Here is a 110,874-nt window from a genome sequence, read left to right as displayed (position 1 = left end):
CGCAGGTGGGGCAGCCACAGGGCCCAGGCCCAGGTGTCGGCGCGCTCCTCGGGGGTGCGGGCCGGGTCGGCGTCGACCACGACCAGGCTCAGGCCGGTCGGCGGGTGCAGGGCGGCGAGCTGGGCGACGACGGCGCGGGTGAGCGCGTCCAGGCGCTCGCGCGGCCCGCAGAGGCCGAGGCTGCCGGCGGTCTGCAGGTCGAGGGTGACCGGGACGGCGGGCAGCGTGGTGCCGGGCGTGGTGCCGGGGCCGCCGGGGCGGTCGGCGGTGCCCAGCCGCAGGGTGAGGGCGTCGGGGTGGCCGGGCCCGCGCTCCCACAGCCGGGGGCCGGGGCCGAGGGCGTTCAGCAGCAGGCCGGCGAGGTCGGGCCAGCGTTCGCGCTGGGCGGCGGTCTGGCGCAGCCGGACGGCGGCGTGGTGGCGTTCGGCGCTCTCCTGGCCGGGCGGCTCGGCGGTGCGGCCGGGCAGCAGGGAGAACAGGCCGCGGCTCCGGCCGGGGGCGGGTTCGGGGGCGGCGGGCGGCTCGACCACCGGCGGCGCGGGCCGGACCGGGCCGGGCGCGGCGAGCTGGAGGTGGCCGTGGCCGTCGGGCAGGGCGGCCCGGACGGTCCCGGTGGCGTCGGCCGGGTCGGGGGCGGTCACCTGCAGCGTCGACTCGCCGATCCGCAGCAGGGCGCCGGGCTCCAGCGGGACGGCGGCCTCGGGCGGGCAGGGCGGGACGAGCCGGCCGTCCAGGGTGGTGCCGTTGGTGGAGCCGAGGTCGCGGACGGAGACCCGGCCGTCCTCGGTGAGGTGCAGCGCGAGGTGCAGCCGGGAGACGTCCGGGTCGTCGAGCGGGACGTCGGCCTCGCCGGAACGGCCGATCCGGATCTCCCGGCCGTGCAGCCGGTGCACGCCGCCGGCGTCCGGCCCGCCGACCACGCGCAGTTCGGCGACGGCGGGGGTGTCCTCGGGGTCGTCGGCGGTGGGGTCGGGCTCGTTGAGGCTGAGGACGGCTCCGTCGAGCAGCGGGGGGTGGCCGAGCAGGGTGTGCTCGTCCACCCGGTGCGCCCCGGCGTACAGGTGCACGTGGGTGGCGGCCCGCGGTCCGCGCACGCCGACGGCGCCGGCGAGGGCACCCGCGATGGCGCCGAGCGCGGTCCCGACGGGCGCGGTGACCAGCACGTCCACGTGGGGGATGGCGGAGCCGGCGGCGGCCGGGCCGCTGCGCGGTCGGAGGACGGTCAGCCGGATCTGCATCTCGCCCGCGGGTCCCTTCTGCTGGTGTGAAGCCTGGTACCCCGGCGCCGTCGCGGACGCACCGGGCGGACGCGGCGACCCCATTGGGCCACACGAGTGGCGAGTGTCCATCCTGCCATCCGTCACGGACGGTCCGCGCACCGTACCGGATTTGACGATCTTGCGATCATGGTCATGGTGAAGGCGACGGTGGGTCAGGTCAACCGCCCCCTTCCGTGGCCCCTGATCAGGCCCGCCGACCCGCTCCGGGTATCCCCCGCGGGAAGTCCCCCAACCCCTCCCGCACGGCCCGCCGGTCACCCCGAAAACCCGGACGGACACCGTTAGAGTGGCCGCAGACACGGGCCCGGCAGGCTCACCGCACCGGCGGAGGAGCGCCCCGCGCGGGCGGCACGGCGAGGAGTGCGACAGGTGCGGCCAGTCGGCAGCAAATATCTGCTGGATGAGACCCTCGGACGGGGTGCGACCGGCACCGTCTGGCGCGGTGTGGTGCGCGAGGACGTCCAGGTGCCGGGCAGCGAGCCCGGACAGCGGGTGGCGATCAAGGTGCTGCGCGAGGAACTGGCCGCCGACCCGGACGTCGTGATGCGCTTCCTGCGCGAGCGCTCGCTGCTGCTGCGGCTGTCCCACCCCAACATCGTCCGGGTCCGCGACCTGGTCGTCGAGGGAGAGCTGCTGGCCCTGGTGATGGACCTGGTGGAGGGCCCCGACCTGGCCCGCTACCTGCGCGCCAACGGCCCGTTCAGCCCGATCGCGGGCGCCCTGCTGATGGCCCAGGTCGCGGACGCGCTGGCGGCCAGCCACGCCGACGGGATCGTCCACCGCGACCTCAAGCCGGCCAACGTACTGCTCGCCTCCACCGTGGTCGACGGCATCGAGCGGATGCACCCGCTGCTCACCGACTTCGGCATCGCCCGGCTCGCCGACTCCCCGGGCGTCACCCGCACCCACGAGTTCGTCGGCACCCCCGCGTACGTCGCGCCGGAGTCCGCCGAGGGCCGCCCGCAGACCTCCGCGGTGGACGTGTACGGCGCCGGGATCATGCTGTACGAGCTGGTCACCGGCCGCCAGCCGTTCCAGGGCGACAGTGCGATCGCCGTCCTCCAGGCCCACCTGGCGCAGGAGCCGCGCCGGCCCAGCACCATGCCCGAGCCGCTCTGGACGGTGATCGAGCGCTGCCTGCGCAAGGACCCGGCCCAGCGGCCGAGCGCCACCTCGCTGGCCCGCGCGCTGCGGGTGGTCGCGGCCGGGGTCGGCGTGCACGCCTCCCCGGCGGCGGTGGACGAGGCGCTGGCGGTCGCCGCCCTGCTGCAGCCGGACCCGCAGCCCGCCGCCGTCCCCGGTACCGTCCCGGCCGCGCCGGCGGGTGCGGAGGCCCGTACCCAGCTGCTGCCGCCGACCGCCCCCGGCGCCGCCGAGTACGACCCGGCCGCGGCGACCCGGGTGATGGGCACCCAGCCGCCGCCCGCGCCCCCGTACGGCAGCGCGGACCGGACCCAGGTGCTGCCGCCCACCGCCGTGCCGCCGTCCCCGCCCACCGCGCCCCCCGGGCCCCCCGGGCCTCCGGGAGGGCAGCAGGAGGCGCCGCACCCGTGGCAGACCCAGCTGCGCGCGGCGCGGGACCGCAACCAGCAGACCCAGGTCGGCTACTTCGGCCCGGAGGACTACGAGGAGTACGGCGAGCCGCAGGTCGCGCCGCCGCCCTACCAGGCCGGACAAGGGGGGCAGGCCGGCCAGGGCGCGCCGGGCGGACGGCCGGGCTACCAGCCGCAGCCGCCGGCCGGCTACCGGCAGGCCCCGCCGCCGCCCGGCTACGCGCAGCGCCCGCCGGTGGCCCCGCCGCCGTACCAGGCCGGGCAGGGTGGCCAGGGCGGGTACGGCGGGCAGCCCGGCCAGGGCGGGCAGGCCCCCCAGCGCGGCGGCCGTGCGCCCCAGGGCGGCCGCCGGCAGCCGACCGGCGGCCCCCGGCAGGCCGCCGCCGGGTACGGCCGGTCGCAGGGCGGCTACCCGCCGCCGCCCCCGCCCTCCCCGGCACCGCGCCGGGCCGAGCCGCCGGCCCCGCAGTACCGGGAGGCCCCGCCGCGCCGCGAGGAGCCGCCGCGCGAGCCGGCCCGCCGGGAGCCCGCGCCGTCGCGCCGGGAGCCCGCGCCGGCCCGCGAGCCGCGCCCGCGCAGCCGCAACCGGATGTACATCCCGGGGCTCGGCTGCCTCAAGGGCTGCCTGATGGTGCTGCTGGTGCTGACCGTGGCCGGGCTGGCGCTGTGGAACTTCACGCCGCTGCCGCACTACTGGGACGACGTGGTGGGCTGGTTCGACTCGGCGCGGGACTGGGTGAACAACGTCTTCGGCAAGTAGCGCCGCCGCTGAGCTGCCGGAACCGGCCCGGACCGGATCGCGGGTCGCCCCGGACCGGTCCGCTCCGGATCCCGGACCGGTCGGTCCGGGCCCTGCGCCGGTGCACCGCGGCAGGATTGACGCTTTGTCGACAATTTTCGAGATTTCTCGCCCGAGACTCCCGCTGCGCGCCCCTCAGGCGACCCCGCGGGGCCGCCGGGCGCGTAGGTTGGTCGCTGTTGTCCCGCCCCACCGAGCGCGCCGGAACCCCCCGGAGCGCTCCCGCGCCGCCCACGGAGCAGCATTGGCACGCAAGATCGGCAGCCGGTACACCGTCCACCAGGTCATCGGCCGGGGTTCGGCCGGGACGGTCTGGCTCGGTGAGGGGCCCGACGGCCCGGTCGCGGTCAAGCTGCTGCGCGAGGACCTCGCCTCCGATCAGGTGCTGGTCGGCCGCTTCGTCCAGGAGCGCACCGCGCTGACCAGCCTCGACCACCCCCGGGTGGTCGGCGTGCGCGACATGGTCGTGGACGGCAGCGACCTCGCCCTGGTGATGGAGCTGGTCCAGGGCACCGACCTGCGCTCCCGGTTGGAGCGGGACGGCGCGCTGCCCCCGCAGACCGCCGCCTCGATCATCGCCGACGTCGCCGACGGCCTGGCCGCCGCGCACGCGGCCGGGATCGTCCACCGCGACGTCAAGCCGGAGAACGTCCTGCTCGACCTCGCCGCCGCCCCCGGCCCGGGCGGCGCCCCGCGCGCCAAGCTCACCGACTTCGGCGTGGCCCGCCTGGTCGACGCCCCGCGCCGCACCCGGGCCACCCGGATCATCGGCACCCCCGACTACCTCGCCCCCGAGATCATCGAGGGCCTGGAGCCGCGCGCGGCCGTCGACATCTACGCCCTCGCCACCGTCCTGTACGAGTTGCTGGCCGGCTTCACCCCGTTCGGCGGCGGCCACACCGGCGCGGTGCTGCGCCGGCACGTCACCGAGCAGGTGCCGCCGATCCCCGGCCTGCCGGACGGGCTGTGGCGGATCATCTCCGAGTGCCTGGCCAAGGCCCCCGCCTCCCGGCTGCGCGCCGCCGAGCTGGCCGCCCGGCTGCGCGAGCAGCTGCCGTCGCTGGCGGGTCTGCCGGTGCTCGTGGTGCCCACCCAGGGCCGCGCCCCGGCCGAGGAGCAGCTGACCCCCGGCGAGGCCGTCTACGCCGAGGTCGACGCCGGCCCGGGCGTCCACCGGCGCCGCCGCGGCCCGGCCGTCCCGCTGGTGCCCGGCGCGGCGCCGGACTCCACCCGGGACACCCACACCAGCCTGCGCCGGCCGTCCGCCGACGAGCTGGCCGCGTACGCCGCCGAGTCCCGCGCCCAGCGCACCGCGCCGGGCCACCGCCGGGACCGCCAGGCGCTGCTGCGCCGCCGCCGGATGCTGGCCGTCCTGCTGGCCACCGTGCTGCTGCTGGCGGGCGCCGCCGCGGCCTGGACGGCCTTCGCGGCCACCGCGCCGGACGGCGGCCACCCGGCCCGCCCGGCCGTGCACGGCACCGCTCCGCGGGCTCCGTAGGCCGGTGGGAACGGGGGTGTCGTCATTACCACCCCCGGAACCATTACCCTGGGGGCGTGGCAGCCGTCGATCCTTCCGAAGAGCTCAAGAACCTCGATACGACCATGGGGTCGATCGAGGCCGTCCTCGACCTGGACAAGATCCGGGCCGACATCGCGGTCCTGGAGGAGGAGGCAGCCGCCCCCACCCTGTGGGACGACGTCGCGAACGCGCAGAAGGTGACCAGTCGGCTCTCCTTCCTCCAGGGCGAACTGCGCCGCGTCGAGGGCCTGCGCGGCCGCATCGACGACCTGGGCGTGCTGTTCGAGCTGGCCGAGGCCGAGAACGACGCGGACACCCGCACCGAGGCCGAGGCCGAGCTCGTCGCCCTGCAGAAGGCGGTCGAGGAGCTGGAGGTCCGCACCCTCCTGTCCGGCGAGTACGACGCCCGCGAGGCGCTGATCAACATCCGTGCCGAGGCCGGTGGCGTGGACGCCGCCGACTTCGCCGAGCAGCTGATGCGCATGTACCTGCGCTGGGCCGAGCGGCACGGGTACCCCACCGAGGTGTACGACACCTCGTACGCCGAAGAGGCCGGCATCAAGTCCGCGACCTTCACCGTGAAGGCGCCGTACGCCTACGGCACCCTCTCGGTCGAGCAGGGCACCCACCGCCTGGTCCGCATCTCGCCGTTCGACAACCAGGGCCGTCGGCAGACCTCCTTCGCCGGCGTCGAGGTCCTCCCGGTCGTCGAGCAGTCCGACCACGTCGACATCGACGAGGGCGAGCTGCGCGTGGACGTCTACCGCGCCTCCGGCCCCGGCGGCCAGGGCGTCAACACCACCGACTCGGCGGTGCGCATCACGCACCTCCCGACCGGCATCGTGGTCTCCTGCCAGAACGAGCGCTCGCAGATCCAGAACAAGGCGTCCGCGATGAACGTCCTCCAGGCCAAGCTGCTGGAGCGGCGCCGCCAGGAGGAGAAGGCGGCGATGGACGCGCTGAAGGACAGCGGCAGCTCCTGGGGCAACCAGATGCGCTCCTACGTCCTGCACCCGTACCAGATGGTCAAGGACGTCCGCACCGCGTACGAGGCCGGCAACCCGCAGGCCGTGCTGGACGGCGACATCGACGGCTTCATCGAGGCCGGCATCCGCTGGCGCAAGCAGCGCGAGACCAGCGCCGAGTAGGGCACGAGGACAGCGCGAAGGGCCCCGACCGCTGCGGTCGGGGCCCTTCGTCGTGGACCGGTGCCGGCATCGTGCCGGGTGGGTGGCGGATCCGGTGCCGGTCCCGTGCTGGTTCCGTGCCGGATCAGTGGTGGATCAGGGGATGCGGACCGGGGCCGTCAGGCCAGTGCCTGCCGGGCGATCAGCGCCACCGCGAGCAGTCCGGCCAGCACGGCCAGCAGCATCGCGGGGGAGAGCGCGGCGAACGGCCCCTGCTGCTCCTGCAGCCGGGCCCGGTTGGCGCGGCACACCGGGCAACGCCCGTCGCTGACGCGGCCGTTGCAGTTGGCGCACACCAGATGGTCGCAGGTCATGCGATCTCCTCCTCGCTGCTACAGCCAACGCGCCGGACGGGGCTTTGGTTCCCGTTCCCGCCCTGTACGGGGGAGCGGCCGGACGCGGCCGCCACCTCCCACTCTGCCAGGTTCCGGCGGTTCCGGCTCCCGGGCTGTGAGATGCCTCGCAATATTCCGGGCATAAGGGGATATTCTCTCCCAGGTTCCGAGCATCGTCGAGGGCTGTTCCTGCGGGCCGGTTGCCGATTCGCGTATGGTCCCAGACCAGGAGCGGCCCTCCGCGCTCCTTTCGCCCGCCCCAGGACCGGGCCTCCGGGGCGGATCGACCGAGGACTGGCGCCGCCTAGGATGGCCTCCGTGATGCAGCCGTGATCAGATTCGACAACGTCTCCAAGACCTATCCCAAGCAGAACCGTCCCGCCCTGGACAACGTCTCGCTGGAGATCGAGAAGGGCGAGTTCGTCTTCCTGGTCGGCTCGTCCGGCTCGGGCAAGTCCACCTTCCTGCGGCTGTGCCTGCGCGAGGAGCGCCCGAGCACGGGCTCGGTGCACGTGCTGGGCAAGGACCTCGGCAAGCTGTCCAACTGGAAGGTGCCGCACATGCGCCGCCAGCTGGGCACCGTCTTCCAGGACTTCCGCCTGCTCCCCAACAAGACGGTCGCGCAGAACGTCGCCTTCGCCCTGGAGGTGATCGGCAAGCCCAAGAGCGCCATCAACAAGGTGGTGCCCGAGGTGCTGGAGCTGGTCGGCCTCGGCGGCAAGGAGGACCGCATGCCGGGCGAGCTGTCCGGTGGTGAGCAGCAGCGCGTGGCGATCGCCCGCGCCTTCGTGAACCGTCCGATGCTGCTGATCGCGGACGAGCCCACCGGCAACCTCGACCCGCAGAACTCGGTCGGCATCATGAAGCTGCTGGACCGCATCAACCGCACCGGCACCACGGTGCTGATGGCCACCCACGACCAGGCGATCGTCGACCAGATGCGCAAGCGCGTCATCGAGCTCGACAAGGGGTTGCTCGTCCGCGACCAGGCCCGCGGCGTCTACGGGTACCAGCACTGACCCCCCAGCGCTGACCCGTAGGGCCGCCGGCCCGTACCGCCAGACCAGAGCAGTACCGACCCTGGAGTTGTCCCGCATGCGTGCCCAGTTCGTCCTGTCGGAGATCGGTGTGGGTCTCCGCCGCAACCTGACGATGACCATCGCGGTCGTCGTCAGCGTCGCGCTCTCCCTCGCCCTCGCCGGTTCCTCGCTCCTGGTCCGCGACCAGGTGAACAGCATGAAGGGGTACTGGTACGACAAGGTCGAGGTGAGCATCTACTTCTGCACCAAGGCGGACGCCCGCGACTCGCCCCAGTGCGACAAGGGCGCGGCCACCGACCAGCAGGTCCAGGACATCAAGGCCCAGCTGGACAAGATGACCTCGGTGGTCCAGTCCTCCACGTACGAGAGCTCCGCCGACGCGTACAAGCACTGGAAGGAGATGAACCCGGACAACCCGCTCATCCCCGTCCTCGGTCCGGACGCCCTGCCGCAGTCCTGGCGGGTCAAGCTCAACGACCCGACCAAGTACGACGTGATCCAGAGCGCCTTCGCCGGCAAGCCCGGCGTGAAGTCGGTCGAGGACCAGCGGAAGATCCTGCAGAACCTGTTCGGCCTGCTGAACGGCCTGCAGACGGCGGCCTTCGTGATCATGGTGCTGATGCTCTTCGTCGCGCTGCTGCTGATCGTCAACACCGTCCGGGTGTCGGCGTACAGCAGGCGGCGCGAGACCGGCATCATGCGCCTGGTCGGTGCCTCGAACTTCTACGTCCAGATGCCCTTCATCGCCGAGGCCGCGTTCGCCGCGCTGCTCGGCGCGGTGATGGCCTCCGGACTGCTGATCGGCGGGCACTTCTTCGTCCAGGGCTGGCTGGCCGACCGGGTGCAGTTCATCCACTTCATCGGCCTCGGATCGGTGCTGGCGGTGATACCGCTGCTGGTCGTGGTGGGTATGGGCATGGCCGGCGTCGCGGCGTTCTTCACGCTGCGCAAGTACCTGAAGGTCTGATCCCCGGACGCTCCGGACACCCCGGCGGCCCCGGACGGCACTGCGCCGTCCGGGGCCGCCGCCGTTTCGCGCCGCTCCGTTCGGACCCGTCGCGCGCGACGCGGTGTCTACACTCCGGTGCCATGCTGCAAACTCCGCGCAGGGCACGTCAGGTGGCCGCCCTCAGCCTGGTGTTCGGTGCCGTCCTGCTGGTCGGCGCGGCCACCGGAGCCTGGGGCGACCCGGGCGACCCGGCGCCGCGTCCCTCCGCCGACGCCGCCCGGGCCGCGGTCGGCGGGCCCCCGGCGGACCCGGCCGGCACCGCCCTGTCCGAGCAGCAGGCCGAGCACCTGCTCGGGGCCACCGGGGACCGCTGGGGCGCCTACTACAGCGCCCAGGAGTACGCCGAGTTCAGCCAGGGCCTGGACGGCCGGTACCTGGGCGTCGGCCTCTCGGTCGGCCGTGGCGAGGACGGCGTCACCGAGGTCTCCCAGGTCGCGCCCGGCGGCCCGGCGGCGGCGGCCGGGATCGCCCCCGGCGACCGGCTGCTGCGGATCGGCCCGGACCAGGCCGACCACCTGCCGGTCACCGACGTGGTCGCCCGGCTGCGCGGCCGGGGCGACGAGCGCCGGGCCGGCTCCGAGGTCACCCTGGAGGTCCGTCGCGGCGAGGGCGAGGTGCGCGAACTGCGGCTGCGGCGCGCGCTGCTGGACAGTCAGCAGGTCGCCGTGGAGCACCTGGACAAGGGCGTGCTGAGGATCACCGTGCGGGCCTTCACCAGCGGGGTGGCCGACCGGGTCCGCGCCGCGCTGCGCGCCCCGCACGGCGGCGTGGTACTCGATCTGCGCGGCAACTCCGGCGGGTTGGTGGACGAGGCGGCCGACACCGCCGGGATCTTCCTGGACGGCGGCCCGGTCGGCTCGTACCAGGAGCGCGGCGAGACCAGGGAGTTGACCGCCCCGCCCGGCGGCGACCAGCGCACCCCGCTGGTGGTGCTGGTGGACGGCGGCACGATGAGCGCCGCCGAACTGCTCGCCGGCGCCCTGCAGGACCGCGGCCGCGCCCTGGTGGTCGGCGCGCGGACCTTCGGCAAGGGCACCGTCCAGCAGCCCAGCCGGCTCGCCGACGGCGCGGTGCTGGAGATGACCGTCGGCCGCTACTACACCCCCGCCGGCCGCTCCCCGGAGGGCACCGGCCTCGCCCCCGACGTGCCGGCGGCCACCGGCGAGGAGACCGACGCGCTCGCCCTGCGGGTCCTCGCCGGACTGGGCACCCGCGCCCGCTAGCCGGTACCCGCCCGGCACCCGCGCCCAAAACAGCTGCCCGTCCGGGCTCCGAAGTGCGAGAATGGCCGCGCTATGGCAAAGGAAACGGGACACAAGCTGATCGCGCAGAACAAGAAGGCGCGACACGAGTACACGATCCTCGACACCTACGAGTGCGGCCTCGTACTCACCGGCACCGAGGTCAAGTCGCTGCGCGAGGGGCGGGCCAACCTGGTCGACGGCTACGCCTACATCCAGAACCACGAGGCGTGGATCGACAACGTCTTCATCCCCGAGTACACCCAGGGGACGTGGACCAACCACGCGGCCCGGCGCAAGCGCAAGCTGCTGCTGCACAAGCTGGAGATCCGCAAGATCGAGACCAAGGTCCGCGACGCGGGCCACACCCTGGTCCCGCTCTCGCTGTACTTCAAGGACGGCCGGGTCAAGCTGGAACTCGCGCTCGCGGTCGGCAAGAAGCTGTACGACAAGCGCCAGACCCTCCGGGAGAAGCAGGACACCCGCGAGACGGCCCGCGCGGTGGCGGCGGCCCGGCGGCGCCAGGGTTAATCCGCTGGACCCTCGCCCGTCGCCTCGCGTACTATGGCGGCAGCAACACGGACGGTCATCGTCCGAGCTGTTTCTCAAAAAAACATGGGGATGATCGGTTTCGACAGGGGATGTTGAAACAGGGGAAGCGAGCCGAGGAACGCGGCAATGATCTCGTTAACCACGTGTCGCAAAAAAATAATCGCCAACTCTAAGCGCGATTCCCAGCAGTTCGCTCTCGCTGCCTAATAAGCACCGATAGCGCTTGGGTGTCAGACCGGGGAGTTCCCGACCCGGACCCTGGCATAATCTAGGGAACTCAACCGTCCGCCCGGGCTGCGGGGGTGGATGGGAAATCAAACAGCAGCTGGGCCTGTTGGCGGCTTGTCCGTGTGACCGCCAGGGCCGAGAAAATCACAGCGGACTGCGCTCGGAGAAGCCCTGAATTAACTCCACTGGACCCGGGTTCGATTCCCGGCATCTCCACCACCCCATGTTCACACCGAAGGCCGTCCTCCGCTCCGCGGAGGACGGCCTTCGGACTTTGTCCGCTCCGGAGCAGCGCGGCCGGGGGGTCGCGGCGTAGGATCATCCGTCCGCTCGTTTTCCGGAGCCGGATTCCGCCGCAACCACCGAGGCCATGCAGAGCAACACGGACACCACCGCCACCGCCGATCACGAGACCGTCCGCGAACGCGAGATCGCCGGTGAGCAGCAGCACCTCGACACCGTCTACCACCGGTTGGAGGAGAAGCTCGCCGAGGCCGAGTACATCCTGGAGGACGCCGCCAAGCGGGTCCAGGTCGGCACCCCCGGCGCGCTCGCCGAGCGCGACGCCCAGGTCTACCGGGCCGGCGCGCACCTCCAGCGCCTCAACAACGAGTTCGAGGACTTCCTCTTCGGCCGGATCGACCTCCAGCGGGCGGACGCCCCGGAGGAGCACGGCATCCCCTCGAACACCCCGCTCGACCCGGCCGACCCGGTCGTCGCCGAGACCCTCCACATCGGCCGGCTGGGCGTGCTGGACGCCGAGTACGGTCCGCTGGTGATCGACTGGCGCGCCCCCGCCGCCGCCCCGTTCTACCGCGCCACCCCGGTCGAGCCCGGCCGGGTCATCCGCCGCCGGGTGATCCGCTCCAAGGGGCGCAAGGTGATCGGCGTCGAGGACGACCTGCTGCGCCCCGACCTCACCCCGACCCTGGCCGGCCGGGAGCTGGCCGTGGTCGGCGACGGCGCGCTGATGGCCTCGCTGGGCCGCGCCCGCAGCCACTCGATGCGCGACATCGTCTCCTCGATCCAGAAGGAGCAGGACGAGGTGATCCGGGCCGCCGCCGCGGGCGCCACCCTGGTCACCGGCGGCCCGGGCACCGGCAAGACCGCCGTCGCCCTGCACCGCGCCGCGTACCTGCTCTACCAGGACCGCCGCCGCTACGCCGGGGGCATCCTGGTGGTCTCGCCGACCCCGCTGCTGGTCTCCTACACCGAGGGCGTGCTGCCCGCGCTCGGCGAGGAGGGCCAGGTCGCCATCCGGGCGATCGGCTCGCTGGTGGACGGCATCGAGGCGGGCAGCTACGACACCCCCGAGGCGGCCCGGGTCAAGGGCTCGGCCCGGATGACCCAGCTGCTGCGCCGGGCCGCCCGCGCGGCGCTGGAGCTGGGCGCGCCGCAGGAGCTGAAGGTGGTCGCCCGGGGCGAGGTGCTCAAGCTGGACGCGGGGCGCCTGAAGACCGTCCGGGGCAACGTGGTGGGCTCCGGCGGCACCCCGCTGAACCTGCTGCGCCCGCGCGCCCGCCGGCTGCTGCTGGACGCCCTGTGGCAGGAGGTCGTCAAGCACCTGCCGAAGCCCACCGACCACTACGCCCGGGAGCAGCGCCAGGAGGAGAAGGAGAGCTTCGACGAGTACGTCTCGGACGAGGCGCCGTTCCTGGACTTCCTGGACGCCTGGTGGCCGACCCTGACCCCGCGCCGGGTGCTCGGCACGCTCAAGCAGCACCGCCACACCAACCGGATCGCCCGCCGTGCCGTCACCCCGGACGAGGCGAGGCTGCTGGCCGCCTCCTGGCGCCACCTGTCCCCGGAGGGCGAGGGCGCGCTGTCCGCGCACGACGTCGCGCTGGTGGACGAGCTCCAGGTGCTGCTCGGCGAGCCGGCCCGCCCGAAGGTCCGCGAGGTGGACGCGATGGACCTGCTGACCGGCCTGGAGGAGGTCACCACCTTCGCCGACCGCTCCACCCGGCAGCGCGAGCGCCGGCCGGTGGAGCGCACGGAGTACGCCCACGTCATCGTGGACGAGGCGCAGGACCTCACCCCGATGCAGTGGCGGATGATCGGCCGCCGGTCCCGGACGGCCACCTGGACCATCGTCGGCGACCCGGCGCAGTCCTCCTGGCCGTTCCCGCAGGAGGCCCAGGCCGCGCTGGACGAGGTGCTGGCCGGCAAGCCGCGCCGCCGCTTCACGCTGACCGTGAACTACCGCAACCCGGCCGAGATCGCCGAGGTCGCGGCCAAGGTGCTGGCGCTGGCCGCACCGGGCACGCCCTCGCCGAGCGCGGTGCGCCACGTGGGCGTGGAGCCGCGCTTCGCGGCCGTCGCCGACCCCTCGCCGGAGGCCTTCGGCAAGGCCGCCCGGGCCGAGCTGGAGCGGCTGCTGGCCGAGGTGGACGGCACCGTGGCGATCGTGGTGCCGATGGACCGCCGGGCCGAGGCGGCCGGGTGGGCCGAGAGCCTGGGCGAGCGCGTGGTGGCGCTGGGCAGCCTGGAGGCCAAGGGCCTGGAGTACGACGCGACCGTGGTCGCCGACCCGACCGGCATCGCCGGTGAGTCCGAGGCCGGCCTGCGGGTGCTGTACGTCGCACTGACCCGCGCGACCCAGCGGCTGACCGTGCTGTCCGGTCCGGACGACCTGCCGGACGCGGACGGCGTGCCCGCACTGCTGCACGGCTGACGGGCCGTAGAGCGGCACGGGCGGCACGGAAGAAGGCCCCTCACCGGGTGGTGAGGGGCCTTCAGACGTTGACGACACCGACCCGCCATGCTCGCCTCGCGGCAAGTGGTCCCTCGAAGGGACGAAGGTTGGGCCCGGGGGCTTGGATCGAGCCGGTGTCCCGTCCAATGTAACGCATCGGCCCGGAGAGGCAAGGAGTGGGAGCGGGGAGTCCGGCGGGAGCCGACCGGATTGTCGGATCCGCACACTCAATGAACGTTATTTCTGGCTATCCCTCGGAAGGTGCGACGATCGAGTTCAGCATGCGCAGGCGATGCCTTCAACACAATGTTGAGCCTGCGGGACAGACGGAAGAAGGAAGCGTCGATGGCGACGGTGCCCAGTGTCTCGAACTCGATCACGGTACGGCTGGAGGTCCCGGCCCGGGGCAACGCCGTCAGCGCGATCACCACGGCCGTGGAGTCCTCCGGCGGGTCGGTGACCGGTCTCGACGTCACCGCCTCCGGTCTCGAAGCGCTGCGCATCGACGTCACCGTGGCGGCTTCCTCGGTCGCGCACGGTGAGGAGATCGTCGAGAAGCTGCGCGCGATCGACGGCGTGGCGATCGGCAAGGTCTCGGACCGCACCTTCCTGATGCACCTCGGCGGCAAGATCGAGATGTCGTCCAAGCTGCCGATCCGCAACCGTGACGACCTCAGCATGATCTACACCCCGGGTGTCGCCCGGGTCTGCATGGCGATCGCCGAGAACCCCGAGGACGCCCGCCGCCTCACCATCAAGCGCAACAGCGTCGCCGTGGTCACCGACGGCTCGGCCGTGCTGGGCCTGGGCAACATCGGCCCGGAGGCCGCGCTGCCGGTCATGGAGGGCAAGGCGGCCCTGTTCAAGCGCTTCGCCGGGATCGACGCCTGGCCGATCTGCCTGGACACCCAGGACACCGACGAGATCGTCGCCATCGTCAGGGCGATCGCCCCGGGCTTCGCGGGCATCAACCTGGAGGACATCTCCGCGCCGCGCTGCTTCGAGATCGAGGCCCGGCTGCGCGAGGCCCTGGACATCCCGGTCTTCCACGACGACCAGCACGGCACCGCGATCGTGGTGCTGGCCGCCCTCACCAACGCGCTGAAGGTGGTCGGCAAGGAGATCTCCGAGATCCGCGTGGTGATGTCGGGCGCCGGCGCCGCGGGCACCGCGATCCTCAAGCTGCTGATGGCGGCCGGCGTCGAGCACGCCACCGTGGCGGACGTGCGCGGCGTGGTCCACCAGGGCCGCGAGGACCTCAACGACAGCCTGCGCTGGATCGCCGAGCACACCAACCGCTCGGGCCGCACCGGCACCCTCAAGGAGGCCGTGGCGGACGCCGACGTCTTCATCGGCGTCTCGGCCCCGAACGTCCTGGACGGCGACGACCTGGCCACCATGGCCGAGGACGCGATCGTCTTCGCGCTGGCCAACCCGGACCCGGAGGTCGACCCGGCCATCGCCCGGCAGACCGCCGCCGTGGTCGCCACCGGCCGCAGCGACTTCCCGAACCAGATCAACAACGTGCTGGTCTTCCCGGGCGTCTTCCGCGGCCTGCTGGACGCCCAGAGCCGGACCGTCAACACCGAGATGATGATCGCCGCCGCCCGGGCGCTGGCCACCACCGTCGCCGACGACGAGCTGAACGCGAACTACATCATCCCGAGCGTGTTCCACAAGGACGTCGCCAAGACCGTCGCCGCCGCCGTGCGCGAGGCGGCCCTGGCGGGCGGTCAGGAGGCCCCCGGGCCGGGCCGTCCGACCCCGGGCATCGTCGGCACCCTGGACACCTCCGCCTTCCCCACCGTCAAGCTCTGACGGCCACCGGCGAGCCCCGCCGGACGGATCGGCGGAGGCTTCGCTGATCGCTCAAATGTGCGAATAGCGGTCATACCCGCCCGGCCCGCCCCGAACCCTTGCGACACAAGGGCGAGGGGCGTGTTTGGGCTTGTCAGTCCCAGGGCGTACGGTAGCCCTGCACGGGGCAGGCGTGTCCGACAAGTACGGAACGTCCCCCTGGTCTTCCGGCGAGTCGTCCCGACCGCCGCCCGCGCCCGGTCCGCCGGAGCCGACGGAGCGTCACACCTCCAACGGGCGGGTGATGTTCGGGCGGCTCGGTCGAGGCCCGATTGGCTTTCTCGGGGCCGGTCGGGGCAGGATTCGTATCCAGGCAGGCGGGCGGGCCTTCGAAGGCTCCGGCGCGCGGCATCGGGTACGGACCCGGCCTGCGACCACGCATTGCCTGCATGAGCACAGTGTGCGGACCTGCGGCCCATCCGGGTGCCCCCCGGTGGGAGCACCGATGGGCCCCCGCACACCGCAAGCGAACAGACCACAGGAGTACACATGAACCGCAGTGAGCTGGTGGCCGCGCTGTCCGAGCGCGCCGAGGTGACCCGCAAGGACGCCGACGCCGTTCTGGCCGCCTTCGCCGAGATCGTCGGCGAGGTCGTCGCCAAGGGCGACGAGAAGGTCACCATCCCCGGTTTCCTGACCTTCGAGCGCACCCACCGCGCGGCCCGCACCGCCCGCAACCCGCAGACCGGCGAGCCGATCCAGATCGCCGCGGGCTACAGCGCCAAGGTGAGCGCCGGCTCCAAGCTGAAGGAAGCCGCCAAGGGCGCTGCCTGAGCCACCCCTTGAACGCCCGAGAGGCCGGGCTCCCCACGCGGGGAGCCCGGCCTCTCGTCGTGCGCCGGGCCGCTGATCAGGCGTCGACCAGCTGCTCGCTGGGCAGCTCGACGTGCGCGCCCAGGTCGCGCAGCTTGTCCATGAAGTTCTCGTAGCCGCGGTTGATCAGGTCGATGCCGTGCACGGTCGAGGTGCCCTCGGCCGCCAGCGCCGCGATCAGGTACGAGAAGCCGCCGCGCAGGTCCGGGATGACCAGCTCGGAGCCCATCAGCTTGGAGGGGCCGGAGACGACCGCGGAGTGCAGGAAGTTGCGGGCGCCGAAGCGGCACGGGGTGGCGCCCAGGCACTCGCGGTAGAGCTGGATGTGAGCGCCCATCTGGTTCAGCGCGCCGGTGAAGCCGAGCCGCGACTCGTACACCGTCTCGTGCACGATGGACAGGCCGGTGGCCTGGGTCAGCGCGACGACCAGCGGCTGCTGCCAGTCGGTCTGGAAGCCCGGGTGCACGTCGGTCTCCAGGGCGATCGCCTTGAGCTCGCCGCCCGGGTGCCAGAAGCGGATGCCCTCGTCGTCCACCTCGAAGGCGCCGCCGACCTTCCGGAAGGTGTTGAGGAAGGTCATCATCTCCAGCTGGCGGGCGCCGCGGACGTAGATGTCGCCCTTGGTCGCCAGCGCCGCGCAGGCCCAGGAGGCGGACTCCAGGCGGTCCGGCAGCGCGCGGTGGTTGTAGCCGTTCAGCTCGTCCACACCGGTGATCAGGATGGTGCGGTCGGTGCCCAGCGTGATGATCGCGCCCATCTTCTGCAGGACGCAGATCAGGTCGACGATCTCCGGCTCGATGGCCGCGTTGCGCAGCTCGGTGACGCCCTCGGCGAGGACGGCGGTGAGCAGCACCTGCTCGGTCGCGCCGACCGAGGGGTAGGGCAGCTCGATCTTGGTGCCGCGCAGGCGCTGCGGGGCGACCAGGTAGGTGCCCTGCGGGTGCTTCTCGATGGAGGCGCCGAACTGGCGCAGCACCTCGAAGTGGAAGTCGACGGGACGGCCGCCGATGTCGCACCCGCCCAGGCCCGGGATGAAGGCGTGGCCGAGGCGGTGCAGCAGCGGGCCGCAGAACAGGATCGGGATCCGGGACGAGCCGGCGTGCGCGTCGATGTCGGCCACGTTGGCGCTCTCGACGTGCGAGGGGTCGAGGATCAGCTCGCCCTCCTCGTCACCGGTGCGCACGGTCACGCCGTGCAGCTGGAGCAGGCCGCGAACCACCTTGACGTCGCGGATGTCCGGGACGTTGCGCAGTCTGCTGGGGCCCTGGCCGAGGAGGGCGGCGACCATGGCCTTGGGGACCAGGTTCTTCGCACCGCGGACGCGGATCTCGCCTTCGAGCGGGTTTCCGCCGTGGACCAGCAGGACGTCGTCGGTCATCGTTCTCGCAATCCGGGGTGCCAGAGGAGTTGTGGGAGGGCTCCGGGAGAGAGCCGGCGGTGGACCGGTCGTACGGGCGCGTTCGGGCCCCCGGCGAAACCGAGTCGGCACCGTATAAAGGCGTCCACCAGACGTAGATGGTAGTGGGCGCTCCGGCGGTTCCCGTGAGCCTCTCCCGTGATGGTGCTCTCTCCGGGGGTCCGGGCGCCCGCCGGTGGGGCCGGACGGGTGTTCGTCCGGCGTGGCGGTTTCGCGCGTTGCGGTGTCCCGGCGGTGCCGTTCTGCGGGATCATGTGAGGCATGACGGCGGCCCATTCGCACGGAGGCCGGTCCCACACCGGCCGTCTGCTCGTCGCGACGCCCCTGCTCGCCGACCCGAACTTCGCGCGGGCGGTGGTGCTCCTCCTCGACCACGACGCCGAGGGGGCGCTCGGTGTGGTCCTCAACCGGCCGACGCCGGTCGAGGTGGGCAGCGTGCTGGACGGCTGGGGCGGACTGGTCGGCCAGCCGGCCGTGGTGTTCCAGGGCGGGCCGGTGGCGCTGGACTCGGCGCTCGGCCTCGCGGTGGCACCGGGGGAGCCCGGCACCGGCGAGCCGCTGGGCTGGCGGCGGGTGCACGGCGCGATCGGCCTGGTGGACCTCGAGGCGCCGCCCGAGGTGCTGGCCGGCGAGCTGGGCAGCCTGCGGATCTTCGCCGGGTACGCGGGCTGGTCGCCGGGGCAGCTGGAGACCGAGCTGGAGAGCGGCGCCTGGTACCTGGTGGACTGCGAGTCCGGGGACGTCTCCAGCCCCGAGCCGGAGCGGCTGTGGCGCTCGGTGCTGCGCCGCCAGCGCGGTCCGCTGGCCCTGTTGGCGACCTACCCGGACGACCCGACGATGAACTGAGCCGCGGGCCCGCCGCGCGACACTGGCCCGGTTTCCCGGGGCGCCCATAGACTTGGCACCCATGAGCACTCTTGAGCCCGAGCGCGGCCTCGGCACCGGCACCCTGGTCGAGCCCGTCCCCCAGGTGTCCCACGGGGACGGCGACCACGAGCGCTTCGCGCACTACGTCCAGAAGGACAAGATCATGGAGAGCGCGCTCTCCGGGTCTCCCGTGGTGGCGCTCTGCGGCAAGGTGTGGGTGCCCGGACGCGACCCGAAGAAGTACCCGGTCTGCCCGATGTGCAAGGAGATCTACGACGGCATCGGCAAGCCGCAGGGCGGCGACGGCGACGGCGAGAAGTAGTCCGCCCGCCTCCGGTCCGCCCGTTCCGCGGCGTCGTTTTGCATAGCACCGTGATCGTGCAGTGGTCTATGCCAATCCCCCCGGGCGTGGGCAGGATGTCGGGATGGACCTCATTCCCGCACCCTCGCGCGCCGTCCGCCGCCCGGACGAGGACTTCCCGCTCGACGCCACCACCACCCTGACCGCACCGCCCGCGCTGGCCGACGCCGAGCGCTGGCTGCGGGGGACGCTGTCCGCCGCCACCGGGCTGCCGTTCGGCCCGGGCCGGCCGGGCGCGGGCATCGAACTGGTCCAGGACGACGCGCTCGCCGCCGAGGCGTACCGGATCACGGTGCGCCCCGGCCACGCGCTGCTCGCGGCGGGCGGGCCGGTCGGTGCGCTGTGGGCGGCGCAGACCCTGCGCCAGCTGCTCGGGCCGGACGCCTACCGGCGGTCGCCGCTGCGCCACGAGGGCTGGGTGCTGCCCGGCGCCGACATCGAGGACGCCCCCCGGTTCGGCTGGCGCGGCGCGCTGCTCGACGTCGCCCGGCACTTCCTGCCCAAGGCGGACGTGCTGCGCTTCGTCGACCTGCTGGCCGCGCACAAGCTCAACGTGCTGCACCTGCACCTGACCGACGACCAGGGCTGGCGGGTGGAGATCAAGCGCTACCCGGCGCTGACCGCGCAGGGCGCCTGGCGGGAGCGCTCGATGGTCGGCTTCCGCTCCGCCGACCGCCGCGACGACCGCCCGCACGGCGGTTACTACACCCAGGACGACCTGCGCGAGATCGTCGCGTACGCGGCCGCGCGCGGGGTGACCGTCGTCCCGGAGATCGACCTGCCCGGCCACACCCAGGCCGCCGTCGCCGCCTACCCCGAGCTGGGCAACACCGACGTGGTGGACACCGCCGCGCTCGGCGTCTGGACGGACTGGGGGGTGAGCCCGCACGTGCTCAACGCCTCCGAGGAGACCCTGCGCTTCTTCGAGGGCGTGCTGGAGGAGGTCCTGGAGCTCTTCCCGTCCGAGTTCGTCCACCTCGGCGGCGACGAGTGCCCCAAGGAGCAGTGGAAGGACAGCGCCGCCGCCCAGGCCCGGATCCGCGAGCTGGGCCTGGCCAACGAGGACGAGCTGCAGAGCCACGTCATCCGGCACTTCGACCGCTGGCTGGCCGAGCGCGGCCGCCGGCTGATCGGCTGGGACGAGATCCTGGAGGGCGGGCTCGCCCCGGGCGCCGCCGTCTCCTCCTGGCGCGGCTTCGGCGGCGGGATCGCCGCCGCCGAAGCCGGGCACGACGTGGTGATGTGCCCCGAGCAGCACGTCTACCTCGACCACCGGCAGGCCGGCGGGCCGGACGAGCCGATCCCGGTCGGCTTCGTGCGCACGCTGGAGGACGTCTACCGCTTCGAGCCGGTGCCGGAGCAGCTGGACGAGGCCGCGGCACGGCACGTGATCGGCACCCAGGCCAACCTGTGGACCGAGTTCATGGACAGCGCCCGGGACATCGACTACCGGGCCTTCCCCCGGCTGGTCGCCTTCGCCGAGGTCGCCTGGTCCGAGCTGCCCGCCCAGCCGGCCGAGCGCGACTTCGCCGGCTTCGAGCGGCGGCTGGCGACGCACCTGAAGGCGCTGGACGCGCTCGGCGTCGAGTACCGCCCGGCCGACGGGCCGCTGCCCTGGCAGCGCCGGCCCGGTGTGGTCGGCCGGCCGATCGAGGGCCTGCCGCCGGTGCGTTAGCGGGCCTGTCGCCGCCGGGTGCCGGGGCGGCCCGCCACCGGTGCGACCGGGCGGGCCGTCGAACTCCCGTCCGTGCGGCGACGGCCCCGGTGCTACCCGCCGGGAACTTCTGAGTGGTCATCCGACGTCAAGAACAGGTGAACATCTGCCCTGGCCCGATCCGGGTCGGGGCAGATACCGCCCGGTATCCGTCCCAATCGGGCAGTCCCGTTCACCGGCCCCGAAATGATCATCGAGCATTGTGTGCCAGAGTTGCCCAACCCGGCCCGATCGCCCGTACCCTACGGGCCAGGCCGGGCTGCTGACGCGGACACTACGGCCCAAGGCCGCGGGCGGCAGGCGATCGATGAGCAAGTGGAGCACGGTGGGACCCAGGTGAACCGGACGATCATGCTGCCGGCCTCGCTCGACGAGGCCGTCGACGCGCTGGCCGCCGCCCCGGCCGCGGTACCGGTGGCCGGAGCCACCGACCTGATGGAAGCCGTCAACGCCGGACGGCTGCGCCCCGCCGCCCTGGTCGGCCTCGGCCGGATCACCGAACTGCGCGGCTGGCGCTACGAGGACGGCGGTACCGCGGTGCTCGGCGCCGGACTCACCCACGCCCGGATGGACCGCCCCGACTTCGCCGCGCTCATCCCCGCGCTCGCCGACGCCGCCCGCACCGCCGGCCCGCCGCAGGTCCGCAACGTCGGCACGCTCGGCGGCAACATCGTCACCGCCGCCCCGGCCGGCGACACCCTCCCGGTGCTCGCCGCGCTGGAGGCCACCGTCACCCTCGCCCGGGCCGGGGGCAGCCGCGAGGTACCGGTCAGTCACCTGCTCACCGGCCTCGACCCGCTGCGCCCCGGCGAGCTGCTCACCTGGGTGCGGGTCCCGCTGCTGCACGCCCCGCAGGTCTTCCTCAAGGCCACCGGCCGCAGCGGCCCGGCCCGCGCCACCGCCTCCGTCGCCCTCGTCCTCGACCCGGCCCGGCGCTCGGTGCGCTGCGCCGTCGGCGCCGTCGCCCCGGTGCCGCTGCGCCCGCTGGAGGCCGAGGCCTGGGTGGCCGGCTGCATCGACTGGGACGGCAGCCGGGAGATCGACCCGGCCGCGAACGCCGCCTTCGGCGAGTACGTGGCCTCCGCCTGCGTCCCCGACAACTACGGCGCCGAGGGCTCCTGGGAGGCCGTGACCGAGGGGCCGACCGCGGCGGCCGTTCGGCTGCGGCGTACCGTAGCGGTGCTGGCCCGACGGGCACTGGGAAGGGCGCTGAAGTGACCACAGACCCCATCGAGACCCTCGACGCCGACCCGCTCGGCCTCTCCCCGCAGGTCAGCCGCGAGCTGCGCCCGTGCGCCTCGTACACGCTACGGGTCAACGGTTTCGAACGGCCCGTCACTGACGCCTGGATCGGTGAGAGCCTGCTCTACGTGCTGCGCGAGCGGCTCGGCCTGGCCGGCGCCAAGGACGGCTGCGAGCAGGGCGAGTGCGGGGCCTGCTCGGTGCAGGTGGACGGCCAGCTGGTGGCCGGCTGCCTGGTGCCCGCCGCGCTGGCCGCCGACAGCGAGATCAACACCGTCGAGGGACTGTCGGCCGCCGGCGGCGCGAGCGACGTCCAGCAGGCGCTGGCCGCCTCCGGCGCCGTGCAGTGCGGCTACTGCACTCCCGGCATGGCGATGGCGGTGCACGACCTGCTCCAGCGCAACCACCGGCCCACCGAGGTCGAGGCCCGGCAGGCGCTCTGCGGCAACCTCTGCCGCTGCACCGGCTACAAGGGCGTGCTGGCCGCGGTCCAGACCGTCGCGGAGGCCCGCGCGGTGGAGGCCGAGGAGGCGGAGGAGGCCGCGACGCTCGCCGGGGAGGCCGCCGCGCAGTCCGCCGAGCCGGCCGCCGGGGCACCGGCCGACCCGGCCGCCGGGGCCGAGCCCGAGGTCGAGTCGCCGGTCTACACCGACGCCGATGCCTGGATCGAGCACGTCCCGCAGCAGGCCGTCGGCCCGCAGGCGGTCGAGGCGCACCCCGCCGAGCAGCCCGTCGACCAGCAGCCCGCGGACCCGCACCTCGCCGCCCAGCACCCCGCCGTTCCGCACCCCACCGCCCCGCACCCCACCGAGCAGGCCCACGCCCCGGCCGCGGCGCCGTACGGCGACCCGTCGGGCGGCTACGACACCGGGGTGTACGACACCACCGTCCTCGCCCCGGTCCAGGGCGGCATCCCCGCCGGGACCGCCGACGACCAGGTCTACTACCCGCCCCAGGGCTACCCCGAACAGCCGTACCAGGCCACCCCCGCCCATGGCACCTACCTGCCCTACCCGGACGGCCACCAGCAGCAGACCGGTTACGACACCGGGTACGACGCCCCGGTCTACGAGCCGACCCCCGCGCACGGCACCCCGCTGCCCGGCGCCGCCTTCGACGGCACGCCGCCGCACGGCACCCCGTACGCCGCCCCGCACCCGCACGGTGCCCCGGCCGAGGGCGGCGCCCCGGCCGGCGTCCCGTACGGCGCCACCCCCGCCCACGGCATCCGGCTCCCCGAGGACGACCACGCATCATGACGTCGCCTACCGACATCGGCGCAGCACTCCAGCAGGACGGCGGCGAGGGCGGCGCACCGGAGCCGTTCGGCCTGGGCAGCTCCCCGCTGCGCAGTGACGCGCTGCCCAAGGCGCTCGGCATCTACCCGTACGCGGCCGACCTGTGGGCCGAGGGGCTGCTCTGGGGCGCGGTGCTGCGCTCGCCGCACCCGCACGCCCGGATCCGCGGCATCGACACCTCCGCCGCGCTCGCGCTGCCCGGCGTGCACGCCGTGGTCACCGCCGCGGACCTGCCGCCCGGCCCGGACGGCACCCCCGACGGCGCCCCGGCCGGCCCGGTCGTCGCCGACCGGCCGGTGCTGGCCGCCGGCGTGGTGCGCCACCACGGCGAGCCGATCGCCGCGGTGGCCGCCGACCACCCGGACACCGCCCGGCTGGCGGTCGGTCTGATCGCGGTCGACTACGAGCCCCTGGAGGCCGTGACCGACCCCGAACAGGCCTTCACTGCGCCGCCGCTGCACCCCGACGGCAACCTCTTCCGCCACCTGCCGCTGCGCACCGGGGACCCGGACGCGGCCGGCGAGATCATCGTCGAGGGCCTCTACCAGGTCGGCCGGCAGGACCCGGCGCCGCTCGGCGCCGAGGCCGGGCTGGCCGTGCCGCGCCCGGACGGCGGCGTCGAGCTGCACCTGTCCTCCACCGACCCGCACGGCGACCGCGACCGCACCGCCGCCTGCCTCGGCCTGGAGCCCGACCGGGTCCGGCTGGTGGTCACCGGCGTGCCCGGCGCCACCACCGACCGCGAGGACCTCTCCTTCCAGGTCACTCTGGCGCTGCTGGCGCTGCGCACCGGCCGGCCGGTGAAGATGACCCTCACCCGCGAGGAGTCCTTCCACACCCACACCTCGCGCCACCCCGCGCTCCTGCGCTACCGCCACCACGCCGACGCCGAGGGCACCTTGGTGAAGGTCGAGGCGCAGATCCTGCTGGACGGCGGCGCCTACGCGGACGTCTCCGCCGAGGCGCTGGCCGCCGCGACGGCGTTCTCGGCCGGTCCGTACGTCTGCCCCAACGTCTTCGTGGACGCCTGGGCGGTGCGCACCAACAACCCGCCGGCCGGGCGGATGCGCGGCGAGGGCGCGCTGCAGGCCTGCTTCGCGTACGAGTCGCAGCTGGACCAGCTGGCCGCCCGGGTGGGCGTGGACCCGGTGGAGATCCGCCGGCGCAACGCGATGTCCACCGGTGACCCGCTGCCCACCGGGCAGGCCGTCACCTGCCCGGCGCCGGTGCGCGCACTGCTGGACGCCGTCGCGGAGGAGCCGCTGCCGGCCCTGCCGGTGGACGACCCGGACGCCGAGTGGCTGCTGCCCGGCGGGCCCGGCGGCGCGGGCGACCCGGCGGCGGTGCGGCGCGGCATCGGCTACGCCGTCGGCATGGTGCACATGCTGGGCGCCGAGGGCGAGGACGAGGTGTCCACCGCGACCGTGCGGGTCAGCGGCGACCACGCCACGGTGATCTGCGCGGCCGTCGACGCCGGGCAGGGCTTCGCCACGCTGGCCCGGCAGATCGTGCAGACCGTGCTGGGCGTCAGCGAGGTCTACATCGCGCCGGCCGACAGCGACCAGTCGATCGCCGGGCCCTCCGCCCGCGGCCGGCACACCTGGGTCTCCGGCGGCGCCGTCGAGCGGGCCGCGCTGATGGTCCGCCACCAGCTGCTGCAGCCGATCGCGGCCAACTTCGGGATGTCGGCGGAGCTGCTGCAGATCGCCGACGGCAAGATCACCTCGTACGACGGGGTGCTCGGAATGCCCGTCGCCGAGGCGCTGGAGGGCAAGGAGCTCTGGGCCACCGCGCAGTGCCGCCCGCACCCCACCGAGCCGCTGGACGACGCCGGGCACGGCGACGCCTTCGTCTCCATCTCGTTCTGCGCGATGCGCGCGGTGGTGGACGTGGACATCGAGCTGGGCGCCGTGCGGGTGGTCGAGATGACGGTCGCCCAGGACGTGGGCCGGGCGCTGAACCCGCGGCAGATCGAGGACCGGATCGAGGCGGGCGTGGCCCAGGGCGTCGGGCTGGCGCTGCTGGAGGACCTGCGCACCGAGGGCGGGGTGCTGCAGAACCCCTCGCTCACCGGCTATCGGCTGCCCACCGCGCTGGACACCCCGGAGGTGCGGATCGCCGCGCTGCTGGAGGAGCGTGACGTGGTCGCCCCCTTCGGGGCCAAGGCGGTCGGTGCCGCCCCCGCGGTGGTCGCTCCGGCGGCCGTCGCCGCGGCCGTCCGCGCCGCCACCGGCCTGCCGGTCGGCCGACTGCCGATCCGGGCGGAGGACGCCGTCACGGCCTGAGCCGAACAGCCGTCGAACCGCTGTCTAACCGTCGCGGGACACCCGGGGAAAGCCGCAGAAAGCCGCAGAAAGCCGCAGAAATCCGGGGAAAGCCGCAGAAAGCCGCAGAGAACGGCGAAAGGAATTGCCGGTCGACTCCGGAAGTCGACCGGCAATTCCTTTTCCAGGAGGCCGTGGCGGGAATTGAACCCGCGTACACCGCTTTGCAGACGGTTCCCTGAGCCACTCGGGCACACGGCCAGTGAATTCATGGTGGCGGATCCGGGGGCGGAGGGTCAATGACGTTGTGTAAATTCTGTATGGCGATGTGTGCTAGCGTCGAAGACCGGTGACGGCATTCCGCCACCCCGGACGAGCGCGTCGTACCCGGTGACGACAAGACGGCGCAGTTCAGCGGCAACCCGGCCGCTGTGGACTGCGGAGGCTCGTCGTCATGGCCTGGCTCGTTCTCATCGTCTCCGGTCTCCTGGAGACCGTCTGGGCGGTCGCCCTGGAATCGTCCAAGGGCTTCTCCCGTCCCGTCCCCTCCGCCGTCTTCGGCGTCGCGCTGCTGTTCAGCATGGGCGGTCTGGCCTACGCGATGCGCACCATCCCGATCGGCACCGGGTACGCGGTCTGGGTCGGCATCGGCGCGGTCGGCACCGCGCTCTACGGCATGGCCGTCCTGGGGGACGCGGTGACCACGGCCCGGATCGCCTGCCTGCTGCTGATCGTCTCCGGCGTGGTGGGCCTCAAGGCGCTGCACTGACCGCGCCGGGGCCCGCGACCCCGTCCTAGGCCTCGGGACCGAGGCGATCACCGACCCTGGTCAGGGGTCATCGGGGCGGACGGCTCTTACGATGTTACGTATGACCACAGCCTCCCCCACCTCGGTCGACCCGGTCCCGATACCCCTCGACGACGATCCCGGCGGCGGGGTGCTCAGCGGCCGCTTCCGCGCCCTGACGCTCGGGATCGTCTCGGTCGTCCTGGTGATCGCCTTCGAGGCGACCGCCGTCAACACCGCGATGCCGACGGCGGCTCGCCAGCTGGACGGCCTCGGGCTGTACGCCTTCGCCTTCTCCGGCTACTTCACCACCACGCTGTTCGCCCTGGTCGTCTCCGGCCAGTGGTGCGACCGGCGCGGGCCGCTGCAGCCGCTGTTCACCGGCATCGCGGTGTTCGGCGTCGGCCTGCTGGTGGCCGGGACGGCGCCCGGGATGTGGGTGTTCGTGGCCGGGCGGGCGATCCAGGGCCTGGGCGGCGGGCTGGTGATCGTCGCGCTGTACGTGGTGGTCGGCCGGGCCTATCCGGAGCGGTTGCGGCCGTCGGTGTTCGCGGCCTTCTCCTCGGCCTGGGTGCTGCCCTCGATCGTGGGCCCGCTGGTCGCCGGGGCGGTCACCCAGCACCTCGGCTGGCGCTGGGTGTTCCTGGCCGTGCCGGTGCTGATCCTGCTGCCGCTGGCCGTGATGGGCCCGGCGCTGGCCCGTTCCGAGCGGGAGCACCCGGTGCCCAGGGGCGCGGACTTCGACCGCCGGCGCACCCTGCTGGCCGCGATGGCGGCGCTCGGCGCCGGCCTGCTGCAGTACGCGGGGCAGCGCCGCGACCTGATCGGGCTGCTGCCGGGGGTCGTCGGTGCGGCGCTGCTGGTGCCGGCCGTCCTGGGGCTGCTGCCGAAGCGGACCCTGCGGGCCGGGCGCGGACTGCCGACGGTGATCCTGCTGCGCGGGGTGGCGGCGGGGGCGTTCTTCGCGGCCGAGGCCTTCATCCCGCTGATGATGACCACCCAGCGCGGCCTGTCGCCGACGCTGGCCGGGCTCACCCTGACCAGCGGCGGGCTCTCCTGGGCGCTGGGCTCCTGGCTGCAGGGCCGGCCGGGGGCCGAGCGCTACCGCGAGGCGATGATCCGGGGCGGCTTCGTGCTGACCGCGCTGGCGATCGCCGGCGCCGCGCTGGTGCTGCTCCCGGGCGTGCCGGCCTGGGCGGCCTCGGTGGCCTGGGGGATCGGCGGCGTCGGGATGGGGCTGGCCGTCGCGAGCGTCAGCGTGCTGATGATGAAGCTCTCCGAGCCGGAGGACGCCGGGGCCAACTCGGCCGCGCTGCAGATGAGCGACGCGCTGGGCAACGTGCTGCTCACCGGCCTGGCCGGGGTGCTGTTCGCGGCCCTGGGCGGCGGGGCCCTGGCGGCCGGCCACGGACAGGCCGAAGGCGCCGGCTCGCCCGGCGCCTTCGCGGTGATCCTGCTGGTGATGGCCGGGGTGGCGCTGCTGGGAGCGCTGCTCTCCGGCCGGGTCCGCACCCGGTCCTGACGGTCAGCCGGTGACGGCGGTGGCGGTGGCGGTGGGGGAGGGCACCGGCGCCGCCCCCGGGGTGCCGAGGAAGGCCTCCCAGCCGCCGGTGGGGGACTGGCCCGGGGCGAGGGTCTGCAGCTTGCGCAGCACCGCCGGGTCCTGGGCGTCCAGCCAGTCGACCAGCTGGCGGAAGGAGACCAGCCGGACCTCCGGCTTGCTCGCGATCGACTTGAGGACGTCCTCGACGGCGTTCATGTAGATGCCGCCGTTCCACTCCTCGAAGTGGTTGCCGATGATGTACGGCGCCCGGTTGCCGTGGTAGGTGCGGTCGAAGCCCATCAGGTAGGCGTCGCGGGCCTGGGCCTGGAAGCCCGGGTGGAGCGCCGGGTCGGCCTTGGTGTTGGGGCCGCACTGGTTGTACATGATGTTGTAGTCCATCGAGAGCACCTGGAAGGTGTGCCCGGGGAACGGGATGGACTGCAGCGGGAGGTCCCAGAGCGCGCCGCCCTGGATCTTCTGCGGCCAGACCTGGGTGCCGTTGCCGCTGCTGTCGTAGCGCCAGCCGCGCTTGACCGCGGTGGGCAGCAGGTTGCGCTGGCCCTCCAGGCAGGGGGTGCGGCTGCCGATCAGCTCCTTGCGGTAGTCGAAGGGCAGCGAGGGCAGGTCGGTGAAGCCGGTGTTGGTGCGCCAGTTCGTCACGAAGTCCATCGCCTGCTGGATCTCGCTGTCCCACTCCTCCGGGGACCACCGGCCGACGCCGGTGGCGCCGCAGAAGTGGCCGTTGAAGTGGGTGCCGATCTCGTGGCCCTCCAGCCAGGCGGCGTGCAGGTTCTCCAGGGTGTCGCGGATGTGCTGGTCGCTCAGGTAGCCGATGTCGGAGGCGCCGACCTTGTGCTGCGGAGGGCGGTAGAGGTCCTTCTTGGACTCGGGCAGCAGGTAGAGGCCGCTGAGGAAGAAGGTCATCTTCGCGTCGTGCTCGCGGGCCAGCCGGCGGAAGCGGGCGAACAGGCCGTTGTCGAGCTCGCCGGCGCCGTCCCAGGAGAAGACCACGAACTGCGGCGGGCGCTGCCCGGACTGCAGCCGCTCGGGGACGGGCTGGTGCGGCTGGGAGCCGGTGTCGGAGGTGGAGCCGTCGCCGATCAGGACGGCCTGCTTGGGGGCCGGGGCGGGGACGGGGGTGGCGCTCTGCTCGGCGTCCGCGCCGCCGTCGGGGGCGGAACCGGTCGCCCGCTCCCCGCCGGTGGTGTGGTTGTTGCCACAGCCGGCCGCCAGGGTGGCGGCCGCGGTGGCGCCGGCCGCCAGCAGGGTGCGGCGGGAGAGAGCGTCCATGATCACTCCGTTCATGTGCCGTTCAGCGGCATGCGGGCGTAACGGGTGCGGCCGGACACCCGGGGGATCGAACCTGTGACCGCGTCAGCATGCCACGCGGTCGGAAACGGTCGAGGAGGCGCAACGGACGGTCGTGAGCGATCGCTCGAACGCCGCAACCGAACCTGCCCGTAGAACCGTCGGAAGGACGTGTCGGGCCGTGGTCCCGCGGCGGGCGCTGACGAGGGGCGGCAGTCGCGCTCCGCGACCGGGCATCCACGCGGTGCACCGAAGGGGTCTGCAACCCTGCCGATCGGCGGGTGCCAGTACGACCATCGTATGGACGTGCCATACAGTCCCATCCGGTTCAATTGTTCCCAGGAAACTCCCAGAATGTGGGATTCCGTCGGCAGAGGGGAGCGCCCGTGGGCGTCCAGCAGAGCAGGAGCCCCTGGCCGGGCACCCTGGCGGCGGGCGCCGCGCTGGTGCTCGGTGCCTGGCTGCTGCACGACGGCGGCTCGGTGCTGCCCCCCGCCCCGGACTCCGGCCAGGCCCAGGCCGGCATCGCGCCGGTCTCCGTCGTCCCGCCGCTGGGCCCGTCCGCGCCGACCCGGATCCGCATCCCGGCCGTCCGTCTGGACGCCCCGGTCACCGCGCTCGGGCTGGACGCCGACGGCCACCTGCAGGCCCCGCCCGAGGCGGACCGGAACCTGGCGGGGTGGTACCGGGGCGGCGCCAGTCCCGGTCAGCGCGGCACCGCGATCCTTGCAGGGCACGTCGACAACAAGTCGGGTCCGGCCGTCTTCTACCATCTGGGAGCGCTCCGCCGGGGAGACCGGATCGAGATCGCCAGGGCGGACGGCGCCATCGCCGTCTACCAGCTGTACGCCATCGAAGTGCACGACCGAAAGGACTTCCCGGACAATCGGGTCTACCGTCAGGCCGCTGACGCACAGCTGCGGGTGATCACCTGCGGCGGTGCCTACAGCGAGGAGCACGGCTACGACGGCAACGTCGTCGCCTACGGCTTCCTGGCCGACACCACCCAGCCGGGCAAAGCCGCATGACCACGCTCACACTCGCCTCCCGCTGGAACCCGATCGACTGGCACCTCACCGAGGGCCGGATCCCGCACGCCGTCCTCGTGCTCGGCTGGGCGGCGCTGTTCGCGCTGGCCGTCGGCCGCGGCCGCAGCTGGTGGCGCGTCCGCCTGCCCGCCGCGCTGTTCACCGCGGCCGCGCTCAGCCTGCTGCTCGACGTCGTGGTCGACGGCTGGTGGCACCCCTTCCCGGAGGGCACCCCGGAGTACGTCACCTGGTGGATAGCCGTCGCCCTGCTCGGGTTCTGCCTGGCCGGCTACCGGTTCCGCCGGCTCACCTGGCGCCGCCGCGGCATCGCGCTCGGCCTGAGCGGGCTGGTGCTGCTGATGGCCGCCTCCGAGATCAACATCGGCTTCGGGCAGTTCCCGAGCGGGCGGGTGATGCTGGCGCCGTGGCTGACCAAGACCGACGGGCTGGTCCCCGCGAAGGTCGGACAGACCGTCACCGTTCCGCCGGAGAAGGTGCTCGACGAGGTCTGGCGGCCCCCGGCGGACCTGCCCACGAAGGGCACCGTCTCGGTGGTGTCGATCCCCGGCCTCCGGTCGGGCTTCAAGGCCCGCGACGCGTACGTCTACCTCCCGCCCGCGTACCAGGCCAACCCGCGGCCGCTGTTGCCGGTGGTCGTGATGCTCACCGGCCAGCCGGGGGAGCCCGGCGACTGGGTCCTCCGGGGGCAGCTGAACGAGCGGATGGACGACTTCGCCGCGCAGCACGGCGGCCTCGCGCCGATCGTGGTGATGCCCGATCAGCTCGGTTCCACCTGGGCCAACACGCTCTGCCTGGACTCCAAGATCGCCAAGATGCAGACCTACCTGGCGTCGGACGTCCCCTTCTGGATCCACCAGAACCTGCAGACCGCGACCGGCCGGAAGTCCTGGGCGGTCGGCGGCGCCTCGATGGGCGGCACCTGCGCCCTCCAGCTCGGTGTCAACGCGCCCGACGTGTACGGCACCGTCCTCGACATGTCCGGGCAGGAGGAGCCGACCCTCGGCACCCGGGAGGACACCGTCAAGGCCGCGTACGACGGTGACGGGAAGAAGTTCGACGCGGTCGACCCGCTGCAGGTGATGGCCCGGAAGAAGTTCCCGGACACCAACGTCGCCCTGCTCGTCGGCGAGACCGACGCGGAGTTCAAGCCGCAGATGGAGAAGGTCTACCAGGCCGTACAGGGGGCTGGGATGAAGGCGAAGTTCGAACTGATGCCGGGCGGCCACGGGTGGGTCGTCTTCCGGCCCGGCATCGTCCAGCAGGTCCCGTGGCTCGCCCGACAGACCGGGCTGACCCGGTGACCGGGGCGGGTACGGCGGTCGCCGCCGTCGGGGAGCACGAGCAGAAGCCGGAACGGGTCGTCGCCCAGCGCGGCACGCCGCGGGGCACGCAGGAGGGCGCCCAGGAAGCCAAGCAGGTGGCCAAACAGGCGGCCAAGCAGGCGGGCAAACAGGGGGCCGCGCAGGCCGGGTCCGACCAGGGCGCGGACCGCGCGCCGGTCACCCGGACGCCGGAGCCGCGCCCGCAGCGGGTCCGGCGAGCCGCCCGGGTGCTCGGCACCCGGCTGCGCGCGGCGCCGCTCACGCTGGCCCTGCTGGCCGGGCTGTGGCTGCTCGGCGCGGCCACCGGCAGCCTGCGCCACGGGCCGTCCGACCGGCTGCTGGACCGGGCCGGCGTCGGCCTGCCCACGTTCGCCGAGGGCCACTGGTGGACACCGCTCACCTCGATGTTCTGGTGCTCCGGCCTCGGCTCGTACGTCTTCACCAGCCTGCTGCTGCTCCTGGTCGGCCCGGCCGCCGAGCACCGGCTCGGCCGGCTGCGCACCCTCGCGGTGCTGGTCGGCGGACAGGTCGTCGGCGCCCTGCTGGGCACCGGGCTGATCGCCTTCGGCTCCTCCGCCGGGGAGCAGTGGACCGCCTCGGTCGCCGACCAGGTCTCGATCGGCCCCGGCGTCGGCCTGTTCGCGCTGGCCGGGGTGCTCGGGTACCGGCTCACCGTGCTCTGGCGGCGCCGGCTGCACCTGCTGGTGCTGCTCGTCCCGCTGGTCATGACGCTGTACGTCGGCCACCTGCAGAGCGTCCAGCGGTGCGCCGCCGCGCTGGCCGGGCTCGGCGTCGGCGCGCTGCTCAGCCGCGGCCGCCCGTACCTGCGCTCGCACCGCTCCTCGCACTCCGAGACCCGGGTGCTGGTCGCGCTCTGCCTGGTCGCCGCCGCCTTCGGGCCGCTGATCGCCTCGCTGTACGACAACGCCAGCGGGCCGTTCAACACCTTCTCGGAGCTGTACTTCTCGCACCGGATCGGCCCGGACGAGGTCGCCGACTACTGCGCGCTCTCGGTGCACGACTGCGCCCGCGCGCACGCCCTGGTCCGGATCTTCGACACCCCCGGCCGGCTGATGGCCGCGCTCTTCCCGGCGCTGCTGCTGGTGCTCGCCGAGGGGCTGCGCCGGGGGCTGCGGTTCGCCTGGCTGGTCACCATCGCCACCGAGCTGCTCTGGGCGGCGCTGCTGGCCTGGCTGTACCTGGACTCCGGGCCGGACAGCCAGGACGTGGTGCAGTACTTCGTCGAGGCGATGCTGCTGCCGCTGCTGACCACCAGCCTGCTGCTGGCCACCCGCAAGCGGTTCCGGCTGCGGCTGTCCGGCCGGTCGGTGCGCCGGCTGGGCCTGGTGGTGGGCGGCGCCGCGCTGCTCTCCTCGGCCGCGTACGTCGGGCTCGGGCGGCTGGTGGCCGGTCAGTTCGAACCGGGGGCGACCGCGCGCCGGCTGCTGCACGGGCTGCCCGCGCAGTTCCTGCCGCCCGCGTACAACGACCTGACGCCGGACTACCCGATCGCCGTCGGGCCGGTGGCGCGCTTCCTGGAGACGTACTGCGGGCTGGCGTTCTGGGTGGTGGCGCTGGTCGCGCTGCTGACGGCCTTCCGCCGGCCGGTGCTGCACACCGACGCGGCGGCGGTCGCCCGGGCCAGGGAGCTGCTGACCCGGTACGGCGGCGGGACGCTGTCGTTCATCACCACCTGGGACGGCAACCACTACTGGTTCGACGATCGGGGCCGGGCCGGCGTCGCCTACCGGGTGGTCGGCACCGTCGCGCTGACCACCGGCGACCCGTTCGGCGCGCCGGAGGACCGGGCCGGGGCGGTGGCCGGCTTCGCCCGGTACTGCGACGCGCGCGGCTGGACGCCGTGCTTCTACAGCGTCTGCGGGGCGACCAGGGAGGCCGCCGCGCAGCTCGGCTGGCGCTCGGTGCAGGTCGCCGAGGACACCGTGGTCGCGCTGCCCGAGCTGGCCTTCACCGGCCGCAAGTGGCAGGACATCCGCACCGCCCTCAACAAGGCCGGCAAGCAGGGCATCACCGCCGAGTGGTGGTCGTACCACGAGGCCCCGCTCGCGCTGCGGGACCAGATCCGGGCGATCTCGGAGGAATGGGTCTCCGAGAAGGGCCTGCCGGAGATGGGCTTCACGCTCGGCGGGCTGGAGGAGCTGGACGACCCGGACGTCCGGGTGCTGGTCGCGGTGGACGAGGAGCGCGTGGTGCACGGGCTCACCAGCTGGATGCCGGTGTACGAGGACGGCGTGCCGGTCGGCTGGACGCTGGACTTCATGCGCCGGCGCTCGGACGGCTTCCGCGGCGTCAACGAGTTCCTGATCGCCTCGGCCGCGCTCGGCTTCAAGGAGGAGGGCGCGCGCTTCCTGTCGCTGTCCGGCGCTCCGCTGGCCCGCACCGGGCAGGGCGAGGAGCCCACCGGGCTGCAGCGGATGCTGGACTGGATGGGCAAGGTGCTGGAGCCGGTGTACGGCTTCCGCTCGCTGCTCGCGTTCAAGGCGAAGTTCCAGCCGGAGTACCGGCCGATGTACATGGCCTACCCCGACCCGGCCGCGCTGCCCGGCATCACCCGGGCGATCGGCAAGGCGTACCTGCCGCACCTGACGGCGGCCCAGGGCGTCCGGCTGATGCGCAAGCTGTCCGGCTGAGCCCGCCCCGGGGGCGGGCGGGCGGCTCACGGGCCCGTCAGCCGAGCAGCTGGGCGAGGGCGCGGTCGGCGTCCAGGTGGAGGTGCTCCTCGCCCTCGGGGACGAGCAGCCGGCTGCGCCACAGGAAGCGGCGCAGGTCGCCGCTGTCGAACTGGAGCAGCGCGGTGCCCTCCGGGGCCCGCAGCTCGACCATGGTGCGCCGGCCGAGCGCGGGCCGGACGTGGACGTCGCCGGCACCGGAGGGCAGCTCCAGGCCCGCCGAGAGCAGCCGGCGCCCGAAGACCCAGACGATGTCCCCGGCGTCCGGGCCCTCCGCGTCCTCGTCCAGCGAGAACTCGGCGGGGAAGGCCATCCGGACGGCCAGCGGGTCCTCCGGCAGGTAGGACAGGACGACCCGCAGCCGGACGGAGCGGTGGGGGGAGAGGATCAGGCGGGCCTGAACGGTCTCTTCGACGGTGCGCACGGAGGGTCCCTTCGGTTCGGTGCGGGGCCGCGCCACGGCAGGGGGGGTCGGCGTGGCCTCACGCTGGTGAGAGTCCCGGGGGCCACCGTGATTACCCGGTTCCGGAAGCGATCGGATGTGATCCGCGCCACAGCGATTTCCGGCCGTGCGGGCCCGCCGCGGCGCCTCGCCTGGAGGCCCGAACGGCGCCGGGCCGGTAGGCTGGGTGGGTTGTCCGATCGCCGCCCGACCGCGGGACGGGGCCGCAAAACCGCCTCTGACCTGCGATGATCCCCCTCGGAGACCGTGAGTACTGCCGCCGCCTCCTCGATGCCGCTGTTCTCCGACGCACCGGAGACCCAGGCCCCCGCCCGATCCGCCGGTCACACCGCGTCCGCCGGCTCGCACCACCTCTCCCCGGCCTTCCCCGGCCGCGCCCCCTGGGGCACCGCGGGCAAGCTGCGGGCCTGGCAGCAGGGTGCGCTGGACAAGTACATCGAGACGCAGCCGCGCGACTTCCTCGCGGTCGCCACCCCGGGCGCGGGCAAGACCACCTTCGCGCTCACCCTGGCCTCGTACCTGCTGCACAACCACCTGGTGCAGCAGGTGACCGTGGTCGCGCCGACCGAGCACCTGAAGAAGCAGTGGGCCGAGGCCGCCGCGCGGATAGGCATCAAGCTGGACCCGGCGTACTCCTCCGGACCGCTGTCCCGCGAGTACCACGGCATCGTGGTCACCTACGCGGGCGTCGGGGTCAACCCGATGCTGCACCGCAACCGCACCGAGGCCCGCAAGACCCTCGTGATCATGGACGAGATCCACCACGCCGGTGACTCCAAGTCCTGGGGCGAGGCCTGCTTCGAGGCCTTCGAGCCCGCGACCCGCCGGCTGGCGCTGACCGGTACGCCGTTCCGCTCGGACACCAACCCGATCCCCTTCGTGGCCTACGAGGCGGGCGGCGACGGCATCCGCAAGTCCGTGGCCGACTACACCTACGGCTACGGGCACGCGCTCGCCGACCACGTCGTCCGCCCGGTGATCTTCCTCAGCTACAGCGGCAACATGCGCTGGCGCACCAAGTCCGGCGACGAGCTGGAGGCCCGGCTCGGCGAGCCGATGACCAAGGACCTGATCGCCCAGGCCTGGCGCACCGCGCTGGCCCCGCAGGGCGAGTGGATCCCGGCCGTGCTGCAGGCCGCCGACCGGCGGCTGAGCGAGGTCCGCAAGGCGATCCCGGACGCCGGCGGGCTGGTGATCGCCACCGACCAGACCGTGGCCCGCGCGTACGCCAAGCTGCTGCGCGAGATCAGTGGCGAGAAGGTCACCCTGGTGCTCTCCGACGAGACCGAGGCCTCCCAGCGGATCTCCGACTACGCGGCCGGGACCTCGCGCTGGATGGTCGCGGTCCGCATGGTGTCCGAGGGCGTCGACGTGCCCCGGCTCTGCGTCGGGGTGTACGCGACCTCGATCTCCACCCCGCTGTTCTTCGCCCAGGCCGTCGGCCGCTTCGTGCGCGCCCGCAAGCGCGGCGAGACGGCCTCGGTGTTCCTGCCGACCATCCCGATGCTGCTGGGCTTCGCCAACGAGATGGAGGTCCAGCGCGACCACGTGCTGGACCGGCCGAAGAAGGAGGGCGAGGGCCTGTTCGACGAGGAGGACCGGCTGCTCGCCGAGGCCGAGCGGGCGAACGACGGCCCGGACGGCGCCGGCGGCGAGGAGTTCTCCTACGAGGCGCTGGGCTCCGACGCGGTCTTCGACCGGGTGCTGTACAACGCCATGGAGTTCGGCATGCAGGCCCACCCGGGGAGCGAGGAGGAGGACGACTACCTCGGCATCCCGGGCCTGCTGGAGCCGGACCAGGTGCAGATGCTGCTGCAGAAGCGCCAACACCGGCAGATCCAGCGCAGCAAGACCCGGCCCGCCGAGGAGGCCGACCTGCTGGAGCTGCCGGCCGAGCAGCGCCCGGTCGTCACCCACCAGGAACTGCGCGAGCTGCGCAAGGAGTTGAACGCGCTGGTGGCCGCCTGGCACCACCGCACCAGCCAGCCGCACGGCACCATCCACAACGAGCTGCGCCGCCAGTGCGGCGGGCCGCTCACCGCGCAGGCGACCGCGAATCAGCTGAAGGCGCGGATCGCCCGAATCCGGGAGTGGGCGAAGTAGTAACGGTGCGTCAGCGGATTTCTCCGGCGGGTAGGGAGGAATCCGCGTCCTGGTAACCCGATATGACATTCCGGTATAGGTGCGGGAATTACCGAGACTTCCGATGTGATCATCCGCTAGTGTTCCGCGTGCCTCACGGCTCGGCAGCGGCTCACCGCCGTGCCGGATCTGTTACGCAAGGAGCACAGCAGAAGTGTCGTACCCCCCCTACGCCGACCAGCCGTACCCGGGCCAGCCGGGCCAGCCCGAGCTGTCGGACAAGTCGAAGATCGTCGCGGGCATCCTGCAGCTGTTCTTCGGCGGCTTCGGCATCGGCCGCTTCTACACCGGCCACATCGGCATGGGCATCGCCCAGCTCCTGACCTGCGGCGGCCTGGGCTTCTGGGCCCTGATCGACGGCATCCTGTTCCTGGTCAGCAACGACCGCACGGACGCCCAGGGCCGTCTGCTGCGCGGCTGACCCGGCACCCGCCATGACCTTGCGCACACCGCGCGCGGCACGCCGCCCCGGCTCCGGCCGGGGCGGCTTCGTCGTGCCCGCGCGCCTGCGCACCGCGGGCGCGCCGCTGGCCGTGCTCCTGGGCGGCCTGGCCGGCTCGGCCTATCTGTGGACGCGCGACCCGCACCTGCCCGGGCAGGTGCTGCCGTTCTGCCCCTGGCGGCGGATCACCGGGCTGCAGTGTCCCGGCTGCGGCGGCACCCGGATGGCGTACGACCTGATGCACGGCGACCCGACCGCGGCCTTCCACGACAACGCGCTGCTGCTGGTCTCGCTGCCGCTGGTCGCGCTGATGTACCTGACCTGGCTGCGCGAGGGCCTGGCCGGGCGGAGCTGGCGCCCGCCGCTGGGGCGGCGCGGCACGGCGGCGGTGCTGGGCACCGCGGTGGCCTGGACGGTGCTGCGCAACATCTGGTGACCGGCCGCCCGCACGGCCCGTGGAGATCGGCCCCCCTCCGGCCCGAAGTGTCCGGACATCGGAACGTACTCGAACGCGAGCCCCGCTACCGCGGGGAGAATGCGGCTCTTTGCCCCGATTCGGGCTCGGCCGCGCAATCGATCACGCCCGAATTTTGGACAACCACTTCCGCCGCGGGATTTCCTTCACTACCTTTCCCACACGCTCTTCCGCCGGGTAGCTCCCGAGAGACGGGCGCCGCAGGGACCGCACCGGTGTCAAGGGCGACACCGCGTGCGACCCGAGCGCGGCCACCCCCACCTGCGCGCGACACCGACCCCGGACCGGCGCCGCCCGGCCCGCGAGCGCCGCGGAAAGGAATGCCCCCGTCGTGACAGCAGAGACCTCCCAGACCCTGGACCGTGGCGTCCGGGTGCTCAAACTCCTCGCCGACTCCGAGCGCGGGCTCACCGTCACCGAACTCGCCGCCCGGCTGGCCGTCAACCGGACCGTCGTCTACCGGCTGCTGGCCACCCTGGAACAGCACGGGCTGGTCCGCCGGGACATCGGCGGCCGGGCCCGGGTCGGCCTCGGCGTGCTGCGGCTCGCCCACCGGGTGCACCCGCTGCTGCGCGAGGCCGCGCTGCCGGCCCTGCGCAGCCTCGCCGAGGACCTCGGCGCCACCGCCCACCTCACCCTGGTGGACGGCAGCGAGGCGCTGGCCGTCGCCGTGGTCGAGCCGAGCTGGACCGACTTCCACGTCGCCTACCGGACCGGCCTGCGCCACCCGCTCGGCGAGAGCGCGGCCGGCCGGGCGATCCTGGAGGCCCGCACCTTCCCCAGCCAGCGCCGGCCCGACCAGGGCTTCGTCATCACCCGCGCGGAGGAACAGTCCGGGGCGTGCGGGGCGGCCGCCGCGCTGCTCGGACTGAGCGGCATCGAGGGCAGCGTCGGCGTGGTGATGCTGACCGGCATGGTGCCCGAGCGGGTCGGCCCCCGGGTGGTGGAGGCGGCGACCGAGGTGGCCGACGCCCTGCGGTAGCCCCCCGGCGCCGCCGCCCCGAGCGGGCGGATCACGCGGGGGCGTCGGGTGTGTTTGGATTTCCCTTGTGTCCGACACCAAGCTCCCCAAGGCCCTCACCGCCCCGCGGACCCGTGCGCTCGCGCTGTGCGGAGCGCTGGTCACCGCGCTGTTCGGCGTGGCCGCCTTCGTCCCGCTGCCGTACACCATCACCTGGCCGGGCCTGACCGCGGACACCCTGGGCACCTACCAGGACAAGCCGGTGCTCACCATCACCGGGGCACCGCTGCGCACCACCGAGGGCGAGCTGCGGATGGTCACCATCACGGCGACCAACCCGGACCAGCGGAACACCTTCCTGCGGTCGATGCAGGCCTGGTTCGACCCGAAGGAGGCGGTGCGCCCGACCGACACCGTCTACCCGCAGGGCAACCCGGCCAAGGCCGAGGAGGTGACCGCCCAGCAGATGGCCGAGTCGCAGGACAGCGCCACCGCGGCCGCGCTGAACTACCTCCACCTGTCCCCGGACCAGGTCAAGGTCAAGGTCGACCTGGGCGACGTCGGCGGCCCGAGCGCGGGCCAGATGCTGGCGCTGGGCATCGTCGACAAGCTCGCCGGCGACGGCAAGGGCGGCGACCTCACCGGCGGGCGCACCATCGCGGGCACCGGCACCATCGAGAAGGACGGCACGGTCGGCCCGGTGGGCGGTGTCCCGCTGAAGACGCAGGCGGCCGCCCGGGACGGCGCGACGGTGTTCCTGCTGCCCCGGGACGAGTGCACGGACGCCAAGGTGAACACGCCCGCGTCGCTGCGGCTGGTGCCGATCGGCACGCTCGACGAGGCGGTCTCGGCGCTGCAGGCGCTCAAGAGCGGCGGCAGCGTCCCCGCCTGCTGACCGGGCGGGCGGACCGGGCGGGCGGATCCGGCCGAGGGCGGACCGGCCTACTCGGCGGCGGCCTGGTCCACCAGCGGCAGGATCCGGTACGGCACCGGGTTCTCCAGCACGATCGCGGTGGACGAGCGGACGATCCCGTCGAAGCCCACCACCCGGTCGATCACCCGCTGCAGATCGGCGTTGGACCGGGCCACGATCCGCACCATCATGTCCCCGATCCCGGTGATGGTGTGCAGCTCCAGCACCTCCGGCACACCCGCCAGGTGCGCCCGCACGTCGGTGCCCTGGCCCTGGGAGATCTCCAGGGTCGCGAAGGCCGTCACCGGGTAGCCGATCGCGGCCGGGTCCACCTCCGGGCCGAAGCCGCCGATCACCCCCTTGGCCTGCAGCCGGTCCAGCCGGGCCTGCACGGTGCCGCGGGCGACCTGCAGCCGCCGCGAGCACTCCAGCACCCCGATCCGGGGCTCCTCGGCGAGCAGCCGGATCAGCCGGCCGTCCAGCGTGTCGATGGTGTCGTTCGTGCTGCTCACGATCGAAGTCCCTTGCGGGGCAGCGGGGTTGGGCGATCCGGGGGAGCTCGGCGAGCTCGGCGAGTGGGCGGGGGGCATCGCGGCACCGTCCTCCGGTGGGCATTCTGTACAGCGGCGCGGCCGATTCTCCCGCCCCGGGGCACAGCTTGACCAGGAGGAAACGGAACAGTTGCGCGTCGGTCGGCCCGGCGCCACCCTCCAGCCACGACCCCGTGCTCCGGGTCCCCCACCCCGGCGCCGGGGCCCCAACGTGGTCCGTACGCCTACCGGGAGGGCCGTCATGACCGACACCGCCGCCGAACCCGTACTGCTCGGGGCAGGCCCCGAGCCGGACGCGGGCGAACCGGGACCGTCGCCGACGGGCCGCGCCGACGCGGTGGTCTTCGCGGTCGGCGACGCCGAGCGCGCCGCCCGCCGCTACTGCGCCGCGCTCGGGCTGCGGTGCACCGCGTACGCGGGGCCGGAGACCGGTGAGCCGGAGACCGTCTCGTACGTGCTCACCGCGCCGGGGACGCGGATCGTGCTCACCTCGCTGGTGCAGGTGATCGGCCCGCGCGGCCGGGAGCTGGCCGCGCACCTGGACCGGCACGGGGACGGGGTGCTCGACGTCGCGGTGAGCGTGCCGGACGTGTACTACGCCTACGACTACGCGGTCGACCGGGGCGCGCTGTCGCTGGCCGAGCCGTACGAGACCCGGGACGCGTACGGGGTGGTGGTGCTGGCCGCCGTCGGGGTGCCCGGCGGGACCAGGCACACGCTGGTCGACCGGGCGGGCTACGCGGGGCCGTACCTGCCGGGGTTCGTGCCGTACGACGGGTTCTGACCGGCCCCGACGGGGCCCGGGTGGGCGCTACCGGACGGCGGTCTCGACGACCGGGGGGTGCCCGTTCCAGTAGACGAAGACCGAGTTGGCCTGGTCGTCCTTGGTGAAGTCGATCCGGATCCACTGGGGGCCGTTCCACACCTGCATCTGCCAGCCCGGGTCAGGGGTGGCGGAGACCAGCGAGGCCTGGTCGGGCTTCAGGTCCAGCGCGACCTTGCCGCCCGGGATCGGGTAGCTCTTCACCGTGGACGTCGCGGTGGGCGTCGGCGTGGGCCGGCGGGTGGGCGGCGGGGCGGTCGGGGCGGGGGCCGCTCCGCGCGTCGGGGTGGCGGGCGGGGAGGCCGGCTGGGCCGGGGTCGCGGACTGCGCGGCCGAGCGCGGCGGCTCGGGGAGCGGGGTCGGGGAGGACGGCGCGCCGTCGGCCTTCGGGGAGGGCAGCGGCAGCGCCGTGGGCCGCTCGAAGGCGGCGCCGGTCAGCACCGCGTGCACGCCGAGCCAGGACAGCGCCACCGCCGCCCCGGTGGCCGCCGCCCAGGCGCCGAGCTGTACCAGTCCGTTCCGCATCGTCCGCACATCCTGCCGTATTTCCGCCGCGCCCGAGACCGGCACCCGTGCTATTCCTCAGGGCAGTTGCACAATGTCCGGACCCGGCCCCGAGGTACAGACCACTCCCCGTCGATGGCGTATCTTGCAGGCCCATGGCAACAGTGCTCGTGGTCGAGGACGACCCCTTCGTACGATCCGCCCTCATCCGCCACCTGACCGACACCGGTCACGCGGTCCGCAGCGTGGGCACCGCCCTGGAGGCGCTGCGGGAGGTCGCCCAGGTCGGCTGCGACCTGGTGATCCTCGACCTGGGCCTGCCCGACCTGGACGGCAGCGAGGCGCTCAAGATGATCCGCGGCCTGACCAACGTGCCGGTGATCATCTCCACCGCCCGGGACGACGAGGCCGAGATCGTCCGGCTGCTCAACGACGGCGCCGACGACTACCTGGTGAAACCTTTCTCCGGAGAGCACCTCAGCGCGCGGATGGCCGCCGTGCTGCGCCGGCTCGGCGGCGGCGCCGCCCCCGTCGCCCAGGTGCTGCGGGTCGGCGGACTGGCCATCGACCTGCAACGGCGCGAGGCCTCCCTGGACGGGCGGCCGCTCGACCTGACCCGCCGTGAATTCGACCTGCTGGCCTTCCTCGCCGCCCGGCCCGGCGTCGTGGTGCCGCGCAAGGAGATCCTCGCCGAGGTCTGGCAGCAGACCTACGGCGGCGACCAGACCATCGACGTCCACCTCTCCTGGCTGCGCCGCAAGCTCGGCGAGACCGCCTCCAACCCCTGTTACCTGCACACCGTCCGGGGCGTCGGGGTGCGGCTGGAGGCCGCCGGGGGCCGGGCGGGGCACCGGACATGAGGAGGTTCGGGCGCTCGCTGCGCTGGGCCCTGATCAAGGCCGCCGTGGCCGGGACCACCATGGTCGCGCTGGCCTTCCTCATCCCGCTCGGCCTGATGGTCCAGCAGACCGCGCGGGACCGGGCCTTCACCGCCGCCGAGCGGCAGGCCGCGGCGCTCGGCCCGGCCCTGGCGATCACCACCGACCAGGACGCCGTCACCCGGGCCCTGGCCAGCACGGACGCGGGCGGACAGGGCCGGATGGCGGTCCACCTGCCCGCGGCGGGACAGCCCGAAGCCCCCGGCCCCGGCGGCCCCCGCAGCGGCGGCCCGAGCGGACCGACGCTGGGCGAGGGCCGGGCCGCCGACGGCGACGTCGCCACGGCCGGCGGGCAGGGCCGCTCCTTCACCGTGCAGGTGCCCGGCGGCTACGCGCTGCTCCAGCCGGTCGCGGTGGACACCGGGCGGACCGCCGTGGTCGAGGTCTTCGTGGCCGAGAGCGACCTCACCCGGGGCGTCTCCACCGCCTGGCTGGTGCTCTCCGCCGTCGCGCTCGGCCTGGTCGCCATCTCGGTGCTGGTCGCCGACCGGATGGGCAACCGGATCGTGGCCTCCGCCCGGCGGCTCGCCGGCGCCGCCCGTTCGCTCGGCGCCGGCAACCTCGCGGTCCGCGTGCCGGTCGAGGGCAAGCAGGTCGACGGCAGCCCCGAAGAACTCCGCGAAGCCGGCCACGCGTTCAACACCATGGCCGACCGGGTGGTCCAACTCCTCGCCGCCGAAAGGGAACTGGCCGCCGACCTGTCCCACCGGCTGCGCACCCCGCTGACCGTGCTGCGGCTCAACGCCGCCTCGCTCGGCGACGGCGACGCGGCCGACGCCACCCGGCACGCGGTCTCCCAACTGGAGCGCGAGGTCGACCAGATCATCCGCTCGGCCCGCCGCGCCCCCGAGGACGCGCCCGCCGTCGCGGTCGGCTGCGACGCCGCCGAGGTGATCCGCGAGCGGGTCGCCTTCTGGTCCGCGCTGGCCGAGGACGAGGGGCGCCGCTGGCAACTGGCCGGCGCGGAGCGGACGGCACCCGTCCCCGTCCAGCGCGGCGACCTGGCCGCCGCCGTCGACGCCCTGCTCGGCAACGTCTTCCGGCACACCGCCGTCGGCACCGCCTTCTCGGTGGACGTACTGGCCACCGACGGCTCGGTGATCGTGCTGGTCGGCGACGCCGGACCGGGGTACAGCGACCCGGCCGCCGCCCTCAAGCGCGGCGAGGGCCACGGCGGGGAGGGCTCGACCGGCCTCGGCCTGGACATCGTCCGCAAGCTCGCCGAGTCCATCGGCGGGGACCTCGCCCTCGGCCGCTCCGCCGTTCTCGGCGGCGCCGAGACCCGGCTGCGGCTGCGCACCCGGCCGGCGGAGGCGCCGCCCGCGCGGACCGGGCGGCGGCGGAGCCGGGGAGTGCTCTTCCCGCGGTGAGCCGGCGTCCCGGAAGCGGATCCGGGGAGCGCTCTTCCCGGGTGGGCCGGCGTCCCGGAGGACGACTTCCTTAACGGGGGCCTAAGGGAGTTCTACCCCTCGCTCAGCCCGCCGGTCAGACCCCCGGGCCGCCGCTAGCGTCGGTCGCGCCGGTCACCCGACCGAGCCGGGCCGGCCGCCCGGACGTCCGCAGGCACCCGTGCCCGGACAGCGGCCGACCGAAGGCACCCGCGGAGGTAACGCGCCATGACCACCCAGCCCACCCGCCGCTCCGGCCACCGCAGGCGCAGCCGCAAGGGAGCGGTCATCGGGGCCGCCGCGGTCGCCGCCGCCCTGGTCGCGGGCGGGACGGTCCTCCTCGCCACCTCGGCCAGCGCCGCCTCGCTCGGCGCCGTCTACAGCCGCACCAGCAGCTGGGACGCCGGCTACACCGGCCAGTACCTGGTCACCAACCCGGACAGCAGCCCGATCGAGGACTGGACGCTCAGCTTCGACCTGCCGGCCGGAGCGAAGATCGACTCGCTCTGGAACGCCACCTTCACCGCCGAGGGCCGGCACATCACGGTCAAGCCGGAGTCCTGGAGCAAGCGGCTGGAGCCCGGCAAGAGCGTGGTGGTCGGCTTCGTCGCCCAGGGCTCGGGCGCGGCACAGGCCGAGCCGGGCAACTGCCTGATCAACAACACCTCCTGCAAGGCGGGCGACGGGACCGCGCCCACCCCCTCGGGACGCCCCACCGCGACCGCGTCGCCGACCGCGCCGACCCCGCCGACCGCCTCCCCGACCCCCACCGCGAGCGCCACCACCGGCACCACGCCCAGCCCCACCGCCACGGCGAAGCCGACCACTCCGGCGCCGACCGGAGGAACCCCCACCCCGACCGTCACCCCCACGGCGACCGGTGTGCCCGTTCCCCCGGCCGGCGCCGGCGCCGGCTTCGCCCCGTACGTGGACACCTCGCTCTACCCGCCCTACGACCTGGTGGCCACCGCCAAGGCGAGCGGCGTGAAGAACTTCAACCTCGCCTTCGTGGTGTCCGGCGGCGGCTGCGTGCCCAAGTGGGGCGGCGTCAGCGACCTGTCCGCCGACGCGGTGGCCGCCCAGATCGGCGCGCTGCGGGCGATCGGCGGCGACGTCCGGGTCTCCTTCGGCGGCGCCAACGGCAGCGAGCTGGCCCTCGCCTGCGGCTCCACCGCCGACCTGACCGCCGCGTACCAGAAGGTCGTGGACGCCTACGGCGCCACCAAGCTGGACTTCGACGTCGAGGGCGGCGCGATCGCCAACGCGGCCGCCAACACCCGGCGCGCCCAGGCCGTCGCCCAGCTGCAGAAGAACGCCGCCGCCAAGGGCAAGGCCCTCGACGTCTCCTTCACCCTGCCCGCGCTGCCCTCCGGCCTGACCCAGGAGGGCGTCGACCTCGTCGCCGGCGCCAAGGCCAACGGCGTCGCGATCGGCGCCGTCAACATCATGGCGATGGACTTCGGCGACGGCGTCGCCCCCAACCCGCAGGGCCAGATGGGCAAGTACGCGATCGCCGCGGCCACCGCCACCCAGGCCCAGGTCAAGAGCGTGCTGGGGCTGGACGACGCGGCCGCCTGGCGCAAGGTCGCGGTCACCCCGATGATCGGCGTCAACGACGTGGCCAGCGAGGTCTTCACCGTCGCCGACGCCAAGCAGCTCGCCGAGTTCGCCACCGCCAAGCACCTCGCCTGGCTGGCCATGTGGTCCGGCACCCGGGACAAGGCCTGCGACGGCGGCGCCAAGGCCTACGCCGACGCGAGCTGCAGCAGCATCGTCCAGCAGCCGCTGGACTTCACCCGGGCCCTGGGGGCGTACACGGGCTGAGGCCCGCCGGGTCCCTCCGCGGCCCCGGCCGTCCGTGCTCAGTCCGCAGCCGAGCACGGGCGGCCGGGGTTCATCGTCACGTTCCGTAGTCGATCGTCTCCGGTCCGGTCCGGACGGCATCCGGTATCGTCGCTGGTTGGCCGAGCGGTGGACGGAGTGGACAGTGACAGCGGTGCAAGACGAGCGCAGCCCGGTGCGGACCGCGCCCGACCCCTCGCCCGAGCCCCTGTCGGACCGGCTGCGCCGGATGCCCGGGGCTCCCGTCCGGGCCCTGCGCGAGGCCCCCCGCCGGCCGCTGCTGGTCGCCTCGGCGCTGGCGCTGCTGTCCCTGGTCGTGTACGCAGTGGTGCGCCACTTCGTCCACACCTCGATGGTGGACATGATCGTCTACCGGGCCGAGGGTGCCGCCGTCGCCGACGGCCGCGACCTGTACGGGCTGCGCGTCACCGAGTGGAACCTGCCGGCGACCTACCCCCCGTTCGCGGCGATGCTGTTCGTCCCGACCACCTGGTTCCCGATCCCCTTCCTCCGGGTGGCGATCACTCTCGGCAACCTCGGGCTGCTCGCCCTGCTCACCCACCTGTCGTTCAAGCTGGTCGGCTGGCCGCGCCGCGAACTGCGGCCGATCGGGGTGATCCTGCTGACCGGCCTCGGGGTCTGGCTCGAACCCGTCTTCACCACGCTCCGCTACGGCCAGATCAACCTCGCGCTCGCCTGCCTGATCCTCTGGGACCTCACGCGTCCGGACGGGCGCCGCAGCAAGGGCGTGGCGATCGGCATCGCCGCCGGCATCAAGCTCACCCCCGGCCTGTTCGCGGTCTACCTGCTGATCACCGGGCGGATCCGGGCCGCCTTCGTGGCCGGCCTCACCTTCCTCGGCACCTTCCTGCTCGGCGCGCTCGTCCTGCCCGACGCCACCTGGGGCTTCTGGACCGAGTACCTCTACGACTCGTCCCGGGTCGGCAAGACCCAGATCGTCGACAACCAGTCGCTGCGCGGCGCCTTCGCCCGCCTGCTGCACACCGCCGACCCCGGCACCCTCGCCACCCTCGGGTCCGGCCTGGCCGCGCTGGCCGGCCTCGCCGTCGCCGCCTGGGCCGCCCGCAGCGGGCGCTGGCTGCCCCGGGCCGAGGCCTGGGGCGTCTGCTGCGCGGCCGTCACCGCCGTGCTGATCTCACCGATCAGCTGGACCCACCACTGGGTGTGGTGCGTGCCGCTGCTCGTCCTGCTCGCCGCCGAGGCCTCCGTCGAGCACGCCCGCCCGGCCGGCGTCCGCCGACTGCGCTGGCGGGCCGTCTTCTGGGCCACGCTGGTCGCCTTCCTCTCCTTCGCCATGTGGGCGGCGAAGCCGCTCGGCCCGGCGGTCCTCCACATGCCGCCGTGGCGCCAGCTGCCGACCTCGGTCTACCCGTGGGTCGGGCTCTGCTTCCTGCTCGCCGCCGCGATCCGGATAAGGGCGCGTCGCCGCTCCGCCGGCGCGCCGCTGGTCCGGCTGCCCGGACAGCGCGACGGCGGCGGCCCGGACGCCGCCCGCGACCGTCAGCAGGCCCCCGCGGCCCGCTGAGCCGGCGGGGGCGCCGCTGCTCCTGTCTCCTCGCCCGGGTGCGTACCGGTGCTCGGCATGGTGCTCCGTGCGGCGTACGGCGCGGTGCTCGGTGCCGTGCGCGCCGGGGTGCTCGGTGCGGTGTACGGCGCGGTGGGTGACCCGGTGTGCGGCGTGGCGCGTGCTGCGGCGCACGCCTAGGCGAGCAGCTCGGCGAGCGAGCCGTCCATGTCCAGCGCGGCCATCTCACTGCCCGGCGGCACCAGCCGGTGCGCCCGCTCCAGCCAGGCCGCGACGGCCGGCAGCGGCGCCTCCAGCAGCGCGTCCCCGGCGGGCGAGCTCAGCGCCAGACAGAGCACGCTGCGCCGGCCCTTGGGGGTGCCCCCGGCCGAGGGCGGGGGGACGGTCGGCCAGATCCGCACGTCGCCCTGGCCGCACGGGCGGAAGGTGCCCTCGACCAGCAGTTCGCGGGCGAACACCCAGGTCACCGGGGAGCCGGTGTCCAGGTGGAAGGTGATGTGGACCGCGTACGGGTCGTGGCTGCCGTAGGACAGCCGCGCCTGGACGGGGACGCTGTGCTCCGGCGAGAGCACCAGATCGAGCTCCAGCTCGTGCTCGACGACGCTGACGGGGCGTTCCATGACCGTCTTCCTCTCCGCCTCGGGGGCGGGCCCGGTTCCGGGCCCTGTGACCTTTGAGAGGGCGGTCCGCACCGGCTCTTACACACGTTTCCGGGATTTCTTCGGGACCTTCGGTACGGGGGTGGTGAACGGGCGGTTGCGCAGCGCGCGCGTGCCGACCGCGCGCCGGGTTCCTTACCGCGAGCCGCCCTCCACTGTCCGGGGATTCGCGAACTTCCCGTCAGGGCTTCGGCGAGGTACTACCCTTTGTGACTGTCCGGCGACTGTCCGCCCATCGGTGGTGTCCCCCCGTGTGCCGAGCGCTGGGCGCGCGCCGGGTCGTGCGCGCGGGCGGACGCGGCTCTGATGCGGTTCGGTCGATTCCGCACCGCCGTCGATCCACGGCTCCACCCGGTCCCACCCGGCTTTGCGCTTTCCACTCAGCCCCACCCGGTTCCACCCCCAGCCCCACCGGTTCCCCCGTCCTTCCTTGCCCTCATCAGGACCTGCCAGGAAAGAAGACCCCCATGACGGACCGCCCCTTCGCCGGCGGCGGCGACCCGGCCGTCGCACCCCAGCCGGGCTACTACCCCGACCCCTCCATCCCCGGCTTCGTCCGGTACTGGGGCGGCGCGGCCTGGGTGCCCGGCACCAGTCGGCCCGCACCCGCCGAGGGCGAGGTGCTGGAGCCGCCCCGCTACGCGACCCGGCGGCCCGCCCCGGGCGGGGTGCCGGCGCCGGCGCGGCCGGTGCCGCCGCCGGGTCCGGCGCCCGTGCCGTTGCCGGTGGCGGAGGGCGAGCGGCCCGCGGGCGGGGGCGACACCGGGCCGGTGTACTTCGACCAGACCTCGGGCGGGGCGTCCTTCATGCTCGGGCCGCGGGTGACGGAGGTGATCGGCGGGCCGGTGTTCCGGACGGTCGGGCCGGCGGCGGCGGGGGCCGGGGCGTTCGGGAGCGTGGACGGGCCGGTGGTCGGTGCGGTGCCCGGGGCGGTGTCCGAGGCGCCGCCGGGGGAGCCGGGCTGGCAGGCCGATCCGCAGGCGCAGCGGGGGCTGATGGAGACGGGCGGTGCGCCGCGCTGGGTCTCCTGGGGGGTGCTTCCGGGGGCGCCCGAGGCGGAGGAGGGGAGCGCGGAAGCGGAGCACGCTCCTGTTGCCGTGGAGCTGGCCGCCGCCGTCGCGCCCGCCATGGCGGTGGCGGTGCGGGAGTCCGTCGCGCCGTCCGTCGCGTCCGTTCCGTCCGTCGAGACCTCGGGTGCGGTGCCGGTCGTCGCGGCCCCGGCGGTCGAGGAGGCGGAGGAGGGGCAGGGCGAGGAGGCGCCGCCTTCGGTGTCGGGCCCGGTCCCGGCCGCTGTGCCCGCTGTGTTCCCTGCGTCCGCCGCGCCGGTGTCGTCCGCCGCCTCCGCGAGGTCCGGCGCGCCCGCCGCGGCCGTGCCCGTCACGCCGCTGCCCGCCGCGCGGTCGGCCGGTGCTGCCGGTGCGACCCGGCCGACCGCCGCCCGGCGCCGCTCCGCCACCCCCGCCGTCGTGCCGGCCGGGCTGGGGCGCCGACTGGTCGCCCGGACGGTGGACACCGCCGTCCTGCTGGTGGTCGCCGTCGCCGCCGGGATCCCGCTCGGCCACTCGGTCTCCGACCACCTCCACGAGAAGCTCGACCAGGCCAAGATGGCCAGCGCCCTCACCCGCCGTCAGGTCCAGGTCTGGCTGGTGGACGACGTGGTGCTGGGCAAGATCGCCGTCCTGGTCGGCATCCTGCTCTTCGCGAGCCTGCTCTACGAGGTGCTGCCGACCGCCCGGACCGGCCAGACCTTCGGCAAGCGGCTGGCCCGGATCCGGGTGGTGGACGCCGCCGCCCCCGCCCGGGCCAGGCTGAGCCTCGGCCGCTCGCTGCTCCGGTGGATCGTCCGGCAGACCGGCGTGCTGCTGCTGCTCGGCCTGGCCTGGCCGGTGTTCGACCGTCCGGCCCGGCGCGGATGGCAGGACCGCGCGGCCCGGACCCGGGTGGTGCGGGCCTGAGGTGGGAGGGCCCTACGGCCCTCGGCCCGTTCCACGGCCGCGGCGGCAAAACGGGCGAAATATCCCTAACCTTGAGAATGTGTGATGTTCTACTCGGGGCATGAGCACCCACGACCCCTCAGGCCCCCAGCCGGAGGGGGGCGGCAAGCCCTCCTTCGACAAGCAGTCCCCGCAGCCGGGCGGCGACACGCCGGAAGGCCGGCCGTCGGGCCCGACCCCGTCCGAGAACCCGGCCGGAGGTTCGCCCGAGAACCCGTCCGAGCGCCCGTCCGAGGGCCCCGCCGAAGGCCCGGCCGACGGTGGAGCCGGCGGCCCCGGCGCGTACCAGGGCACCTACGGCGGGAGCACGTACGGCGGTCCGACCCGCGGTCAGAACCCGTACGGCCAGCCCCCGCCCGGTCAGAACCCCTACGGCCAGCCCCCGTCCGGCTACGGCACCGGCTACGGACCCGGCGCGTACGGGACCCCCGGCGCCGGACCCGTCCCCGGCATGCCGCCGATCGGCACCTGGCCCAAGCGGATCCTCGCCCGGCTGATCGACTACCTGCTCGTGCAGGTCGTCGCCGTGATCGTGGTGGCCCCCTTCGCCAGCCTCGGCAACCGCTCCGGCTCGGCCGAGGCGTTCTGGCTCGCCTGCGCCATCTGGCTCGTCTACGACGCCCTGATGACCGGCCGGGACGGCCAGACCCTGGGCAAGAAGGCGGTGGACATCCGCGTGGCCATGCTCATCGACGGCAACACCCCGCCCCAGGCCGCCGCCTGGACCCGCTCGGCGGTCTTCATCCTCCCGGCCGTGCTCTGCTGCGCCGCGTTCTGGTGGATCATCGACGGGTTCTTCGGCGTCTTCGACAAGCCGTACCGCCAGTGCATCCACGACAAGGCCGCGAAGACCGTGGTGGTCACCACGAAGGCCTGAGTCGCGTCGCGGAACGTGCCCGCGCCCGGCAGCGGATCAGCGCTGCCGGGCGTACGCGTGTTCGGGGGCGGGAGGGGTGACCGGGGCGGTCGGGGCGGGCGGGGCGGGCGGCGCGGCCGGGTCGGCCGGGGTGGGGAGCGGGTCCTCGGCCGGGTTCGGCTTCGCGGCGGCGGCGGCGGTAGTGGCAGTGGCAGCGGCACCGGCGGACGAGGCGGACAGCGAGAGCACCGTCACCACGGTGCCGAGCGCCAGCGCGAACACCACCAGCACCGCGACCGCCAGGACGCCCGAGGCGCCCGAGACGGCGAGCAGCGCCACCGTACTGGCGACGACGGTGAACGAGCCGAGGCAGACCTGGGCAGCGGAGGGACGCGGCATGGCGGGGGGTCCTTCGCACGTCGGGGGAAACGGGCGGGAATGAGGGCGGTTCCAGAAGTCCTACCCGGCACGGGAGTTCGCTACCTCCAGGCTAGTCCCCCCGCCCGGGGGCACAGGGGGCGCACGGGCTCACCCCGGGGTCGTCCGCCCCGGTCGGTACGGTGAACCGGTGCGTGCCGACCTCAGGCACCACCGCGCATCACCGCGTACCGCCAGGCACCACCACACCCCGAGGGAACCGACCGTGCCCATGCCCGCCGACTGGCCCACCACCGAGGCCCAGGCACTCGCCGAACAGGAGCGGCTGCGCCCACTCGTCCGGGCCCACGACGACGGCGAGGCCCCCGGCCGGCTGATCGCCGGCGTGGACGTCGCCTACGACGACGACCGCGACCTCGTCGCCGCCGCAGCCGTCCTGCTCGACCGGGACACCCTGGACGTCGTGGAACAGGCCACCGCCGTCGGCCGGATCGCCTTCCCCTACGTCCCCGGACTGCTCGCCTTCCGCGAGATCCCCGCCGTCCTCGACGCGCTGGCCGCCCTCACCCGCACCCCCGACACCGTCGTCTGCGACGGCTACGGCCTCGCCCACCCCCGCCGCCTCGGCCTCGCCAGCCACCTCGGCGTCCTCACCGGCCTGCGCACCCTCGGCGTCGCCAAGACCCCCTTCACCTTCGACCACCGGGAACCCGACGCACCCCGCGGTTCCACCACCCCGCTCACCGACCCCGTCACCGGCGAGGAGGTCGGCCGCGCCCTGCGGACCCGGCCCGGGGTCAAACCCGTCTTCGTCTCCGTCGGCCACCGGATCAGCCTCGACACCGCCGTCGGCACCACCCTCGACCTCGCCCGCCGGTACCGCCTCCCCGAGACCACCCGGCACGCCGACTCCCTCTGCCGCCGCGCCCTCGCCGAGGCCCGGCGCACCGGGACGACCGCGAACTGACCAGGCGCCGGGCGGGATTCGGGCCCGGTGTGTTAGACATGAGACACCGGGGCCCCGGCCCCGGCCACCACGACGGACGCACGGGGGAGGCGCCGACATGGGATCGGGTACGGGTACCGGCTCGACCGGCGGAGCCGGACAGGGCTACCGCGTCGAGATCGAACAGCTCCGCACCTTCGCCGGCCAAGTGCGGCGCCTGCTCGCCGACTTCCAGAAGCACGCCGACGGAGCCGACACGCACGGCCGCAGCGGCCTCGGCAAGAACGCGTTCGGCACCTTCGCCGAGGCCACCGAGATCCACGGCCGCTACAGCACCATGCGGGACGCGCTCCGCGACGTCCTCAAGCAGCTCCAGGAAGCCATCCACGAGGCCCAGCTGAAGGCCGACCTCACCGCCACCACCTACGAGGAACACGACCAGCACACCGCGCAGAAGCTCAAACTCGGCGGCGACGGCTGGTCCGTCGACCAGCCCTCCGAGACCAGCCGGGCCGCGTACGAGAAGAACCTCACCCCGTCCAAGCGCGGCAACGCCACCATCTAGCCGCCACCCCGCCCGGACCCGAACGGAGGCGAACCGCCCGTGGTCTACACCGACTTCACCAAGTACACCCACGCCCAGCTCCGCAGCATGGCGCAGGACCTCGACCCCGGCGCGGTCATGGCCGCCGGAGACCCCTGGCGCACCGCCTCCGACACCCTCAAGCAGATCCGCCTCACCCTCACCAAGGCCAGCACCGAAGCCGCCACCTCCTGGGAAGGCACCACCAGCGACGCCTTCCACGCCCGCATGCTCACCCTGGCCGCCGGCATCAACAACGCCGCCGCCTACGCCAACGACGCGGCCAACATCCTCCACAGCGTCTCGGAGGCCATGGCCAAGGCCAAACGCGAGATGCCCGAAGAGCCGGGCAGCTGGGACGAGTTCAAGGACACCGTCGGCGACGGCGTCTCCGCCTTCTTCGGCCAGGGCGACGACGAACACATCCCCATCGCCGACCGCAAGAAGGCCGAAGCCGCCGCCATCATGCAAACCCTCGCCATGCACTACCGCATCGCGACCCCGGCCCTGAAGCCCCCACCGCCCTATGACCCCACGAAGCCGCCGACACCCAGGGACGACCGTGCGGACGGGGCGCAGGCCGATCCGAGCGGAGCTGCGGCGGCGGTGGCTGCGATGGTGTCCGGTACGTCGGTGGGTGCGGCAGGAGCGTCAACACGGGGTACGAGCGTTCCTCCGCTGCAGCGTTCGAAGTCCTCCCAACCTTCGATGCAGGCTCGGTCCGCATCGCGGAGCGCGACCGTTGCTCCGACCGACACGGGGATCAAGGGTGGCACCGCGCAGGCGCCGCCGAAGCCGTCGGGTTCGTCGAGCAAGGGTGTCGCCGATGGAATCACCGGCAGGCCGGTGATTCCATCGAACGGAAGTGTGCCGGGCCCCGAGCTCGCTGGGACCCAGACTTCCGGACTGGACGTTGTGCGGACCGGAACCCCTGGTAGCGGGCCGTTCGGGGGCGGTGGTGGGCATGAGACCGTCCGTCCTTCAGGCCCGAACTCAACGCTTCCGCCGGTCGGACCGGTTGTTGGCCAGGGCAAGGCCGGCCCCGGCAGTAAGGAGATCCCGGGTGGAGTGACGCCCGGTGAGGGCTCCGGACTGCACAACGGACGAGTCGGCGCTGGCGGTGAGGTCTTTCCGGGCGCCGGAGGCCGTGGAGCCATCGGCGGCAAACAGCCAGCGGGGTTTTCGGCTCGGCCGGGCGGCATCGTCGGCGGGACGGTGAAGCGAGGGGCGGGAGCCCAGGCCAAGCAGTCCTTCACAGAGGGCGGATCCGGGCTCGGAGCACGAAACCGGCTCAGGGGTGAGCCCGGTGCCGTGGGCTCCAACGGGATGTCCCCGGGCGTTCCGCTGAGCGGGGCGCAGGGTCGGGAGAAGGACCGGGCGAAGGGAGGCAAGCGGCCGGACTATCTCGTGGAGGACGCGGAGACCTGGGCGTTGGACAAGCCGACCAACCCGAACGTGGTGGAATGAAGCCGGCCCATGGATGGGCAGGTGATCTGATCGCATCCTGCGGGTCGGTGACCTGTGGGATGCCTCGCTGAGTGGGGTGTCCGGGTTTGACGAGCCGTCGGATGACGCGTAGTACGGCGGCCCTGGCCGTCGGGGTTCTGACGGTGGGCTTCGCCGTTCCGGCGGCATCGGCCGATCAGATCAGGGACCAACAATGGGCTCTGAAGATGTTCGAGGCCGAAGCGAAGGTCTGGCCGGTCAGCCAAGGTGATGGCGTGGTCGTCGCTGTGATCGACACCGGGGTGAGTCAGGACCAGCCGGATTTGACCGGGCAGGTGCTTCCAGGGGCTGATTTCTCCGGCGGCGGCTCGGACGGGCGCGTGGACTCTGACGGCCATGGCACAGGTATGGCCGGCCTGATCGCGGGGCATGGCCATGGTTCCCAGGCAGGGGTGATGGGCTTGGCCCCGAAAGCGAAAATTCTTCCGGTGAAGGTGGTCACCGGCAGCGATGACCCGGGCTCTCAACCGACGCCGGATCCCCAGCGGAACGACTTCGCGGACGCGATTCGATTTGCGGCAGATCACGGTGCGAAGGTCGCCAACATCTCCCTCGGAGGAAATTACCGCCTCGACTCGAAGCTTCGGAAGGCTGTCAACTATGCGGTGTCGAAGGATGTCGTGCTGGTTGCCAGTACCGGAAACAGTGGATCCGGCTTCGGCGCTGAGTATCCAGCGGCCTTCCCGGGGGTTGTAGCCGTAGGGGCTGTGGACTCCAACGGGGCAGTGTGGGAGCGTTCCACGTCAGGCATTGAAACCACACTTGCCGCGCCTGGAGTGGGGATCTACCGCTCCTCGCCGAAGTCATCTACGGGATACGAGCGCAGGAACGGGACGTCGGATTCGACGGCCTACGTCTCTGCGACCGCGGCACTCATTCGTTCCAAGTACCCGAACCTGTCCGCAGGGCAGGTGATCAATCGGATGATCAAGTCGGCCACGCCTCCGGCTGATGGGTCGGCTGTGCCGAACAGCCAGTACGGCTACGGGATCGTCGCGCCGGCGAAGGCTCTGGAAGCCAATCCGACCGTGGATGGCGGGCCCCGGGACAACCCTTTGCTAGCGCGGAAGGAATCGCTGGGCACGCCTCCGACGGATGAGGAAACGGACGAGCCCTCTGCGGAGGCCATGGTTCCTAAGGGGGACAGTGACGGCGGCCCCAGCACCAGTAGCGCAATCGGGGTCGGTGTCGGGGTTGCGATCGGGCTGACGCTGTGGGCCCTGCCCATCGGTGGTGTGGTGCTCGTGGTCGTCCTGGTGATGCGGGCGCGGCGGCGGAAGCGGGCCGCGGCTGCCGAGGCATATCAGCCGCCGTACCAGCAGCCTCCGTATGGCGGGTCGTATCAGTGAATGCTCGCGGGCTGCGGGTGGCGCGGGGGCTGGCAGGATTTCGGCGGGCGGTGGCGTTCCTGCCGCTGGTGGGGTGTCCGGCTTGGCGGTCATGCTGGGGCCATGAGCACTTCTGAGAGCGCCGCGAACCCCGCGAACCCCGCCGCAGGGGAGATCGTCCCGGACACCAAGGACTGGACCTGGGTACTCGAACGTCCTTGTCCCGACTGCGGGTTGGACACGCCGAAGGTGGTGCGCGAGGACGTCGCCGGGATGATCCGGGCCAACGCGCAGGGCTGGCTGGCGGTGCTGGCCGGGGACGAGGACGGGCTGCGCCGTCGGCCGGAGCCGGGCGTCTGGTCGGACCTGGAGTACGCGTGCCACGTCCGGGACGTCTTCCGGCTGTTCCAGGTCCGGTTGGGCCTCATGCTGGACCGGGACGACCCGCTGTTCCCGAACTGGGACCAGGACGAGACGGCTGTCGCCGAGCGCTACGGGGAACAGCTGCCGGCGGTGGTGGCCGGGGAGCTGGCGGAGGCCGCGGAGACGCTGGCCGTCGCGTTCGAGCGGGTGGCCGGTGAGCAGTGGCAGCGGACCGGGAACCGCAGTGACGGGGCGCGGTTCACGGTCGAGTCGTTCTCCCGGTACCTGATCCACGACCCGGTGCACCACCTGTTCGACGTGACGGGCGAGCGGGTCTGAGGCCGTCCCGGGAGGGGCGCGCGGCTCGGGAGGGGCGCGAGGTCACCAGCCGGAGGCCTCGCGCAGCATGGTCCGGCGCAGCCGTCCGGCCACGCTCGCGGCGTCGGTGCCGATGACGTCGGCGATCTCGGGGGCGGCGAGGCCGACGACGTAGTGCAGGATCGCCAGGTCGTCGTCGGCCGGGCGCCGGTCCGCGTCCGGGCCCGGATCCGGTGGCTCGCGTCGGGTGTGCTCGGCGACGGTGCCGCGCAGGATCTCCCAGGCTTGCGCGGTCGGGTTGGAGCTGCCCATCAACTCGCGCCAGTGCACCGCGATTTCGGCGAAGGCATGCTCGACGGCGGTGGCCGCGTCGCTGTGCTCGGTCAGCCACACCCGGGCGTAGCTGAGGTACCGGGGGCGGTGGAGTTCGCAGAAAGCGGTGAACTCCAGGGGTACGTCCGCCGGCTCGCCGGGCCCCGGGGGTGGCTCGGCGGAAGTCGCATGACGGTTGGTCATCTCGTCTTCTCGGAAAGGGAGATGGATTTCTGACGGTCGATCATCTGTGCTCACTCTACGGTAGGCCCTCGGTGCGCTGGGTGACCAATCCGATGGAATGCCCGGAACCTGCCGCCGCCCGGCCGGTTCCGGCGGCGACCGGGTGCGGCACGGTGGCGGAACAGCCGGACGGGGGCCGGCGGGAAGCCGGCGCGGGGCCGGCGGGTGGTGCTGCGCAGTGGCGTGGGAGGCGTAGTTGCGAGCGCGTCGCAGCTGGTCAGAGCGGGTGGTGCGGCCATGACTGCAGGGCAGTTGATGTGCCACCGTAGGCCCTGCGGCGGCTGACGTCCACGCCCACGGCGCGAACCCGCGCCCGCACAACCATCCGCACAACCGCGCTCACGACTGTGGCGGTGATCACCGCGTCGAGGGGCGCGGGTGCGGGCGCGGGCGCCGGAAGGACCGCGCGCACCGCCGCACCTGCGGCTGTGCGTCGAGGGCCCGGACGGTGGCCGTCGCGCGTATCGACGGTGCCCCGGCGGCCTGGAGCTGGCCTCGGCGGCCGGGGCGGAGCGGACGGGGTGCGGGTCGTCCGTCGGGAGGTCGTTCGTCGGAAGTCGTGTGTCGGGCGTCGTCCGTCAGGAGGTCGTCCGGGCCTCCGGCGAGGCGATCCGGTCGGCGGCGGTGTCCCGCTCGGTCTGGGCGGGGAAGGACTCGACGGTCCGCCGCCGGGCCGCCTGCGCGGCCGTGGCGGCTGCGACGGCCGCTCCGGCGGCGGCCTCCTCGCGTTCGCACCGGTGCACCGCACCGGCGCCGTGCGCCGCCGCCGGGTGCACGCCGGAGCCGTGCGCGCCGGAGGAGCCGTGCAGCCCGGCCGGGTGCGCCGCCCGTCGGCGGCGGCCGACCGCGGCCCGGGCGGCGTGTTCCTCGGCCGCCTGTCTAGCGTCCAGGTAGGCCTGCACGGCCGCCATGCCGTAGACCGGCTGGATCAGCTGGTGGCCCTTGAAGAACGGTCTGGCCGGGGCGAACCCGGCGGCGACGACCAGGTCGCGGATCTCTGCTATCTCGGCCTCACTGCGGGCGGTGAAGCGGACCTCCCAGCCCTTCTTGTACGTATGGCCCTTCTCGCCGCTGCGGCGGGCGGGGTCCGGGCGGCGGACGTATCCGGGCAGGCGGCCGAGGCGGAGCTGGGCCGCGCGGAGGCCGGCGGTCTCGTCACGTGACATGACGTAAGCCTAGGCAATGCGCGGGGTGGGATTGACGTCCGGAGGGTCCCTCGCCGTATGCCTTTGATCACTCTGGGTCAGACGACCAGGTCGGCGATCGTTTTCGATCAAGTGTGACAACCGCATGAGCGTCAATTACTCCAAGTGGGTGAGGGTATGAGGACTTTAGTGCGAGCTGATCCCGGTTTCGCGACGGTTGCGTAACAGTGCGTCAGGCTCTCGGTCGCGGGTCCGGGTGGTTGGGGATGGTGTCGGCATGAGCTACCGGATTCCCTCGCCTCCGCCGTCGCTGGAGGAGCTGGCGAAGCGTCAGCAGAACGTCGTCACCGCGAGCCAGCTGCGCGCCCGGGGCGTGCCGGCCCGCGTCGTCACCGAGCACTGCCGCCGGGGCGGCCCCTGGCAGCGGCTGCTGCCCCGGGTCTACCTGCTGCAGCCGGACGAGCCCACCCCGGAGCAGCGGATCTGGGCCGCGCTGCTGTACGCCGCGCAGAACGGCCGCGAGGAGGGCCGCCGCGAGGGCGCGGTGATCACCGGCGCGGCCGCGCTGGCGCTGTACGGCTTCGCGGCCGTGCCCCGGCTGCCCGCGATGACCGGGGTGGACGTCCTGGTGCCCCGTCAGCGCCGGCTGAAGGACGTCGGCGAGGTGCGGATCCGGCGCACCGAACGGGAGTTGGTGGCGCGCTCGGTGCACGGCCTGGCCTGTGCGCCGGTGGCCCGTGCGGTCGCGGACGCGCTCGGCGAGTGGACGGCGGACCCGCAGGCTCCGGCGCCGGTGCGCGAGGTGCTGCGGGAGGCCGTCTCCCGCAGCGAGGACGGCTGCACGGTACGGGAGTTGGCCGTCGAGCTGATCGAGTCCGGGCTGACCGACGAGCCCCGGGTGCGCGCCGCGCTGGACGAACTCCTCGCCGCCGAGCGGGACTCGGTGCTGGAGCGGATCGGCCACCTGGTGGACGAGTGGCTGCTGCCCGTCCCGCTGAACGCCCCCGAGCTGCGGATGCGCGGCGGCACGTACATCGCCGTCCCGGACCTCTACTGGCCGGAGCGCGGCGTCGCGGTCGAGGTGGACTCGGACCTGCGCTGCGTCAGCGAGGGCGAGGCCGCCTGGGTGCGCGGCGGCCAGCACCGGATGGAGTACCTGGGCATCCGCGTGGTGTACGTCTCCGGCACCCGGCTGGCCGCCGACCCGGACGAGGTCGGCGGCGAGCTGCGCGAGGCCCACCGGGCCGGCGGCACGGACGTGGTGGAGCTGTTGGTGGTCTGAGCCGGCGGTGCCGTCGTGAGCCGGCGGTACCGGTCGGCCCGACCCGAGTGCGCGGGGGAAGGGACGCCGGGAGGCGTCAAGGAGGCACCGGAAGGCGTCAGGAACGGGTGTCAGGAACGGACCACCGGCGTGCCGACCAGCTCGACCCCGGCCGCCCGCAGCTCCTCCAGCGCGGCGGCGGTGGTCTCCGGGGCCACCCCGGCGGTGAGGTCCAGCAGGACGCGGGTGGTGAAGCCCGCCCGGGCGGCGTCCAGCGCGGTCGCCCGGACGCAGTGGTCGATGGCGAGGCCCACCACGTCGACCTCGCCGACCTGCCGCTCGCGCAGCCACTCCAGCGGACCGCGGCCGTTCTCGTCCAGCCCCTCGAAGCCGCTGTACGCCGCCGAGTGGGCGCCCTTGTCGAAGACCGCCTCGACCGCGCCGGAGATCACGGCGGGTGCGAAGTTGGGGTGGAACCCCACGCCCTCGGTGCCGGCCACGCAGTGCGACGGCCAGCTGTCGACGTAGTCCGGCTCGGCGGAGAAGTGCGCGCCCGGGTCGATGTGGTGGTCGCGGGTGGCCAGGATGTGCCGGTAGCCGGGGGAGGACTCGGCGATCAGATCGGTGATGGCGGCGGCCACCTCGGCGCCGCCGGCGACGGCCAGGCTGCCGCCCTCGCAGAAGTCGTTCTGAACGTCGACGACGATCAGTGCCCGGTGCATGGCTCGCATCCTCGGATGTCAGGGGCCCGCTGGAGGCGGCGCCCCGGTGGGGGAGCCCTCGGGAGTACTCGGCCCGGCGGTGCGGGGCACGGGGGGTTCTCGGGGAGCTCCGGGGAACTCTACGGCTGACTCTAGGGAGTGCCGCGCGGGGGCGGAAGCCCCGGGGGCCGGTCCGGTGGGCCGGACCGGGACCCGGACCGCGGGCCGCCGTGGGCCTCCGCGTGCCGACCGGCGGCCCGCCGGACGGCGTCGGTCGGGAACCGTCGGTCGGAGGCGCGCCGGCCGAGGGAAGTACGTCGGTCAGGCGCGCCGGCCGAGGGAAGTACGTCGGTCAGGGGCGCCGGCCGAGGGAAGTACGTCGTTCGGCCGACCCCGGCCGGTCAGCGGACCACGTGGCTCAGCGGACCGCGTCGGTCGCCAGCACCAGTTCGGTCGGCAGCACCGGGTCCCCCTTGGAGAGCTGGGTGGCCGACAGCGGCAGCGCGGCCCGGGCGCGCACGTGCCGCTCGCGGGCGGCGCTCAGCGGTTCCCGGCCGACCGTCTCGCCGGCCCGCACCAGCGGCACCTGCACCAGGTGCGGACGCAGCTCCTCGGGGACGGGACCGGTGCCGACCACCTCCGCCTCGGCCACGCCCTCGGCGTCGGGCCGGCGGGCCGCCCACTTGCGGCCGCCGATGCTGGTCTTGCCGCCCGCCGCGCGCTTGGCCACCGGCAGCAGCGGTCCGCCGTCGTTCCCGGCCCGGGCGACCAGCTTGTAGACCATCGCGCAGGTCGGGTGCCCGCTGCCGGTGACCAGGCTGGTGCCGACGCCGTAGCCGTCCACCGGGGCGGCGGCCAGGGCGGCGATCGCGTACTCGTCCAGGTCCGAGGTGACGATGATCCGGGTCTGCCCGGCGCCCAGGTCGTCCAGTTGGCGGCGGACCCGGTGGGCCAGCAGGGTGAGGTCGCCGGAGTCGATCCGGACGGCGCCCAGCTCGGGGCCGGCCACCTCGACCGCGGTGCGCACCGCCTCGCGCAGGTCGAAGGTGTCGACCAGCAGCGTGGTGCCCTTGCCCATCGAGGCGATCTGGGCGCGGAAGGCGTCCCGCTCGCTGTCGTGCACCAGGGTGAAGGCGTGCGCGGCGGTGCCGGTGGTCGGGATGCCGTGGGTGAAGCCGGCCTCCAGGTCCGAGGTGGCGGCGAACCCGGCCACGTACGCGGCCCGGGCGGCGGCGACGGCGGCCTGCTCGTGGGCCCGGCGGGCACCCATCTCGATCACCGGGCGGCCGCCGGCGGCGGCGGTCATCCGGGAGGCGGCGGCCGCGATCGCGGAGTCGTGGTTGAGGATCGAGAGGATCACCGTCTCCAGGATCACCGCCTCGGCGAAGCTGCCCTCGACGGTGAGCAGCGGCGAGCCGGGGAAGTAGACCTCGCCCTCGGGGTAGCCGTGGATGTCGCCGCGGAAGCGGTAGTCGGCCAGGAAGCGCAGGGTGTCCTCGTCGACCACGCCCTGGTCGGCCAGCCAGTCCAGCTGGGCGGTGGTGAACCGGAAGTCCTCGACGGCGTCGAGGACCCGGCCGGTGCCGGCCATGACGCCGTAGCGGCGGCCGCTCGGCAGGCGGCGGGTGAACACCTCGAAGACGGAGCGGCGGTGCGCGGCCCCGCTGCGCAGGGCGGCCTGCAGCATGGTGAGCTCGTAGCGGTCGGTGAGCAGCGCGGTCGAGCCGGCCGCGCGCACTGAAGTGGCGTCCATGCGGATGATGCTACTACCACTTAGCGTCAGAGTGACGATTTCTCGTCGACCGGGCCGGGGCGGAATCGCCCGGGTGTCCCCCGGATGGCAGCATGGGGCGTGAGGAGCAACGGACGAACGTGCAGCGAGGAGGACCCGGCGTGAGTGTCGCGCCCGCGGAGATCGAGCGCCCCGAGGTCGAAGGGCTGCCGGTGGCAGAGCCGGACACGCCCTGGGTGACCATCGTGCACAACGACGCGGTCAACCTGATGAGCTACGTCCAGTACGTCTTCCAGGCCTACTTCGGCTACCCGAAGGACAAGGCCCGGAAGCTGATGATGGACGTCCACACCAAGGGGCGGGCGGTGGTCTCCAGCGGTTCTCGCGAGGAGATGGAGCGAGACGTCCAGGCGATGCACGGCTACGGGCTCTGGGCGACGCTCCAGCACGACTGACGCCGGACCGCCGGCCGCACGACCGAAGACGACGAAGACGGGCTGACCGATACAGATGGCTGGGTTGTTCGAGAGCACCGGCGGTGGCGGCGCGGCGATCGCGCTGGACGAGTGGGAGGCCTCCATCCTCCGCTCGCTGGAAGTGCAGTTGCTGGAGCTGATCGGCCCCGGCCCCGGCGGGGAGGGCGGCGACCCGCTGGCCGCGCTGTTCGCCGAGGGGCCGACCGAGGCGCCCGCCGACCCGGTGCTGGCCCGGTTCTTCCCGGACGCCTACGGGGACCCGGGCAAGCCGGCCGACGGCGAGGCCGCGGCCGCGTCCGGGGAGTTCCGCCGCTTCACCGAGCTGGACCTGCGGGCCCGCAAGCGGGACGACGCGCTGTTCGTCGTCCGGGCGCTGGACGGCCTCGGCGGCGATGGGGTGCTCAAGCTCGGCACCCCCGACTGCCCGCGCTGGCTGGGCGCGTTGAACGACCTGCGGCTGGCCCTCGGCGTCCGGCTGGAGGTCACCGAGGACGACGAGGAGGGCCTCTACGAGCTGCCGGACGGCGACGAGCGCAAGCCGCTGGTGATGGCGTACCTGTGGCTGGGGGCGCTGCAGGAGTCGCTGCTGGAGGCGATGTTCGACTGACCGGCGCCGGGCCGACGGCCCGGCCCGAGTGAACAGGGCCTGAACCACGGCGGATTCCCGGGTGAACGCGGAGCGGCTGAGTCCGCTCCCGTTCGCGTTTCCGGGGAGATCCTGCCCGGGTTCGGGCAGGATCCGGCGGTTCGGTCCAGCATGTGGACGATCCGGCTGGGCTTTTCCCCTCAAAATGGGGCAGACCCTACCAGGTCATGCTCAAATATCGCTCAGATGAGCACCGCTCTCCGGATGGCCCGTGGTACGACTTCTCACTCCCGAGACCGACCAGGACGGTGCCCCATGGCCGAGAAGTCGCACGACCACGTGGTCGACGCCAAACCGGACGAGGAGGGCTACGAGCGCGGGCTCGGCGGCCGCCAGATCCAGATGATCGCGATCGGCGGGGCCATCGGCACCGGCCTCTTCCTCGGAGCCGGCACCGCGATCTCCAAGTCCGGCCCGAGCCTGATCCTCTCCTACGCCGTCGCCGGCGTGGTGATCTTCGTGATCATGCGGGCCCTCGGTGAACTCCTCACCTACCGCCCGGTCTCCGGCAGTTTCGCCGAGTACGCGCGGGAGTTCCTCGGCCCCTTCGCCGGCTACGTGACCGGCTGGACGTACTGGCTGTTCTGGGTGGTCACCGGCATGGCCGAGACCACCGCCGCCGCCGTGTACGTGAAGTTCTGGGCGCCCGGCATACCCCAGTGGGCCAGCGCGCTGACCTTCCTGGTCGTCCTCTACGCGGCCAACCTGATCTCGGTGAAGCTGTTCGGCGAGATCGAGTTCTGGTTCTCCATGGTCAAGGTCACCGCCATCATCGGCATGATCCTGATCGGCGTCGGGGTGCTCACCCTCGGCTTCAGCAAGGCCGGTGACACCGCGTCGATCACCCACCTGTGGCAGGGCGGCGGCTTCTTCCCCAAGGGCATCGGCGCCACCGTGATGACCCTTCAGATCGTCATGTTCGCCTACCTGGGCGTCGAACTCGTCGGCGTCACCGCGGGCGAGAGCGAGAACCCCGAGAAGACCCTGCCGCGCGCCATCAACACCCTGCCCTGGCGCATCGCGCTGTTCTACATCGGCGCCCTGGTCGTCATCCTCTCGCTCGTGCCGTGGACCGAATTCCAGCCCGGCGTCAGCCCGTTCGTCGCCGCCTTCGGCAAGATCGGCATCCCGGCCGCGGCCGGGATCATCAACTTCGTGGTGCTCACCGCCGCGCTCTCCTCCTGCAACTCCGGGATGTACTCCACCGGCCGCATGCTGCGCGACCTCGCCCTGCGCGGCCAGGCCCCGGGACAGCTCACCAAGCTCAACTCCCGCCGCACCCCGGCCTTCGCGATCACCGTCTCCAGTCTGCTGATGGGCATCGGCGTGGTGCTCAACTACCTCGTCCCGGCCCGGGCGTTCGAGTACATCACCTCGGTCGCCACCGTCTGCGGCCTGTGGACCTGGGCGATGATCCTGATCTCCCAGATCCGCTACCGCCGGGCCTGGCAGGCCGGCCGGCTGCCGGCGCCCAGCTTCAAGGCGCCCGGCGGCGCCTGGGTCAGCTGGGCCGCGCTCGGCTTCCTCGCCCTGGTCGTGGTGCTGATCGGCCTGGACGAGGACAACCGGATCTCGCTCTACGTCTTCCCCGGCTGGGCCCTGCTGCTGGTCGTCGGCTACCGCTTCCTCCAGCGCCGCAACCCGCAGGCCGTCGACGGCTCCGCCCACGACCCGGCCCACGACCGGCCGCACGCGGACGACGTCGCCTGATCCAGGGCCCGTCCGGCCGCCGAGTCCGTCCGGACGCCGGGCCCGCGGCGCGGACACCGTCGACCGCGCCGCGGGGATCCGTCGGCCACGCCCCGAACGCCCGAAGGCTCCGCACGCCCCGGCGAGCGGTCACCCGCTCGGGGCCGCCGGGGCGTGGCTATCCTGCTCGCATGCTGACCATCACCCGAGAAATCCGCGACCGGATCGTGGCCCACGCCCGCGCCGACCACCCGGACGAGGCCTGCGGCGTGGTCGCCGGACCGGCCGGCAGCGGACGGCCCGAGCGGTTCGTCCCGATGCTCAACGCCGCCCGCTCGCCCACCTTCTACGAGTTCGACTCGGGCGACCTCCTCAAGCTCTACCGCGAGATGGACGACCGCGACGAGGAGCCGGTGATCGTCTACCACTCGCACACCGCCACCGAGGCCTACCCCTCGCGCACCGACGTGAGCTACGCCTCCGAGCCGTTCGCCCACTACGTCCTGGTCTCCACCGCCGACGGCAACGGCGAGGAGGACCCCTACCAGTTCCGCTCGTTCCGCATCGTGGACGGCGAGATCACAGAGGAAGACGTCCAGGTCGTCGAGGACTACCAGCCCTGACCGGCACCCGCCCGGACGCGGCCCGCCGACCCCCGCGCACGGTCGGCGGGCCCCCGCCGTCTCAGCACTGGGAACGAGAACATCCGGATCCCGAGACGGGCATGTCGGAGCAGGCCCGGGAATCTATACGATGAGCCCATGCGTTCCGTCGATGTGAGCAACCAGGCCCCGGGCACCCGCCTCGTGGCGCGCCTGCACATCGACCTGTGCCGGCACGCCGGCGCGATCTGTCCGGGCACGCCCGCGCGCTCGCGCTGAGAGCCGCCGCACCACCCCGCCCGGGCCCGCCGCCCCTCCGACGCCGCGCCCGGGCACCCGCCCGTCTGCCGCGCCCGCTGCGGCCCACCCACTCCACGACTCGCACAGGAGCGCACCCATGGCCATCGAGGTCCGCATCCCGACCATCCTCCGCACCTACACCGACGGCGCCAAGGCCGTCGAGGGCAACGGCAGCAACCTCGGGGAACTCTTCACCGACCTCGACGCCCGGCACCCGGGCATCGCCGCCCGCCTGGTCGAGGGCGGCGAGCTGCGCCGCTTCGTCAACGTCTACCTGAACGACGAGGACGTCCGGTTCCTGGAGGGCATCTCCACCGCGCTCGCCGACGGCGACAGCGTCACCATCCTGCCCGCCGTGGCCGGCGGCGCCCGCTGACCCCCCGGTTCCCCCGCCACCCGCGGGGGAACCACCCTCGTGACCCACACCACCCTCGTGACCCACACCGCAGTGTGACCCTCACCGCCGTGGCCGGAGGCCTCCCTTGCGTTACGACAGTCCGCTCGAAGCCGTCGGCAACACCCCGCTGGTCCGCCTGCCCCGGCTGTCCGCCGCCGTCCCCGGCAACACCGAGGGCCTCGTCAGCCTCTGGGCCAAGCTGGAGGACCGCAACCCGACCGGCTCGATCAAGGACCGCCCGGCGCTGCACATGATCGAGCGCGCCGAGGCCGAGGGCCGGCTCACCCCGGGCTGCACGATCCTGGAGCCCACCAGCGGCAACACCGGCATCTCGCTCGCCATGGCCGCCAAGCTCAAGGGCTACCGGATGGTCTGTGTGATGCCCGAGAACACCAGCGAGGAACGGCGCGAACTGCTCCGCATGTGGGGCGCCGAGATCATCCCCTCCCCGGCCGCCGGCGGCTCCAACACCGCTGTCCGGATCGCCAAGGAGATCGCCGCCGAGCACCCCGACTGGGTGATGCTCTACCAGTACGGCAACCCCGACAACGCGGGCGCCCACTACACCGGCACCGGCCCCGAGATCCTCGCGGACCTGCCGACCGTCACCCACTTCGTGGCCGGCCTCGGCACCACCGGCACCCTGATGGGCGTCGGCCGCTACCTGCGCGAGAAGGTCCCCGGCGTGAAGATCGTCGCCGCCGAACCGCGCTACGACGACCTGGTGTACGGGCTGCGCAACCTCGACGAGGGCTTCGTCCCCGAGCTGTACGACGCCGAGGTGCTCACCACCCGCTTCTCGGTCGGCTCCGCCGACGCCGTCCGCCGCACCCGCGAACTCCTGCAGCAGGAAGGCATCTTCGCGGGTGTCTCCACCGGCGCCATCCTGCACGCGGCGATCGGCGTCGGCCGCAAGGCGGCGGCCGCGGGCGAGCGCGCGGACATCGTCTTCGTGGTCGCCGACGGCGGCTGGAAGTACCTGTCCACCGGCATCTACACCGCCGAGTCCACCGAGGCGGCGGTCGAGGCACTGCAGGGCCAGCTCTGGGCCTAGCCGCTCCACGACCGTACGGGTCGGGGCCCGGCCGGCCCCGTGCCCCGCGGGCTCAGTTCAGCACCCGCTGCGCCCGGGACCACACCTGCCGGTCCACCGTGCCGGCCCGGCGGCGGAAGGCCGACAGCGGCACCTCGCGCAGCTCGTCGGTCTCCAGCCAGCTGGCCCGGCCCTGCCGGTCGCCCACCGAACCGGGCGGCAGCGGCAGCACGCCCGGGCGCTCGGCGTGGTGCTTGCTGGTGATCTTCGCGACGGTGGCGGTCCGGCCCCGCACCCGCAGCACCAGGCACGGGCGGTCCTTGGACCCGGGGCCGTCCTCGAACGGCACCTCCGCCCACCAGATCTCCTGCGGCTCGGGTCGGACCCTGGTGTCCGGCCGCGGCCGCGGGCCGGTCGGACCCGCCGGACGCGGGGCCGGGCGGGTCCGCCGGGACAGCACCGCCGCGACGCCCGCCACCAGTGCGAACCCGGCCAGTGCCAGGACGACCCAGGTACCAGTCATGCCGTTCATGCGGCGAACCGTACCGGGCCGGAGGTGCGCGCCACCACCGTGACGGCTGTGACAGTTGAGTATGTGTCCGCGCTTTGCTCCCGGTTCGTCACGGAACCGCCACCGTGCCCGTTCTGCGCCGGCGCCCGGCCCGCACCCCGACAGGCTGCGTCACGAACGTCCGCCCCGTCCCCGGAGGTGCCCCGTGCGTGAGCGAAACGAGGTGGGTGCATGAGCCGCAGCACCGAACCGTGGTCCTACGCCGAGATCGCCCGCCACATCAACGTCCGGCCCGACACCGTCCGCACCTACCGGCGGCACGGGCTGCTGCCCGACCCGGACCTGACCGACGGCAGCGGCCACCCCCGCTGGTACCCCGACACCATCCGCACCTGGGCCCGCAACCGCCCCGGGCACCGCTGATCCCCACCCCGGCCCCCGCCCCCGCTCCCGTCCCCGGCGTTCTGGTGATTCCAGCCACAGCCCGGCACGGGGACGGGGGCAAAGTGCCGCTCCACCCTTACCCTCGACACACCAATGCAGTGCTACCGGCCGGTTCACCGGCCCGGCCTGCCGTTTTCCATGCCGTTTTCCAGCAGCAGCCAGGACGTGTCGGGGCGGAGGGGCTCGGATGAAACTGACCGTGGTGGGGTGCTCGGGGAGCTTCCCGGCCGCCGACTCGCCCTGTTCCAGCTACCTGGTCGAGGCCGAGGGCTACCGCGTCGTCCTCGACCTCGGCAACGGAGCCCTCGGCGCCCTGCAGAAGTACACCGGCCTCTACGACGTCGACGCCGTCCTGCTCAGCCACCTGCACGCCGACCACTGCATCGACCTGTGCGCCTACTGGGTGGCCCGCAACTACCGGGCCGGCGGCTGCCCCGACCTGCTCCCCGTGCACGGCCCGGCCGGCACCGCCGAGCGGCTCGCCCGCGCCTACGACATGCCGGAGAACCCCGGCATGAAGGAGGTCTTCGAGTTCCGCACCCTCACCCCCGGCAGCTTCGACCTCGGCCCGTTCCGGGTCGACGTCGCCCAGGTCAACCACCCCGTCGACGCCTTCGCCTTCCGGCTCGAACACGGCGGCCGATCGATCGTCTACAGCGGTGACACCGGCGAGAGCGTCGCCCTCGTCGAACTCGCCCGCGACACCGACCTCTTCCTCTGCGAGGCCGCGTACACCGACGGCCGCGACACCTACCGGGCCGTCCACCTCAACGGCCGTGAGGCCGGCGAGCACGCCACCGCCGCCGGCGCCCGCCGGCTCGTGCTCACCCACATCCCCCCGTGGACCGACGCCGAGCGCAACCTCCGCGACGCGGCCGCCGCCTACGCCGGGCCGGTCGAGGTCGCCCGCGCGGGCGCGGTGTACGAGCTCTGACCGGTCCGGCCGCCGCGAGCGTCAGGCCACCGGCGTCAGCCAGTGCCGGTAGCGCTGGTCGGCGCCCGTCACGGCCGCCCGGTAGGCCTCCCGCAGCCGGGCGGTGACCGGGCCCGGCGACTCGGGCAGGGCGCGGTCGTCGAGGGCGCGGACCGGGATGACGCCCGCGGCCGTACCGCAGACGAAGAGCTCGTCCGCCGCGTACAGGTCCGAGCGCAGCAGGCCCTCCACCCGGACCTCCACCCCCAGGTCACGGGCCAGGGTGAGCACGGTGTCCTGGGTGATGCCCTCCAGGGCGCCCGCGCTCGACGGGGGCGTGCGCAGCACCCCGTCGCGCACCGTGAACACGTTCTCCCCGGTGCACTCGCTCACCGTGCCGTCCGGGCCGAGCAGCAGCGCCTCGTCGTAACCCGCGTCGTTCGCCTCCCGGCGGGCGAGCACCGAGTTCAGGTACGGTCCGGTGGCCTTCGCCGCGGGCGGCACCGCGTTCGGGTCGTTCCGCCGCCAGCTGCTCGTCTTCAGCGTGATCCCGCCCTCCGCGGGCGGGAGTTGGCCCAGCCACTCCCAGCTCGCGATCGACACGTCGACCGGCGAGGTCCGCATGTCGATGCCCATCGAGCCGTACCCCAGGAACGCGAAGTGCCGCAGGTAGCACTCCCGGTGGCCGTTGGCGCGCACCAGGTCCACCGTCGCCTTCGTCAAGTCGGCCGGACTGTAGGGGAGTTCCATGCGGATCATCCGGGCACTGCGGTCCAGGCGGCGCAGGTGCTCGGGCAGCCGGAACACCGCCGGGCCGTCCGCGGTGGCGAACACCCGGGTGCCCTCCAGCACTCCGGTGCCGTAGTGCAGACCGTGCGTGAGGACGTGCACCCTGGCCTCCTGCCAGGGCACCAGGGAGCCGTTCAACCAGATCGTCGAAGCTTCGGGAAGAGCCATGCCGCACATCCTGCGCGCCCCCGCACCGCAGGTCAGCCCGCTCGGGCCAGCCGGAACCGGCCATGGCCGGGAGCGGAAGCGCCGTACCGGAACGCGGACTTCGCCGACGCCGAGCGCGCTGACCGGTGCCGCCACGCCGACCCGACGCCGAGCGCGCTGACCGACGCCGTGCGGTGACCGGAGTCGCCCGGCGGCCGCGGCCGTCTCGCGGAGCGGAAACCCGCGACCGGCCCCCGCCCGCCCTGACTAGGCTGCGCCGATGGAGAGCCCCACCGGCACTGCGGACCCCTGCGGTACCACCGACACCGACGCCACCCGGCTCTACGCCCGCCTGCTCGCCGAACCGGGCCGCCCGCCCCAAGCCCTCGGCCTCGACTGGGACGCACCCCGGCTCGCCGCCGCCACCGCCGAACTGCGCGCGCTCGGACTCCTCCAACCCACCGCCGGCCACCGCACCGAACCCGACTCCGCGCCCGTCGACACCGCCGCACCCATCGGCACCGCCGTCTCGGTCGACACCGCCGTCCGCCAACTCCTGCTCGACGCCGACACCCAGGTCACGGCCCTCGTCGGCGCGCTGCGCCACGCCCGCGACGCCGTCGACCGGCTGCACACCGGCTACCTCCCCGTCCAGCAACACCACCGCAGCGGCACCGGCACCGGCACCGACCTCGAACTCGTCCGCGGCGCCGACCGGATCGCCGCCCTGCTGGAGGACGCCGCCCGCGGCGCGCGCACCCAAGCCCTCTCCCTGCGCCCCGGCCAGGACCTCTCCGGCCCCGCCCTGGCCGGCAAACTCGCCCGCGAACGCCTCGCCCTCGCCCACGGCGCCGCGCTGCGCACCATCTACCCGGCCGCGGCGTTGCGCCGCCCGGCCGTGCTGGCGCACGTGCGGGAACTGACCGGGGCCGGGGCCAGGATCCGGGTGGCGCACTCACTGCCGCTCCGGCTGATCGTGGTGGACGCCCGGCTGGCGATCCTCCCGGCGCCCGGCTCGGGACCGGGCGGGCATGCCCGTGCCGCCGAGGCGGCGGTGGTGGTCCGCGAGCCGGCGCTGGTCGAGCTGGTCGTCGAGCTGTTCGAGTACTTCTGGTCGGCGGCCTGGACGCCGCCCGAACTCGGGCCGGAGGAAGAGGATATGACGGATCGTCAACTGGCCGTGCTGCGACTTCTGGCGGCCGGGCTGACGGACGCGGCGATCGCCCGGAAGCTGGAGGTGTCGGAGCGCACGGTGCGCCGTCTGGTCGCCGAACTGACCGCCGGCCTGGGAGCGGAGAGCCGCTTCCAGGCCGGCGTGCACGCCGCGCGGCGCGGGTGGATCTAGGGGCAGGGGGCGGAGGCCGGCCGGCCCTAGCGCTGCCCGGGGACGGGCAGTTCGAGGTGGTCGCGCAGGGTCGGGCCGGTGTAATCGGTGCGGAAGACCCCGCGTTCCTGGAGCAGCGGCACCACCCGGTCGACGAACTCGTCCAGGCCGCCCGGGGTGAGGTGCGGGACGAGGATGAAGCCGTCGGCCGCGTCGTTCTGCACGAAGTGGTCGATCCGGTCGGCGACGGTGGCGGGGGAGCCGATGAAGGACTGCCGGCCGGTCACCTCGATCACCAGTTCGCGGCTGGTCAGCCGCTTCTCCGCCGCGATCGCCCGCCACCGTTCGGCGACGGCCAGAGGGTCGCCGAACCGGACCCGGCCCTGGACCAGGGTGCTGTCCGGGTCGGGGTCGATGTCCGGCAGCGGTCCGTCCGGGTCGTGGCCGGACAGGTCGACGCCCCAGACCTGTTCCAGGAAGGCGATCGCGGTCTGCGGTCCGACCTGGGCCCGGCGGATCTCGGCGGCGCGTTCGGCCGCCTCGTCGTCGGTGTCGCCCAGCACGAAGGTGGCCCCGGGCATGATCTTCAGCTCGTCCGGCTTGCGCCCGTACGCGGCGAGCCGGCGCTTGACGTCCGTGTGGAAGGCCTGGCCGGCGGCAAGGGTGGAGTGCACGGTGAAGACCACGTCGGCGGTGGCGGCGGCGAACTCCCGCCCCTCGTCGGAGTCCCCGGCCTGGATCACCACCGGGTGGCCCTGCGGCGGGCGGGGCAGCGAGAGCCGGCCCTCGACCTCGAACTGCGGGCCGCGGTGCCGCACGCCGTCCTCCCCGGCGTCCCAGAACTCCCGTGCCAGTTGCACGAATTCGGCAGCCCGGGTGTAGCGGTCGGCGCGGTCCAGGTAGCCGCCGCGGCGGAAGTTCTCCCCGGTGAAGGCGTCCGAGGAGGTGACCACGTTCCAGGCCGCGCGGCCGCCGGAGAGATGGTCCAAGGAGGCGAAGCGGCGGGCCAGTTCGTACGGTTCGTTGAAGGTCGCGTTGACGGTGGCGGCCAGCCCGATCCGCTCGGTGACGGCGGCCAGCGCGTTCAGCACGGTGATCGACTCGGGGCGGCCGACCACGTCCAGGTCGTGGATGCGGCCCTTGTACTCGCGCAGCCGCAGACCCTCGGCGAGGAAGAAGAAGTCGAACTTCCCGCGCTCGGCGGTCCGCGCGAGGTGGCGGAAGGAGTCGAACTCGATGTGGCTGCCGGAGGCCGGGTGGCTCCACACCGTGGTGTTGTTGACGCCGGGGAAGTGCGCGGCGAGGTGGATCTGCTTGAGCGGGCGGTCCGTCATCGGGTCACCTCGGCGAGCGCGGCGGAAGCGGGGGAGCTGGTGGAAGCGGCGGAAGCGGGCGGGGCGGTGAGCGCGGGCGCGGAGGGGAGGGCGGCGTAGCGGCCGGCCGGGCGGGCCAGGCCGAGGTGGTCGCGCAGGGTGCGGCCGGTGTACTCGGCGCGCAGCAGGCCGGCGGCGCGCAGGGCCGGGGCGATCCGGTCGGCCAGGGCGGCCAGGTCGCGCAGCGGGTCGGCGGGGACGAGGTGGAAACCGTCGATGCCGGTGCCGGTCGCGGTGAGCTCGGCGAGCAGCCGCTCCTCGGTGGCCCGGCCGTCCTGCCCGGACAGGGAGGGCAGGGCAGACAGGGCGACGTCGAGCCGGGCGAGGATCCGCAGGTTCTCGCCGGCGCGCAGCCGCAGCTCGGTGGCGGCGGTCAGCCGGGCGGCCCGGTCGGGGGCGTCGAGCAGGACGACGTCGGCGTGCCGGATCGCGGCGGCGACCCGGGCGTTCCCGCCGGGTGAGGCGTCCGGCGCGAGGTCGGCCGCGGCCACCGGCAGGACGACCACCGGGCGGCCCTGCGGCGGGCGCGGGGTGATGGACGGGCCGCGGACCGAGAAGTGGCGGCCGGCGAAGTCGATGTAGTGCAGCTTGTCGCGGTCGATGAACCGCCCGGTCGCGGTGTCACGGATCTCCGCGTCGTCCTCCCAGCTGTCCCAGAGCCGGGCGGCGACCTCGACGGCGTCGGCCGCCTCGGCCCACAGCTCGTCGGCGGGGGCGACCGGGCGGCGGCCGAAGGCCTTCGCCTCGGCCTCGGTCGCGGAGACCCCGACCAGCCAGCCGGCCCGGCCCTTGCTCACCCAGTCCAGGGTGTTGACCGAGATCGAGGTGTGGAAGGGCTCGGTGTGGGTGGTGGTGACGGTCGGCACCAGCCCGACCCGGCCGGTCAGCGGGGCGACCCGGGCGAGGGCGGCGAGCGCGTCGGGTCGGCCCGGCTCGGCGGTGAAGGAGTCGTCGAGGGTGACGAAGTCCAGGGTGGCCCGTTCGGCGAGGCCGGCGAGGGCGGCGTAGTGCCCGGCGTCGAAGCGGCCGGGACTGTCGAGAGCGGCGGACAGGTGGAGCTGGCGGGGCATGGTGAGCCTGACTTTCCTCGTGCGGAGGCGTGCGCGCACGGGCCGGCCCGGACGGGGGCGCGGGTGCGCGGGGGTACGCGGAAGCGCGGTGACGGCCCGCGGGCGGGAGCCCGGACGGGCGGAACGGGAGGATCGGCGCCGGGCGGGACGTCAGCCGGGCGGCGCCGGGGGAACGGTCAGCTCAGCCGCGACACGCCGCGGACCACACGCGACCGAAGTCGATGTGGCTGCGGGTGACCAGCGGGCACGGGGCGTTCACCGCTTCAGTTGACCAGGGCCTCCGTCGGTTCGTCAACCGCCGTTTCCACGGGCCGGGACGCCCCGGGCACGCCGAAGGCCCCGCCCGGCCGCTGGGGGAGCAGCGGCCGGGCGGGGCCTTCGAGGCGGAGTGACGCGGGGGCGTCAGGCCTTGGTGACGTCCTCGATCTCGTCGTCGTCCTCGCGACCGGGGGTCTTGAGGTCGAACTTGGTGATCGCGAAGCGGAAGAGGAAGTAGTACAGGGCGGCGAAGACCAGGCCGATCGGGATGATCAGCCACGGGTCGGTGGCCTTGTTCCAGGCCAGCGCGTAGTCGATCAGACCGCCGGAGAAGGTGAAGCCGTCGTGCACGCCGAGCGCCCAGGTGACGGCCATCGACACGGCGGTGAGCAGCGCGTGGATGACGTAGAGGGCCGGGGCGATGAAGACGAAGGCGAACTCGATCGGCTCGGTGACACCGGTGACGAAGGAGGTCAGGGCCAGCGACAGCATCATGCCGGTGATGGCCTTGCGGCGGTGGGGCTTGGCGGAGTGGGCGATGGCCAGCGCGGCGGCGGGCAGCGCGAACATCATGATCGGGTAGAAGCCCGACATGAACTGTCCGGCGGTCGGGTCGCCGGCGAAGAAGCGGGTCAGGTCGCCGTGCACGACGGTGCCGTCGGGCTTGGTGAAGTCACCGGTCTGGAACCAGGCGAAGGAGTTCACGAACTGGTGCATGCCGACCGGCAGCAGACCGCGGTTGACCAGGCCGAAGGCACCCGCACCGAGCGCGCCGGCGCCGATCAGGGAGTCGTTCAGGCTCTTGATGGCGTCGCCGATCGGGCCCCAGGTCAGGGCGAAGAGCACGCCGACGGCGGTGCCGACGAAGGCCATCAGGATCGGGACCAGGCGGCGGCCGTTGAAGAAGCCGAGCCAGTCGACCAGCTTGGTGCGGTGGTACTTCTGCCACAGCACGGCGGCCAGCAGGCCGATCACGATGCCGCCGAGCACACCGGGGTTCTGGTAGGTCGGGGGGACCCACTTGCCGTCGGCGATGTGACCCTCGGTGATCGGGAACGCGGTGAGCACGTTCTTGTACACCAGGAAGCCGACCAGGGCGGCGAGGGCGGTGGAGCCGTCCGCCTTCTTGGCGAAGCCGATCGCGATGCCCACCGCGAACAGCAGCGGCAGGTTGTCGAAGACGCCGCTGCCGGCGGTGGCGAAGACCGAGGCGACCTTGTCCCAGCCGAGGCCGTCCTTGCCGAACACGTCGTCCTGGCCGAGACGCAGCAGCAGACCGGCGGCCGGGAGCACCGCGATGGGCAGCTGGAGGCTGCGGCCGATCTTCTGCAGACCCTGGAGGAGGTTCTGGCCGAACTTCTTGGCGGGGCTTGGCGTGGCCGGAGCCGTGGCGGGCGCCGGTGCCTGCGCAGACTGACTCATGGGGGTGGGTTCCTAACGGCATGGCGGTCGGGGAGGGCACAGGGGGCCTAACCGCGAACTGGTCTACACCACGGGTGGTGTAGACCAGTTTTGTAGCACGGGTGGAGAAGGGGGGGAACCCTGGAAAGGGCTGCTGCGCGGAAGCGCTATGAAATCGAAACCTACGTGCGGAACGGCGATCATGCTTTGCGCCGGGATTGGGATTTTGGCTATTTGCGCAACAAAAGAACGGGCCCCGGCCGGCCCGGCCCGCGCCGGCCGGGAGTGCGCGAACGGGCACCGGGCCCGGGAGGTTCACCGACGGTTCCGGATGGTTCACCGACGGCTCCACCGAGGGGCGGCGCACGGTCCGGCCCGGTGCGGGTCGGCGCCGTCGGCGCGCCGACGGCGGCGAGGGTTCGCGAAGGCACGTGCGAAGGTGCCCGTGCAGGTGTCGAAGCTCACGGCCGGGGGCGGGACGCCGCTCCGCCGTGCCCGCCTATCGGGCAAACCGTGGCGTTACGACCGTCGATGCCGCGCCGAAGGTCCGGAACGGGAACGGTGACGGCGGGCCGCCGGGCGGTGCGGCGGCACCGTCCCCCCGCTCGGACCGCTCCGGGCGGCCCGAGCCGGGGCCGAGCCGGGGCCGTGCCGACCGGCCCGTCGGGCCCCGCCGGCCCCGCGGCGGGCGGCGTCGCGGGAAATCTTCCGGAGGAATGTGGGAAATGTTTTGCCGACCGGGCCGGAAGTCCCTTCCGGAAATGCCGAAGGCCTCCGGGGTGACGGGTCCCGAGGCCATTGCGGGGAGAAAACCGGGGCTGTTCGGAGTCAGTCCTTGGCGACGTCCTCGACCTCGCTGTCGTCCTCCCGACCGGGCGTTTTCAGGTCGAATTTGACGATGATGAACCGGAAGAGCGCGTAGTACACCGCCGCGAAGGCGAGGCCGATCGGGATGATCAGCCACGGTTTGGTGGCCAGCCCCCAGTTGATGACGTAGTCGATCAGGCCGGCCGAGAAGCTGAACCCGTCGTGCACCCCCAGCCCCCAGGTCACCGCCATCGAGGCGCCGGTCAGCAGGGCGTGCACGGCGAACAGGGCCGGGGCGAGGTAGGCGAAGGAGTACTCGATCGGTTCGGTGACGCCGGTGACGAAGGAGGTGAGGGCGAGCGAGAACATCAGGCCGTAGATCTCCTTCCGCCGGTGCGGCTTGGCGGAGTGCGCGATTGCGAACGCGGCGGCGGGCAGCGCGAACATCATGATCGGGAAGAAGCCGGACATGAACTGGCCGGCCGTCGGGTCGCCCCCCAGGAAACGCGGGATGTCGCCGTGCACGATCGTGCCGTCGGGCTTGGTGAACTCACCGAACTGGAACCAGACGAAGGTGTTCAGCAACTGGTGCATGCCGATCAGCAGCAGCGCCCGGTTGAACACGCCGAAGATGCCGGCGCCCCCCGCGCCGAGATCGGCCAGGGTCTGCGAGAAGTCATTGAGGGCGCGGCCGATCGGCGGCCAGATCCAGACCGCGAGAACGGCCGCCACCATGCCGACCAGGGCGGTGATCATCGGCACCAGGCGACGGCCGTTGAAGAAGCCCAGCCAGTCCACCAGCCGGGTGCGGTGGAACCGCACCCACAGCCAGGCCGACATCAGGCCGATCAGGATGCCGCCGAGCACCCCCGGGTTCTGGTACGTCGCGGCCGCCGCCTTCGCCGAGGTGAAGTCCACGCACTGGTCGCTCACCAGCACCGTCGGCGGCTTGCAGTGCTCCGGGAAGGCGTGCAGCACCCGGAAGTAGACGAGGAAGCCGACCACGGCCGCCAGGGCCGTCGAACCGTCCGCCTTCTTCGCCATCCCGATCGCGACGCCGACGCAGAACAGCATCGGCAGGCCGAAGGCGGAGTCGAGCAGTGCGCCGCCGGCCGCGGCGAAGACCTTGGCGACGTTGTCCCAGCCCAGGCCGTCCTTGCCGAACACGTCCGGCTGGCCGAGGCGGTTCAGGATGCCGGCCGCAGGGAGCACCGCCACCGGCAGCTGCAGCGAGCGGCCCATCTTCTGGAGGCCGCCGTAGAAGGAGTGCCACCACGTCGACTGCGGGGCTGTCGCGCCTGCCGAACCCATCCTTCGCCCTCCGGGAGTTGCCGGCCGGTGGCCCCCTGCGGGACCCTCGGGCGGGGCTCAGGAACACCCGGGGTCCTTTCTGCGTTCATCGGAGTACACATATATTGGTGTAGACCACTTTGGGACGCAGGCCGTACTCCGGGACGCCGGCCCCGCTGATCGTCATCCTCGGGCGGCGATCGGGAGCCTGCCCGCCGGGATGGGCCGAAAGTGAACTGACGTGGCAAACCGGTCCTGCCCGGGTGATGCTGGTCGCGCTGCTCGTCAGCCCGACCGCAGCTGAACCCGCGTCAGCCACCGGCACGGACCTCGCCGCTCCACGGCCGAGGGACACCCCCCCCACAGCACAGCACAGCGCACGACGGCGCCCGGCAGAGCGGCCGGCGGGCCGAGACAGAGGGAGAAATCATGGCCAGCAAGGCTGAGAAGATCGTCGCCGGTCTGGGCGGCATCGACAACATCGAAGAGGTCGAGGGCTGCATCACCCGCCTGCGCACCGAGGTCAAGGACGCCTCCCTGGTCGACGAGGCCGCCCTCAAGGCCGCCGGCGCCCACGGCGTCGTCAAGATGGGCACCGCGATCCAGGTCGTCATCGGCACCGACGCCGACCCGATCGCCGCCGACATCGAGGACATGATGTGAGCTGAGCCACCCGGGCTCACCCACCCCGGCCCGCCGCCCCGCCCAGGGGAACGGCGGGCCGCGGTGCGTCGTGGCGCCCCGCGCCGGGGCGGGCCGAGCCGGGGGTGAGCCGGAGGCGGGCCGAGCCAGGGGGGCGGGCCGAGCCAGGGGGGCGGGCCGAGCCGCATCCGAACCGCCGGCCGGAGCCACTACGCTCAGTGCCTATGTCACGCATCGACGGCCGCACCCCCGAACAGCTCCGCCCGATCACCATCGAACGGGGCTGGAGCAAGCACGCCGAAGGCTCCGTCCTCATCTCCTACGGCGACACCAAGGTGCTGTGCACCGCCAGCGTCACCGAGGGCGTCCCCCGCTGGCGCAAGGGCAGCGGCGAAGGCTGGGTCACCGCCGAGTACTCCATGCTCCCGCGCGCCACCAACACCCGCGGCGACCGCGAGGCCGTCAAGGGCCGCATCGGCGGCCGCACCCACGAGATCAGCCGGCTCATCGGCCGCTCGCTGCGCGCCGTCGTCGACCACCGCGCCCTCGCCGAGAACACCATCGTCCTCGACTGCGACGTCCTCCAGGCCGACGGCGGCACCCGCACCGCCGCCATCACCGGCGCCTACGTCGCCCTGGTCGACGCCGTCGCCTGGGCCCGCGACAAGAAGCTCCTGCGCGCCAAGGGCCAGCCCATCACCGGCGGCGTCAGCGCCGTCAGCGTCGGCATCATCGACGGCGTCCCGATGCTCGACCTCCAGTACGAGGAGGACGTGCGCGCCGAGACCGACATGAACATCGTCTGCACCTCCGACGGCCGCTTCGTCGAGGTCCAGGGCACCGCCGAGGGCGCCCCCTTCGACCGCGCCCTGCTCGACCAGCTGCTCGACCTCGGCAGCCTCGGCTGCGCGGAGCTCGACGGGATCCAGCGCAAGGCCCTCGAAGGCTGAACCGGCGCGGCCCCCGCAGCCGTGACACCGGACGGACGCCCCGCCGCACGTCCCGCTGTACAGGCCGGGCCCGGAGACCGTACGGTTCCCGCAGCACCCCCGCTGCGGGAACCGCGCACCCCCCGGCGCGCGTCCCCCACCACGGAACCCGCGCCCCCCAGGAGGACCGGATGCCGTCCAGCATCGCCCGCCCCACCGCCCTCGCCGTGGCCGGACTGATCGCGATCCTCCCGCTCAGCATGGTGAGTTGCTCCGCCGCGCAGAAGGCGATCGACTGCGGCAACACCGCCGTGAAGATCACCGGCGACATCGCCGACGTCACCAAGGCCTACGACAACGCCAGCAACGACTCGGCCGCCGCCGGGAAGGCGCTGCAGAAGCTCAAGGGCGACCTCGACCAGGTCGGGAAGAACTCCAAGAACACCGACGTCGCCAAGGCCGTGGCCGACCTGCAGAAGCAGGTCGAGAACGTGCAGCGGTCCGCCGACAAGAACGAGGTCCCCGACCTCAAGCCGCTCGGCGACGCGGCCGGCAACCTCACCTCGGTGTGCACCGGCTGACGGTCCGCCGCCGCTCGGTAGGGTGGGTGATATGTCCACCCGCCTGATCCTCGCCACCCGCAACCAGCACAAGGTCGCCGAACTCCGCGCGATCCTCACCGACGCCGGCCTGGACGTCGAACTCGTCGGCGCCGACGCCTACCCCGAGATCCCGGACGTCCCCGAAACCGGCGTCACCTTCGCCGAGAACGCCCTGCTCAAGGCGCACGCCCTGGCCCGTGCCACCGGCCTGCCCGCCGTCGCCGACGACTCCGGCCTCTGTGTCGACGTGCTCAACGGCGCGCCCGGCATCTTCTCCGCCCGCTGGGCCGGCAAGCACGGCGACGACCGCGCCAACCTCGACCTGCTGCTCGCCCAGCTCTCCGACATCGCCGAGCCGCACCGCGGCGCCCACTTCTTCTGCGCCGCCGCCCTCGCCCTCCCCGACGGCACCGAGCGCGTCGTCGAGGGCCGCCTCCTCGGCACCCTGCGCACCGCCCCGGCCGGCGACGGCGGCTTCGGCTACGACCCGGTCCTCCAGCCCCTCGGCGAGACCCGCACCTGCGCCGAGCTGACGGCGGACGAGAAGAACGCCATCAGCCACCGCGGCCAGGCCTTCCGCGCCCTGGCGCCGGTGGTCAAGGAGCTCATCGGCTGACGGGAAGTCGAAAATGCCGAAGGCCCGCCCCGGAGAATCTCCCCGAGGGGGGCCTTCGATTTGAAGGTGTAAGGCTGGTGCGGCCTGAGGGATTCGAACCCTCACGGGGTTTCCCCCACCGGATTCTAAGTCCGGCGCGTCTGCCTAGCTCCGCCAAGGCCGCCTGGCCTCTAGTCTAGGGCTTCGCTTCCGCTGGGAACACCGGGATTCCGTGTGGCGCCTTGTGCTTGTTCTTGTTCCGCCCGCAGTACGTGTCGGTGACGGAGTGGCAGTTGGGGCAGAGCAGCCGGAGGTTCTCGCGCCGGTTGTCGAGCCAGTCGCCGTTGACGTGGTCGACCTCCAGGGTCATCGGCCGTCCGAGCCAGGCGGGAGGCGTGCCGCAGGACTCGCAGACGTCGGGGTGGCCGATGTGCACGAGCATGGCGCGAAGCCGGTCGCCCGGGACGCGATGGCTCCCGGGAGGGCGTCGCACCAGGAGCTCCTCGGCCGTACGCCTGGGTCCGGTCTTCTGCCCCTTGTTGTGGGCCCGCCCGGTGAAGTGGCCGGTGTCGAGCCGGTGGTGGTCGACGGCTTCCCGCACCAGCGTTCGCGAGCTGCCGCAGTAGGCCATCCCGAGGGCGAGGATCACGCCGCGGATGCTCCGGTTGCCGGCCACGGCGAGGGCCGGCACGTCCTCGGGGACGGACGCGACCCGGTCGCGTCCGTCGCCCCGGAACGTGAAGTGCGAGGTGTCGATATCGAGTTCGGCCAGACGCCTCTTCAGGTACGAGTAGAGGCTGTCGTACGGTGTGACGCCCAGGTGGGCCATCACCCCGTTGATGCTGTGGCTGTTCGCCGCGGCTTCGGCCAGGAGCTCCCGCGGGTAGCGTCGGCGGCCGTGGTCGGGCCGGCCACCGTTGAAGTGCGAGGTGTCGATGCCGTAGTGGCGGAGTCGCCTGCTCGGGTAGCTGTGGGTGCCGCCCGCCATCGGCACGCCGAGTCTGCGCATCATCTCGTTCACGCTGCTCGATTCGGCGGCGAGCGTGGCGAGCAGTTCGCGGGTGTACTTGACCGTCATCGGTGTCCCCCTGTGGGCTGGTGAAGCCCCTTCCCCGAGGGGTGAACGAGCGGCGCGCGGGTCGGTTGCGGGTGGCGGCGGGTTTCGGCCATCGGCTGACCGGTTGACGAGGGGTCCCGACCTGTGATGTTTGGCTTTTGATTACCAATTGGTACAGACCTATTGACCTATGTGGTTCAGACCACATAGCTTCTGCGCCAATTGCAATCCCCCACGTGCGTGCTCCCCCACAGGCATGCGCCGACACTCTCTCCTGGAGGACCGAGTGTTGATCCGAAGCACCGCGGAGCGGCGTCCCACCGCCGCTCGGCACCGTAGGAGTCCGGCGGCGAGGGCGGGCGTGGCCTCGTTGGCGGCGGCCACGCTGGCCGGGCTGCTGATGGCGACGCTGGGTGCGGCGCCCTCGCAGGCGTCGGCGGCCGTCGACAACGCGTCCTGTCGGCCGGACGGGCTGTACCAGACCCCCGGGGTGGACGTCCCGTACTGCTCCGTCTACGACACCGGCGGGCGCGAGAAGATGGGCGCGGACCACCAGCGCCGCATCATCGGCTACTTCACCGGCTGGCGCACCGGCAAGAACGGCGATCAGCCGTACCTGGTGAGCGACATCCCCTGGGACAAGGTCACCCACCTCAACTACGCCTTCGGGCACGTCGGCGGCGACAACAAGCTGTCGGTCGGCACGGACGGCCCGACCAACGAGGCGACCGGGATCGACTTCCCGGGCGTGCCGGCCGCCCAGCTGGACCCGACCCTGCCGTACAAGGGCCACTTCAACCTGCTGACGAAGTTCAAGAAGCAGTACCCGAACGTCAAGACCCTCATCTCGGTGGGTGGTTGGACCGAGACCGGCGGCTACTTCGGGGACGACGGCAAGCGGGTGAACACCGGCGGCTTCTACTCGATGACCGTCAACCCGGACGGCAGCGTCAACCAGGCGGGCATCGACACCTTCGCCGCCTCCTCGGTCGACTTCATCCGCAAGTACGGCTTCAACGGCGTCGACATCGACTACGAGTACCCGACCTCGATGAAGGACGCCGGCAACCCGCTGGACTGGCAGCTCGCCAACTCCAAGCGCGGTTCGCTGGCCAAGGGCTACGCGGCGCTGATGAAGACGCTGCGGGAGAACCTGGACCGGGCCGGCGCCGCCGACGGCAGGCACTACCTGCTGTCGGTCGCGGCCCCGTCGTCCGGCTACCTGCTGCGCGGCATGGAGACCTTCCAGGTGGCGCAGTACCTGGACTACGTCAACATCATGTCGTACGACCTGCACGGCGCCTGGAACAAGTACGTCGGCCCGAACGCCTCGCTGTACGACGACGGCAAGGACGGCGAGTTGGCGTCGGCCAACGTCTACGGCACCGGGCAGTACGGCGGCATCGGGTACCTGAACGCGGACTGGTCGTACCACTACTTCCGCGGGGCGATGCCGGGCGGCCGGATCAACGTCGGCCTGCCGTACTACACCCGCGGTTTCAAGAACGTCCAGGGCGGCACCAACGGCCTCTGGGGCACGGCCTCGGCGACCACCTGCCCGGTCGGCTCCGGGCTGACCGCCTGCGGTGACGGTGCGGTCGGCGTCGACAACATCTGGAACGACAAGGACGACGCGGGCAAGGAGTCCCCGGCCGGGTCGAACCCGATGTGGCACGCCAAGAACCTGGAGAAGGGCATCCTGCCCGACTACCTCGCCAAGTACGGTGTGACGGACACCGCGCTGCAGGGCACCTACGCCCGCAACTACAGCTCCTCGCTGGTGGCGCCGTGGCTGTGGAACGACACCAAGAAGGTGTTCCTCTCCACCGAGGACGAGCAGTCGGTGGGCGCCAAGGCGGACTACATCGTCAACCAGGGCGCCGGCGGCGCGATGATCTGGGAGCTCGCGGGCGACTACAAGTGGGACGCCACCGCGAACGGCGGCAAGGGCGAGTACGTGCCCGGTTCGACGCTGACCTCGCTGATGTACGACAAGTTCAAGTCGGCCGCCCCGTACGGCGCGACCCGTTCGACGGTCGCGCTGCCGCAGCAGACCCTGCCGATCGACGTGTCGTTCACCAACTTCGCGCTGGGCGACTCGAACTACCCGATCAACCCGAAGCTGCACATCGTCAACAACTCGACGGTGACCCTGCCGGGCGGCACCGAGTTCCAGTTCGACTACAGCAACTCGGCCCCGGGTAACGCCAAGGACCAGTCCGGCTTCGGGCTGCAGGTCATCCGGCAGGACAACCCGGGCCCGGGCAACGTGGGCGGGCTGAAGGGCACCTACAACCGGGTGTCGGTCAAGCTGCCGGGGTGGCAGTCGCTGGCGCCGGGCGCGTCGGTCGACATGGACTTCGTCTACTACCTGCCGGTGTCCACGCCGTCGAACTGGACGGTCAACGTGGGCGGCACGCTGTACGGGATCAAGGGCGATCTGACCCGGGGCACGGTGGACGGCGGTACGACGCCTCCCACCACGCCGCCGACGACGCCGCCGACCACGCCGCCGACGACGCCTCCGACGACGCCGCCGACCACCCCGCCGACCACTCCGCCGACGACGCCGCCGACCACCCCGCCGACCACCCCGCCGACGACGCCGCCGACGACGCCGCCCACCACGCCGGCCGGTTGCGCGGGTGCGCCGGGCTGGGACGCGGGCACCACCTACGCGACCCCCACCAAGGTCTCGTGGAAGGGCCACTACTACCAGAACAAGTGGTGGACCAAGGGCGACGACCCCGCGGCCAGCGGCGCGTGGGGAGTCTGGAACGACCTCGGGACCTGCTGAACTGACAGCGGTCCGCTGAGGTGAGGGACGGCGGTGGCGGCGCACCCGGTCGGGGGGTGTGCCGCCACCGCTCCGTTTTCCCGGGTGGCTCGGCAGCCGGGCAGCCGGGCGGCCGGGCGGCCGGGCCGGCGGACCGACGGCCGAAGGGGTGGCTCAGGCCTCGATCTTGAGGTCGCGCAGCAGCTTGGCGACGTGGCCGGTGGCCTTGACGTTGTAGAGCGCGCGCTCGACCTTGCCCTGCTCGTCCACGATGACCGTGGAACGGATCACACCCAGGTAGGTGCGGCCGTAGTTCTGCTTCTCGCCGTAGGCGCCGTACGCCTCCAGGACCTTGTTGTCCGGGTCGGAGAGCAGGGTGACCTTGAGGTTCTCGGTCTCGCGGAACGTGCCCAGCTTCTCCGGCTGGTCGGGCGAGATGCCGATCACGTCGTAGCCGGCGCCCGCGAAGACCTCCAGGTTGTCGGTGAAGTCGCAGGCCTGCTTGGTGCAGCCGGGGGTGAGCGCCTTGGGGTAGAAGTAGACGATGACCTTGCGGCCCGCGTGGTCGGCGAGCGACACCTGGTTGCCGTCGGCGTCGGACAGGCTGAAGGCGGGCGCGGTGTCGCCGGGCTGGAGACGCTCAGTCATGGGTGGACTCTCCTGGTGCGTGCTGCTGTGACGGGCGGTCGTACCACGGCAAACTTACCTCCGATGGTGGGTGGGGCCGCGCGGCCGTTCCGGGTAGCTGACACACTGGGTCAGCGCACGGATCGCAACGGATCGCAGAGATCGACATCGGCAAGTGAATGGGGTGGCCCGAGTGGGCGAGGCGAGCACGCAGGACAAGTCGGCGCGGACGACCGCCCAGATCGAGGCGGACATCGAGAGCGCGCGCGGCCGGCTGGCGGCGACCCTGGACGAGCTGGCCGTACGCGTTCACCCGAGCACGATCTCCGCCCAGGTCAAGGCCAAGGCGGCGGCCGCCGTCGAGGAGCGGGCCGGGCGGGCGTACGTCGCCGCGAGCGGCATGGTGGACAAGGTCAAGGCGCAGTTCGTGGACGAGAAGGGGCAGCCGCGCCCGGAGCGGGTCGTTCCGGCCGCGCTGGTCGGTGTGGGCCTGGTGCTGCTGGTCGCCTCGCGCAAGCGCCGCAAGGACTGACCCCGCGGACGCGGGTGGTGGGCCGGGCGCGCCGCGTGCCCGGCCCTCCGCATGCCGGGCCCGCGTCACGCTCCGCGCCCGGGGGCGGTACCTTCGGGATCGTGAGTACGAACGACGAGACCCGCTCCGACCACCCGCACGAGGCCGCCCGGCACGACCGGCTGGGCGAGAAGCTGCCGATCCGGATGCTGCACGACCGGGTGCTGGTGCGCATCGAGGGCGCCGAGGGCGAGCGCCGCTCGACGGGCGGCATCCTGATCCCGGCGACCGCCGAGCTGTCCAAGCGCTGTACCTGGGCCGAGGCCGTCGCGGTGGGCCAGAGCGTGCGCTCGGTGGAGCCGGGCGACCGGGTGCTGTACGACCCGGAGGACAAGCTGGAGGTGGAGGTCCGCGGCGCCACCTACGTGCTGCTGCGCGAGCGCGACCTGCACGCCGTCGCGGCGACCCGTTTCGGGGACACGGAGGGTTCCACCGGGCTGTACCTGTGAGCCGGTGACCGGGCCGCGGGCTGCGAACGGCGACCGGCCCGCAGCCTGCGGCCCCGTCCGCACTGCCGTTGTCGGTGGCGGGCGTTAGGGTCCCGGCATGACGAGGCGAGTGCCGGTGATCGGTGACGGGGAGCGGCGGGCCCGGTTGGGGCGGCGGCAGTTGCTGGCGCCCTCGGCGCGGGCGGCGCGGGTGGAGGACACGGCGGACGCCGTGGTCGGGCTGCACGCGACGGACGCGGCCACGGTGTACCTGTCGGCGTGCGCGCGGCTGGCCGAGCCCTCGGCGGCCGAGGTGGACCGGGCGCTGTACGAGGACGTCTCCCTGGTGAAGCTGCTGTCGATGCGGCGGACGATCTTCGCGGTGACGGAGGGCTTCGCCCCGTACGTGAGTGCGGCGGCGGCGCGGGCGATCGCGGCGAAGGAGCGGGCGACGCTGCTCAAGCACCTGCGGGACCACGCCGAGGGCTGGGGCGAGGAGCGGCTGGCCGCGACCGAGCGGGAGGTGCTGGCCGCGCTGGCGGTGCGCGGAGAGGCGACGACCAAGGAACTCGGCGACGACGTACCGCAGTTGCGCGAGACGATGCTGATGTCGGCGGGCAAGGCGTACGAGGCGAAGCAGAGCGTGGGCAGTCGTCTGCTGCGGCTGCTGGCCTCGGACGGGCACGTGCGGCGCTGCCGTCCGCGCGGTTCGTGGCTCAGCAGCAGCTACCCGTGGGCGCTGGTGCCGCCGTGGCCGGACGTGCCGGTGCGGGAGGCGAAGGCGGAGGTGGTGCGCCGCTGGCTGGCCGCGTACGGTCCGGCGACGGTGGAGGACGTGAAGTGGTGGACGGGCTGGACGCTGGGGGACGTCCGCAAGGCGCTGGCGGAGGCCGGCGCGCAGGACGTGGAGCTGGCGGGTGGTGCGGCCGGGCTGGTGCTGCCGGGCGATGACGTCCCGGTGGGGGAGCCGGAGCCGTGGGCGGCGCTGCTGCCCGCGCTGGACCCGGCGGTGATGGGCTGGCGCGGGCGGGACTGGTACCTGCGGCCGGAGGACGTGCCGGCGCTGTTCGACCGGGCGGGCAACGCCGGGCCGACGGTGTGGTGGTGCGGCGAGGTGGTGGGCGGCTGGGCGCAGCGTGCCGACGGCGAGGTGGTGTGGCGGCTGTTCCGGGACGTCGGGGCGGAGGCCGGGAGGGCGGTCGCGGCGGAGGTGGAGCGGTTGGCGGGGTGGCTGGGGGAGGTGCGGGTGACGCCGCGGTTCCGGACGCCGGTGGAGCGGGAGCTGGTGGCGGGGCGGTAGTCCCCGCCGCGGCGGTGGTTCGCGTCGCCCGGGGTGTCGGCGTCGCCCGGGGTGTCCGCCTCGTTCAGGGCATCCGCCTCGTTCAGGGCGTCGGCGTCGCCGCCGGGTGGGTGGCGGGGCCGCCGGTGGCGGTGGGCGGGTCGGTGGGCCGGGGCGGCCGGGTCTGGGTGGGCCGGGCGGTGGGGCTGGGCTGGTCCTGGGTGGGTGTGGGCTGGGGGGCCTGCGGGCTGGGGGTGGTCGGGCCGGGGGCGGGTGCCCCGGTGGCGGCGGGTGCGCTGGGGGCGTGGGTGGCGGTCGTGTCGGGGGTGCGGGTGGCGCCGGTGGGCGGGCCGGTGGTGGTCGGGGTGGCGCTGGAGCTGGGGGAGGTGCTGCCGGTGGTGGTGGGCCAGGTGCCGGTGCCGGGGGCGTCGTGGCCGGTCTGCAGGTCGAACTGCTGGGTGGGGGTGCCGCCGAGGGCGGCGGTCATGTAGGCGGTCCAGATCTTGGTGGGGATGGCGCCGCCGTTGATCCGGGCGAGTCCGGCGGTGCCGGCCAGCGGTTCCTTGGCGTGGGTCTTCGGGTTCTCCCGGAACAGGCCGACGGTGGTGGTGAGTTCGGGGGTGTAGCCGGCGAACCAGGCGGAGAGGTTGGAGTCGGTGGTGCCGGTCTTGCCGGCGGCGGGGCGGCCGAGGTCGAGGGCGGCGGCGCCGGTGCCGCGGGGGCTGACGACGTCGCGCAGGACGTCGGTGACGGAGTCGGCGATGCCGCGGCCGATGGCGTCGGTGGGGTTGTGCTCGGGCATCTTGGGGACGTCGACGGCGCCGCCGGGGTTGACGCGTTCGAGTTTGAGGACGGACCACGGTGCGTGGGCCTGGCCGTGGTTGGCGAGGGTGGCGTAGGCGCCGGCCAGGTCGAGGGCGCTGGGGGTGGCGGTGCCGAGGGTCATCGAGGTGTTGGCCGGGTCCATGCCGCGGACGCTGTCGGGGATGCCGAGTTTGACGGCGGTCTCGCGGACGCGGGCGAGTCCGGCGTCCACGCCCTCCTGCGCGTACACGGAGTTGACGGACTTCACCATGGCGTAGCGCAGGGTGATGTTGCCGTAGTCGACGTCGTCCTCGTTGGGCGGGGCGTACGGGGTGGGGCCGCCGGTGACGGGGCGTTCGCTGGTGCCGTCGTAGTGGGTCTCGGTGGTGATCGGGTGGCCGTCGAGGGTGTGCTGGGCGAGCAGGCCGGCGGCGAGGTCGATCGGTTTGAAGGTGGAGCCGATCTGGTTGTCCTGGCGCAGCGCGTCGTTGTAGGGCTGCTTGGCGTAGTCGGGGCCGCCGTAGACGGCGAGGACGCGGCCGGTGGCGGGTTCGACGGAGGCGCCGGAGACCCGGACGTCGGTGTCGGTCGTGGGGCGGGCCTTGGGGTCGAGCGCGTCGGTGAGTTCGTCCTGGACGGCTTTGGCGAAGGCGTCCTGCTTGGGTTTGTCGAAGGTGGTGGTGACGCGCCAGCCGCCGGCCTTGAGGGTGGCGGCGTCGATGGTGCCGGAGGAGATCAGGTAGTCGTCGGCGACGCCGACCAGGTAGCCGGCCTGCCCGGCGAGGCCGGTGGCGGGCTGGGGGTCGATCGGGTCGGGGAAGGTGGCGGCGGCGCGGTCGGCGCCGGTGAGGAAGCCGAGTTGGACCATGCCGTCGAGGGTGTAGTTCCAGCGGGCGACGGCCTTCTCGCGGTTGGCGGGGGTGGCGGTCTTGACGTCGTAGAGGCTGGGGGCCTGGAGCAGGGAGGCGAGGTAGGCGCTCTGCGGGAGGGTGAGTCCGGAGACGTCGACGCCGTAGTAGGCGTGGGCGGCGCTCTGGATGCCGTAGGCGCCGCGACCGAAGTAGCTGCTGTTGAGGTATCCGGCGAGGATGTCCTTCTTGTCGCGCTGCTGGTCGACCTTGAGGGCGATGAGGAGTTCGCGGCCCTTGCGTTCGATGGTCTGGCTCTGCGTCAGGTAGTAGTTCTTGACGTACTGCTGGGTGATGGTGGAGCCGCCCTGCATGCCCTTGCCGAGCAGGGTGTTCCAGCCGGCCCGGGCCATGCCGCTCACGTCGATGCCGCGGTTCTGGTAGAAGGTGCGGTCCTCGGCGGAGACGACGGCCTGCTGGGTGTGCAGCGGGATCTGGTCGATGGTGACGTCGGTGCGGTTGACGGCTCCGGTGCGGCCGATCTCGGTGGTGCCGTCGGCGTAGAGGTAGATGTTGTTCTGGGCGACGGCGTGGGCGTTGGGGTCGGGCACCGGGACGATGACGTAGAGCACGGCGAAGCCGCCGGCGGCGAGCAGGAGCAGTGTGGTGAGCGCGCCGAGGGTGATCCGCCAGGTGGGCAGGAGCCGGCGCCAGAGCGGGAGGGCGCGGCGGGCCTCGCGGCGGGCGGCCCGTCTGGCCTGGCGTCGGGTGCTCAAGGTCATGCCGTGATTATGTGCTATTTGACGCTCGGTCAGCGGTGGTTGGGCGCTTGACGTGCGCGCTTGTGCGCGTCGGGCGCCGTCCCGGGCGCCCGGGTGGGTGAGTCCCGGTGGCTGTGGAAAAACCGGGTGCGGGCGGTGGGGGCCGGCGGTACGGTGAAAGATGCGAACTTCATAGCGCACCCACGTCGGCAGCTTCGTCCGTCCGGCCCGGTACCCCCGGGTGCGGGTGGTCGGAGCCGCTGGGGCGTGTGCGGACGCGTGCGGGCGTCGGTCCGCGCCCGGTGCTCCCTCTGCCCGTATTTGTCGACAAGGAGACAATATGCTGAACGCTGCCCCCGCCGGGGCTCGGCCCCCCGATCCCGTGGCGGCCCGCACCGCCTCCCCCGCTCCGTCCCCCGTTCCGTCCCCCGCCGCCTCCTTCGCCGCCTCCCTCGGCCTGTACGCGGCTGTCGCCCGCGGCGCCTTCCGCCGCTACTCCACCTACCGGGCCGCCACCCTGGCCGGCACCTTCACCAACACCGTCTTCGGCCTCATCCTGGCCTCCTCCTTCCTGGCCCTCTGGCAGGCCCGCCCCAACCTCGGCGGCTACGACCAGAGCCAGGCCGTCACCTACATCTGGGTCAGCCAGGGCCTGTTGGTCACCGTCGCCGTGTGGGGCGGCGGCTTCCAGGACGACGTCCAGGACCGCTTCCGCAGCGGGGACATCGCCGTCGACCTCTACCGGCCGGTCGACTTCCAGGGCTGGTGGCTGGCCACCGACCTCGGCCGGGCCGCCTTCCAGCTACTGGTCCGTGGCACCGTGCCGATGCTGGTCGGTGGCCTGGTGTTCCGCACCCGGATGCCCGAACAGCCGCTGACCTGGGCGTTCTTCCTGGTCTCGGTGCTGCTCGCGGTGGTGGTCAGCTTCGGGCTGCGCTTCCTGGTCTCGATCACCGGCTTCTGGCTGCACGACTCGGAGGGCGTGCGCTCGGTGATGCTGGTCGTCTCGATGTTCTTCTCCGGGATGCTGCTGCCGATCGCGCTGTTCCCCGGGTGGCTCGGCGACCTCGGCCGGGTGCTGCCCTGGGCGGCGCTGATCAAGGTGCCGACGGACGTCTTCCTGGAACGCGCGAGCGGCGGTGGGCTGTTCGGGGCGTTCGGCTTCCAGCTCGTCTGGGCGGCCGCGCTGCTCGCCGCCGGGCGGGGCGCGCAGTGGCTGGCGACCCGCCGGGTGGTGGTGCAGGGTGGCTGAGCACCTCGCGGCCGGGCGCCGAACGGCCGGGGACCCCGACGGCACGGGGCCGTTCGTGCGGGAGCGCCTCGCCCCCCGGACCGCGTGGGCGGTCCGCTCCTGGTGGCTCTGCGCCCGGATGTGGATGCGCTCGATGATGGCCTACCGGGCCTCCTTCGCGCTGAACCTGCTGGCCAGCCTGGTCACCCACTCCCTCGACTTCGTCGTACTGGTGATCATGTTCCGGCACACCGACCGGCTGGGCGGCTGGAGCCTGCCCGAGATCGCCTTCCTCTACGCCACCGCGACCTTCTCCCTCGGCGTCGCCAACCTGCTGGTCGGCTCGGCCGACGGCCTCGGCGTGCGGATCGTCAACGGCTCGCTGGACACCATGCTGATCCGCCCCGCGCCCGCGCTCTCCCAGCTGTGCGCCGAACGCTTCTCGCTGCGCAGGCTGGGCCGGCCGCTGCAGGCCGCGGCGGTGCTCGCCTGGTCGCTGACCGCCCTGGACGTGCACTGGACCTGGGACCGGGTGCTGCTGGTGCCCGTCCTGCTGGTCTGCGGCAGCGTCATCTTCGGCGCGCTCTACGTCGGCGGCGCCACCGTCCAGTTCTGGTGGGGCGAGTCCAAGGAGATCCAGAACTCCTTCACCTACGGCGGCGCGACCCTGCTGCACTACCCGCCGACCATCTTCGCCAGGGAACTGGTCGCCGGGGCGGTCTTCGGCGTCCCGCTGGCCTTCGTCAACTGGCTGCCCGCGCTGCGCATCCTCGGCCGGCCCGACCCGCTCGGCCTGCCCACCGCCTTCCAGTACGCCTCCCCGGTCGCCGCCGCCCTCTGCGTCGCCGCCGCCGGCCTCGCCTGGCGCGCCGGGCTGCGCGCCTACCGGGGCACCGGCAGTTGAACCCACCACCTCACGGCAAGGAACGCCCATGGCACTGATCGAACTCGACGACGTCCGCCGCAGCTTCACCGTGCGGGCCCGCGCCGGCCGGTTCAGCCGGACCAAGCGCGAGGTGCGCGCGGTGGACGGCCTCAGCTTCACCGTCGAGGCCGGCGAGTGCGTCGGCTACATCGGACCCAACGGGGCCGGCAAGTCGACCACCATCAAGATGCTCACCGGCATCCTCGTCCCCAGCTCCGGGCGGCTGCGCGTCGCCGGGGTCGACCCGGCCCGCGAACGCGTCGCGCTGGCCCGCCGGATCGGCGTCGTCTTCGGCCAGCGCACCACCCTCTGGTGGGACCTGCCGCTGCGCGACTCCTTCGAACTCGCCCGCCGGATCTACCGCATCCCCGACCCGAGGTACCGCGCGAACCTCGACCGCTGCGTCGACCTGCTCGACCTGGGCGGCCTGCTGGACACCCCGGTCCGGCAGCTCTCGCTCGGCCAGCGGATGCGCGGCGACCTCGCGGCCGCGCTGCTGCACGACCCGCAGGTGCTCTACCTGGACGAGCCGACCATCGGCCTGGACGTGGTCAGCAAGGGCAAGGTGCGCGAGTTCCTGCGCGAGGTCAACCGCGACCGGGGCACCACGGTGCTGCTCACCACCCACGACCTGACCGACATCGAGCAGCTCTGCGGCCGGGTCATGGTGATCGACCACGGCCGGGTGGTGTACGACGGCGGGCTGGACGGCCTGCACGCCACCGGGCGCAGCGAGCGGACGCTGGTCGTGGACCTCGCCGAGGCCCGGCCGGAGATCGAGGTGGCGGGGGTCCGGGTGGTGAAGGTCGAGGGGCCGCGCCAGTGGCTGGCCTTCCCGGCGCAGCAGAGCGCCGCGCCGATCGTGGCGGCGGTCGCGGAGCGGTACCCGCTGGTGGACCTGTCGGTGCGCGAGCCGGCCATCGAGGACGTGATCGCCCGGATGTACGCGGAGGTCGCGATCGGCTGAGCGGCGGTCGTGGCCCGTCGGGAACGACGGGCCACGACCGTGGCCGGCTGGGCCCCTCCGGTGCGGTGGCGGGGCCGTCCGTTCGTCCGCCGTCGCACCGGAGGGCTGCCGTCCGTTCGTTCGGCCGCCGGGAGCGTGTTCCGGTGCCCGTCGCCGGTGGGGGTGATGGCGGTGACCCCGGGCGTGCAGGGCGAGTTGATCACTTGCCGCTCGCTCGACCGCCGCTCGCTCGACCCCACTCGCTTGACCGCCGCTCGCTCGACCCCACTCGCTTGACCGCCGCTTGTCGCTCGCCGATGCCAGGACCGGAGGCCCGCCGCCCGATGGCCGTACCCGACGTGACCGTGGTGGTCGTCGTCCACAACGCCGTGCCGTACCTCACCGCCTGCCTGGACTCGCTGGTCGGGCAGTCCCTGCCGCCGGGGCGGCTGGAGGTGGTGGCCGTGGACGACGGCTCCACGGACGGCGGCGGTGAGCTGCTGGAGGAGTACGCGGCCCACCACCCCGGGCTGTTCCGGGTGGTGCGCCAGCCCGACTCGGGCGGCCCGGCGGGCCCGGCCGACCGCGGTACGGCGCTGGCCCGCGGCCGCTACGTGCTGTTCCTCGGCACGGACGACCGGCTCGGCGCGGAGGCGCTGGAGCGGCTGGTCGCGGCCGCCGACGCCTGGGGTTCGGACGTGGTGGTGCCCAATCACGTCGGGGTGGACGGGCGGCTGGTGCCGCAGGGGATCTTCCACGCTGACGCCGAGTCGGTGGGCTTCGCCGACTCCGCGCTGGCCTGGGCGCTGTCCGACGGCAAGCTGTTCCGGCTGGACCTCATCCGGCGCCACGGGCTGCGCCGCGACGAGGGGTTGAAGGTCTTCGCGGACCATCCGTTCACCCTGGAGGCCTGTCTGCGGGCGGGCCGGGTGTCCGTCCTCGCCGACTACGACTGCTACGTCCCGGTGCTGCGCGAGGACCCGGGCGACGTCACCGAGCGGGCCGGGGTGCTGGACCGGCTGCGCGGGATCGCCGCGCTCCTGCGGGTGGCCGCCGAACTCGCCGCGCCCGGTGCGGAGTCCGACGCCATCCGGGCCCGCGGCTTCGCCTGGGACGTGCCGCGCCTGCTGCAGGCCGGCTTCCTGCTGCTGGACGGCGGGCTGCAGGAGCGGGTGTGCGCCGAAGTCGCCCGGCTGGTCGAGCGGTTCGGCGCCCGCGAGGTGTACCACCGGCTGCCGGTGGCCGCCCGGGTGCGGCTCGAACTCGCCGTCGCCGGACGGCCGGAGGCGCTGCGCGACCAGATCCGCTACGAGGCCGCGCACGGCGAGCCGCCGGTGGTCGTGGACGGCCGGCGGCACTACGCGGGCCTCCCGGCGTTCCGGGACGCCCGGCTGGGTCTGCCGGACGAGCTGTTCCTGCTGCGCGAGGAGCCGGTGGCCGAGGCGGCCCCGCCGCTCAACCTCGCGCAGCAGTTGTGGCGCGGGGTGGTGCCGGTGCAGGTGCGGGGCCGGTTGCGGCGCCACCCGCTGTGGCGCCGGCTGGCCGAATCGGTGAACGGAGGACGGGGTGAGCTCGGGGCCGTCCGCGCGGTCGGTCCGGTCGGTCCGGTCGGTCCGGTCGGGCAGGGCGAGCTGGTCGGGCCGGGTGAGCCGGGCCTGCCGTCGGCGCCGCAGTGATGGGGTGAATGAGGGGGAGTGAGGGGGCTTCGGGGGGCGGGCCGCAGCCCCCGGGGCGTGTGATCGCGGGGCACGCCCCCGTCCGCGCCTGGCAACGGGCAGACTGGCGGGGTGAGTGACGATGCCTTCAGCGGGACCGGCCCCGGGGTCCGGTTCACCGCGGCCGATGAGCAGAAGAGACGCGGCGTCCGCCGGATGAAGACCATCGCGACCGGCCTGCTGGCCTTCGCGACCCTGGTCTTCGCCCTCTCCACCTGGGCCGAGGCGGCCGGTGCCGGCGCCTGGACCGGGTACGTGGCGGCCGCCGCCGAGGCGGGCATGGTGGGCGCGCTGGCCGACTGGTTCGCGGTGACCGCGCTGTTCCGCCGCCCCTTCGGCCTGCCGATCCCGCACACCGCGATCATCCCGACCAAGAAGGACGCCTTCGGCCGCTCGCTCGGCGACTTCGTCGGCGACAACTTCCTCTCCGGCCACGTGGTGCGCGGGCGGCTCGCGGCGCTCGGCATCGGCCGCCGGCTGGGGGAGTGGCTGGCCGCGCCGGGCAGCGCCGAGCGGGTCACCAAGGAGGCCTCGGCGGCGCTGCGCGGCCTGCTCGCGGTGCTCCGCGACGACGACGTGCGGGCGGTCGTCGCCGAGGCGGTGACCCGGCGGGCCGCCGCCACCTCGGTGGCCGAGCCGATGGGCCGGATGCTCGGCAAGGTGGTCGCCGACGGCGGGCACCACGGCGTGGTGGACCTGGTCGCCGTCCGGGCGCACGGCTGGCTGACCCACAACCACGAGGACGTGGTGCAGAAGGTCACCCAGAAGACCCCGGGCTGGACGCCGAAGTTCATCGACCACCAGGTCGGCGAGCGGGTCTACAAGGAACTGCTGCGCTTCGTCGCCGACATCCGGGACGACCCGGACCACCCGGCCCGCGGCGCGATCGACAACTTCCTCGCCGAGTTCGCGACCGAGCTGCAGACCGACCCGGAGACCATCGCCCGGGTCGAGCGGGCCAAGGGCGAGCTGCTGGCCCGGCCCGAGGTGCAGGACCTGATCAACTCCACCTGGGCGGCCGTGCGCACCCTGGTGATGGGCGCGGCCGAGGACGAGGACAGCGAACTGCGCCGGCGCATCCGCGAGGGCGTGCACCGCTTCGGCGAGCGCCTGGCGACCGACGCCAAGCTGCAGGCCAAGGTGGACGGCTGGCTGCAGGACGCCGCGCAGTACCTGGTCGACACCTACCGGGCCGAGATCACCTCGCTGATCTCCGAGACGGTGGCGGGCTGGGACGCCGACGACGCCTCCCGCAAGATCGAGGCCAACGTCGGCCGCGACCTGCAGTTCATCCGGATCAACGGCACCGTGGTCGGCGCCCTGGCCGGACTGCTGATCCACACCGCGGCGGTCGCCTTCGGCGGGTGATCGCCCGGCCGGGTCCGGCGGCTTGGGCCTATCCTGGGCCGGTGTCCGCGATACGCGCGTAGAAGGCACGGAGAAGGAAGAAGGGAACCACCGTGGTCCAGCCGGACGGAAGTCGGATCGGAAACCCCACCGGAAGCACCGTTGGCGCTGATGGCGCCAATGGCACCAGCGGCACCAGCGGCACCAGCGGCATCGAGGCGTTCATCGCCGGGATGCCCAAGGCGGAACTGCACGTCCACCACGTCGGCTCGGCCTCGCCGCGCGTCGTCGCCGAACTGGCCGCCCGGCACGCCGGGCAGTCCAAGGTGCCGACCGACCCGGCCGCGCTCGCCGAGTACTTCACCTTCACCGACTTCGCGCACTTCATCGACGTCTACCTGAGCGTCGTGGACCTGGTCCGGGACGCCGAGGACGTCCGGGCGCTCACCTACGGCGTGGCCGAGGACATGGCGCGCCAGAACATCCGGTACGCCGAGCTGACCATCACCCCGTACTCCTCGGTCAAGCGCGGCATCCCCGACGTCGCCTTCATGGAGGCGATCGAGGACGCCCGGCTGAGCGCCGAGAAGGAGCTCGGCGTCGCGCTGCGCTGGTGCTTCGACATCCCCGGCGAGGCCGGTCTGGAGTCGGCCGAGGTGACCGCCCGGCTGGCCACCGAGCTGGCCCCCGAGGGCCTGGTCAGCTTCGGCCTGGGCGGCCCGGAGATCGGCGTGCCGCGCCCGCAGTTCAAGCCGTACTTCGACCGGGCGCGGGCGGCCGGCCTGCGCAGCGTCCCGCACGCGGGCGAGACCACCGGGCCGGAGACGGTCTGGGACGCGATCCGGGTGCTCGGCGCCGAGCGCATCGGGCACGGCACCCAGGCGGTCAAGGACCCGGCGCTGCTCGACCACCTGGGCGAGCACCGGATCCCGCTGGAGGTCTGCCCGACCTCCAACATCGCCACCCGGGCCGTGGAGCGGATCGAGGACCACCCGATCAAGCAGATGGTGGACGCCGGGCTGCTGGTCACGATCAACAGCGACGACCCGCCGATGTTCGGCACCGACCTCAACACCGAGTACGCGGTGGCGGCGCGGCTGCTTGGGCTGGACGAGGCCGGGGTGGCGGCGCTGGCCCGCAACGCGGTCGAGGCCTCCTTCCTGGACCGGGCCGGCAAGGCGCGGCTGTCCGGCGAGATCGACGCCTACCTCGCGGGCTGGCAGCGCTGACGCCTTCCCCCGGCCGGCCCCGCACCGGCTGACGCCTTCCCCGGCTGACGCCCTCCTGGCTGACGTCCTCCCCTGGTGAACCGCCCCGTCGACTCCTGTCGGCGGGGCGGTTCCCGTGTGTGGCGCCACACCCGTTCGAGTGATGGTGCCATTGTGGCGCCATGAAGGGCTCGACATGGTGCCATCTTCGTGCCATGCTTGAGCCATGGACCTCACGCCGTACGTCGAAAACCTCCGGAACGAGCTCGCGGTGGCCGCCGCCGCCGGCGGGGACGAAGCCCGCGCGTTGGCCGACCGGCTGACGCTCCCGCTGGAGTCGGCCGTGCGGCTCACGCTGCTCAACGCGCTCTCGGCCGCCATGGGCGAGGTCACCCGCGACCTCGCTCCGGGCTCGGTGGACGTCCGCCTGCGCGGACTCGACCCGGAGTTCGTGGTGACGGCGCCGCCCGGCTCCGAGGGCTTCCACGGCGATGCGTCGCCCGTGGTGCCACCGGCCCCGGTCGTGGCGCCACCGGTGGCTCCGGTGGCTCAGCCGGTGCCGGAGTCGGACGAGAGCGGTACGGCGCGGATCAATCTGCGCCTGCCGGCCAACCTCAAGACCCGGGCGGAGGAGGCCGCCGGGCAGGAGGGGCTCTCCCTCAACGCCTGGCTGGTCCGGGCCGTCGCCGGCGCGCTGGAGGGCGGCCGTCCGGCTACCCGTCCGGTCGCCGACCCGGGCGTCCGCACCCCGCGCAGCGTCGGCGGCCAGGGCTTCACCGGCTGGGTCCACTGACGCTTCCGCGCCGCCCGTACACCCCGTACCACCTGCATTGCCTGTAGTACCCGCACCGCCCGCACCGCCCGCACGTTCCACAGCCTTCGCACCTTCGACGTCACCCCCGCTCCGACCGGCGGGAACACCTACACGAGCCAAGAGGACGGGACAGCCATGCCTACGTACGAGACCGACGGACCGATCTCCGCCGCCTTCGAGTTCGAGATCGGCGCACTCTGGATCACCGCCGGCAAGCGCACCGACGCGGTGGTCGAGGTGCGGCCCGCCAACGCCGCCAGGGAGGCGGACGTCAAGGCCGCCGAGCTGACCCAGGTCGACTTCTCCGGCGGTCGGCTCACCCTCAAGGGCCCCAAGCAGCGCACCGTGTTCTCCAGCAAGAAGGGCTCGATCGAGGTCCTGGTCGAGCTGCCGGCCGGCTCCCAGGTGCACGCCGACTCCCCGATGGCGGACTTCGTCGCAGAGGGCCCGCTCGGCGACTGCCGGCTGAAGACCTCCATGGGCCGGATCCAGGTCGACCGGGCCGACAGCGTGCGGCTCAAGACCGACATGGGGGACATCCGGCTCGGCGCCATCGCGGGGGACGCCGAGGTGACCGGCTCCGGCCGGATCGAGATCGGCACCGTCGGCGGCGTGCTGACGGTCAAGAACAGCAACGGCGACACCGAGATCGAGGAGGTGCGCGGCGAGCTGACCGCCAACGCCTCCAACGGCCGGATCCACGTCGGCCTCGCCGGGGCGGGCGTGGACGCCAGGTCGGCGAACGGTCACCTCCGGGTCGGCCGGGTGGTCCGGGGCAAGGTCACCCTGCAGACCGGCGTCGGGGACGTCGAGGTCGGCATCGCCGAGGGCACGGCGGCCTGGCTCGACGTGCACAGCAAGTTCGGCGGCGTCCGCAACTCCCTCGGCGAGACGCAGGGCCCGGGCGACGCCCGGGAGACCGTCGAGGTCCGCGCCGGCACCCAGGTCGGCAGCATCATCATCCGGAGGGCCTGATGACCGCGATCTCGGCGATCGGACTCACCAAGTCCTACGGGGACAAGGCGGTGCTGAACGGCATCGACCTGCGGATCCCGGCCGGCACCGTGTTCGCCCTGCTCGGGCCGAACGGCGCCGGCAAGACCACCACGGTGCAGATCCTCTCCACCCTGATCCCGGCGGACGGCGGCACGGCCCGGGTGGCCGGGCACGACGTGGTCCGCGAGGCCGACGGGGTGCGGAAGGCGATCGGGGTCACCGGCCAGTTCTCGGCGGTGGACAACCTGCTCACCGCCGAGGAGAACCTGCTGCTGATGGCCGACCTCAACCACCTCCGCCGTCGGGAGGGGCGGAGGCGGGCCGAGGACCTGCTGCGCCGCTTCGAACTCACCGAGGCCGCGCGCACGCCCGTCGCCACCTTCTCCGGCGGCATGCGGCGCAAGCTCGACCTGGCGATGACGCTGGTCGGCGACCCGAAGGTGATCTTCCTGGACGAGCCGACCACCGGGCTGGACCCGCGCAGCCGGCGCACCATGTGGGAGATCATCCGGGGGCTGGTCGCCGACCACGGGGTGACGATCTTCCTCACCACCCAGTACCTGGAGGAGGCCGACGAACTCGCCGACCGGATCGCCGTCCTGGACGGCGGCCGGATCGTCGCCGAGGGCACTGCCGAGGAGCTGAAGCGGATCGTCCCCGGCGGGCGGATTCGGCTCCGGTTCGGCGATGCCGCCCAACTGGGCGCCGCCGCCGCGCTGTTCGACTACGCCGCCGTCGACACCGAGGCGCTGCGGCTGGACATCCCGGGGGACAACTCCGTCCTCACCGTGAAGGCGGTGCTGGACGCGCTCGACAACGCCTCCGTGCGGGCCGAGTCGCTGGTCGTGGAGACGGCCGGTCTGGACGACGTGTTCCTCACACTGACCGGGGAGGGTGCGCGATGAGCGCGGCGACGAGCTACGCGGTCGGCGACTCGCTGACCATGCTGCGGCGCAACCTCAAGCGCGCGCAGCGGTATCCGGCGATGACCTTCTCGGTCGTGGTGATGCCGGTGATGATGCTGGCGCTCTTCAACTACGCCTTCGGCGGTGCGCTCGGGCTGGGGATCGGCGGCGGCAGCTACATCGACTACGTGACGCCGGGGATCGTGCTGATGACGGCGACGGCCGGTTCGGTCGCCACGGCGGTCGGCGTCTGCGTCGACATGACCGAAGGGATCGTCAACCGGTTCCGGACGATGGCGATATCGCGGTCGGCGTTCCTCGCCGGCCATGTGATCGGCAGCGTGATCCAGACCGTGATCGCGCTGGTGCTGGTGACGGGTGCGGCCTTCGCGATGGGCTTCCGGTCGCACGCGGGCCCGGTGGAGTGGCTGGCGGCGGCAGGGCTGCTGCTGTTCGTCACGCTGGCGCTGACCTGGATATCGGCGGGCATCGGACTGGTGTCGAAGACGCCGGAGAGCGCCAGCAACACGCCGCTGCCGCTGACCTTCCTGCCCTTCATCGGCAGCGCCATCGTCCCGCCCGACTCCATGCCGACGGCCCTCCGCTGGTTCGCCGAGTACCAGCCCTTCACGCCGGTCATCGAGACCCTGCGCGGCCTGCTGATGGGCACCGGGATCGGCACCAGCGCCTGGAGCGCCCTCGCCTGGTGCACCGGCCTGACGCTGCTCGGCTACTTCTGGTCGCGGAGCGTCTTCCACCGGCGGTGACAGGGGTACGGCCGGTGGATGCGGCCCGGGCGACGGAGCCACCGTCGCCCGGGCCCCTGGGCGGGCCCGTAGTAAAGTCCGGGCAAAAGTTCACCCGGGGGGAGTACATGGCGGCGGCTGCGTGGCACAGACGGATCGAGTGGTGGTTCAGGGGCGCCGCGCTGGTGGCGTTCCTGGCCTACCTGGCGGGCTATCAGGCCTCCCGTCCGGGAGGGCTGGTGGAGGTCGAACGCTGGCTGAACCACCCGGTTCTGCTGCTCGGGGCCGCTGCGGTGATGCTCATGGTCTCGATGCTGGTCCAGTTCGAGTTCCGCGAACGGTGGGCGCAGCTCGGCTGTGCCGCCGTCCTGTCGCCGCTCATCGCGGTCGCGGTGGTGATCGGGGTCGTCACGTACTTCCTCGGCGGCGAGGGCCGGCTGGTCGAACGCAAGCCCGACCCGAGCCACCCGGAGCACGTCCTGGTCGTCACCGACGTGGCCTTCTCGATCGACCCGATCTACCGGGTGGAACTGGTGACCGGCAGCGGCTGGACGGCCCGCCACTGGTACCTGGGCACCTGGGACGACGGTGACGGCTTCCGCAAGGCCGAGTGGTCGGGGCCGGACCGGGTCACGGTGACCGCCGAGCACGAGACCAGGGTCTACACCGTCGACGGGGACGGCCGGCTGGGCGAGCCGGAGGTCACGCCCCGCTAGCGAGTGCTTGTCGGCGGGCGGCGCTATCGTCACCGGCCATGGGATTCTCCGGGCTTTCGTGGTGGCGCGCTGTGCGCGGTCGTTGACCGAACTGGCGGCGGTGCGGGTGGAGGAGGTGCTGCCCGGGTGGGAGGCCGGAAGCGCCGGGGGTGGTGAGGGTAGCGAGGGTGGCGACTGGCGGATCCTGCAGACCGGGAGTCCGGTCGACACGGCGACCGAGATCGTGGCCGAGACCGGGGCTCCGGTGCTGGTGATGCACGTCCACGACAGCGACTTCGTCTTCGCGCAGGCCTGGGGGCCGGGCGGCCTGAGCCGGCACAGCACCTTCCCCCTGGAGATGGCGCTGGACTACCAGGTGCCCGACCGGTGGATCCGCGCTGCCGGTGAGGTCGCGCCCGAGGCGGCAGCCTGGGCCGAGGGCGCCGGGCTGCGGCCCGATGAGGCCGCGGTGCGGGCCGTGCTGGAGCGCGGGAGCGATCAGTTCGCCGAGGACCTGGCGCTGGAGCTCACCCGCGCCCTGGGCTTCGCTTTTCCGGAGGGGTAGGCCCCGCACGGCGGAGCCGCCACGCGGAGCCGGAGGTCGTCGGGTTCGGGGTTCCAGGTGTCGCCCCCGGGCTCCGGGTGGCTACCAGCGGTCGATGCCCATGACCTTCGCCGCGTTGTGGATGGCGTTGTAGTGGGGGATCGACATGTCGGACTTCTTCTGGCCTGCGGGCAGGTGCTTGTCGGCGGCCCGGAACTCGTCCCGGGCGGAGGCGAGCAGGCTGGTGCCGTAGGAGACCGGGACGTCGTTCTTGCCGTGGATCGGGTGGGACTTGGCGGCGGTCTGGCTGCCCGCGTTGGCGAGGATGCTGCGGGCCTGGTTGTAGGCGTCGGCCTTGACCGTCTTCGGGTTGCGGATCTGGGCCTGCACCCCGGCCACCGCCGGCGCCTGCTCGGCGGCGGTGGCGAGGGGAGCGGCAACGGCGCTGAGGGCGCCGGTGGTCACGAGGACGGCGAGGGCGTTCCGGAGGTTCCGGGTCATGGGAGTGCCTTCCACTGAGGGTTCGTCAAGGATTCTTGGCCGCAGCGGAGGTGTGAACCGTGCGGGTGCGAACGCCTCCGTCACTACCCAGGCCCTCCACCGCGGAAAACCGCCTTCCGGTCGGAGAGTTCGTTGGCGATCCGATCAGGCCGTTTCTCGATCCGCGATGGTCGGATTGCCATACTGGCGGAGTGGAGCCCGAGTTCTGTGCCGATGTCATCGCCGCCGGAAGCCTGACCGCACTACCGGAGCGGGCGGCAGCCGGAGCGGCCGCCCTCGCCGCGGCCCAGGTCCCCGCCGGCCTCGGCCCGGCCGTCGCCGGGCCCGACGCCCGGTGAGCGGGGGCGGCACGGACGACTCCGTGGGGAGCGACGTACAGCCGGGCCCGGACGAGATCGAGTGGTGGTTCGCCGCCGTCGCGGACGGCCGGGTCAGCAGGGACGAGGCCGACCGCTGGGCCGGGCGCTGGTTCCTCGACGACGGGCTCGACTGGGACGACCCGTCCCTGCGGGCATTGGGCCGGCTGTACGGCATCGACCTGCGCGCCGGGCCCGGAGAGCCGTACCTGCACGACGAGGCGCAGGTGCGGGAGTGGCTGGCCGAGTTCAGGCGCCGTCGGGCCCGGTGAGGACCCGGGTCGCTCGTGCTCAGGCCGTGGTGGCGGCGCCGCGCAGGCGGGCGGCGGAGCGGGACAGCAGCGCCGCCGCGACCAGGACCGGGCTGAAGCCCACGGCGCACGCGGCGAGGACGTCGACCGGGGTCAGCCCGGCCGAGGAGGCGGCGTTGAACGCGGCGGCGGCCAGGGGGGTGGTGAGAACGGGGGCGAGCAGGAGCAGGGCCGCCGGCTTCTTCTGCCGGCGGCTCCACACCTGGGACTTGGTGACGCGGACGGCGGCGGTGACGGCGGCGGCCAGCGCGAGCACGGGCCCGGCGGCCGGGACGAGGAGCAGCGGGAACGGGAGCACCGCGAGGAGCAGCGTCACGTTCGTCCGGCGGGTGCTCTCCGGCTCGGGGCGGCTCAGGCCGTCCTCGGCGAGCGCGGCGTCGGCGATCCGCCGGGGGCTGCCCAGTTGCTCCAGCACGTGGCGGACGGCGGCCTCGTCGGCGGGGTCGTGCTCGGCGAGGGAGACCTCGACGTGTTCGCGCAGGTCGGCGAGGAGTTCGCGGCGGCGCTCTTCGGGCAGAGGGGCGGTGTAGCGGGTGACCGCGTCGAGGTGGGCGCGGACCAGGGGGTGCTCGATGGGGTTGTTCACGGGTTCTCTCCCGGGTCGAGGACGTGGTCGACGGTGTCGCGGAAGGCGGGCCACAGTGCGGTGAACTCCCGCAGTGCGTCCCGGCCGGTGTCGGTGAGCGTGTAGTAGCGGCGGGATGGTCCGCTGGCCGAGTCCTGGAGAAAGGTGTCGGCGAGTCCGGCGCGGCGCAGTCGGGACAGCAGGGGGTAGATCGTGCCCTGGCTGGTGGCCAGCATCGGGAACCGGCCGAGTTCTTGGAGCAGTTCGACGCCGTAGCGCGGGCCGTCCTTCAGCAGGGCCAGCACGCAGTACTCCAGCACGCCCTTGCGCAGCTGGGTCGCCACCGGCCCGTCGGGGGCCTCGGCGGAGGCGTCGGGGTTGGTGATGCCAGGTACCATGCATCACAAGGTAGCAGTGGAACAAGATAGTGCGACGAACCGACCCGTTGGGAAGAACGACGGCCCGCCGGAGAGTCGGCGGGCCGTCAGCGGGGGAGTGGGTCAGACGTCGAACTCGCCGTTGCGGATGGCGGTGGCGAGGTCGCGCCATTCGGCGGGGGTGAGTTGGGCGATGGCGTCGGGCAGGAGGCTGCTGCGGACGTAGACGGCGTCCGGGCCTATGGCCACCTCCGGGCAGCTGGCCCCGTCCGGGCAGGCTTCGGGCCGCTTCCAATGACGTGTTTCCATGACGCTAGATCTCTTTCTTGATGAGACTGATGACATCGCGAGACTGGCTTTCGGAGAGAGATCGCTCAGTCATCTTGTCGATGATGTAACGGTAGTTCTCCATCTGCCGTTGCTCGTGGAGGAAGGCGGGGCCGCCAACCGCATCGAGCTGGACGGTGTCGAGGCGAGGCACTGGTCCGTTCGCATAGACGATGCCTTGCCCTGCACCCATGAAGCCATTGGTGCTGAAGGTGATCACTCGAAGAGTCACGTGGGGCAGTTCCGAGTACTCAAGCAGCTTATCCATCTGGCGCTTTGCAGCTGCACGGCCACCGAACAGCATCCGCAGGGCAGCCTCATGGACCAACGCTGAGTACGATTCACCGCCTTCACGCATCAGGAAGGCCGAGCGCTGCACTCGATGTTCCACGCGGGCTTCCAGGAGGCGTGGTGAGAGCGGCGGGTGGAGATCCCGAAAGATGGCCCGCCCATACTCCTCGGTCTGCATTGCCCCGGGGACGTGCGAAATCTGATAGGTGCGCGTTCCCCTGGAGAAGTACTCGACCTCCGCGATGTTCAGAAAACCGACCGGTACGGAACCCCGGTAGTCCTCCCACCAACCCCGGTGGCGTTCCTCGGCCATGGCTGCGAGCGCCTCTACGAAAGCGTGATCGCTCTCCGCGTAGTCGCAGGCGAGCATGCGTACCCGCTCGGCGCTGATCGGGTACTGCCCCTTCTCGATCTGGGTGATCTTCGTTCGGGCAAGCCCGAACAACGCGGCGGCTTCGGCGGTCGTGCGGTCGGCGCAGTCGCGCATCTTCCGCAGCTCGATGCCGACTCGTTCCTGCCTGGCTGACGGGGTAGTTCGTGGTGGCATGCCCCCAAGCATCCATCGCGATCCCTCGAAGGGTCCAGCAATCCTTCGATCGAGTGAAGGGGAGGGGTAGAAGTACCCCTACATGTACCACTGTTGCTCTACAGTCAGTGATGCACCGATCGCCGACGCGGGTGTCAGTAACGCTGCCTCGCACCGCAGAGCACCCATGTTCGGGCTCGCTCACGGCGACAGCTCGCTCGGCTCATCCCCTTCTTCTCTCCGGGAGACCCCTGTGCGCAACCTCAACTCCCCCTCCCTCACCCTCTCGCGCGACACCCTCCGCGACGGCATGACCCGCGCCGGCTGGCCGCCCGCCGCCATCGCGGACGCCGAGCTCGCCTTGGTCGAACTGATCGTCAACGCCTGGCGCCACGGCGGGACGACCTCCCCGGTCGTCCTCATCCTCTTCCTCGCGGACACCCTCCGCGTCACGGTCTCCGACCGCAGCCCGAGCCTCCCCGAACAGCAGCCCCTCTCGGTCCTGGCCGAGTCCGGCCGGGGCCTCCAGCTCGTCGCCGGCCTCACCCACCGCTGGGGCGTCGACCCCCAATGCCTCGGCAAGAGCGTCTGGTTCGAGCTGCAGCTGGACGGTGCCGCGTGAACGCCCACCACCCCATCCGCCCCACCGATCCGGCGCTGCTCCACCTCACCTTGCGGCAGCTGACCGCCCTGATCGTCGAACTCCGCACCGAAGGGCGCGAGTTCGGGCTCCTCTGGCCCTCGGTCAGTCCCGGGGAGATCGACCTCCAGGGCCGCCGACTCATCGACATCGGCAACATCCCGGCCAGCACCCTGGTGAACCTCCTCGCCGTCCTCCGCGCGTACAAACGCATCCGGGACGCCCGCCCCTGACCCCCGCCCGGCCCTACCGGAACGCGGGCAGGTTGCGCGCGACCCACGCGCCGAAGGGCGCGGCCGGGCGCCCCAGGACCGCCGCCACGTCGGGGCTGATCGTCAGTTCGGCCGGGAGCGGGAGGCCGAGGACGTCCAGGGTTCCGGGGATGACCTGCTCCGGCATGAACCGTGCGAGGTGGGCGTGGGCCTGCTCGCGGGACAGTTCCACGAAGGCCACCGCCTCGCCCAATGCCTCGGCGAGGACCGCCGCCTGCCGGCGCGGGCTGATGAGCTCGGGGCCGGTCAGTTCGTAGGTGCGCCCGGCGTGCCCGTCCTCGCGCAGGACGGCCGCGGCGACCGCCGCGATGTCCGCCGGGTCGACCACGGGCAGCGCCACCTCGCCGAACGGGGCGAAGACGGTGCGCTCGCCGCGGACCGTCCCGGCCCAGGCGAAGGCGTTGGAGGCGAAGCCGCTGGGCCGCAGGACGGTGACGTCCCGTCCGGACGTGCCCAGGGCGGCCTCGAACTCCCGCAGGCGGGCGTGCGACGGCGCGTCCGGCCGGGTGGCGCCGAGCTGCGAGGAGACCAGGACGATCCGCTCGACCCCGGCGTCCGCGGCGACGTCCAGCAGGGCGTCCGGGTGCTCGCCCCGGCTGTTGAGCTCGCCGCCCAGCAGCAGGAACAGCGCCCGGGACCCTTCGAGGGCGGGCCGCAGGCCGGTGGCGTCGCCGAGGTGGCCCTGTGCCCAGCGGACGCCGGTCGCGGGGTCGGCGGGCCGCGGCTGCCGCGACACGGCCACCACCTGTTCGCCCGCCCCGGCCAGCAGCTCCACCAGCGTCCGCCCGATGTTGCCGGTGGCACCCGTCACTGTGATCATCGAGATCCCCTCCCGTTCTGAGTTAGTTGGCTGACTCAAAAACCGTAGCACGCGCGCACCGGCGGCTGTCTATAGTCAGTTGGGTGACTGACTCAGTGAATCGACGCGTCCGGGCGTCGCAGAAGCGCCGACGGCTCGCGGCGGCCGCGGCCCGCGTCCTCCACGAGCAGGGGGTCGAGCGCACGACCCTCGCCGACATCGCGCGCGAGGCGGACGTCCCGGTCGGGAACGTCTACTACTACTTCAAGACCAAGGACGAGCTGGTCCGGGCCGCGCTGTCCGAGCACGGCGCGCACCTGGACGAGCTCACCGAGGTGCTGGAGCGGTCGGCCGACCCCCGGGACCGTCTCAAGGCGCTGGTCGAGGCCTGGGTCGGACAGCGCGAGGTCGCCGCCCGGTTCGGCTGCCCGACCGGCACCCTGGCCGCCGAACTCGACAAGCGGGCCGACGGGGTCCTCGACGCGGAGGCCGGCGCGGTGATCCGGCGCCTGCTCGACTGGGCCGGGCGCCAGTTCCGCGAGCTGGGCCTGCCCGACCCGGACGGCCTGGCCCTCACCCTGGTCTCCGGCTACCAGGGCATGTCACTGCTGGCCAACGCCCTGCGCGACCCGGACGTGATGACCCGCGAAGGCGCCCGGCTGCTGCGCTGGCTCGACTCGCTGGAGGCGCCGGAGGGCACCTGCTGACCCCGGCGCGCGGCGGCCCCTGCGGTCGGGCCGGGCGAGCGGGTTCCCCGCGAAGTCGATCGCCCGCACGAAGGTCCGGTCCGCGCCGGACCGCCGGATCGACCGCTCGACCGCTCGATCTCCCGGTGGCAGACCGCGGCCGGTTCGTCGTCCGCGAGGTCGGCCACGTCCGCCGACAGGTGGACGACGCGCTTCGCGCGCCGGGCGATCAGCTCGACGACCCGGGGCTCCGCGGGCAGGCGGTCCACCTCAGGTCGGCCGCCGCGACCCCCCGCGGGCTGCGCGGGCAGTGCGGCCTTCGCCGGGTCGCGGACCAACGCCCTTACCTCGTGGCCGCCTTCGATCGGCGAGGACACAACGCGCCTGCCCGCACTGCCCGTTGCGCCGATCACCAGTATCCCGGTCATGCCCGGCCCGACACCGTTGCGCCGCAGGCCATGCCCGGGCGGTCAGCAGCCGCACTCGTCCGGGCCGACGGGCGCCAGCCCGGCCTGCCGGGCCAGCCACTCGGCGCGTTCGAGGTCGCCGCTGCGGAAGTGGATGAACAGCGTGTGGTCCTCGGCGGGCCGGTCGAAGTCCGCGGCGCGGCTGTTGAGCACGATCTGCAGGCGGGCGTCCTTGGCCCGCGGCTTCAGGCCGAGTTCCGGGGCGGCGGGCCACGCGAATCCGCTCCAGTACAGCGCGGCGGGCCCGGACCCGACGAGGTCGAGGAACCGGTCCTCGACCGACCCGAGGGGCCGGTCGAAGACGTCGACGTCGAACGGGGCCAGTTCGTCCAGCCGTGGATCACCCGTCTCGAACAGGGCGCGGATCTCGGCACTGCTCTCCGGACGCGTCCGGTCGGAGGCCGACACCCGGCTGCCGGGGATCGTTTCGAGCACCTGCCGCGCCTCCGCCGACGTCATCCCCAGCGCGTGGGCGTCCACCGAGACGTCGCCCCACGGCTCGGTGAAGTCCAGCAGGAGGCGGGCGGTGTCGTGGAGGGCGTACCGGTCGGGCGTGCGCAGGACCGGCAGGGCCCGGGAGGTGCTCATGGCACGGAGTCAACCAGCCCGGGCGGGGCACGGCACGCGAATACCCGCCGCGTCCGCCCCGCCGGCCCGGCTCGCTGACACCGGTACCCCGGAGCCCCGCCCCCACGCGGGAAGTCGACCCCGCCGACTTCCCGCGCGCGGAAACGTGTGGTGTCCCCGCCCTGCCGGAAATGATCACGGAGGCCGGCCGCCGGGCGCTACCCTCGTCGGATGTCCGACGAACGCTTGCGCCTCGCCGTCCTGGGGAGCGCGACGCCCTACCCGAGCGCCGACAACCCCTGCTCCGGCTACCTGGTGTCCGGCGGCGGCGCCCGGGTGTGGGTGGACGCCGGCAGCGGCACCCTCGGCCCGTTGCAGCGCCACGCCCGGCTGGACGAACTGGACGCGATCTGGATCTCGCACCTGCACGCCGACCACTGCGCCGACCTGCTCACCGCCTACTACGGCGCCCTGCACGCGGACGTCCGACTCACCGCGCCGATCCCGCTCTACGGCCCGCCCGGAACCGCCGACCGGCTGGCGGCCTTCCTGACCAACACGGCGCGGCGCAGCCCGGTCGAATCGGCCTTCGCCGTCACCGAGTTGTCCGACGGCCACCGGGTGCGGGTCGGCGGTCTGACGCTGACCAGCCGGGCGGTGGAACACGGCATGCCGGCCTTCGCCCTCCGGGTGGACGCCGGCGGCCGCTCGCTCGTCTACTCCGGCGACTGCGCCCCGTGTGACGCCCTCACCGAACTCGCCGACGGCTGCGACCTGTTGCTCTGCGAGGCGGAGAGCTCCGGACCGGAGCCCGGTCGGGTGAGCCCCGAGCCCGAGCCGGGTGCCGGGGCCCCGGCGCACCACACCCCCGAGCAGGCCGGCGCCACCGCCACGGCGGCCCGCGCCTCCCGCCTGCTCGTCACCCACGTCGGCCGCGCCATGACGCCCGCCGAGGCCGTCGACCGGGCGGCGGCCCGCTTCGCCGGTCCGGTCGGCCACGCCGACCCGGGCGCGGTCTTCACGGTCTGACGGCGGGCCGGCCCTCGGCAGGGCTCAACCACCCACCCGCACCACGTACTTGCCCGTCGCCCGCCGCTCCTCCATCGCGTCGTGGGCGGCCGCGACGGCGGCCAGGTCGGGCAGTTCGGTGACCGGGAGCCCCAGGCCGCCGTCGGCGAGGAGGCCGAGGACCCGGCGGATGGCGCGGGCCAGGCGGTCGGGGGCGGTGGCGGCCAGGCCGCGGTGGCTGAAGCCGGTGACGGTCAGGTTGCCCGCCATCAGACGGCCGAGCGGGGGCAGGTCGGCGACGGTGCCGCCGCCCGCGTTGCCGAACAGGACGATCCGCGCGCCGGGCGCCGCCACGGCGAGGTCGAGTTCGAGGGCCTCGGTGCCCAGCGGGTCGAGGACGAGGTCGACACCCCGGCCGTCGGTGGCGTTCCGAACGGCCTCGGACAGCGCCTCGTCGCGGGCGAAGGCGTGGTCGTAGCCGGAGGCGGTGGCGGCGGTGGCCTTCTCCGGGCGGCCGACGGTGCCGATGAGCCGGCCGCCGCCGAGCAGCGGGACGAGTCGGGCGACGGCGTCGCCGATCCCGCCGCCCGCCGAGTGCACCAGGACGGTGTCACCGGCCTCGAACCGGCCGGCGTCGGTCAGCAGCAGCATCGCGGTGGCCAGGCCGAGCGGGACGGCGGCGGCCTCGCGCAGCGCCACGCCGTCGGGGAGCGGCACGGTGAGCGCGGCCTCCGCGACCGCCACCTCCGCCAGACCGGCGCCGACGGGCGCGGCCACCACCCGGTCGCCGACGGCCAGGCCGGTGACGCCCCCGCCGATCTCCCGGACCGTGCCGGACACCTCCTTGCCGGGCCGGTACGGCCACTCGGAGGTGTAGCCGCCGTCGCCGCGGCGGGCCATCACGTCGACGAAGTTCAGTCCGGCGTAGGCGACGTCGATCGCCACCTCGCCGGGCCCGGGGTGCGGTGCCCCGAGCTCCCGGACCTGCGAGTGCTCGGCTCCACCGGGTGCGGTCATCACCAGTGCGCGCATGTCGGTCCCCCTCGACTACGATGTTCGACGAACTACGAAATTGACGCGGGACAGTGGTACCACGCCGTTTCGATGGATGTCGAACATCACAGATCAGAGAGGTGGGACCCGTGCCCCGCAGCACCCGCCGCCGACCGGCGCTCGCGCACCCCGCGACCGAGGAGATCGACCTCCTCGACGTCCTGCACGCACTCTCCGACCCCACCCGGATGACCATCGTTCGCGTTCTGCGCGCCGAACCCGAGCGGGCCTGCGGCACCTTCCCGGTGGACGTCGCGCCCTCCACCCTCAGCCACCACTTCAAGGTGCTGCGCGAGTCCGGCCTGATCACTCAGCGGGAGGAGGCCAACCGCCGCTTCTCCGCGCTGCGGACGGTCGACCTGGAGCGGCGCTTCCCCGGTCTCCTCGACACCGTCCTCGCCGCCTACGGGCGCACGGGGGGCGGCGCCGAGGCTCGCGGCGGCGGCGAGGCGTGCGGCGGCGAGGACGGGTAGTCGGGCGAATGGTCGAGGGGGCGGCCCCGGGCGGGCGGCCCTGAGCGGGTGCTCGGCTCAATGCCGCCGCCAGACCACCCAGTTCTGCCGCGCGTCGGCCCGCTCGACGTACCAGCCGGCCGGGTGGTCGGGCCAGTAGGCCTCCGCCGGCTGCCCCGCCGCGGGCAGCGGGGTGACCAGGGCGCTCGCCTCCGCAGGGAGGGGCTGCCAGCGCGGGTCGAGGAACCAGACCCGGCCCCGGTAGACCTCGAAGGCCTGGGTGCCGCGCAGCGACCAGTCGAGGTCCCACGCGAAGACCACGTTGTCGCCCGCCCCGATCCCGGAGTCGCGGGTGAAGCCGGTCGCCAGGCCCTCGCGCCACTTCGCGTGCGGCGTGGCGACCTGCGCGGTGATCGTCGCGGTCGCGAAGGCGGCGAACAGCGCCAGCGCGAGACCGATCGCGGAGAGCACCCGCCTCCCGCCGGAGCGGCGCACCAGGACCACCGCGGCGAGGACGACCAGCGCGGCGGCGGTGGTCCGGAACATGTGGAGCCGGCCCCAGTCGGCGGCCAGGAACGAGACGTCCGGCATGCCCCAGAGCACGAAGACCTCGCTGTGCAGCTTGGAACCGGCAGACCCGACCACCGCCCCGGCGAGCAGCAGCACGAGTCCGGCCGTCCCGGCCGCCGTCCGGTCCAGGGCGCGGCGTCCGCGTCCCGCGAGCACCGCCACGCCGGTGACGAAGGCCGCCGGGACGAGGTAGGAGGTGTAGCGGGCGTACACCCAGTTGTCGATGCGTCCGTCGTCCGGTAGGGCGGCGGCGGAGGCGAGGGCGGTTCCGACCAGCAGTGCCACCAGCACGCCGCCGGTGATCCGGAGTTCCCGCGGGAAGCGGCGGCTGAACACCGCGCACAGGCAGGCGACGACGGCCA

The 110,874-nt window shown here is 73.2% G+C and carries 108 protein-coding genes, 2 tRNA genes, 1 other RNA gene, 1 pseudogene and 1 riboswitch (2 of these 113 only partly in view); of the genes and pseudogenes, 78 read left to right on the top strand and 34 right to left on the bottom strand.

Annotation, left to right across the window (positions count from 1 at the left end; genetic code table 11):
- A protein-coding gene (locus AB0Q99_RS13750; RefSeq protein WP_363571221.1) for an FtsK/SpoIIIE domain-containing protein crosses the window boundary here: on the bottom strand, positions 1-1,238 show its 5' portion. It extends 1,648 nt beyond the left edge of the window; 1,238 of the gene's 2,886 nt are visible here — the first part of the coding sequence; it begins with the start codon at positions 1,236-1,238; its stop codon lies off the left edge, out of view.
- A gap of 411 nt (positions 1,239-1,649) precedes the next feature.
- On the opposite strand from AB0Q99_RS13750, the gene AB0Q99_RS13745 reads away from it, so the two are divergent.
- The 3 genes from AB0Q99_RS13745 to prfB all read left to right on the top strand — a co-directional run bounded on the left by AB0Q99_RS13745 (position 1,650) and on the right by prfB (position 6,299).
- A complete protein-coding gene (locus AB0Q99_RS13745) occupies positions 1,650-3,593 on the top strand; it encodes a protein kinase (RefSeq protein ID WP_363571219.1) in 1,944 nt (647 codons plus the stop codon).
- A gap of 283 nt (positions 3,594-3,876) precedes the next feature.
- Positions 3,877-5,130 carry a serine/threonine-protein kinase gene (locus AB0Q99_RS13740; RefSeq protein ID WP_363571217.1) on the top strand — a complete coding sequence of 418 codons (1,254 nt, stop codon included), beginning with the start codon at positions 3,877-3,879 and terminating at the stop codon, positions 5,128-5,130.
- A gap of 56 nt (positions 5,131-5,186) precedes the next feature.
- Positions 5,187-6,299, top strand: coding sequence for a peptide chain release factor 2 (gene prfB / locus AB0Q99_RS13735; RefSeq protein WP_363571215.1), 1,113 nt, complete (start codon positions 5,187-5,189; stop codon positions 6,297-6,299).
- A 158-nt stretch (positions 6,300-6,457) separates the two neighbouring features.
- On the opposite strand, the gene AB0Q99_RS13730 is transcribed toward prfB, so the two are convergent.
- Positions 6,458-6,652, bottom strand: coding sequence for a hypothetical protein (locus tag AB0Q99_RS13730; protein WP_363571213.1), 195 nt, complete (start codon positions 6,650-6,652; stop codon positions 6,458-6,460).
- A gap of 350 nt (positions 6,653-7,002) precedes the next feature.
- On the opposite strand from AB0Q99_RS13730, the gene ftsE reads away from it, so the two are divergent.
- The 8 genes from ftsE to AB0Q99_RS13690 all read left to right on the top strand — a co-directional run bounded on the left by ftsE (position 7,003) and on the right by AB0Q99_RS13690 (position 16,069).
- Positions 7,003-7,692 (top strand): cell division ATP-binding protein FtsE, encoded by a 690-nt coding sequence (gene ftsE / locus AB0Q99_RS13725; protein WP_360239098.1) that lies wholly within the window; start codon positions 7,003-7,005, stop codon positions 7,690-7,692.
- A 76-nt stretch (positions 7,693-7,768) separates the two neighbouring features.
- Positions 7,769-8,680 (top strand): permease-like cell division protein FtsX, encoded by a 912-nt coding sequence (gene ftsX / locus AB0Q99_RS13720; protein WP_363571211.1) that lies wholly within the window; start codon positions 7,769-7,771, stop codon positions 8,678-8,680.
- A gap of 122 nt (positions 8,681-8,802) precedes the next feature.
- Positions 8,803-9,945, top strand: a complete 1,143-nt coding sequence (locus tag AB0Q99_RS13715; protein WP_363571209.1) for a S41 family peptidase — start codon at positions 8,803-8,805, stop codon at positions 9,943-9,945.
- Between the two features lie 72 nt (positions 9,946-10,017).
- A complete protein-coding gene (gene smpB, locus AB0Q99_RS13710; RefSeq protein WP_363571207.1) occupies positions 10,018-10,494 on the top strand; it encodes an SsrA-binding protein SmpB in 477 nt (158 codons plus the stop codon).
- A gap of 86 nt (positions 10,495-10,580) precedes the next feature.
- Positions 10,581-10,962, top strand: a transfer-messenger RNA (tmRNA) gene (gene ssrA / locus AB0Q99_RS13705).
- 151 nt (positions 10,963-11,113) lie between these two features.
- Positions 11,114-13,417, top strand: coding sequence for a UvrD-helicase domain-containing protein (locus tag AB0Q99_RS13700; RefSeq protein ID WP_363571205.1), 2,304 nt, complete (start codon positions 11,114-11,116; stop codon positions 13,415-13,417).
- A gap of 366 nt (positions 13,418-13,783) precedes the next feature.
- On the top strand, positions 13,784-15,256 hold the full coding sequence (locus tag AB0Q99_RS13695; protein ID WP_363571203.1) for an NAD-dependent malic enzyme: 1,473 nt from the start codon (positions 13,784-13,786) through the stop codon (positions 15,254-15,256).
- Between the two features lie 528 nt (positions 15,257-15,784).
- On the top strand, positions 15,785-16,069 hold the full coding sequence (locus tag AB0Q99_RS13690; RefSeq protein WP_030242980.1) for an HU family DNA-binding protein: 285 nt from the start codon (positions 15,785-15,787) through the stop codon (positions 16,067-16,069).
- Between the two features lie 76 nt (positions 16,070-16,145).
- On the opposite strand, the gene murA is transcribed toward AB0Q99_RS13690, so the two are convergent.
- The gene (gene murA, locus AB0Q99_RS13685; RefSeq protein ID WP_363571201.1) at positions 16,146-17,486 is read right to left on the bottom strand and encodes a UDP-N-acetylglucosamine 1-carboxyvinyltransferase; all 1,341 of its coding nucleotides are present in this window, start codon (positions 17,484-17,486) and stop codon (positions 16,146-16,148) included.
- A gap of 300 nt (positions 17,487-17,786) precedes the next feature.
- On the opposite strand from murA, the gene AB0Q99_RS13680 reads away from it, so the two are divergent.
- The 6 genes and pseudogenes from AB0Q99_RS13680 (at position 17,787) to AB0Q99_RS13655 (ending at position 25,292) form a co-directional block, all read left to right on the top strand.
- Positions 17,787-18,371: a YqgE/AlgH family protein gene (locus AB0Q99_RS13680; protein ID WP_363571200.1), complete on the top strand. Its 585-nt coding sequence runs from the start codon at positions 17,787-17,789 to the stop codon at positions 18,369-18,371.
- A 61-nt stretch (positions 18,372-18,432) separates the two neighbouring features.
- A complete protein-coding gene (locus AB0Q99_RS13675) occupies positions 18,433-18,714 on the top strand; it encodes a DUF3039 domain-containing protein (protein ID WP_363571198.1) in 282 nt (93 codons plus the stop codon).
- Between the two features lie 103 nt (positions 18,715-18,817).
- Positions 18,818-20,428: a beta-N-acetylhexosaminidase gene (locus tag AB0Q99_RS13670; RefSeq protein WP_363571196.1), complete on the top strand. Its 1,611-nt coding sequence runs from the start codon at positions 18,818-18,820 to the stop codon at positions 20,426-20,428.
- Positions 20,429-20,818: 390 nt separating this feature from the next.
- Positions 20,819-21,685 (top strand): FAD binding domain-containing protein, encoded by an 867-nt coding sequence (locus tag AB0Q99_RS13665; protein WP_363571286.1) that lies wholly within the window; start codon positions 20,819-20,821, stop codon positions 21,683-21,685.
- A 77-nt stretch (positions 21,686-21,762) separates the two neighbouring features.
- Positions 21,763-22,239: pseudogene (locus tag AB0Q99_RS13660) on the top strand ((2Fe-2S)-binding protein); the annotation flags it as partial.
- 725 nt (positions 22,240-22,964) lie between these two features.
- A complete protein-coding gene (locus tag AB0Q99_RS13655; RefSeq protein ID WP_363571194.1) occupies positions 22,965-25,292 on the top strand; it encodes a xanthine dehydrogenase family protein molybdopterin-binding subunit in 2,328 nt (775 codons plus the stop codon).
- A gap of 168 nt (positions 25,293-25,460) precedes the next feature.
- On the opposite strand, the gene AB0Q99_RS13650 is transcribed toward AB0Q99_RS13655, so the two are convergent.
- A tRNA-Cys gene (locus tag AB0Q99_RS13650) sits at positions 25,461-25,532 on the bottom strand.
- 85 nt (positions 25,533-25,617) lie between these two features.
- Positions 25,618-25,682: riboswitch (guanidine-III (ykkC-III) riboswitch) on the top strand.
- 43 nt (positions 25,683-25,725) lie between these two features.
- On the opposite strand from AB0Q99_RS13650, the gene AB0Q99_RS13645 reads away from it, so the two are divergent.
- Positions 25,726-26,040, top strand: coding sequence for an SMR family transporter (locus AB0Q99_RS13645; RefSeq protein ID WP_363571192.1), 315 nt, complete (start codon positions 25,726-25,728; stop codon positions 26,038-26,040).
- A gap of 100 nt (positions 26,041-26,140) precedes the next feature.
- Positions 26,141-27,580 carry an MFS transporter gene (locus tag AB0Q99_RS13640; RefSeq protein WP_363571190.1) on the top strand — a complete coding sequence of 480 codons (1,440 nt, stop codon included), beginning with the start codon at positions 26,141-26,143 and terminating at the stop codon, positions 27,578-27,580.
- Between the two features lie 3 nt (positions 27,581-27,583).
- On the opposite strand, the gene AB0Q99_RS13635 is transcribed toward AB0Q99_RS13640, so the two are convergent.
- On the bottom strand, positions 27,584-28,891 hold the full coding sequence (locus tag AB0Q99_RS13635) for a hypothetical protein (protein ID WP_363571188.1): 1,308 nt from the start codon (positions 28,889-28,891) through the stop codon (positions 27,584-27,586).
- 404 nt (positions 28,892-29,295) lie between these two features.
- Here AB0Q99_RS13635 and AB0Q99_RS13630 point away from each other — a divergent pair, with 404 nt between their 5' ends.
- From AB0Q99_RS13630 to AB0Q99_RS13620, 3 genes are read left to right on the top strand one after another with little or no spacing between them, the layout of a single operon-like run.
- Positions 29,296-29,937 carry a class F sortase gene (locus AB0Q99_RS13630; RefSeq protein ID WP_363571186.1) on the top strand — a complete coding sequence of 214 codons (642 nt, stop codon included), beginning with the start codon at positions 29,296-29,298 and terminating at the stop codon, positions 29,935-29,937.
- Positions 29,934-31,259, top strand: a complete 1,326-nt coding sequence (locus AB0Q99_RS13625; RefSeq protein WP_363571184.1) for an alpha/beta hydrolase-fold protein — start codon at positions 29,934-29,936, stop codon at positions 31,257-31,259. The genes AB0Q99_RS13630 and AB0Q99_RS13625 overlap by 4 nt, the downstream gene beginning before the upstream one ends.
- Complete coding sequence (locus tag AB0Q99_RS13620; protein WP_363571182.1) at positions 31,226-33,931, top strand: rhomboid family intramembrane serine protease; 2,706 nt, start codon at positions 31,226-31,228, stop codon at positions 33,929-33,931. Before AB0Q99_RS13625 ends, AB0Q99_RS13620 begins: the two co-directional genes overlap by 34 nt.
- A 37-nt stretch (positions 33,932-33,968) precedes the next feature.
- Here the strand turns inward: AB0Q99_RS13620 and AB0Q99_RS13615 are convergent, their stop codons facing one another.
- Positions 33,969-34,394 (bottom strand): SsgA family sporulation/cell division regulator, encoded by a 426-nt coding sequence (locus AB0Q99_RS13615; protein ID WP_363571180.1) that lies wholly within the window; start codon positions 34,392-34,394, stop codon positions 33,969-33,971.
- Positions 34,395-34,703: 309 nt separating this feature from the next.
- Between AB0Q99_RS13615 and AB0Q99_RS13610 the strand changes: the two genes are divergently transcribed.
- The 5 genes from AB0Q99_RS13610 (at position 34,704) to AB0Q99_RS13590 (ending at position 39,348) form a co-directional block, all read left to right on the top strand.
- Entirely contained in the window at positions 34,704-36,536 is a 1,833-nt protein-coding gene (locus AB0Q99_RS13610) for a DEAD/DEAH box helicase (RefSeq protein ID WP_363571284.1), read from the top strand.
- Positions 36,537-36,729: 193 nt separating this feature from the next.
- The gene (locus tag AB0Q99_RS13605) at positions 36,730-36,996 is read left to right on the top strand and encodes a TM2 domain-containing protein (RefSeq protein ID WP_363571178.1); all 267 of its coding nucleotides are present in this window, start codon (positions 36,730-36,732) and stop codon (positions 36,994-36,996) included.
- A 13-nt stretch (positions 36,997-37,009) separates the two neighbouring features.
- Positions 37,010-37,453: a DUF2752 domain-containing protein gene (locus tag AB0Q99_RS13600; RefSeq protein WP_363571176.1), complete on the top strand. Its 444-nt coding sequence runs from the start codon at positions 37,010-37,012 to the stop codon at positions 37,451-37,453.
- 370 nt (positions 37,454-37,823) lie between these two features.
- The gene (locus tag AB0Q99_RS13595; protein ID WP_363571174.1) at positions 37,824-38,474 is read left to right on the top strand and encodes a helix-turn-helix domain-containing protein; all 651 of its coding nucleotides are present in this window, start codon (positions 37,824-37,826) and stop codon (positions 38,472-38,474) included.
- 67 nt (positions 38,475-38,541) lie between these two features.
- On the top strand, positions 38,542-39,348 hold the full coding sequence (locus AB0Q99_RS13590; RefSeq protein WP_363571172.1) for a S16 family serine protease: 807 nt from the start codon (positions 38,542-38,544) through the stop codon (positions 39,346-39,348).
- 47 nt (positions 39,349-39,395) lie between these two features.
- Here AB0Q99_RS13590 and AB0Q99_RS13585 read toward each other — a convergent pair whose 3' ends face one another.
- Complete coding sequence (locus AB0Q99_RS13585; protein WP_363571170.1) at positions 39,396-39,878, bottom strand: Lrp/AsnC family transcriptional regulator; 483 nt, start codon at positions 39,876-39,878, stop codon at positions 39,396-39,398.
- Positions 39,879-40,158: 280 nt separating this feature from the next.
- Here AB0Q99_RS13585 and AB0Q99_RS13580 point away from each other — a divergent pair, with 280 nt between their 5' ends.
- A complete protein-coding gene (locus AB0Q99_RS13580; RefSeq protein WP_363571168.1) occupies positions 40,159-40,701 on the top strand; it encodes a VOC family protein in 543 nt (180 codons plus the stop codon).
- Positions 40,702-40,728: 27 nt separating this feature from the next.
- Here the strand turns inward: AB0Q99_RS13580 and AB0Q99_RS13575 are convergent, their stop codons facing one another.
- A complete protein-coding gene (locus AB0Q99_RS13575) occupies positions 40,729-41,265 on the bottom strand; it encodes a hypothetical protein (protein ID WP_363571166.1) in 537 nt (178 codons plus the stop codon).
- Positions 41,266-41,399: 134 nt separating this feature from the next.
- Between AB0Q99_RS13575 and AB0Q99_RS13570 the strand changes: the two genes are divergently transcribed.
- The 5 genes from AB0Q99_RS13570 (at position 41,400) to AB0Q99_RS13550 (ending at position 47,138) form a co-directional block, all read left to right on the top strand.
- Complete coding sequence (locus AB0Q99_RS13570; protein ID WP_363571164.1) at positions 41,400-42,104, top strand: response regulator transcription factor; 705 nt, start codon at positions 41,400-41,402, stop codon at positions 42,102-42,104.
- 17 nt (positions 42,105-42,121) lie between these two features.
- Positions 42,122-43,552, top strand: a complete 1,431-nt coding sequence (locus AB0Q99_RS13565) for a HAMP domain-containing sensor histidine kinase (protein WP_363571282.1) — start codon at positions 42,122-42,124, stop codon at positions 43,550-43,552.
- A 246-nt stretch (positions 43,553-43,798) separates the two neighbouring features.
- Complete coding sequence (locus tag AB0Q99_RS13560) at positions 43,799-45,394, top strand: cellulose binding domain-containing protein (protein ID WP_363571162.1); 1,596 nt, start codon at positions 43,799-43,801, stop codon at positions 45,392-45,394.
- A 163-nt stretch (positions 45,395-45,557) separates the two neighbouring features.
- Positions 45,558-46,958, top strand: coding sequence for a glycosyltransferase 87 family protein (locus tag AB0Q99_RS13555; RefSeq protein WP_363571160.1), 1,401 nt, complete (start codon positions 45,558-45,560; stop codon positions 46,956-46,958).
- 57 nt (positions 46,959-47,015) lie between these two features.
- Complete coding sequence (locus AB0Q99_RS13550) at positions 47,016-47,138, top strand: hypothetical protein (protein WP_363571158.1); 123 nt, start codon at positions 47,016-47,018, stop codon at positions 47,136-47,138.
- Here the strand turns inward: AB0Q99_RS13550 and AB0Q99_RS13545 are convergent.
- Positions 47,135-47,578 carry an SsgA family sporulation/cell division regulator gene (locus tag AB0Q99_RS13545; RefSeq protein ID WP_363571156.1) on the bottom strand — a complete coding sequence of 148 codons (444 nt, stop codon included), beginning with the start codon at positions 47,576-47,578 and terminating at the stop codon, positions 47,135-47,137. The two genes, AB0Q99_RS13550 and AB0Q99_RS13545, sit on opposite strands and share 4 nt — an antisense overlap.
- Before the next feature lie 506 nt (positions 47,579-48,084).
- Here AB0Q99_RS13545 and AB0Q99_RS13540 point away from each other — a divergent pair.
- Both AB0Q99_RS13540 and AB0Q99_RS13535 read left to right on the top strand, forming a co-directional pair.
- Positions 48,085-49,572 carry an RDD family protein gene (locus AB0Q99_RS13540; RefSeq protein WP_363571154.1) on the top strand — a complete coding sequence of 496 codons (1,488 nt, stop codon included), beginning with the start codon at positions 48,085-48,087 and terminating at the stop codon, positions 49,570-49,572.
- Between the two features lie 100 nt (positions 49,573-49,672).
- Positions 49,673-50,488: an RDD family protein gene (locus AB0Q99_RS13535; RefSeq protein WP_363571152.1), complete on the top strand. Its 816-nt coding sequence runs from the start codon at positions 49,673-49,675 to the stop codon at positions 50,486-50,488.
- A 36-nt stretch (positions 50,489-50,524) separates the two neighbouring features.
- On the opposite strand, the gene AB0Q99_RS13530 is transcribed toward AB0Q99_RS13535, so the two are convergent.
- A complete protein-coding gene (locus AB0Q99_RS13530) occupies positions 50,525-50,866 on the bottom strand; it encodes a hypothetical protein (RefSeq protein ID WP_363571150.1) in 342 nt (113 codons plus the stop codon).
- Positions 50,867-51,116: 250 nt separating this feature from the next.
- Here AB0Q99_RS13530 and AB0Q99_RS13525 point away from each other — a divergent pair, with 250 nt between their 5' ends.
- The 5 genes from AB0Q99_RS13525 (at position 51,117) to AB0Q99_RS13505 (ending at position 55,910) form a co-directional block, all read left to right on the top strand.
- Positions 51,117-51,812 carry an endonuclease V gene (locus AB0Q99_RS13525; protein WP_363571280.1) on the top strand — a complete coding sequence of 232 codons (696 nt, stop codon included), beginning with the start codon at positions 51,117-51,119 and terminating at the stop codon, positions 51,810-51,812.
- A 97-nt stretch (positions 51,813-51,909) separates the two neighbouring features.
- Positions 51,910-52,356, top strand: a complete 447-nt coding sequence (locus AB0Q99_RS13520; RefSeq protein WP_363571148.1) for a hypothetical protein — start codon at positions 51,910-51,912, stop codon at positions 52,354-52,356.
- A 39-nt stretch (positions 52,357-52,395) separates the two neighbouring features.
- The gene (locus AB0Q99_RS13515; protein WP_363571146.1) at positions 52,396-53,841 is read left to right on the top strand and encodes a hypothetical protein; all 1,446 of its coding nucleotides are present in this window, start codon (positions 52,396-52,398) and stop codon (positions 53,839-53,841) included.
- Between the two features lie 101 nt (positions 53,842-53,942).
- Positions 53,943-55,229 (top strand): type VII secretion-associated serine protease mycosin, encoded by a 1,287-nt coding sequence (gene mycP / locus AB0Q99_RS13510; protein ID WP_363571144.1) that lies wholly within the window; start codon positions 53,943-53,945, stop codon positions 55,227-55,229.
- Between the two features lie 102 nt (positions 55,230-55,331).
- On the top strand, positions 55,332-55,910 hold the full coding sequence (locus tag AB0Q99_RS13505) for a DinB family protein (RefSeq protein ID WP_363571142.1): 579 nt from the start codon (positions 55,332-55,334) through the stop codon (positions 55,908-55,910).
- A gap of 42 nt (positions 55,911-55,952) precedes the next feature.
- On the opposite strand, the gene AB0Q99_RS13500 is transcribed toward AB0Q99_RS13505, so the two are convergent.
- Positions 55,953-56,405 (bottom strand): hypothetical protein, encoded by a 453-nt coding sequence (locus AB0Q99_RS13500; RefSeq protein ID WP_363571140.1) that lies wholly within the window; start codon positions 56,403-56,405, stop codon positions 55,953-55,955.
- 617 nt (positions 56,406-57,022) lie between these two features.
- A complete protein-coding gene (locus AB0Q99_RS13495) occupies positions 57,023-57,610 on the bottom strand; it encodes a hypothetical protein (protein WP_363571138.1) in 588 nt (195 codons plus the stop codon).
- A 256-nt stretch (positions 57,611-57,866) separates the two neighbouring features.
- Here AB0Q99_RS13495 and AB0Q99_RS13490 point away from each other — a divergent pair, with 256 nt between their 5' ends.
- The gene (locus tag AB0Q99_RS13490) at positions 57,867-58,871 is read left to right on the top strand and encodes a hypothetical protein (RefSeq protein ID WP_363571136.1); all 1,005 of its coding nucleotides are present in this window, start codon (positions 57,867-57,869) and stop codon (positions 58,869-58,871) included.
- Between the two features lie 110 nt (positions 58,872-58,981).
- Here the strand turns inward: AB0Q99_RS13490 and AB0Q99_RS13485 are convergent, their stop codons facing one another.
- Entirely contained in the window at positions 58,982-59,572 is a 591-nt protein-coding gene (locus AB0Q99_RS13485) for an isochorismatase family protein (protein ID WP_363571134.1), read from the bottom strand.
- A 397-nt stretch (positions 59,573-59,969) separates the two neighbouring features.
- Complete coding sequence (locus AB0Q99_RS13480) at positions 59,970-61,304, bottom strand: nicotinate phosphoribosyltransferase (protein WP_363571132.1); 1,335 nt, start codon at positions 61,302-61,304, stop codon at positions 59,970-59,972.
- 140 nt (positions 61,305-61,444) lie between these two features.
- Here AB0Q99_RS13480 and clpS point away from each other — a divergent pair, with 140 nt between their 5' ends.
- The 7 genes from clpS to AB0Q99_RS13445 all read left to right on the top strand — a co-directional run bounded on the left by clpS (position 61,445) and on the right by AB0Q99_RS13445 (position 66,447).
- Positions 61,445-61,738 (top strand): ATP-dependent Clp protease adapter ClpS, encoded by a 294-nt coding sequence (clpS, locus tag AB0Q99_RS13475; protein ID WP_360253397.1) that lies wholly within the window; start codon positions 61,445-61,447, stop codon positions 61,736-61,738.
- Positions 61,739-61,793: 55 nt separating this feature from the next.
- Positions 61,794-62,366, top strand: a complete 573-nt coding sequence (locus tag AB0Q99_RS13470; protein ID WP_363571130.1) for a DUF2017 domain-containing protein — start codon at positions 61,794-61,796, stop codon at positions 62,364-62,366.
- Positions 62,367-62,660: 294 nt separating this feature from the next.
- Complete coding sequence (locus AB0Q99_RS13465) at positions 62,661-64,115, top strand: amino acid permease (RefSeq protein WP_363571129.1); 1,455 nt, start codon at positions 62,661-62,663, stop codon at positions 64,113-64,115.
- Between the two features lie 170 nt (positions 64,116-64,285).
- Positions 64,286-64,717, top strand: coding sequence for a M67 family metallopeptidase (locus AB0Q99_RS13460; protein WP_363571127.1), 432 nt, complete (start codon positions 64,286-64,288; stop codon positions 64,715-64,717).
- 138 nt (positions 64,718-64,855) lie between these two features.
- Positions 64,856-64,975, top strand: a complete 120-nt coding sequence (locus AB0Q99_RS13455) for a putative leader peptide (RefSeq protein ID WP_317621128.1) — start codon at positions 64,856-64,858, stop codon at positions 64,973-64,975.
- A 118-nt stretch (positions 64,976-65,093) separates the two neighbouring features.
- Positions 65,094-65,372 carry a MoaD/ThiS family protein gene (locus AB0Q99_RS13450; protein WP_030242903.1) on the top strand — a complete coding sequence of 93 codons (279 nt, stop codon included), beginning with the start codon at positions 65,094-65,096 and terminating at the stop codon, positions 65,370-65,372.
- Positions 65,373-65,478: 106 nt separating this feature from the next.
- A complete protein-coding gene (locus AB0Q99_RS13445) occupies positions 65,479-66,447 on the top strand; it encodes a cysteine synthase (RefSeq protein ID WP_363571125.1) in 969 nt (322 codons plus the stop codon).
- 52 nt (positions 66,448-66,499) lie between these two features.
- On the opposite strand, the gene AB0Q99_RS13440 is transcribed toward AB0Q99_RS13445, so the two are convergent.
- On the bottom strand, positions 66,500-66,949 hold the full coding sequence (locus AB0Q99_RS13440) for a type II toxin-antitoxin system PemK/MazF family toxin (RefSeq protein ID WP_363571278.1): 450 nt from the start codon (positions 66,947-66,949) through the stop codon (positions 66,500-66,502).
- 219 nt (positions 66,950-67,168) lie between these two features.
- On the opposite strand from AB0Q99_RS13440, the gene AB0Q99_RS13435 reads away from it, so the two are divergent.
- Together AB0Q99_RS13435 and AB0Q99_RS13430 are read left to right on the top strand one after the other, a co-directional pair.
- Positions 67,169-67,360, top strand: a complete 192-nt coding sequence (locus tag AB0Q99_RS13435) for a MerR family transcriptional regulator (RefSeq protein ID WP_363571123.1) — start codon at positions 67,169-67,171, stop codon at positions 67,358-67,360.
- A 208-nt stretch (positions 67,361-67,568) separates the two neighbouring features.
- Positions 67,569-68,315, top strand: a complete 747-nt coding sequence (locus AB0Q99_RS13430) for an MBL fold metallo-hydrolase (RefSeq protein WP_363571121.1) — start codon at positions 67,569-67,571, stop codon at positions 68,313-68,315.
- Between the two features lie 21 nt (positions 68,316-68,336).
- On the opposite strand, the gene AB0Q99_RS13425 is transcribed toward AB0Q99_RS13430, so the two are convergent.
- Positions 68,337-69,251 (bottom strand): branched-chain amino acid transaminase, encoded by a 915-nt coding sequence (locus tag AB0Q99_RS13425; protein WP_363571119.1) that lies wholly within the window; start codon positions 69,249-69,251, stop codon positions 68,337-68,339.
- A 259-nt stretch (positions 69,252-69,510) separates the two neighbouring features.
- Between AB0Q99_RS13425 and AB0Q99_RS13420 the strand changes: the two genes are divergently transcribed.
- Positions 69,511-70,575: a helix-turn-helix transcriptional regulator gene (locus tag AB0Q99_RS13420; RefSeq protein WP_363571117.1), complete on the top strand. Its 1,065-nt coding sequence runs from the start codon at positions 69,511-69,513 to the stop codon at positions 70,573-70,575.
- 26 nt (positions 70,576-70,601) lie between these two features.
- On the opposite strand, the gene AB0Q99_RS13415 is transcribed toward AB0Q99_RS13420, so the two are convergent.
- From AB0Q99_RS13415 to AB0Q99_RS13400, 4 genes are all read right to left on the bottom strand, one after another.
- A complete protein-coding gene (locus tag AB0Q99_RS13415) occupies positions 70,602-71,888 on the bottom strand; it encodes an LLM class flavin-dependent oxidoreductase (protein WP_363571115.1) in 1,287 nt (428 codons plus the stop codon).
- Positions 71,885-72,997 (bottom strand): LLM class flavin-dependent oxidoreductase, encoded by a 1,113-nt coding sequence (locus AB0Q99_RS13410; RefSeq protein WP_363571113.1) that lies wholly within the window; start codon positions 72,995-72,997, stop codon positions 71,885-71,887. The genes AB0Q99_RS13415 and AB0Q99_RS13410 overlap by 4 nt, the downstream gene beginning before the upstream one ends.
- Positions 72,998-73,399: 402 nt before the next feature.
- Entirely contained in the window at positions 73,400-74,677 is a 1,278-nt protein-coding gene (locus AB0Q99_RS13405; RefSeq protein WP_363571111.1) for a PTS transporter subunit EIIC, read from the bottom strand.
- Between the two features lie 807 nt (positions 74,678-75,484).
- On the bottom strand, positions 75,485-76,774 hold the full coding sequence (locus AB0Q99_RS13400; protein WP_363571109.1) for a PTS transporter subunit EIIC: 1,290 nt from the start codon (positions 76,772-76,774) through the stop codon (positions 75,485-75,487).
- A gap of 279 nt (positions 76,775-77,053) precedes the next feature.
- Here AB0Q99_RS13400 and AB0Q99_RS13395 point away from each other — a divergent pair, with 279 nt between their 5' ends.
- The 4 genes from AB0Q99_RS13395 (at position 77,054) to rdgB (ending at position 79,542) form a co-directional block, all read left to right on the top strand.
- On the top strand, positions 77,054-77,416 hold the full coding sequence (locus AB0Q99_RS13395; RefSeq protein WP_363571276.1) for a PTS glucose/sucrose transporter subunit IIB: 363 nt from the start codon (positions 77,054-77,056) through the stop codon (positions 77,414-77,416).
- Between the two features lie 203 nt (positions 77,417-77,619).
- Entirely contained in the window at positions 77,620-78,345 is a 726-nt protein-coding gene (rph, locus tag AB0Q99_RS13390) for a ribonuclease PH (RefSeq protein WP_363571108.1), read from the top strand.
- A gap of 170 nt (positions 78,346-78,515) precedes the next feature.
- Positions 78,516-78,905 carry a hypothetical protein gene (locus AB0Q99_RS13385; protein WP_363571106.1) on the top strand — a complete coding sequence of 130 codons (390 nt, stop codon included), beginning with the start codon at positions 78,516-78,518 and terminating at the stop codon, positions 78,903-78,905.
- Positions 78,906-78,936: 31 nt separating this feature from the next.
- On the top strand, positions 78,937-79,542 hold the full coding sequence (rdgB, locus tag AB0Q99_RS13380) for an RdgB/HAM1 family non-canonical purine NTP pyrophosphatase (RefSeq protein ID WP_363571104.1): 606 nt from the start codon (positions 78,937-78,939) through the stop codon (positions 79,540-79,542).
- A gap of 75 nt (positions 79,543-79,617) precedes the next feature.
- Here rdgB and AB0Q99_RS13375 read toward each other — a convergent pair.
- Together AB0Q99_RS13375 and AB0Q99_RS13370 are read right to left on the bottom strand one after the other, a co-directional pair.
- Positions 79,618-79,705, bottom strand: a tRNA-Leu gene (locus tag AB0Q99_RS13375).
- 12 nt (positions 79,706-79,717) lie between these two features.
- Positions 79,718-80,599 carry an HNH endonuclease gene (locus tag AB0Q99_RS13370; protein WP_363571102.1) on the bottom strand — a complete coding sequence of 294 codons (882 nt, stop codon included), beginning with the start codon at positions 80,597-80,599 and terminating at the stop codon, positions 79,718-79,720.
- A 379-nt stretch (positions 80,600-80,978) separates the two neighbouring features.
- On the opposite strand from AB0Q99_RS13370, the gene AB0Q99_RS13365 reads away from it, so the two are divergent.
- Entirely contained in the window at positions 80,979-83,375 is a 2,397-nt protein-coding gene (locus tag AB0Q99_RS13365; RefSeq protein WP_363571274.1) for a chitinase C-terminal domain-containing protein, read from the top strand.
- 153 nt (positions 83,376-83,528) lie between these two features.
- Here the strand turns inward: AB0Q99_RS13365 and bcp are convergent, their stop codons facing one another.
- The gene (gene bcp, locus AB0Q99_RS13360; protein WP_363571100.1) at positions 83,529-84,002 is read right to left on the bottom strand and encodes a thioredoxin-dependent thiol peroxidase; all 474 of its coding nucleotides are present in this window, start codon (positions 84,000-84,002) and stop codon (positions 83,529-83,531) included.
- A gap of 172 nt (positions 84,003-84,174) precedes the next feature.
- Here bcp and AB0Q99_RS13355 point away from each other — a divergent pair, with 172 nt between their 5' ends.
- The 3 genes from AB0Q99_RS13355 to AB0Q99_RS13345 all read left to right on the top strand — a co-directional run bounded on the left by AB0Q99_RS13355 (position 84,175) and on the right by AB0Q99_RS13345 (position 86,280).
- Positions 84,175-84,513, top strand: coding sequence for a DUF3618 domain-containing protein (locus AB0Q99_RS13355; RefSeq protein WP_363571098.1), 339 nt, complete (start codon positions 84,175-84,177; stop codon positions 84,511-84,513).
- A gap of 185 nt (positions 84,514-84,698) precedes the next feature.
- Positions 84,699-85,001, top strand: coding sequence for a co-chaperone GroES (locus AB0Q99_RS13350; RefSeq protein ID WP_097240225.1), 303 nt, complete (start codon positions 84,699-84,701; stop codon positions 84,999-85,001).
- 97 nt (positions 85,002-85,098) lie between these two features.
- Positions 85,099-86,280, top strand: coding sequence for a winged helix DNA-binding domain-containing protein (locus AB0Q99_RS13345; protein ID WP_363571096.1), 1,182 nt, complete (start codon positions 85,099-85,101; stop codon positions 86,278-86,280).
- A gap of 82 nt (positions 86,281-86,362) precedes the next feature.
- Here AB0Q99_RS13345 and AB0Q99_RS13340 read toward each other — a convergent pair whose 3' ends face one another.
- The gene (locus tag AB0Q99_RS13340) at positions 86,363-88,693 is read right to left on the bottom strand and encodes a transglycosylase domain-containing protein (protein WP_363571094.1); all 2,331 of its coding nucleotides are present in this window, start codon (positions 88,691-88,693) and stop codon (positions 86,363-86,365) included.
- Between the two features lie 319 nt (positions 88,694-89,012).
- Between AB0Q99_RS13340 and AB0Q99_RS13335 the strand changes: the two genes are divergently transcribed.
- From AB0Q99_RS13335 to AB0Q99_RS13280, 12 genes are all read left to right on the top strand, one after another.
- Entirely contained in the window at positions 89,013-89,924 is a 912-nt protein-coding gene (locus AB0Q99_RS13335) for an ABC-2 family transporter protein (protein WP_363571092.1), read from the top strand.
- Positions 89,917-90,807 (top strand): ABC-2 family transporter protein, encoded by an 891-nt coding sequence (locus AB0Q99_RS13330; RefSeq protein WP_363571090.1) that lies wholly within the window; start codon positions 89,917-89,919, stop codon positions 90,805-90,807. Before AB0Q99_RS13335 ends, AB0Q99_RS13330 begins: the two co-directional genes overlap by 8 nt.
- Before the next feature lie 28 nt (positions 90,808-90,835).
- Entirely contained in the window at positions 90,836-91,795 is a 960-nt protein-coding gene (locus AB0Q99_RS13325; RefSeq protein ID WP_363571088.1) for an ATP-binding cassette domain-containing protein, read from the top strand.
- A gap of 323 nt (positions 91,796-92,118) precedes the next feature.
- Positions 92,119-93,450, top strand: a complete 1,332-nt coding sequence (locus AB0Q99_RS13320; RefSeq protein ID WP_363571086.1) for a glycosyltransferase — start codon at positions 92,119-92,121, stop codon at positions 93,448-93,450.
- A gap of 111 nt (positions 93,451-93,561) precedes the next feature.
- Positions 93,562-94,857 carry a DUF445 domain-containing protein gene (locus tag AB0Q99_RS13315; RefSeq protein WP_363571085.1) on the top strand — a complete coding sequence of 432 codons (1,296 nt, stop codon included), beginning with the start codon at positions 93,562-93,564 and terminating at the stop codon, positions 94,855-94,857.
- Between the two features lie 191 nt (positions 94,858-95,048).
- Positions 95,049-96,065, top strand: a complete 1,017-nt coding sequence (locus AB0Q99_RS13310; RefSeq protein ID WP_363571272.1) for an adenosine deaminase — start codon at positions 95,049-95,051, stop codon at positions 96,063-96,065.
- A gap of 205 nt (positions 96,066-96,270) precedes the next feature.
- On the top strand, positions 96,271-96,837 hold the full coding sequence (locus AB0Q99_RS13305) for a toxin-antitoxin system HicB family antitoxin (RefSeq protein WP_363571083.1): 567 nt from the start codon (positions 96,271-96,273) through the stop codon (positions 96,835-96,837).
- A gap of 156 nt (positions 96,838-96,993) precedes the next feature.
- Positions 96,994-97,833, top strand: coding sequence for a DUF4097 family beta strand repeat-containing protein (locus AB0Q99_RS13300; RefSeq protein ID WP_363571081.1), 840 nt, complete (start codon positions 96,994-96,996; stop codon positions 97,831-97,833).
- On the top strand, positions 97,833-98,759 hold the full coding sequence (locus tag AB0Q99_RS13295; RefSeq protein WP_363571079.1) for an ATP-binding cassette domain-containing protein: 927 nt from the start codon (positions 97,833-97,835) through the stop codon (positions 98,757-98,759). The genes AB0Q99_RS13300 and AB0Q99_RS13295 overlap by 1 nt, the downstream gene beginning before the upstream one ends.
- Entirely contained in the window at positions 98,756-99,526 is a 771-nt protein-coding gene (locus AB0Q99_RS13290) for an ABC transporter permease (RefSeq protein WP_363571077.1), read from the top strand. The genes AB0Q99_RS13295 and AB0Q99_RS13290 overlap by 4 nt, the downstream gene beginning before the upstream one ends.
- A 107-nt stretch (positions 99,527-99,633) precedes the next feature.
- Positions 99,634-100,221, top strand: a complete 588-nt coding sequence (locus tag AB0Q99_RS13285) for a hypothetical protein (protein ID WP_363571075.1) — start codon at positions 99,634-99,636, stop codon at positions 100,219-100,221.
- 82 nt (positions 100,222-100,303) lie between these two features.
- Positions 100,304-100,765, top strand: a complete 462-nt coding sequence (locus AB0Q99_RS13280; protein WP_363571073.1) for a hypothetical protein — start codon at positions 100,304-100,306, stop codon at positions 100,763-100,765.
- 81 nt (positions 100,766-100,846) lie between these two features.
- Here the strand turns inward: AB0Q99_RS13280 and AB0Q99_RS13275 are convergent, their stop codons facing one another.
- Complete coding sequence (locus AB0Q99_RS13275; RefSeq protein WP_363571071.1) at positions 100,847-101,245, bottom strand: hypothetical protein; 399 nt, start codon at positions 101,243-101,245, stop codon at positions 100,847-100,849.
- Positions 101,246-101,436: 191 nt separating this feature from the next.
- Between AB0Q99_RS13275 and AB0Q99_RS13270 the strand changes: the two genes are divergently transcribed.
- A complete protein-coding gene (locus AB0Q99_RS13270; RefSeq protein ID WP_363571069.1) occupies positions 101,437-101,583 on the top strand; it encodes a hypothetical protein in 147 nt (48 codons plus the stop codon).
- 23 nt (positions 101,584-101,606) lie between these two features.
- Entirely contained in the window at positions 101,607-101,873 is a 267-nt protein-coding gene (locus AB0Q99_RS13265) for a hypothetical protein (protein WP_363571067.1), read from the top strand.
- A 19-nt stretch (positions 101,874-101,892) separates the two neighbouring features.
- Here AB0Q99_RS13265 and AB0Q99_RS13260 read toward each other — a convergent pair whose 3' ends face one another.
- The 4 genes from AB0Q99_RS13260 to AB0Q99_RS13245 form a co-directional block, all read right to left on the bottom strand.
- Entirely contained in the window at positions 101,893-102,498 is a 606-nt protein-coding gene (locus AB0Q99_RS13260; RefSeq protein WP_363571065.1) for a hypothetical protein, read from the bottom strand.
- Positions 102,495-102,875 (bottom strand): PadR family transcriptional regulator, encoded by a 381-nt coding sequence (locus tag AB0Q99_RS13255; protein WP_363571063.1) that lies wholly within the window; start codon positions 102,873-102,875, stop codon positions 102,495-102,497. Before AB0Q99_RS13255 ends, AB0Q99_RS13260 begins: the two co-directional genes overlap by 4 nt.
- Before the next feature lie 102 nt (positions 102,876-102,977).
- On the bottom strand, positions 102,978-103,163 hold the full coding sequence (locus AB0Q99_RS13250) for a DUF397 domain-containing protein (protein WP_363571061.1): 186 nt from the start codon (positions 103,161-103,163) through the stop codon (positions 102,978-102,980).
- A 4-nt stretch (positions 103,164-103,167) separates the two neighbouring features.
- A complete protein-coding gene (locus AB0Q99_RS13245) occupies positions 103,168-104,019 on the bottom strand; it encodes a helix-turn-helix transcriptional regulator (protein ID WP_363571059.1) in 852 nt (283 codons plus the stop codon).
- 232 nt (positions 104,020-104,251) lie between these two features.
- On the opposite strand from AB0Q99_RS13245, the gene AB0Q99_RS13240 reads away from it, so the two are divergent.
- Complete coding sequence (locus tag AB0Q99_RS13240; RefSeq protein WP_363571057.1) at positions 104,252-104,620, top strand: ATP-binding protein; 369 nt, start codon at positions 104,252-104,254, stop codon at positions 104,618-104,620.
- Positions 104,617-104,871: a hypothetical protein gene (locus AB0Q99_RS13235; protein ID WP_363571056.1), complete on the top strand. Its 255-nt coding sequence runs from the start codon at positions 104,617-104,619 to the stop codon at positions 104,869-104,871. The genes AB0Q99_RS13240 and AB0Q99_RS13235 overlap by 4 nt, the downstream gene beginning before the upstream one ends.
- A 13-nt stretch (positions 104,872-104,884) precedes the next feature.
- On the opposite strand, the gene AB0Q99_RS13230 is transcribed toward AB0Q99_RS13235, so the two are convergent.
- Positions 104,885-105,730 (bottom strand): NAD(P)H-binding protein, encoded by an 846-nt coding sequence (locus AB0Q99_RS13230; protein WP_363571054.1) that lies wholly within the window; start codon positions 105,728-105,730, stop codon positions 104,885-104,887.
- Between the two features lie 83 nt (positions 105,731-105,813).
- Between AB0Q99_RS13230 and AB0Q99_RS13225 the strand changes: the two genes are divergently transcribed.
- Positions 105,814-106,416, top strand: coding sequence for a TetR/AcrR family transcriptional regulator (locus tag AB0Q99_RS13225; RefSeq protein WP_363571052.1), 603 nt, complete (start codon positions 105,814-105,816; stop codon positions 106,414-106,416).
- Here the strand turns inward: AB0Q99_RS13225 and AB0Q99_RS13220 are convergent.
- Together AB0Q99_RS13220 and AB0Q99_RS13215 are read right to left on the bottom strand one after the other, a co-directional pair.
- Positions 106,299-106,823 (bottom strand): NmrA family NAD(P)-binding protein, encoded by a 525-nt coding sequence (locus tag AB0Q99_RS13220; RefSeq protein WP_363571050.1) that lies wholly within the window; start codon positions 106,821-106,823, stop codon positions 106,299-106,301. The genes AB0Q99_RS13225 and AB0Q99_RS13220 overlap by 118 nt on opposite strands.
- Before the next feature lie 42 nt (positions 106,824-106,865).
- Positions 106,866-107,450, bottom strand: a complete 585-nt coding sequence (locus AB0Q99_RS13215; protein ID WP_363571048.1) for a hypothetical protein — start codon at positions 107,448-107,450, stop codon at positions 106,866-106,868.
- A 210-nt stretch (positions 107,451-107,660) separates the two neighbouring features.
- Here AB0Q99_RS13215 and AB0Q99_RS13210 point away from each other — a divergent pair, with 210 nt between their 5' ends.
- Positions 107,661-108,458 (top strand): MBL fold metallo-hydrolase, encoded by a 798-nt coding sequence (locus tag AB0Q99_RS13210; protein ID WP_363571046.1) that lies wholly within the window; start codon positions 107,661-107,663, stop codon positions 108,456-108,458.
- A 24-nt stretch (positions 108,459-108,482) separates the two neighbouring features.
- Here the strand turns inward: AB0Q99_RS13210 and AB0Q99_RS13205 are convergent, their stop codons facing one another.
- A complete protein-coding gene (locus tag AB0Q99_RS13205) occupies positions 108,483-109,469 on the bottom strand; it encodes a zinc-binding dehydrogenase (protein ID WP_363571044.1) in 987 nt (328 codons plus the stop codon).
- 110 nt (positions 109,470-109,579) lie between these two features.
- On the opposite strand from AB0Q99_RS13205, the gene AB0Q99_RS13200 reads away from it, so the two are divergent.
- Complete coding sequence (locus tag AB0Q99_RS13200; RefSeq protein ID WP_363571042.1) at positions 109,580-109,963, top strand: metalloregulator ArsR/SmtB family transcription factor; 384 nt, start codon at positions 109,580-109,582, stop codon at positions 109,961-109,963.
- A gap of 57 nt (positions 109,964-110,020) precedes the next feature.
- Here AB0Q99_RS13200 and AB0Q99_RS13195 read toward each other — a convergent pair whose 3' ends face one another.
- Positions 110,021-110,874, bottom strand: partial view of a phospholipid carrier-dependent glycosyltransferase gene (locus AB0Q99_RS13195; RefSeq protein WP_363571040.1) — the final stretch only. The gene runs 949 nt beyond the window's last position; the window shows 854 of its 1,803 coding nt (coding positions 950-1,803); its start codon lies off the right edge, out of view — the gene reads right to left on this strand; the stop codon is at positions 110,021-110,023.

The sequence above is a fragment of the Kitasatospora sp. NPDC086791 genome (assembly GCF_040685975.1).
GTDB lineage: Bacteria > Actinomycetota > Actinomycetes > Streptomycetales > Streptomycetaceae > Kitasatospora.
Note: the sequence above shows the minus strand (reverse complement) of the source record. Positions and strands in the feature narration are given on the sequence as shown.

Excerpts from the sequence above, each read along its gene's own strand:
- AB0Q99_RS13730 (WP_363571213.1), bottom strand. The coding sequence starts at position 6,652 with ATGACCTGCGACCATCTGGTGTGCGCCAACTGCAACGGCCGCGTCAGC.
- ftsX (WP_363571211.1), top strand. The coding sequence starts at position 7,769 with ATGCGTGCCCAGTTCGTCCTGTCGGAGATCGGTGTGGGTCTCCGCCGC.
- AB0Q99_RS13715 (WP_363571209.1), top strand. The coding sequence starts at position 8,803 with ATGCTGCAAACTCCGCGCAGGGCACGTCAGGTGGCCGCCCTCAGCCTG.
- smpB (WP_363571207.1), top strand. The coding sequence starts at position 10,018 with ATGGCAAAGGAAACGGGACACAAGCTGATCGCGCAGAACAAGAAGGCG.
- AB0Q99_RS13700 (WP_363571205.1), top strand. The coding sequence starts at position 11,114 with ATGCAGAGCAACACGGACACCACCGCCACCGCCGATCACGAGACCGTC.
- AB0Q99_RS13695 (WP_363571203.1), top strand. The coding sequence starts at position 13,784 with ATGGCGACGGTGCCCAGTGTCTCGAACTCGATCACGGTACGGCTGGAG.
- AB0Q99_RS13690 (WP_030242980.1), top strand. The coding sequence starts at position 15,785 with ATGAACCGCAGTGAGCTGGTGGCCGCGCTGTCCGAGCGCGCCGAGGTG.
- murA (WP_363571201.1), bottom strand. The coding sequence starts at position 17,486 with ATGACCGACGACGTCCTGCTGGTCCACGGCGGAAACCCGCTCGAAGGC.
- AB0Q99_RS13680 (WP_363571200.1), top strand. The coding sequence starts at position 17,787 with ATGACGGCGGCCCATTCGCACGGAGGCCGGTCCCACACCGGCCGTCTG.
- AB0Q99_RS13675 (WP_363571198.1), top strand. The coding sequence starts at position 18,433 with ATGAGCACTCTTGAGCCCGAGCGCGGCCTCGGCACCGGCACCCTGGTC.
- AB0Q99_RS13670 (WP_363571196.1), top strand. The coding sequence starts at position 18,818 with ATGGACCTCATTCCCGCACCCTCGCGCGCCGTCCGCCGCCCGGACGAG.
- AB0Q99_RS13665 (WP_363571286.1), top strand. The coding sequence starts at position 20,819 with ATGCTGCCGGCCTCGCTCGACGAGGCCGTCGACGCGCTGGCCGCCGCC.
- AB0Q99_RS13655 (WP_363571194.1), top strand. The coding sequence starts at position 22,965 with ATGACGTCGCCTACCGACATCGGCGCAGCACTCCAGCAGGACGGCGGC.
- AB0Q99_RS13645 (WP_363571192.1), top strand. The coding sequence starts at position 25,726 with ATGGCCTGGCTCGTTCTCATCGTCTCCGGTCTCCTGGAGACCGTCTGG.
- AB0Q99_RS13640 (WP_363571190.1), top strand. The coding sequence starts at position 26,141 with ATGACCACAGCCTCCCCCACCTCGGTCGACCCGGTCCCGATACCCCTC.
- AB0Q99_RS13635 (WP_363571188.1), bottom strand. The coding sequence starts at position 28,891 with ATGGACGCTCTCTCCCGCCGCACCCTGCTGGCGGCCGGCGCCACCGCG.
- AB0Q99_RS13625 (WP_363571184.1), top strand. The coding sequence starts at position 29,934 with ATGACCACGCTCACACTCGCCTCCCGCTGGAACCCGATCGACTGGCAC.
- AB0Q99_RS13610 (WP_363571284.1), top strand. The coding sequence starts at position 34,704 with ATGCCGCTGTTCTCCGACGCACCGGAGACCCAGGCCCCCGCCCGATCC.
- AB0Q99_RS13600 (WP_363571176.1), top strand. The coding sequence starts at position 37,010 with ATGACCTTGCGCACACCGCGCGCGGCACGCCGCCCCGGCTCCGGCCGG.
- AB0Q99_RS13580 (WP_363571168.1), top strand. The coding sequence starts at position 40,159 with ATGACCGACACCGCCGCCGAACCCGTACTGCTCGGGGCAGGCCCCGAG.
- AB0Q99_RS13575 (WP_363571166.1), bottom strand. The coding sequence starts at position 41,265 with ATGCGGAACGGACTGGTACAGCTCGGCGCCTGGGCGGCGGCCACCGGG.
- AB0Q99_RS13570 (WP_363571164.1), top strand. The coding sequence starts at position 41,400 with ATGGCAACAGTGCTCGTGGTCGAGGACGACCCCTTCGTACGATCCGCC.
- AB0Q99_RS13560 (WP_363571162.1), top strand. The coding sequence starts at position 43,799 with ATGACCACCCAGCCCACCCGCCGCTCCGGCCACCGCAGGCGCAGCCGC.
- AB0Q99_RS13550 (WP_363571158.1), top strand. The coding sequence starts at position 47,016 with ATGGTGCTCCGTGCGGCGTACGGCGCGGTGCTCGGTGCCGTGCGCGCC.
- AB0Q99_RS13545 (WP_363571156.1), bottom strand. The coding sequence starts at position 47,578 with ATGGAACGCCCCGTCAGCGTCGTCGAGCACGAGCTGGAGCTCGATCTG.
- AB0Q99_RS13540 (WP_363571154.1), top strand. The coding sequence starts at position 48,085 with ATGACGGACCGCCCCTTCGCCGGCGGCGGCGACCCGGCCGTCGCACCC.
- AB0Q99_RS13535 (WP_363571152.1), top strand. The coding sequence starts at position 49,673 with ATGAGCACCCACGACCCCTCAGGCCCCCAGCCGGAGGGGGGCGGCAAG.
- AB0Q99_RS13530 (WP_363571150.1), bottom strand. The coding sequence starts at position 50,866 with ATGCCGCGTCCCTCCGCTGCCCAGGTCTGCCTCGGCTCGTTCACCGTC.
- AB0Q99_RS13525 (WP_363571280.1), top strand. The coding sequence starts at position 51,117 with ATGCCCGCCGACTGGCCCACCACCGAGGCCCAGGCACTCGCCGAACAG.
- AB0Q99_RS13520 (WP_363571148.1), top strand. The coding sequence starts at position 51,910 with ATGGGATCGGGTACGGGTACCGGCTCGACCGGCGGAGCCGGACAGGGC.
- mycP (WP_363571144.1), top strand. The coding sequence starts at position 53,943 with ATGACGCGTAGTACGGCGGCCCTGGCCGTCGGGGTTCTGACGGTGGGC.
- AB0Q99_RS13505 (WP_363571142.1), top strand. The coding sequence starts at position 55,332 with ATGAGCACTTCTGAGAGCGCCGCGAACCCCGCGAACCCCGCCGCAGGG.
- AB0Q99_RS13500 (WP_363571140.1), bottom strand. The coding sequence starts at position 56,405 with ATGACCAACCGTCATGCGACTTCCGCCGAGCCACCCCCGGGGCCCGGC.
- AB0Q99_RS13495 (WP_363571138.1), bottom strand. The coding sequence starts at position 57,610 with ATGTCACGTGACGAGACCGCCGGCCTCCGCGCGGCCCAGCTCCGCCTC.
- AB0Q99_RS13490 (WP_363571136.1), top strand. The coding sequence starts at position 57,867 with ATGAGCTACCGGATTCCCTCGCCTCCGCCGTCGCTGGAGGAGCTGGCG.
- AB0Q99_RS13485 (WP_363571134.1), bottom strand. The coding sequence starts at position 59,572 with ATGCACCGGGCACTGATCGTCGTCGACGTTCAGAACGACTTCTGCGAG.
- AB0Q99_RS13480 (WP_363571132.1), bottom strand. The coding sequence starts at position 61,304 with ATGGACGCCACTTCAGTGCGCGCGGCCGGCTCGACCGCGCTGCTCACC.
- AB0Q99_RS13470 (WP_363571130.1), top strand. The coding sequence starts at position 61,794 with ATGGCTGGGTTGTTCGAGAGCACCGGCGGTGGCGGCGCGGCGATCGCG.
- AB0Q99_RS13465 (WP_363571129.1), top strand. The coding sequence starts at position 62,661 with ATGGCCGAGAAGTCGCACGACCACGTGGTCGACGCCAAACCGGACGAG.
- AB0Q99_RS13460 (WP_363571127.1), top strand. The coding sequence starts at position 64,286 with ATGCTGACCATCACCCGAGAAATCCGCGACCGGATCGTGGCCCACGCC.
- AB0Q99_RS13455 (WP_317621128.1), top strand. The coding sequence starts at position 64,856 with ATGCGTTCCGTCGATGTGAGCAACCAGGCCCCGGGCACCCGCCTCGTG.
- AB0Q99_RS13450 (WP_030242903.1), top strand. The coding sequence starts at position 65,094 with ATGGCCATCGAGGTCCGCATCCCGACCATCCTCCGCACCTACACCGAC.
- AB0Q99_RS13440 (WP_363571278.1), bottom strand. The coding sequence starts at position 66,949 with ATGACTGGTACCTGGGTCGTCCTGGCACTGGCCGGGTTCGCACTGGTG.
- AB0Q99_RS13435 (WP_363571123.1), top strand. The coding sequence starts at position 67,169 with ATGAGCCGCAGCACCGAACCGTGGTCCTACGCCGAGATCGCCCGCCAC.
- AB0Q99_RS13430 (WP_363571121.1), top strand. The coding sequence starts at position 67,569 with ATGAAACTGACCGTGGTGGGGTGCTCGGGGAGCTTCCCGGCCGCCGAC.
- AB0Q99_RS13425 (WP_363571119.1), bottom strand. The coding sequence starts at position 69,251 with ATGGCTCTTCCCGAAGCTTCGACGATCTGGTTGAACGGCTCCCTGGTG.
- AB0Q99_RS13420 (WP_363571117.1), top strand. The coding sequence starts at position 69,511 with ATGGAGAGCCCCACCGGCACTGCGGACCCCTGCGGTACCACCGACACC.
- AB0Q99_RS13415 (WP_363571115.1), bottom strand. The coding sequence starts at position 71,888 with ATGACGGACCGCCCGCTCAAGCAGATCCACCTCGCCGCGCACTTCCCC.
- AB0Q99_RS13410 (WP_363571113.1), bottom strand. The coding sequence starts at position 72,997 with ATGCCCCGCCAGCTCCACCTGTCCGCCGCTCTCGACAGTCCCGGCCGC.
- AB0Q99_RS13405 (WP_363571111.1), bottom strand. The coding sequence starts at position 74,677 with ATGAGTCAGTCTGCGCAGGCACCGGCGCCCGCCACGGCTCCGGCCACG.
- AB0Q99_RS13400 (WP_363571109.1), bottom strand. The coding sequence starts at position 76,774 with ATGGGTTCGGCAGGCGCGACAGCCCCGCAGTCGACGTGGTGGCACTCC.
- rph (WP_363571108.1), top strand. The coding sequence starts at position 77,620 with ATGTCACGCATCGACGGCCGCACCCCCGAACAGCTCCGCCCGATCACC.
- AB0Q99_RS13385 (WP_363571106.1), top strand. The coding sequence starts at position 78,516 with ATGCCGTCCAGCATCGCCCGCCCCACCGCCCTCGCCGTGGCCGGACTG.
- rdgB (WP_363571104.1), top strand. The coding sequence starts at position 78,937 with ATGTCCACCCGCCTGATCCTCGCCACCCGCAACCAGCACAAGGTCGCC.
- AB0Q99_RS13370 (WP_363571102.1), bottom strand. The coding sequence starts at position 80,599 with ATGACGGTCAAGTACACCCGCGAACTGCTCGCCACGCTCGCCGCCGAA.
- AB0Q99_RS13365 (WP_363571274.1), top strand. The coding sequence starts at position 80,979 with ATGGCGACGCTGGGTGCGGCGCCCTCGCAGGCGTCGGCGGCCGTCGAC.
- bcp (WP_363571100.1), bottom strand. The coding sequence starts at position 84,002 with ATGACTGAGCGTCTCCAGCCCGGCGACACCGCGCCCGCCTTCAGCCTG.
- AB0Q99_RS13350 (WP_097240225.1), top strand. The coding sequence starts at position 84,699 with ATGCTGCACGACCGGGTGCTGGTGCGCATCGAGGGCGCCGAGGGCGAG.
- AB0Q99_RS13345 (WP_363571096.1), top strand. The coding sequence starts at position 85,099 with ATGACGAGGCGAGTGCCGGTGATCGGTGACGGGGAGCGGCGGGCCCGG.
- AB0Q99_RS13340 (WP_363571094.1), bottom strand. The coding sequence starts at position 88,693 with ATGACCTTGAGCACCCGACGCCAGGCCAGACGGGCCGCCCGCCGCGAG.
- AB0Q99_RS13335 (WP_363571092.1), top strand. The coding sequence starts at position 89,013 with ATGCTGAACGCTGCCCCCGCCGGGGCTCGGCCCCCCGATCCCGTGGCG.
- AB0Q99_RS13325 (WP_363571088.1), top strand. The coding sequence starts at position 90,836 with ATGGCACTGATCGAACTCGACGACGTCCGCCGCAGCTTCACCGTGCGG.
- AB0Q99_RS13320 (WP_363571086.1), top strand. The coding sequence starts at position 92,119 with ATGGCCGTACCCGACGTGACCGTGGTGGTCGTCGTCCACAACGCCGTG.
- AB0Q99_RS13305 (WP_363571083.1), top strand. The coding sequence starts at position 96,271 with ATGGACCTCACGCCGTACGTCGAAAACCTCCGGAACGAGCTCGCGGTG.
- AB0Q99_RS13300 (WP_363571081.1), top strand. The coding sequence starts at position 96,994 with ATGCCTACGTACGAGACCGACGGACCGATCTCCGCCGCCTTCGAGTTC.
- AB0Q99_RS13295 (WP_363571079.1), top strand. The coding sequence starts at position 97,833 with ATGACCGCGATCTCGGCGATCGGACTCACCAAGTCCTACGGGGACAAG.
- AB0Q99_RS13290 (WP_363571077.1), top strand. The coding sequence starts at position 98,756 with ATGAGCGCGGCGACGAGCTACGCGGTCGGCGACTCGCTGACCATGCTG.
- AB0Q99_RS13285 (WP_363571075.1), top strand. The coding sequence starts at position 99,634 with ATGGCGGCGGCTGCGTGGCACAGACGGATCGAGTGGTGGTTCAGGGGC.
- AB0Q99_RS13275 (WP_363571071.1), bottom strand. The coding sequence starts at position 101,245 with ATGACCCGGAACCTCCGGAACGCCCTCGCCGTCCTCGTGACCACCGGC.
- AB0Q99_RS13255 (WP_363571063.1), bottom strand. The coding sequence starts at position 102,875 with ATGGTACCTGGCATCACCAACCCCGACGCCTCCGCCGAGGCCCCCGAC.
- AB0Q99_RS13250 (WP_363571061.1), bottom strand. The coding sequence starts at position 103,163 with ATGGAAACACGTCATTGGAAGCGGCCCGAAGCCTGCCCGGACGGGGCC.
- AB0Q99_RS13245 (WP_363571059.1), bottom strand. The coding sequence starts at position 104,019 with ATGCCACCACGAACTACCCCGTCAGCCAGGCAGGAACGAGTCGGCATC.
- AB0Q99_RS13230 (WP_363571054.1), bottom strand. The coding sequence starts at position 105,730 with ATGATCACAGTGACGGGTGCCACCGGCAACATCGGGCGGACGCTGGTG.
- AB0Q99_RS13220 (WP_363571050.1), bottom strand. The coding sequence starts at position 106,823 with ATGACCGGGATACTGGTGATCGGCGCAACGGGCAGTGCGGGCAGGCGC.
- AB0Q99_RS13215 (WP_363571048.1), bottom strand. The coding sequence starts at position 107,450 with ATGAGCACCTCCCGGGCCCTGCCGGTCCTGCGCACGCCCGACCGGTAC.
- AB0Q99_RS13210 (WP_363571046.1), top strand. The coding sequence starts at position 107,661 with ATGTCCGACGAACGCTTGCGCCTCGCCGTCCTGGGGAGCGCGACGCCC.
- AB0Q99_RS13205 (WP_363571044.1), bottom strand. The coding sequence starts at position 109,469 with ATGCGCGCACTGGTGATGACCGCACCCGGTGGAGCCGAGCACTCGCAG.